Consider the following 87,601-nt stretch of genomic DNA (forward strand, 5'->3'; position numbering starts at 1 on the left):
GACTTCGTGCGCGCGCTCGGCGCGGACACGGTGATCGATTACCGCACCCAGGACTTCGAGCAGCTCCTGACCGGCTACGACCTGGTGCTGGACAGCCTCGGTGGGGAGACTCTCGAGAAGTCCCTGCGGGTGCTCAAGCCTGGCGGCAAAGCCATCGGGATCGCCGGTCCCCCGGACCCCGCGTTCGCCCGCCAGGCCGGCCTGAACCCGCTGCTGCGCCTGGCGGTCGCAGGCCTGAGCGGCAAGATCCGCAGGCAGGCCAAGAAGCTCGGCGTGACGTATGAGTTCCTGTTCATGCGCGCCAGCGGCGACCAGCTCCGCCAGATCACCACTCTCATCGACCAGGGCGCGGTGCGCCCGGTCGTGGGAAAGGTGTTCCCCTTCGACCAGACCCCCCAGGCGCTGCAGTCCCTGTCCCAGGGCGGCATCCGCGGCAAGGCCGTCATCGGCAACAGCTGACCCGCCGCAACCGCGACGGGCGACACGAAACACACAGCGACACAGAACATGCAAGGAGAATCCGTCATGAGCAGCACCGACACCCCGAACGAAGCCGTCATCACCTCCTACGCGAAGGCCCCGGCCCGCACCGTCAGCGCCGGTGGCGTCACCTACGCCTACCGCGAGTTGGGCCCGAAGGGTGGTATCCCCGTCGTCTTCTTCGTCCACCTCGCCGCGACCCTGGACAACTGGGACCCCCGCATCATCGATCCCATCGCGAAGGGCCGTCACGTCATCGCCTTCGACAACCGCGGTGTCGGGGCGTCCACCGGTGAGGTGCCGGACAGTGTCGAGGCGATGGCCGACGACGCCTACACCTTCATCAAGGCGCTCGGGTACGACAAGATCGACGTCTTCTCCTTCTCCCTCGGCGGCATGGTCGCCCAGGCCCTGGTGGTGAAGCACCCCGAGCTCGTCCGCAAGCTGGTCCTCACCGGCACCGGGCCCAAGGGCGGCAAGGACATGGACAAGGTCGCCAGAATCACCTACTGGGACATCCTGCGCGCCACGTTGACCCGTTCGGACCCCAAGGAGTTCCTGTTCTTCAACCGCAATGCCACCGGCAAGCCCGCCGCACGCGCGTTCGTCAACCGGCTCAAGGAGCGCACCGTCGACCGCGACGCGGACATCAAGACCAAGGCGTTCCAGACGCAGCTGAAGGCGATCAAGAAGTGGGGGCGCTCCGCCCCTGACGACCTTTCGTCGATTACGCAGCCCACCCTGATCGCCAACGGCGACAACGACCGCATGGTGCCGTCGGTCCTGTCGGAGGACCTGCACCGGCGTATCAAGGGCAGCGAGCTGATCATCTACCCCGACTCCGGGCACGGCGGCATCTTCCAGTACCACCAGGAATTCGCCCCCGTAGCGGTCGAGTTCCTGGCCCGATGACCACCACCTGACCAGGAAAAAAGGGCAACACCATGAGCACGTCACCGGCCGCCGCGCCCCTGGAAGTGAAGAAGCCTCTCACCTCCTCGATCCTGCTGTGGGTGCGCACCGACCAGCCCCGCCAGACCGGCATGGACCACTGGAAGGGCCCGCACTCAGGGATCATCTCCGCCACCCCGGGCCTGGAGGAGTACCGACAGATCCACCTCGCCGAGCACAACACGGGCCTGTGGCCGGCCATCGACGGGGTCCAGACCGCGATCCCCGCCGACCGGAAGATCGACGGCGTCGCGGAAGTCACCTTCCAATCGGTGCTTGCACCCCTGAAAGGGCGCGAGCAGACGAAGCTGGCCTACGCCGACGAGATCAACGTGTTCCGCCGCACCCTGCTCTACGCCGGCCCGCCGAACTCATCCCGCTGGTACGACGTCGCAGGCCCCGGACAGACGGTCGGCGCCCGCGCGCTGGTCTACCTTCGCCGCAGAGACGGGGTCGGCGCCGGCGCCTTCCGGAAGTTCGTCAACGAGCAGCTCGCTCCCGCGCTCGCCGGCACCAGAGTGCTGAAGGAGCTGCGCACGCAGACGTTCCTGCCCTGGATCGAAAAGCTCTGGGACACCCCCGACGTCGCCCACGACAACCCCCACGACCAGCACTTCCACGCCTCGGTCAGCCTCGGGTTCACCGACACCGCAGCACGGGACGCCTTCTTCACCGGCAACGTGATCGAGGACCTGTCCAACCGGCTGGCACCGCAAGTCTCCGCGATCCACGCCTACGACGTCACCGCCACCCTCACCTACGTCAAGAACGGCGAGATCCTCCCGCGCTACCAGGAGTGAGCAGCGCAGACGGGAAGCGGGACCGCCGGATCTGCTCAGCAATCCATCCGCCCCGGCTTCCTTGCCCTCCTCACGCCCCCGTCGCCATCTGTTACCCACCACGCATCCGGAGCCAACCATGAGCGAGCAGCAGAGCACCATCCACTACGAGCGCACCTCACCGCAGATCGCGAAGATCACCTTCGCCAACCCGCCCGTCAACCTCATCACCGGCGAGACAGTCCTGCGCCTCATCGAGATCGTCACCGAACTGGCCACCGACCCGGACATCCAGGTCGTGCTGTTCGACAGCGCCACCCCCGACTTCTTCTACAACCACTTCGACCTGGCCGCCGCCGCCGACTTCCCCGCCCCCGAGGACCCGGACGCGGTGCCGGCATGGACGAATCTGGTCCTGGAACTCTCCAAAGCGCCCTACATCACCATCGCGGCCATCCGGGGACGAACCCGCGGCGGCGGGAACGAACTCGCCCTCGCCCTCGACCTGCGCTACGCCAGTCGTGAGAAGGCGATCTTCGGACAGCCCGAGGTCGGTAGCGGACTGCTGCCCGGCGGTGGTGGCAGCGAACGTCTGCCCCGGGCCATCGGACGTGACCGCGCCCTGGAAGCCATCCTCACCAGCGACGACTACGACGCCGACACCGCCGAGCGTTGGGGCTGGGTCACCCGTGCCCTCCCCGACAGCGAACTCGACGCCTTCGTCGACACGATCGTCGGCCGGCTCGCCTCCTTCGACCGCACCTCACTGGCTTCGGCCAAAGCCCAGATCAACCGGGCCTCCCTGCCCCCGGACGCGGACCTGGTCGCCGCGTACGGCGAGTTCACCCACTCCCTCACCCTCCCTGGTTTCCTCACCCGGGCCGCAGGCACGCAGGCCGTCGTCGAACAGGCCGGCATCGACTTCGAGTACCGTCTCGGGCACTACATCGGCATCGCCAACCAGCAACGCTGACACCCATCAGGAAACGAGCACGGACGCAGCGGATGCCGCGTCCGTGCTCTTGTGCCGCGGGGACCACCTGATTTCCGACGTCTTCGGCACCGTGGTCGGATCGGGCTGCTGCCGGATCGACCGCCGATGTCATCCACCGCTCGACGGCCGCGACGGTGCACCGCTTCTGGTCACCGGCCGGCCAACTGTTCAACGCCATGGATCACCAGGGCCCGACGTGAAGAGATCACGTCGGGACCGAAGAACAAGCTCAGGCGTCCGTGCTGCGCAGGTCCGGGTAAAGCGCCTCGACCGGGCCACTCAGAGCCGCCTTGACCCCCTTGGTCAAGTCGTCGGCCAGGACCTCGTATTCTCCGGCCTCGACGGCGTCGTAGACCGTCGTCACCAGCTGCGTGGGCAGCATCTTGGGTCCGTCGGCGTGCGCGGCCATATCGGTGTCGACGTAGCCCATGTGCACACCCGTCACGTGGACGCCCATGGGTGCGAACTCGATGCGCAGCGAGTTGGTGGCCGACCACAGCGCGGCCTTGGACGCGCTGTAGGCGCCGCCGAAGGCATACCAGCTGGCAACGGAGTGCACGTCGATGAGGACTGACCCCTTCTTGGCGGCGAGGACCGGTGCGAAGGCGCGGGCGAGGAAGACCGGTCCGAAGAAGTTCGTCTCCATGTTCGCCCGGATGTCGGCCTCGGTGACGTCCAGCAGGCTCGCGCTCGGCGGGATGGCGCCCGCGTTGTTGACGAGCACGGTGACATCCGCCGCGGCGGCCACGGCCGCGGCGATCGACGCGCGGTCGGTGACGTCAAGGGTCAGGGGGACGATGCGGTCATCGTCCCAGGCGCGGGGGGAGCGGGCGGTGGCGTAGACCTTGACGGCGCCGCGAGCCAGGGCGTCGTGGACGAAGTGGGTGCCGATACCGCCATTGGCGCCGGTGACGAGGACGACTGCTCCATCGAGGGAGGGCATTGGTTCCTTCTTTCCCAGGGGGATGTGAAGTACGTGGCTGCGCACGGATGGAGCAACGACTCGCCGCCCCGCGATGGGAGAATGAGCGGAGCCACATTCGAGCCCACATGATATCGAGTACAATCATAACTGATTACAGTCAGAATCTATTCCTGGAGGACACGTCCATGCCTGTCGGACGGCGCGAGCGGAACAAGCAGGAAAAACTCGACCGCATCGTCGCTGCCGCCAGTGAACTGTTCGCCGAACACGGCGTCGATGAGGTCACGACCCAGCAGATCGCGGACCAGGCCGACATCGGCACCGGGACCCTGTTCCTTTACGCCAAGACCAAGGGCGAACTCCTCCTCCTTGTCCAGAACGCCAAGTACGTCGAAGCACTTGAGCAGGGCCGGGTGGACGCCGAGACCGTCCCAGGCGTGCTGGACGCGGTGCTGGCGATCGTCCGGCCGATCGTCGAGTGCAACCGCATCCAGATCGACAACGGACGCACTTACCTGCGAGAGATGGTCTTCGGTGACCCCGAGGAGCCCCGGCACAGCGCAGCACTCGCCATCGTCGCGCAGACCGAGGAGGCCGTCGCCGCCGTGCTGCGCCGAGACGAGCGGGTCGCAGAGGGCGACGCCGCGACGCTGGCACACATCGTGTCCGCCGTGATGTTCCTCAGCATGGCGGCGAGCGTGAACATCGCCTTGAGCGTCGAGGAGATCGTGCAGGACATCCGCAGGCAGGTCGACGTCCTGCTGCCTCGCTGAAGCGCGGCCCAGCCTCAGGCCCAGGTGACCATCCGGGCAGTCCTCGGCTGCGGCATGGCCCGAATCCTCAAATGGCAGGTCATCCGGCCGTTGCTGCCCATGCCGGCATGACTGGACGGGTGGGGCGGCCGGCCGGAGGGCTACCGCCACCGCGTGCTGCTGGGATTCCGGAGATTGCCCACCTATGTGGCGTCGGGTCCCACTCCTACAGCCCCTGTTCCCAGGAGTCCGGGTCGGGGCCCGTGTGGTGCGGTCAGGTCTTTGTGGGTCGATTCCAGGATCTTCTCCGACAGTTCTGTGCCCGCCGTGGCGCGGGCGAGCAGGATCGCGCCGACCAGGGTGGCCACCATGGGAAGGTCGTCGTCGGCCTCGGTGGACATCCACGCGGCGAATTCCTGGACTCCGGCCGCGTACGTTTCGCGTACTTCCCGGCTGTGGCCTCGCGAGCCATGGCCCCTGCGAATCCGGCGGTGGGGCAACCGGTGCCCGGCTGGTCACGGTGCTCGGCCGACAGGTAGAAGTCGACGAGAGCGCCGCGTGCGGTGGCGTGATCGCCGTGGGCCGTGTCGAGCGACGCCAGAAGTAGGTCAAGGTCCCCGAAACGGCGCCACCGACTCCGCGTGGCTCCACCCGTCACTGCACCGGCTGATGTGCCCGCGCCACCAACAAGCCACTCCCGACCTACGACTCACCTCCACCGTCCACACCCAAGGCGTGTCCGAACTCGCCGCCGCGCACCACACCCACCAGCGCCTGCTACAACACCCCCGAGCCGCCACCGCCTGGACCACACCACGCGCCATCACCCGCCCGACTGGCTCCGAGCCCTGTGGAACGCGCTGCCACGGCCCTGGGAGTAGCCAGCGCGGCCAGGCAGGACCACCCTGCCCGGCCGCTGCCGCCGCCCGGACGTCATGCGGCGTGGAACTCGTGGGCGTGGCCGCCGCGCCACTCCACCCACTGAGTGGTGTGCATCGTGAAGTCGCAGGTCGCGGCTCTGGTGTGAGTGACGAGTGGGGTAATCGCGCCGGTCGGCGGCCGATGACCACGGCGTAGATCATCGGGCCGGTCCGGTTCTGGCGGGATGCCGGGTTCGGCTGCGCTTGCCTCCGACCCCCCGCCTACGATCCGTCGGCAGGTCGGCACGCCATGAGAACGCGGGAGGGTGCGGGGATGCAGGAGCGGCAGTGGATCACCGCCCGCCGGAGCGAACTGGACGCCCTCGCCGAGCAGTTGACCAAGCAGCTTCAGGAGGTCGAGGTCGAGCGGGACGAACTGGCGATCGCCGAGCGGGTGTTGAACCGCCTGGCCGAGCAGGCCCACGCCGACGCCGAGGCGGCCGATTCTGTCGCTCCGGTACCGGTGAAGGTGGCTGGGCGGGCGGTCCTGCTCATCCCGCACCGCACCGCAGCGACGCGGCCGACGAGGGCGCGCTGCCCGTCGGCCTCCCGCAAGATCCTGGCGATCGTGCGGGAGGCCGACGGGCCGGTGCAGGTCAGGGCGGTCGGTGAGCGGCTGGGCCTGGATGCCTCGGTGCGCGGCAAGCTGGAGCCTTTGCGGGCGAAGATGACCAAGCTCGCCGACCGCGGCTGGCTGCACAAGCGGCCCGACGGGCGGTTCACCGCACGCTCGTAACTGCGCGGGCAGGCCGTAACGGGCGGGCCCCCGGCGGCAGTTGAGTTTGGTGTGAAGAAAAACAACGGTCTCACCGAGGGCCCTGACGGCCTTGTCTGCACCGCCCGCCTGCCGCTGTCGAGCGCGACCTTGAACCATCTCGCCGGCCTGATACGCGGCCGCCTGAAGAAGATCGCCTCGCGGTGGCGGACGCTGCCCGCCGGGAAGATCGCCGGCATCGTGCTGGCGGTGCTGCGCTGTGACCAGCGGCCCGGCGATCTGGCCGGCGGGAACGGGGTGCACCGCACCACCGTGAGCCGGTGGGTGCGCGAGGTCGTGGGCCTGCTGGCCGCCCGCGCCCCGCGCCTGGACCGCGCGTTGAAGAAGATCGCCCGAAAGGGCGGCGGGGTGGTCGTGCCGGTGTTCGTACTGAGGCGACTGGGAGCCGGCCTCGTGCTGCTCATGGTACTGAGCTGGGCTTGCGTCGGTCGGCTGCGGTCAGGTTTCTGGACTCCTTGCCGCCGGCTGGTCGCTGGTGCCCTGTGTCAGTGACGCGAGAATCTCCTTGCGGCAGACATCGAGGATTTCGTCCGCCAGCGGAGAACCGTCCGGGCATGCCCGCGACAACATGACCGCGCCGACCGCCAGCAGCCGGCGCCGCTCCTCCGCATCCAGGCGGGCCACCGGCACCCACCGGCCCCCCCCGCACCCGGGGCGCGGCCGGGTCCTCCACCAGCAGCGACCGGCGCGTCGGGATGTAGAAGCCGCGCGAGCGCCCATAGTCGAGCATCTCGGCCCGGTCCCACTCCATGTAGTCGCGCACATCTCGCAGCACCGGCACCGGCCAGTACACCGCCCGGCCCGACCTCCCCTTGGAAATCGCGTGCGGCAGCACCGCTCGCGCGTTGACGATCCCTGACGCCGCAGGCGGCAGCTGCGGCAGATCGAACACCGTCAGCGCCGAGTGCTCGCACAACCGCAGCCCCGTACGGACCATCGAATCCGCGTACGCCGCGTTCCGCGCCGCCCACCTCCCACGCCCGCGCCTTGGCATCTCCTTCGAGTCGAAGCCGCACAGCCCGACATTGCGCCAAAGCCGATACGACTTCGGTGGCAGCCACTTCACCTCGCGTCGTGGCCCCATGTGCGACGTCTCGGCTGGCACTTGCCGCACCATCGTGCCGCCAGCCCCGCCCCGCCACGGCGACCACACCGAAGCCGCGCGCTGACGGATGGGATTGGCCCTGACGAGGTCCTGCTCGATCGCCCACAGGTAGAACTGGTTGACCGTGGACACCTCCCGGTCCCAACTCGTGTCTTCCAAACGAGGTCCACGCTCATCACGACGCCGCCACCACTCGAACGCCGCCCGGTCGTCCATGGACGCATCACGCCAGTCCCGCCTGCCTCGCGCGAACCACAGGAAGTCGAAGTACGTGCGCAGGTCCCGGGCATGGGCGGCCTGGGTGTTCCACGGCGAAGACGCCAGCCACACCGAGAAATACCGGTTCAGCGCCACGTCGTACCCGCCCGCCTGCCCCTCGGGCACCCCCAGATCGTCCAACCCCTCACCGAGATCGGCGAACAGGGAGCTGAACTCCCGCATGAACGGGGTCTTTTCGCGCGGCCACGCCAGGTCTCGACGGGTGAAATGCGCTCGCCAACCGGTGATCGACATGACGCTGGACGATAGTCCGTGGACAGCTCAACAGCGCATAACCAAAGGCACGCGACAACAAGGCACGCGGGGCACGGGGCTCCGCAGACTGCCGCGGCCGCCGACAGCCCTCGGATTCGAGGTCGGAGTAGAGGGCGCCGTTGGACAACTCCCGTGTCCGTCATGAGCGTCGAGACACGCGAGCCGTCGATGTTGTTCCGCCCGACGCGGCGAGCATCTCTCGCCCCTGCCGTCGCGTCGTCGGCCCCGCGTGATCGTGCCAGGAGGATGCCGTGTGGCCGGCCTGATCTCAGTTGCTGTCGGGCGTCATCGAGACCACGACCTTGCCGGCCTTGGTGCGACCTTGCTCGACGTACGCCATCGCCTCGAGCGTCTGATCGAACGGGAAGGTGCTGTCGATGACCGGGCGGAGCTTCCCGCTGTCGTAGAGGGCGCCGAGCTCGCGCAACTGGGAGCCATTGGCCTGCATGAAGAAGAACTGGTAGCGAACGCCCAGGGCCTTCGCCTGCTTGCGGATCTTGCGACTGAGCACGTTCATGACCAGCCCCAGGAAGGAGGGAGCGCCGAGCTGCCTGGCGAACCCGGCGTCCGGCGGGCCCACGACGCTGACAGCCAGGCCGCCGGGCTTCAGCACGGTCAGCGACTTCTCCAGGTTCGCCCCGCCCACGGCGTCCAGCACCAGGTCGTAGCCGGACAGCACCTTGGAGAAGTCCTCCTTGGTGTAGTCGACGACGACGTCGGCACCGAGGCTTCGGACCAGCTTCTCGGAATCAGTGCTCGCGGTCGTCGCCACCGTGGCACCGAGGTGTTTGGCGAGCTGGATGACCGTCGATCCGAGACCGCCGGCACCGGCGTGGACGAGCACCTTCTGACCCGGCTTCACATGGGCCTGGTCTACGAGGATCTGCCAGGCGGCCAGGGCCACCAGCGGCACCGCGGCCGCCTCCTGCAGGGTGAGCGAGGCCGGCTTGGGCGCGACGTCGTCCATGTCGATCGCGATGTACTCCGCGAAGCCTCCGATCCGCAGGTCGCGCGGACGGGCGTAGACCTCGTCGCCGACTTCGAGGCCGCGCACGGCGGAACCGACCCGCGTCACGACGCCGGCCACGTCATGACCGAGCACGAACGGAGGCTTGTACTTCAACAGCTGCTTGAACTCCCCGTTACGGACCATCTTGTCCAGCGGGTTGATGCTCGCGGCGCTCACCCTGACCAGAACATCGCGGTCACCGACGCTGGGCTCGGGTACCTCGGCGGCGCGCACGCCGTCCTTGCCGTACTTCTCGACGACGAATGCCTTCATGCCGGCCGCCTTTCCACGTGATCTTCTCGGTCAGCCTGCGTGCTGGTCATGACGCTACTTGCTGAGTATAGAAAAGTAAACTCATGTCGGGTTAGAATCACCCCCATGGATGCGAGGACCGAAGCTCTTCAGGACGCCGGCATGGACACCCGACTCGACCGGGACGCGTCGAACTGCTCGATCGCCCGGACCCTCGAGGTCGTGGGTGAGAAGTGGACGATCCTGATCCTGCGCGAGGTCTGGTACGGCTCGTCCCGCTTCGGCGACTTCGAACGTGTCCTCGGCTGTCCTCGCAACCTCCTCGCGGCGCGACTCCGGATGCTCGTGGAGGAAGGGATCCTGGCCACCGAGACCTACAAGGAGCCGGGCTCGCGGAGTCGGCCGAAGTATGTGATCACGCCCAAGGGCATGGACCTGGTTCCGGCCGTGATGGGGCTCCTGCAATGGGGTGACCGATACCGCGCCGACCCGGAGGGTCCGGCCATGCTGACGCGACACCGCGGATGCGGTGCGCCCGTCGATGCCCAGATCCGCTGCGAACGAGGTCATGCCGTGCATGCGGAGGACATCGAGAGTGTCCCCGGCCCCGCTTTCCGTATGAAGGCCGCTGAGTGAGCTGAGCGCGGTGGCGGCAGGAGTCCGGGTGGGCTCAGTCCGCCGGGGTGCGCTCACTCCGTCTGGCTCGGGCCTGGTGGAGGCGGACTTTGGTGCGGTTGCCGCAGCGGGACATCGAGCACCAGCGGCGGTTGCGGGCGGGGGAGCGGTCCAGGAAGCGCAGGGCGCACGTGTCCGCGCCGCACACGCGTACGTGCCGTATCTCGGTCGACAGGAGCAGGTCTACGGCGTCCTGCGCGATCAGTGCCAGCGCGGTCGCGGGATCAGGTGCCATGGTCGTGGTGCCGGCGGGCTCCAAGTGGCCGCCTTTGATGGTGATTTGCGGCGCCGGCCGGGGCGCCTGTGCTGCCGATTCGTTGAGCAGCACGACGTCGCTGGAGGAGGGCAGTCGGCCGTCGGAGACCGCGAGTACGGCCCGGTCGACCGCCTCGCGCAGCCGTCGGCCCGATGCCAGGACGGCGGCATCCACGGGATCGGGGATGCCCGGTGTGAGCAGTCCGGCCCGCTGAAGCCAGAGGGTGAGATCGCCCGGGTTCCGGAGCGTCTCCCCCGGCGTGGGTCGCCACCGGTGGCGGAGGGTGTTGGTGAAGTCCAGACAGACCCGCCCGCCGTCCCAGATCCATGTGTTGTCCGTTGCCACGCCTTCATTCTGCACGTTAGGTTTAACCCCCTAAGAGGGTTAGTTCGTGCCGGGGAGGCGCATCCATGGGACAGCCCACTGTGACCACAGGCGTGACGCAGGTGGACGGGGTCCGCCTGCACTACCTCCGAGCGGGATCCGGTCCTCTGCTCGTCCTGCTCCACGGCTGGCCGCAGACCTCCGACTGCTGGCAGCCGGTGCTGGCGGATCTTGCCGCCGACCACACCGTGGTGGCACCCGACCTGCGTGGCTACGGCCTGAGCGACAAGCCCTCGACCGGATACGACAAGCGGCGGATGGCCGCCGACATGGCGGGCCTCGTCGAAGCACTCGGCTTCGAGACGACCGCCGTCGTGGGTCACGACCGGGGCGCCCGCGTGGGGCACCGCTGGGCGCTGGACCGCCCCGAGCAGGTGGAGCGGCTGGCTGTGCTCGACATCGTGCCGACCCGGGAGATGTTCCGCCGGCTGGACGCCTCGCTCGCCTCCGGGTACTGGCACTGGCTGTTCCAGATGCAGCCCGACCTTCCAGAGAGGCTCGTGGGGCACGACATACGCGGGTATCTCGAGTACTTCTTCGAGCGGTGGACCTATAACCGGCACGGACTGACACCCGAAGCGGTCGACGGATATGTCCGAGCCTTCTCCCGCCCGGGTGCCATGCGCGCGAGTTTCGACGACTACCGCGCCATGGAGCAGGACGTCGCCCTCGACGACATCGACGCCGCCGAGGGCCGCCGCCTCACCATGCCGGTACTGGCGCTCTGGGGTTCCGCAGGGCTGCCCTCCCGCCTGCCGACGCTGGAGATCTGGCGCGCCTACGCGGACGACGTCACCGGAGCGGAAATCCCGGAGTGCGGCCACTTCATCCCGGAAGAGCAACCGGAGGCGCTGCTGGGCCATTTGCGGTCGTTCCTGGCCGACGGGGCGAGTCGGTGACCCTGCCACCGTGACGAGAGCGGCGCCCCTGCGGGTCCACAGTCTCACTGGCCGGCCGGGGCAAGTCGTCCGAGCGGCCTCCCGAACCGAGGGGCGGCCCCGTTGCTTCCGGTTGGGCCGCCACTCAGTCAGATCCTGGCCGAGACCGGGACACCCGCCGAAGCGTCCCCCGCGGCCGCGCTGTCGGATATGCGCTGCCTGGGCATCCAGGCTCGGCGCGCGGTGAATCTCAGGAAGCCGCGACGTGGGCAGCACGCAAGGAGGCTTTGTCGATCTTCCCGACCGCGTTCTTCGCTATGGCCTCTACCACGAAGAACTCGGTCGGACGCTTGAAGCCGGTGAGGCTGCGCGCACAGAGCTCCCGCAGCGCCGTCAGATCGACGGTCACGCCTGGTCGCGGCTGTATGTAGGCCACGACCACCTCTCCCCACTTCTCGTCGGGTACGCCGATCACGGCGGCTTCGAGCACCGACGGGTCGCCTGTGAGGACGTCCTCGATTTCCTTGGGGTAGATGTTCTCCCCACCACGGATGATCATGTCCTTCGAGCGCCCGACCAGGGTCAGATAGCCCTCGGCGTCGAGGTGACCCACATCGCCCGTGTGCAACCAGCCATCGACGATGACTCTGGCCGTTTCCTCAGGGCGGCCGAGATAGCCACGCATGACGTTGGGGCCCTTCACGAGGACCTCACCGTCCGTGCCCGGCCCCACCTCGGTACCTTCGGCGTCGACGATCCGAATCTCCTGGCCGGGGAAGGGAAGTCCCACGGTGCCGGCACGTCGCAGGCCCGCGACGGGATTGATGGTGGACCCGCAGGTTCCTTCGGACAGGCCGTACCCCTCGACAAGAGGGAACCCGTACCGGGCTTCGAACCGGTTCAGCAGCTCGGCGGAGGCAGGTGCGGCGCCACAGACTCCGAACCTCAGCGACGATGTGTCGGGCCGCACGTCGTCCGGGAGCGCAGCGAGCATGCCGTAGATCGTCGGCACGGCGCTGAAGAAGGTGGGGCGCTCCTGCTCGACGAGGTCGAAGAAGCTGCGTGGGTCGAACCGGCGGCCCGCGATGACGACGCTCGCGCCCGCGAGAAGAGGCGTGAGAATGCTGACCACGATGCCGTTGACGTGGAAGAGCGGCAGGATCAGCAGGCACCGGTCGGCGGGCCCGATGTCCAGGGACAAGCGGCCCATCTCCGTCATGGCGTCGATGTTGGCGTGGTCCAGCATCACGCCCTTGGGCACCCCGGTGGTGCCGCTGGTGTAGATGAGAAGAGCCAGCGCGGACGAGTCCACATGCGGTGCGTGATCCGACCTCACCCCTTCCTTGTACAGTGCGCCGACGGCGAGTACGGCAGTACCGTCCGTGACGGGCGCCGCGCGGTCTTCGACCACCAGCAGACGCGCACCGGAGTCCTTGACCTGTCGGTCCACCTCGACGTCGGTCATGCTCGGGTTGACCGGCGTGATGGTGGCGCCGATCCGCCAGGCGGCGAACAACAGCAGCACGAACTCGATGCGGTTCGTCAGCTTGAGGGCCACGACATCGCCGGGACCGATGCCGAGGTCCTGGAGCTGACGCGCTGCCGCACGGACGCGGTCCAGCAACTGAGTGTTGGTGAGTGACTGGCGCCCGTCCGAGACCGCTGCCCCATCGGGGTCGAGAGCGGCGCGACGGTCGGGCAGTGAAGCGAAGTTCATGGCGGGCGTACCTGTCTCGGTGTTATGCGATCCGGTCAAGGAGTCGATGCCGGCGCGGGGTGCAACTGCCGGGTGAGGAACTCGATCTGGTCGCGGACCAGGGCCTCGAAGGTCTCGCCGGTGTAGAAGTCGAAGTGGCCGGCGTCGTACCTCTTGATCTCTCCCCGGGGTGCGGTGCGCGCGTACCGGAGGGTCTGGGCGGGAGGCGTGACGGAGTCGGTGTTGCTGACGCAGAAGAGGATCGGCATGGCGACCTTCTTCGCCGCACGCCCAGGCCGGTAGGTGGCGATGGTCGGAATGACCCGTGCCGCCACCTCGTTGCGGAACGTCGTCCCCGGCGGTTGCAGCGCCTGATATCCGGGCAGGGCGTCCGGAGCGTTCATGAGGGCCGGCGAACCGGGGGCGGAGGCGATGGGAACCATCGCGGGTGCCTTGCCGCGCACTCTGGCCGCCATGTCCCGAGCGAGCACGGGGGTCATCCTGAGCGAGGCGACCGGGCCGAGCGCGAGCGCGGAGGCGAGACCATCGGTGAACGGGCACTGGGACACGGCCGCGCGCAGTTCGGGATGCCGAGAGGCGACGGTGATGGCGTGGCCTCCGCCGAAGGAGCTGCCCCACACCGCGATGCGGGAGCGGTCGATGTCAGGGCGGGCCTTGACGTAGGCGATGGCGGCGTCCCAGTCGGCGAGTTGACGCTTGATCGACAGGAGCTGGCGCGGGTGGCCGCCGCTGTCGCCGAAGTGCCGGTAGGTGAAGGCCACGGCGGCGATGCCGGCCTGAGCGAAACGCTCTGCGAAGGCGTCCAGGCGCATCTCGCGGGTGGCGCCGAGGCCGTGCCCGAGGATGACGACGGGCGGGGAGGTGACGCCGGTCGGGAGGTAGAGCCATCCGGCACAGGTGCTGTCGCCGGAGGGGAAGGTGATGTCGTGGCGGGTGAAGGAGTGCGCAGTGGTCATCGTCGGCTCACCGCCGCGTCGTCTTCGTCGAGCGGTGCCCGGGCACGCTGCCCGAGGCGAGCGCCTGGGCGTAGGTGTCCGGGTTGTAGAGCGGGAGCTCGCCGGTGGCGTCCGTCGTCTCCAGGTAGTCGAGCATCAGTTCCTGGCCGTCCTTCGACATGACTCTGGTGAAGAACTCGGCGCGTTCGACGTGGAGTCCGTCCTCCAGGGGCATCGAGCCGCCGAAGTACACCGACCTCTTGGCGGCCGCGACCGACCCCTTCGACCGCTGGGCGAAGTGCTCCGCGAGTTCGACCGCCTGCGCGACGACCTTGTCCTGGGGTACGACCTTGTCGACCGCCCCATTGGCGAGCGCCTCCGCAGGCGTGAACGGCTTGCCTTCGAGGATCGCGGCCAGGGACCGGTGGGTGCCGATCAGGCGGGTCAGCCGCTGGGTGCCGCCTCCGCCCGGGATGATGCCGAGGAGGATTTCGGGCTGGCCGATGAAGAAGTCCCCGTCGGCCATGACCCGAAGATCGCAGGCCCAGGCGAACTCGGCGCCGAGGCCGAGAGCCGAACCGTTGAGGGCGGCGACGAAGAGGACACCGCTGGCGTTCATCCGGAGGAAGGTCGTGTGCAGACGCTCCAGCTGGAGGGCCCCGCGCATCGGGGTCCTGCGCATCACGGGCCCGAGGAGACGGGACCGGTCCACGTGCTTGGCCATGCGTACTACGGCGGCGGCACCGCGTCGGCCGACCGTCGGGCTCGCGGCGCCCTCTTCCTGCAGCCACCGGACCGCGGCATGGCTGACGAACCGCTCGGGATGTGCCCCGGTGAAGACGACGGCACGGATGCTCGGATCGCGGTCGACCCGGTTCACCAGCTTGTCCAGCTGATGGGCGATATCGAGGCCGAACAACTGGTGCGGGCCGCCGTCGACCCGGACGACAAGGACGGCTCCGCGGTCCTCGATCTCCAGATGACCCTTGTCTTTGTATGGCATGGATTCTGCTCCCGTGCTGAGTTCATGGGGGAGTGCAAAGCGAGTGAGGGAGGGGCTACCGGCGCCAGGAATCTGGGACAGTGCGTGAAAGCCCGTCCGGGGAGGCGCGCCCGTGTCCGAAACGGCACGTCACTCGAGATGTGTACTATTGCCGTGACGAGTTAGATAACCAAGTTATTTCAAGAGTGTCAATGGTGGAGGCGCGAGAGGCATGGCAGGGCGGCCGAGGCTCGATGACGCACCGGAGCGGCTTGTGCGAGCCGCTGTCGGCCTGCTGGCCGAACAGGGGCCGTCGGCCATCAAGGCGCGTACGGTGGCATCCGCGAGCGGGCTGTCGACGATGGTCGTCTACGGCCACTTCGGTGGGATCCCCGAACTGATGCGCGCCGTCGCCGACCACGGCTTCAGGGAGCTCGGCGCGGCGTTCGCCCAGGTGCCGGTGACGGATGATCCGATCGCGGATCTCTTCGCCATGGCTTTGACCTGCCGCCGAGTGGCCCGCGAGAACCCTCACCTGTACGACCTGATGTTCGGCCTGTCCACTCGTGCGACGTACCGGCCGCTGTCGGACGCGGACCTTCGCTTGAGCGGACATTCGCCGGCCTTCCGGGATGCCCACGTCCATATCACCGCGGCATGTCAACGGCTCGTGGACTCGGGCAGGGCCGAGCGGCAGGAACCTGAAGTCATAGCCGCCCAGTTGTGGAGTCTGGTCCACGGGTACATCACCCTTGAGCTGGCCGAGCACTTCGGCGAGTTCGAGGACCCCGTGGTGCAGGTGATGCTGCCGATGGGCGTGAACTTCTCTGTCGGTCTGGGCGACGAGCGAGAACGGGCCGAAGCCTCGCACGAGGCGGGCGCGCGCCTTTACGACTCGATCGTTCAAGGTCGGTGAAAGTCGGTAGGGCAGGTCGCTGTCCCGCGCGGGACTACCCATGTGCGGCTAGGGCGACTTGGTCTCCGGGGCAGAGGTACTGGTGCCCGGCGTGAGCTGGTCATGCCTCCCCAGCGCCGCGACCTCCCGTTCGAGGGACGGAACGGCACGGGCCGCGAAGCGCCTCGCCCATGGCCAGGCCAGTGGCGAATTCAGCGCTGCCTTGGCCCAGTTGGCCACGACGACCGCGCGCGGGACGTACACGCGGCTGCGGCGGCGCACGAGCCCGTCGACGATCGCGGCAGCCGCCCGGTCGGCACTCGTGGTGACATTGCCCGGGTAGGGAAGCCGGTTGCGCAGGCCCTGGAACGAGGGGAGGTCCACCTCGGCGCCCCGGACGAGATCCGTGTCGATCCAGGAGGGGTGCACCAGGCCGACCGTGACGCCGAGGTGCGCCACCTCCTGGCGATAGGTCAGGGCGAGCAGCTCGGCCGCGGCCTTGCTGGCGCCATAGGAGGCCATCGCCGCCAGCGGCATGAAGGACAGCGCGGACGCCACAACCAGCACGTGTCCCCGGCTGCGCTCCAGATGGGGCGTCACGTACTTGAGGGTCCGGAAGACACCGTTCAGATTGATGTCCAGGACCCGCTCGAACGACGCCTCGTCCGTCTGTCGCACGGTCCCGTACGCCACGACGCCGGCATTGGCGACGACGAGATCGATGCCGCCCATGACCCCCGCAGCCTCGTCGATCGCTGACCGCAGGACGGTGCCGTCGCGCACATCGGCCTCACGCCAGGAAGCGGCGGGGCCCAGATCGCGGGCGAGGTCACGGAGCCGATCGGGCTCCAGTCCGATCAAGGTCACCTGAGCGCCTCGGGCGATGGCCAGGCGGGCCACCTTCTCGCCGATGCCGCGCGCCGCTCCGGTGACAACCAGCTTTCTGCCCAGCAAGTCACGTTTCATGGCGGCAACATAACTTCGTTATTTATTGAGCGCAAGATGTCGCGTGTATGAACTGTCGCCGCTCCACCTGCTGGGTCTCACGACTGGACGAACCTATGCTGACTGTCATGAGGCGGACATCCTTTGCGCACTGGCCCTGTTCGATCGCGCGCACCATGGACTTGCTCGGGGACTGGTGGACGCCGTTGGTGCTGCGTGAGGCGTTCTACGGGATCCGGCGGTTCGACGCGTTCCAGGTGTCACTGGGGATCGCGCGCAACACATTGAGGGACCGGTTGCGCCGGCTGGTGGACGAGGGGCTGTTGGAGAAACGGCCGTACCAAACGGAGCCGGTTCGGTACGACTACGTGCTCACGGAGAAGGGGCGCGACTTCTACGGTGTGCTGCTGGTGATGAACCGGTGGGGGGACCGCTGGCTGTCCGGTGAAGAGGGCCCGCCGGTAGTCATGCATCACGAGGTCTGCGGACAGGAAGCCCATGCCGAGGCGGTGTGTTCTTCCTGCGGCGAGCAGATGACCGCGGAGAACACCAGTCCTCGGATGGGCCCCGGTTATCCGCCACATCTGGCCGAACGGCCGGATGTGCGGGAGCGTTTCGCCGGCTGACTCAGCGGCTCTGCCGGGGCTGCGTTTTCCCTTGACATGTGAGTCTATCTACGCAACTTTACTGGTCACGTCTGGTCATGGGAGTTCTCGGATCGGCATGGAGGCTGCAGGAACATGGAGTGGACAGGCGCGCGCTATGCGGACAAGCCGACGGTGGAGGTCCGCACCTGGATCGCTGCTCCGCCCGAACAGGTGTGGACGCTCGTGTCCGACATCGAGTTGATGCCGCGTATGAGCTCCGAGCTGCAGTACGTCGAATGGCTGGACGGCAGGACCGCCCCTGCTCTGGGAGCCCGGTTCATCGGCCGGAGCAAGCACGAGGCACTCGGGGAGTGGACCACCACATCCCACATCGTCGAGTACGAGCCGCCGAGGCTGCTTGCCTGGGGCGTCGAGAACCCGCAGAACCCAACGGCGATCTGGCGGTTCACGTTGGAGCCGCAGGGCGGTGGCACTCTGCTGAGCGAATGGATGCAGATGGGGCCGGCCCGTTCGGGCCTCTCCTTCGCCATCGATCGCATGCCGGAGAAGGAGCAGAAGATCGTCTTCGTGCGCATGCGGGAGTTCGAGGCCAACATGACCATCACCCTCGAAGAGATCAAGAAGCTGGCCGAGAGGGCCCAGCCCGCGGGCGAGGCGAGGCTCTGATGCGTACCTCCACCACGATCGAAGCTTCCGGGAGCGACTGGCGGGAGATCGTCGCCTATGTCACCGAGGCGGAGAAGCTCGGTCTCGACATCTGCTGGGTGGCGGAGGCGTGGGGCTCCGAGGCCCCCTCGCCGTTGGGCTACCTCGCGGCGAAGACCGAGCGCATGCTCCTCGGATCCGGAATCATCCAACTCGGCACCCGCACGCCGATGGCCATCGCCCGCGCCGCGATCACACTGTCGCAGATCTCCCAGGGGCGCTTCCTTCTCGGACTGGGCCCCTCCGGGCCGCAGGTGATCGAGGGGCTGCACGGCGTGCCCTTCGCCCGGCCGCTGGTGCGGATGCGGGAGACCGTCGAGATCGTGCGGGAGGCCGCCGCGGGCGGCAAAGTCTCCTACTCAGGACAGGAGTTCCGGATTCCACTGCCGGGCGCGGAGGCGAAGCCCATGCGTCTGTCGATGCGTGCCGAGCATGACATTCCGGTCTACCTCGCCACTCTCTCGCCGAAGATGCTGCACCTGACCGGTGAGATCGCCGATGGGTGGCTGGGCACCAGTTTCGTGCCCGAGGGCGCCAAGGAGGCGTACTTCGACCACCTGGACCAGGGCCTGGCCACCGCCGGTCGCGCCCGTGCCGACCTCGACATCTGCCAAGGTGCCGAGGTCGCCTTCGCGGACGACGAGGACGCGCTGAGCGCGATGGTGGCCGGACGCAAGAAGGAACTGGCCTTCAGCCTCGGCGGCATGGGTTCCGCGACCACGAACTTCTACAACAACGCCTACAGCCGCCAGGGTTGGGCCGAGGTGGCGGCCGAAGTTCGGACACGTTGGCAGGCTGGGGACCGGGACGGCGCGGCCGGCTTGGTCACCGACGAAATGGTGTTGGCGACCACTCTGATCGGAACCGAGGGCATGGTGCGCCAACGGCTGCGTGTGTGGCGCGACGCCGGTGTGGACACCGTACGTTTTTATCCGGCTGGAGAGACCCTCGACGCTCGGCTCACCACTCTCGGCCGGGCCATCGACCTGGTCCGTGACATCGAGGACGAGGCGGCACGGTAGCGGCACGGCCGGGTGCAGTCGAGGAGTGCTGTTGCAGGCGTTGGTCGACGTCAACCGTGCGCGCTGACGCCGTCCGCCGCCAGGCCCGACATCAGCAGGGTGATCGTGTGGAACGTCCTGGCCAGGGCGTCCTCCCGGTCCGCCGCGGCGGCGATGATCTGGTTGCCCTCGCACAGGACGGCCAACAGCAGCCGGGCGACGGTGGCGACCGGAACGTTCGGTTCCACGTCACCGCGTTCGGCCAGGACAGTCACTCCCACTTGCCTCGCCCTCGCCGGAGGGGCGGGTGGGGCTTCAGGCACCGCGCTTGCGACGGAAGGACGTCCTGCCGTTTCGCCGCACCATCGAGATGGTGGTGGCCAGACGCCCGCGGCGCAGGTCGGGTTCCAGGCCCGCGCCCAGTCGGTGCAGCTGGTCGGTGTGCCAGCTGAGGTCGAGCACACCGTCGAGCGCCTTGACGTCGGCAGGAATCCCTCCCAGGCGGCCTTCCCGATCGGCAGCTCCGGGGTGCCCTCGAAGGCGAAGTACGCCCTTCGCGTCGGAGTCGGTGAGGTGGTAGGCGACCTCGCGGCCCTTCAACAGCACGTTCAGCGACACGACCGCGGCCCCGGCCTTGAGGATGCCGAAGTAGATGCTGGAGAATTGGGGCAGGACAGCGCGACCTTGTCCCCGGGCTGGATCCCGCGCGAGACGAGCAGGTTCGCGACCCGGTTGGCCGCGGCGTCGAGGGCCTCGTACGTGATGCGGTCGTCGCCGAAGACGATCGCGGTGCGTTCCGGGTAGCGGGACGCGGAATCCGTCAGCAGTCGTGACGCGTTGCGGCTCAAGCTGTGCATCGTCGTTCTCCGGGGTTTTCGGGCGGGTGATCAGGGTCCAGTGGTGGGGGTCTAGACGAAGGCCGGAGGCGGCACGAAGCCGTCCACTTCCCGGCCCAGCAGGGCGGCGAACTCGATGGTGGTGAGATCTCCCCCGCTCGGGCCCATGGCCTGCAGACCGATGGGCAGTCCGCTCCTGCCTCGGCGCACCGGGATGGTCGTCGCCGGCCCCCCGGAGACGTTGGCGACGGCGCTCCACTTGACCTGGTCCCAGTAAGGGCGTCGCACACCTTCGACTTCGAATGGCCGCCCGAACCAGTCGATCAGCTTGTTGTGGTGGGCGGGGGCGGCCGTCGGGGTGACCGGCATGAGCACGATGTCGAAGTCCTGGAAGAACTCGAACCATCGCTGCCGGATCTCATTGCGCACCATGTGGGCCTGCAGCCAGTGATAGTGGGACTGGAAGGTTCCGAGCAGGGCGGGACCGGCGTCACCCCGCGGGTGCTGGACGAACCGGGCCAGCACTGCGGCGCTGGAGGCAGGAGCGAGGCCGGTGCGGTCGCCCGCGCCGAAGAGCAGGGGCTGGAAGGCCTTCCCGTGATTCGTCGCGATGTCGACAGGGAGGCTGGCGGGCTGGACCGTGATCCTCGCGCCGGCCGCCCGCAGCACAGTGACTGCATCGTCCACGGCTGCCGCGACGTCGCTGTCGACCGGACACGCGGGATCCTCACCCCAGACGGCGACCCGGAAGTCGGCGAGCTTGGTCGCGCGCGGCGGTGCGAGTGTGTAGCTGAAACCGCCGTCGTAGTCGGCGGGCCCGACCGTTGCCCGCAGGATCGGGACGAGGTCACGGGCGTCGCGGACCTGCGCGCCGCCGCAGCCCATGTCGGCCTCGGTCCATCGTCCCGGGCCCGGGCCGTAGGGCACATGCCCGATGAGGGGTATCGACCGCCAGGTCGACTTGTGCCCGTACAGGCCGTTGAAGTGGGACGGGATCCTGGTCGATCCGCCGATTTCCGAGCCGAAGTCGAACGTCGTGAGGCCCGCGGCGGTGGCGACGGCGCCGCCCCCGGCGGATCCGCCCGAGGTACGGGTCGTGTCCCACGGGTTCGATGAAGGACCGAACACCGGGTTGTCGGCCTGGATGTCCTGGTTGCCCGGAGGCATGTTGCTCTTCCCCATGATCACGGCACCGGCCGAACGCAGCCGCTTGACCGCCTCGGCGTCCTGGTCGGGCACGTAGTCCTTGAGGTCTGTTCGCCCGCAGACGGTGCGCATCCCGGCTGTCTCGAAGCTGTCCTTGACCGTGATCGGCACACCGTGCAGAGGACCGAGGTCTCGTCCGGCCGCCCGCGCGGCGTCCGCTTCCCCGGCCTCGCGACGGGCCCGCTCGGGGTCAAGGGTCACCACCGCGTTCAACGCGGTGTTATGGGTGGCGATCCGCTCAAGATAGAGCTCGACGAGTTCCCGGCTCGAGATCTCACCCGCGGCCAGCGCGCGTGAATGCTCCACTGCGGGCTGGAAGGGGACGTCACTCACGGCATGCCTCATCTCTGACTCTGACGGCGCCATCAAATGTGAGTCATAATATTACATTCGACAGACCATAGGCACGGGATGACGTGCAAGGCAATGGCCCTGCGGAATGAACGGAGGATCCTGTGGCATCAAAGGACGATCTCGTCGCCAACGTCGTCGCGGAGGAGCTACGGACGCAGGCGGCGCCGGTACGGCACTCTGCTGCCCGGCTGCCCGGCTGCCCGGCTGCCCGGCCGCCCGGGACTCGAAGGTCTCGTTCGCGGCTATCTGTCGCCCGAGCACCGGGACCAGCGCGGCGTCGGATGTCCCTCCGTCGCCCTGCTCGACTAGCTCGGCCGCTGCGCGGACGCGACCAAGCAGGCCTGGGTCGCTGCAGCTGTCCCGCGCCGCCTTCGACTCGAAGCTTGCCGATGAGGTCCTCGAGAAGGGCATCGAGAACGCCCTCGCGTTCATCTACTGAGCAGTGTGGGATCAGGCCGGATCGACGAATATGTCGAGCGCGAGATCACCTTCGAAGTCGGCAGGGCTGTAGACGGACAGGTCGGTGACGCCCTCGTCCGACAGGACCTCGTCGTCGATGAACAGGTTGGCGGTGCACTTCCGCGCGTCACGCGTGAGGATGGCGTACGCGGCGTCAGCCATGATCCGCGGACTACGGGCTTGTCCGGCGCCGCCGACCACGTTGCGCACGGCGGCCGTGTCGATCAGGGTCCGCGGCCACAACGAGTTGGCGGCGATGCCGTCGGCGGCGAGCTCCTCGGCGAGCCCGATGGTGCACAGACTCATGCCGTACTTCGACAGCGTGTAACCGAGATGCTTCCCCACCCAGTGCGGCGCGAGGTTCAACGGCGGGGAGAGCGTGAGGATGTGCGGGTTGCCCGCCTTGCGCAGGTGCGGGATAGCGGCCTTGCTCAGCAGGAACGTGCCACGCGTGTTGATGTCCTGCATCAGGTCGTACCGCTTCATCTCCAGCTGCTCCGACGACGACAGGTCGATCGCGCTGGCGTTGTTCACCACGATGTCGATGCCACCGAAGGCGCTGACCGCCGCGTCGACAGCGGTGCGCACATCGTCCTCGTCGCGGACGTCACCGACGACGGCCAGCCCCTTGCCGCCCGCGCGCTCAATCTCGTCAACGGCGGTGTGGACCGTGCCTTCGAGCTTCGGATGCGGCACGGCGGTCTTGGCGAGCATCACCACGTTCGCACCGTCGCGGGCCGCGCGCAGAGCGATGGCGAGTCCGATGCCGCGGCTGCCTCCCGACATCAGGATGGTCTTGTCGGCCAGCGTCTGTGTCATGGTCGAACCTCCAAAATAGATTGCCGAGCTAATGGTACGTGATGCTAATGGTATCTTCCCCGTATGACTTCCACTCCCACACGCCAGATCGACCGGCTCTACCACGAGCTCCTCGCCCCCAAAGAGACACAGTCCGTTCGCGCTGCCGTGCGCCGGATCGCAGAGCATGAAGTGGCTCCGCACGCCGTGGCGATCGCGGGGGGCGACGAGCGCACGGACGGCTTCCCCCGGCATGTGTTTGACGGGCTTGCGTCGGCGGGGGTCTTCCGGATCCCCTTCCCCAGCGAGGTCGGCGGCGACGGTCTGACCCACCCGGCGACCGCCACCGCCGCGGCCATCGAGGAACTGGCCTACTACTCCAGCAGCGTTGCGGCCGTCTTCGATGTGCACTGCATCCTGGCGGGCAACGCCCTGCGGCAGGGCACCGAGGAGCAGCAGCAGCGATGGCTGCGAAAGGTCGCGGAGGGCTCAGTGGTCGGCGCGTTCGCCACCACCGAGCCGAACGCCTCAAGTGACCTGTCCCCGCAGGCGGTTCAGACCGAGGCGATACGCACCGAGGCCGGCTGGGTGCTGAACGGCCACAAGCGGTGGATCTCCAACTCGCCCGTCGCCGGGTTCGTGGTGGTTCTCGCCCGCACCGGCACCCGGCTGAGCATGTTCATCGTCGACACGGCACTTCCCGGAGTGGAAGTCGGCCTTCCCGACCGCAAGATGGGCAACCGCGGCCAGCTCACCGCGGACATCCGCTTCACGGATGTGCACCTGACCGACGACGACCTCCTCGGTGGCGCCGAGGGGCACGGACTGCGCCATGCGCTGTCCACTCTGACCTACGGCCGGATCGGCATCGCGGCTGCCGGGGTCGGCATGGCGCAGGCCGCCTTCGACCACACCGTGGCCCACCTGTCGACGCGACACGCCTTCGGCAAGCCGGTGGCCGCCAACCAGCACTGGCAGTTCCTGCTCGCCGAACGGGCCACCGAGATCGAGAACGCCCGCACCCTCTACACCAAGGCCGCCCTGCGCCTGGACGCGGGCAACCCGTCCCCGGAGCCCGAGGCCGCGATGGCGAAGTACTACGCCACCAAGCTGTCGGTGGACATGGCACGCGACGCCGTCCAGGCCTTCGGAGGCCTCGGCTTCGCGCGCGAACTGGGTGCCGACGGCGGCCCCGGCCCCGTCGAGGCGATCTACCGGGACAGCAAGATCGGCGAGATCTATGAGGGCACCAACGAGATCCAGAAGTGGGTCATAGCCCGGCAGATCTTCGGTCGGGCCATCGTCGGCTGACCACCCAGGACGCACCGGCCGTAAGCCGGCGGACGGTGGGGAATCCCGCCGGCCTGCAGCGGTCCTGGCGCCTCGGGCTTTCTCGTACGATGGACAGGACCATACGTACGACTAACCATGGGCGGGATAAACGATGTCCGAGGCTCCGCTGGTACCGGGGACAGTGGCCGAACACACCATCTGCCTGCTGGTCAAACTCGGGCAGGTGGCGTTCAGGATCGCCGAGGACGGCATCGGCGGGACCGGCCTGCGAGTGCGGCATTACAGCGTCCTGCAGGCTTTGGCGGACAACGGTGCCATGCCGCAACTGGCACTTGGCTCGTTCCTGCGCATCGACCCCGCGACGATGGTGACGAGTCTCGACGACCTGGAGCGCGCCGGATACGCGGAGCGGACACGAGATCCGCAGGATCGTCGCCGCTACGCCGTGGACATCACCGCCGAAGGGCGCAAGGTCCTGGCCCGCCTCAACCGCATACTCGTCGATCTCGACGGCGAAATCCTCGCAGACCTGAGCACCACGGAACGACAGTCGCTTCACGTCCTGCTGGACAGTCTCGCGGGAAGTCCCGCTCTGACCTCCCTGTTCGACACCGTCCGGGAGCAGAACGGTGGGAAACGGGCTTAACGGCTCTAGGGGGCGAATCCGGGGGTCAGGCTCTCGACGCTGATCGTGCTGGGCTGCGTCATCGTGTACTCCGTAAGAGTGGTGTGCCACGGGGCGTGGCGACATGGTGGTCCGTCGGTCAGGGCGGCTGTCGGTCCGGTCGCAACTTGCGGACCGGCCGCCGAGAGGTCGAGCGGGATGAGTGCGTGCAACGTGCCGGTGGGCGGCGGCGCCCGCGATGAGCAATCCGGGGATTCTGTCGCCGCGTCCGGGTTTGGCTTCGCTGCAGTCGAGTGAGGCGCGAGTTCGGCACGCCGGCCGGGCGACAGCGCATCCCGCCTGGATCACGCGGGATGCGTCCACCTCGGCCAGCCGTTCCGGCAGGTCCGGGTCCGGCCTGCGGATCTCGCGCGGCTGGTCGAGCGGGCGTAATCGGCGACGCTCCGTTGGCCGGACTGTCTTCCGTTTCGACCACGGGGCGTAGAGGACTCCATGGCCTGGGAAGGTGTGCGTGTGTCGCATCCCGGGAATCTGATGAGATGAGCTGGACGATCGTCACGGGCCAGGCGTCAGCGACTGCACCGAAGCCCTGCGGGTTTTACTCGTCGAGGAACTGAATGGCGTGCTTCAGGAACCGCTCGGGATACTGGAACTGCGCTCCATGCCCGGCATCGGGGTAGATCAGCAGCTGAGCGTTGGGGATGTTCTGGGCGAGGTGCCAGGAGTTGATCGAGGCGATCATCACGTCGTTCTCGCCGTTGAGGACCAGCGTCGGCTGGGTGATCGCGTTCAGGTGGGCGTAGGGGTTCTCGCCCGGCAGCGGTTCCGCGTAGGCGACGGTCGCTTCGAACTGCGCCTGTGCGACCGCGGGCGAGCTCGGCGGGTCCTGGTCGGCCCGCTGGTGGCGGCGCTCCCAGAAGGCCTTGCCCGCTTGCTTCGCGGCTTCCGAGCGGCCGAAGAACAGGAAGAGGAAGTCCTCCAGGGTGGGGACCGGGTTCAGGGCGTACTGAGGCACCTGGGGGTCACTTGTCGGGTCCCCGCCTCGGAGGCCGGTGCCGAGCAGGAGGAGCTTGCGCACCAGCTGGGGATGGCGCAGCGTGACCTCCTGCACCTGGTAACCGCCGAGCGAGAAGCCGAGCAGGTCGACCTGCTCCAGCCCCAGTGCCCGGATGACCGCGGCGATGTCGTCGGCCATGTCCTCCATCCGGTTACGCGGCGTGCCCGATGACGAGGCGATGCCGCGGCCGTTGAACAGGATGACCTCACGGCCTTCGGCCAGGCCGTCGGTGAGCAGCGGGTCCCAGTGGTCCATCCCCCCGCGGAAGTGCTGGACCAGGAAGATCGGGACGCCGGAGGGCTTGCCCCAGCGCCGGTAGGCGAACCGGTCGCCGTCGACCTCGATGTACTGAGTCGGTGCGGTCACATGCGTGTCACTCATGGCCTGAGCCTTTCTGGAGGGGGTGAGCAATACGATGACGATCGTCATCTAAAAAGTCAAGCTCTTTGATGTCGATCGACATCTATGTATGCTGACGTCGAGCGTCGACCGAGGAAGGGACGGCTGGACGTGCGGGTCACCAAGGCGCAGGCAGAGCAGAACCGTGCCCATATCGTCGCGACAGCCGCCAGGCTGTTCCGTGAGCGCGGCTATGACGGTGTCGGTGTGGCGGAACTGATGGCAGCCGCCGGGTTCACTCATGGCGGGTTCTACAAGCACTTTCGCTCCAAGGCCGACCTGATGGCCGAAGCGTCCGCAAGCGGGCTCTCGCAGACTGCGGCACGGACAGAAGGTGTGGACCCCGCCGAGTTCGTCGAGCGCTACGTCTCGCGGGAGCATCGCGACGGGCGCGGCGACGGCTGCACCATCGCGGCCCTCAGCGGGGACGCCGCACGTCAGCCGGCGGACATCAAAACAGAGTTCGCAGCCGGGATCGAGAATCTGCTGACGGCCCTTCAGTCCCAGAGTGATACGCCGGGGGATGCGGACCAGCGTGCGACCCGCACCATGGTGATCGACATGCTCGCCCACTCGGTCGGAGCGGTCATGTTGTCGCGGGCATGCCCGGACGGTTCTCCGCTGGCGGACGAAATCATCGATGTCTGCCGCAAGGAAATTCTCGCGTCACTGGCACACTACAACAGCGACCAGGTGGCGGCACGGAGCTCAGAATCCTGACCGCAGCCGACCGACGCAAGCCCACGACGGGGGCGCCGCTCGATGACGGAACATGGCCGTGAGCTCATGGAGGAGGCACTTTCCAGAGCCCGCCTTGCACGAGCGGCCATCGCGTACATCGAAGGCCTGCACGTCAACAACCGCGATGACTTCTGCGGCGAGGCACGCGCCTTCGACATGAACCCCCTCCAGATCTTTATCGACCTGAGCGGGGTCAAATTCAGCGGTTGCGACGCCGCCGACTGGGTGCGTCGACGCCACCGCATCAACCTGCACACTTCCGACCGCCGGCGCATCAACGCGCAGCTCACCCACGCCGATGAGGGGACGGCGACGGTGCGCCTCCTCGATGGCCTGCGCGATCTTGTCGCTCACGTCGACGAGTTGCCGCCTGCCCCTGATGTCCGTGTCCCGGACCCCGGCGACCACGGTCTCCAGCAGGAGACCCTTCCGCGCGATGCCTACTTCGGTGAGGTCGAGCAGGTGCCCGCAGATCGGACGGTCGGCCGGATCCGTGCCGAGATACTCATGGGAGGACTATCCATTCGGTAGCCCTCTACCTGAGCCCCGCTGCCCCGACTGCCCGGCTATGCCGCTGTCGGTCCCGCCACCGTCCACCCCGGGGCCTGCGGGTGGGCGATGAGATCCTCGTGGTGGATCCGGTCGCCGCAGGTCGCGCAGGTGACCGTCGGGACGAGTTCGTTGCCGCAGGAGTGCTCGACGACCATGGGGCGGTCGTCGGCCGTGCGCAGATGGCGGTCGCCCCACGCCATCAGGGTCATCAGGACCGGTTCCAGCTCAAGGCCCGCCGGTGTGGGCCGGTACTCGAAGCGCTGCGGGCGCTCGCTGTACGCGCGCTTGGTGAGGATCCCGGCGTCGACCAGGCGGCGCAGCCGGGTGGCCAGGACGTCGCGCGGGGCCCCGATATTGCGCACCAACTGATCGAAGCGGCCGTTGCGCAGACATACCTCCCGCAGGACGAGCAGGGAGTACTTCTCACCGACGAGGGCGAGCGTGTCGGCGATCGAGCAGGGGCGGGGCTCTTTGGAGTCCTTGGTGGCGGCCATGGGGCCAGTCTAGGACGCGATCGGTGGTGGGTTTGGTTTTCAGACTTACCGAGTTATGGTGAGTTTGGATTTCCTACTCACCGGTAGTCGCCCTCGTGCCCCACTGTGGAGGCCGCACATGCGTGACGCAGTCGTCGTCGAAGCCGTACGCACCCCGATCGGCAAGGGCAAGCCCAACGGCTCCCTCGCCGATGTCCACCCCGTTGAACTCCTCGCCCACACCCTGCGCACCCTCGTCGCGCGCTCCGGTGTCGACCCCGCGCTGATCGACGACGTCATCGGCGGCACCGTCGACCAGGTCGGCGAGCAGGCCATGAACACCACCCGCTACGCCGTGCTCTCGGCGGGCTTCCCGGAGACGGTGCCCGCGACCACGGTCGACCGGCAGTGCGGCTCCTCCCAGCAGGCCGTGCACTTCGCGGCCCAGGGAGTCATGTCGGGGGCGTACGACCTGGTCGTCGCCTGCGGGGTCGAGTCGATGAGCCGGGTGCCGATGTGGTCCAACGTGCCGCCCGGCAAGGACCCGTTCGGCCCGGGTGTCGCCGCGCGTTTCCCCGGGGGACTCGTCCCGCAGGGCATCAGCGCCGAACTCATCACCGCCAAGTGGTCCCTCACCCGCGGACAATTGGACGCCTTCGCCGCCTCCTCCCACCACCGGGCCACCGAGGCCTGGCAGCGAGGTCTCTTCGACGCCGAGGTCGCGCCCCTGGGCGGGGCCTCGCGCGACGAGTGCGTACGGCCCAGCAGCACGCCGGAGGTCCTCGCGGGACTCAAGCCCGCCTTCTACGACCCCGCGTTCGCCGAGCGCTTCCCGCAGATCGAGTGGAACGTGACGGCCGGGAACTCCAGCCCGGTCAACGACGGCGCCTCCGCCGTGCTGATCACCTCCAGTGAGACCGCGGCCCGCCTCGGTCTGCGCCCGCTCGCCCGGCTGCACAGCTTCGCCGTCACCGGATCCGACCCGCTGCTGATGCTCACCGGCGTGATCCCGGCGACCGAGAAGGTGCTGCGCAGGGCCGGTCTGCGCCTCGATGACATCGACCTGTTCGAGGTCAACGAGGCGTTCTCCAGCGTCGTCCTGGCCTGGCGTCAGGAGACCGGGGCCGATCTCGACAAGGTCAATGTGCACGGCGGCGCGATCGCCCTCGGCCACCCGCTCGGCGCGAGCGGCACCCGGCTGACCACGACCCTCGTCCACGCGATGCGCGCACGCGGCGCCCGCTACGCCCTCCAGACGATGTGCGAGGCGGGCGGCCTGGCCAACGCGATGATCCTGGAAGGCCTGGAGGCTTAGCGGGCCCGAAGATCTAGATGTGCTGACCGGTCAGGTTAGTGACGCGGCTGGCTGCCTCGCCTCGGGTGCTCTCCAGAGGTTGGCCGGGGCGCGTAGGGCGGAGCCCTCGCGATGTTGAAGGCGCGGTCCCCGGGGCCGCGCCCTCGAAACGAGGGTGGTGTGCAAGGTCTAGCGCGGCGCGTGGCCCTCGACCCAGGCAGCCTTTGGTCGACTGATCGACGCAAACGCCCCATCTCGTTGGCGCACCCCCCTCGTCCGCAGTGCGACCAACTGGGCCCCTGCGCGGGCTTCTTCAGCCGGTTGAACAGCGTCGTGCCCTCCGCGTCGCGTTCCTCCAGCAGCCGCAGCCGCAGCCGCAGCAGGCCGGCCCGCTCCGCCGGGCTGATCCGGCCCTGGACGCCAACTCAGATCGCGGTGTTCACGTGGCGGCAGACCTTCGAGGCCATCGCGTCGAAGGTGGAGAACGCCGGCAGATCCAGCCCGGCATCCACCACCTTCTCCCAGCGCGATGTTGATCAGGTCCGCCGGGCCTCCGCCTGCTCGTAGAGCACCCCGACGCTCTTGCGGACCACACCACGGTGGTTTTTGGTGGTCTTCTCCGCTTGGTACACAGGCAGCGCTCCCTCCGGCACCTCAACCTGGCGCCGGACGAAGTCCACCACCTGCTCCGGGACGTCCTCCAGCTTCGGGCAGCACCCCATGCGTTGATACGACTTCAGCATCAGCATCAGCATCAGCATCAGTAACAGGGCCAGCGATGTTCATCGCAGTCCGTGCATTCCATGCCCACTGAAGCTCATCGCGCGTCGGAGAGAAGAACAGATACAGCTCGTGCGCGGTGATCAGCCGCTTGAACCGCGGATACGCGGTCCGTTCGATCGAGGTCACAACCCACCCCAGGCTCCAAGACGATGGTCAACATCACCACCATCGACACTGAGCCGAATATGGGTGACGGACCGGGGCTTTCCGGGCCTCAAGAGCATCCCGTGGCCCCTTTTGGGCTTGCCTCAGCGATACCCCAAGGGTCCCGCGAGTTCGCGGAAACTGAAGGTTCTTCAGGGTCAACCAGGGGGCCCAGTGCCACCGCCACCACGTCGAGGGCCACTCCCATGTGGCCCGACTCCGGGCGCGGAGCCCCGCAACTCCAGACGGCCACGAAGGGCGTCTTCCAGCGCCAGCCAGTCGCGCAGTGCCAGCAAATGGGTCTCGGCATCGTCGCCGGACACCGTCAGTTCCAGCTCAGGAGTCTCCGTATCCGCCTGGTACTCCAGCTGTAGATCGTGATCTTGCTGGTCGAGGGCGGTCAGGGAACGCGTACGGCCACCGGTGATCATCGGTGTGTGAAGACAGAAGATCAGGCGGTGGCCGCAGGTCACAGCATAGGTCCTGCCCGCTGGCAGGACATGTTCGAGGCCCTGATGGGCCGCATCGCGGGGCGCTTTGCCCGGGTGGAATCGCGGTGCCGGGCACGGCAGTTCGTCCTCGGGCTGATGTCGGACCTGCCGCGCAAGAACTGCTGGACGCTTGCCGAGCACGCCGGACACGCGTCCCCGGACGGTCTGCAGCACCTGCTGTCCCGAGCCAAGTGGGACGCCGACGCGGTCCGCGACGACGTCCGCGGTTTCGTCATCGAGCAGTTGCGGGACGACGACGCGGTGCTGGTCGTCGACGAGACCGGCGACCTGAAGAAGGGCACGCACACAGACGGCGTCCAGCGCCAATACACCGGCACCGCCGGACGCATCGAAAACAGCCAGGTCGCTGTCTACCTCGCCTACTCCACCCCCCCTCGGGCACGCGGCGGTCGACCGGGAACTGTATGTCCCGCGCTCCTGGACCCAGGACCTGGCCCGCTGCCAGGCCGCCGGGATTCCTGGCACCGTGGGCTTCGCCACGAAGCCCCAACTCGCCGCACGCATGATCGGCCGCGCACTGGACGCCGGAGTTACCGTCTCCTGGGTGGCCGGCGACGAGGTCTGCGGGGGCAACCCGCGCCTGCGGACCGCGTTGGAGCAACGGCAGCTCGGCTACGTCCTCGCCGTCGCCTGCGACCACCAGATCACCACCCGGGCGGGCAGGTTCCGCGCCGATGCCCTGGTCAAGAAGCTTCCGAAGCGAGCCTGGCAGAAGCTGTCCGCGGGAGCTGGAGCTAAAGGCCACCGCTTTTACGACTGGGCCCTGGCCGAGATCGCCGACGATTGTCCCCGGTCACCGCCATCTACTCGTCCGCCGCAACCGGAGCACCGGTGAACTCGCCTTCTACCGCTGCTACTCAGCGAACCGAGTGCCGCTGTCCACCCTGGTGCGGGTGGCCGGACGCAGATGGACGGTCGAGGAGACCTTCCAGTCCGGCAAGGGCCTGGCCGGACTGGACGAGCACCAGGTCAGACGCTGGACGTCCTGGCACCGTTGGGTCACTCTCGCGATGCTCGCCCACGCCTTCCTCGCCGCGGCCACTGCCGCCGAACGCGCTCAGGACCCAGCCCCGGACGGCCTGATCCCGCTGACCTGCAACGAGATCCAGCGCCTGTTCACGACACTCGTTGTCCGGCCTGTCCTCGACGTGGCACACCGGCTGCACTGGTCGATCTGGCGCCGTCGCCACCAAGCCCGCGCCCGCGCAAGCCACTACCACCGCCAAGCGACCCTCCAACCATGAAGACCGCATGCCGGCCAGCCCGCTGCCGAGGCACTCAGCGCTCGATCCGTACCGGGCACCCACCGGGCCAGGAAGAATATTCACATGATCACTTGTCATTTGCGCTACGAGATCGACCCCAGCCAGACTGCCGCGTTCGAGACGTACGTGACGGGGTGGATCCCAATCGTCACCCGCTTCGGCGGCACGCACCACGGCTGCTTCTTGCCGCACGAAGGAGCCAACGACATCGCCTACGCCCTGTTCTCCTTCCCCAGTCTGGCTGCCTACGAGGACTACCGTGCTGCCATCCGGCACGATCCGGAGGCTCAGCAGCTCTGGCAGCTCAGCAAGGAGACCCGCTGCATCCACCGCTTCGACCGGACCTTCCTCCGCCCGGCAATGCAGCCGTCAGGCGGTGTTGAGACCTCATAACCCGCTCGGAGACGGGTGTCCCTGACCGGCACTGTTCGGCAGGGACCCCCGGCTCACTGGCGTCATCTCTTCCACGCCACTCCACGACCACGAAGATCACGATCTACAGCTGGAGTAGTAGGAACCGAACCTGCGGTTCTGCCATGTCCTGACGACCCAGGTGGCAATCAAGTGCTCCATCTCCGCCACGGTGATGCATGCGTCACTTTCCGGATCGATGCCGCGATCTGAGCTGTCGACGCCCTGGTAGCCCGGAAGAATCCGGAACAGCAGGGACTGGATCGCGCCGAAGGCCCGCTCCACCGCCTGCTTGTCGGGCGGCCGCAGCACCCGACTCGGCCGGATCGTCGCGCCGATCACCCGCTGAACCTCGATCAGGTGGTGATTCTTGTACACCGAGCCGTGGTCGGTGGTCACGGTCTCCGGGGCGAAGAACGGTAGCCCAGCGACCTTGCCATCAGTGAATTCCGCGATCACGCTGCCGGGGACCCCGGGATAGGCCCACTCCATCTCCTCGCCCCAGTCCGGGCGCATGGGCAGCGGCATCATGACGTCCCGCAAGATCATGGCGACGTCTACCGAGGTGTCCGAGACCAACGTGAGCCGGAAAGCCACGATCGAATGCGTGTATACGTCCAGAGCCAGCGTCAGATGCACTGACACCGGGTCGCCAAAGACCTGCTCACGGACTTTGACCGGGAGTACCGTCGTGTCGAGCGCCACTACTTGCCCGGGCCGACTGACCACCACGTGCCGACCTGTCGCCACCGCTTGAGCCCGTGCAGCTGAAACGGCAAAGCGCTGACGGGCTCCGGTTGATCCGAACCACTCCTTCCACACGACCCGGAGGGTTTCGTAACTGGGTACCGGCTCGTCCTTCCCGAACTCCTCGCGTACGTACTGATGGATCAGCCGTTCACGGTCTTTTGCTGTCAGCTTGGAGCGGTGCAGGGTCTCGTGGCGTACCGCAAAGATCACCTCACGTACCGCGGCTGAGATCTGACGGCCGGTCGCCTCCCGCAGCCACCGGTCGTCCGCACATCCCACCGGCCCGAAGCGGCGGCGGTCCAGATCCCAGCGGATCAGAGTGCGGTAGCTGACCTTGTCCAAACAGTGGGCGGCGGCCAGATCCGGGTTGCGTATCGTGTCCTGCCGCAGCTCCCGCACCTTGGCATGACGGCGCTCGGTCAACGTGGTGGAGTTCGGGTCGTATTGCGGCTTCGGCTCTCCGGGGAGCGCGTTCAGCGGATCACCGCTGCGAAACCCGGTCTCCACCTCCCGCAAATGGTCCACCCGCAACATCACGAGGGGCCGCTTGCTCGGCGGCAGATCGAGAACGCCCTTTGGCTGCCGCCCGCGGCTGGCGGCCGGCAGGTCCTTCCTCGTTCGTGTCGACGGCCGGATGTTCGGATGGTGCATCAACTGCCGTACCGACGTCTTCCATGCCTCATGCTCGGGCCGGACCAGCACCACCTTTCCGACTTGGGGCTGAAATGCCTCCACTGTCCACGGCACGCCGTTCACGACGAACTCGTTTCCCGGCGAGAGGTCCCAGGCAACTGCAGCGGTCACTGTCACCAACTCCCGGTCGCCGGGCGGCGAGAGAGGGACAGGCGGATTGTGCTCGCGTCGGTCAGAGGGCCAGAAATCTGCAGGCCCAATTGGCGTGCCACAACAGATGGATCGCATGAGCCCGGGCAACGGCTTCCAGGCTGCAGCGCCCTACCAGGGTCCCGAACGGCTGTGGGCCGTCTTCTGCCGCCAGAAGCAGCTGCTCCTGTAGCCGCAGTGGGTCGGTCAAGTGCCTTCGTCCGGCGGACAGCGTGTCGATCAGGCCTACTACATGGTCGTGCCAACCAGCAACCACCGCGTAGGTGCCCTGTCGTACTGCCGTCGAGAGGCACCGCACTGGTGGTGAAGCAACCTGGGCACTGAGCATGCTCTGTGTTTCTGGGGGAGGGGCTGTGACGGGCGGGAGAGGATGCTGTCCCGGGTCCGGGCCTGACTCCTGACACAGGACAGCGTTCAGCGACCGTGACCACTTGATGCGCGTCCTCGGTAAGACCGACGCAAGCCCGTGCGGTCGTGCCTCTCGTAGCCTTGGTGTGACCAGGCCGGTGGTGGGAGTAGCGCTGCCGAAGCCGCAGCCCGTCAGTGGGCTCGCAGCACATCGAGTGCCATGAGAGCCGCGTGGAGTTCGGTGCGCTGTTCGCCGGACTCCAGGTCGCGGTCGAGGAGACGCTCGATGGTGCGCAGGCGTTGGTACATGGTTTCGCGGGAGAGGCCGCCCCGGCGTGCGGCGGTGGTCTTGTTGCCGGCCGCGTCGAGGTAGTGGCGCAGGGTCGTCAGCAGGTCGGTGCCGTGCTGGGTGTCGTGATCGATGAGTCGCCCGAGCTGCTGTTCGGCGTACTCCTGGATCCGGGTGTCCTCGCGGAGGGCGTACAGCAGGCGTGCCAGGCCGATGTCGGACAGCTCGTGGAAGGACCGGTCTGGGGGGAGGGGCTGGCCGGGTGGAGTGGCCTCGGCGACGCGGGCCGCCTCGCGGAACGAACGGGCGGTGTCGGAGAGTTCCGTGATCTCCGAGCCGACGCTCACCACTGCTTGTGGGGCCAGGCCGAGTGCGGTGCTGCACAGTCGTTCGACGATGGGGCGCCAGGGTTGGGAGGGACGGAGAGCCAACAGGATGCCGAGGCGGCCGGGTGCCAGCTCGCCGACGAGGGCCGAGACGCCTGCCGTCCGGAGCTCCTGGAGCAGGCGGGTCTCGGTGTCGGTCCCCCCTCTGCCTGCGCGGAGGTCCACCAGGGTTGCGACGAACCGGCTTCGGTCGGTCGGCAGGCCCAGTGCGGCGCAGCGGGCGTGGGCGTCCTCGGCGGAGCGGTGGCGCTGGTCGACCAGGTCTCGCAGGGCGTTTCGGTGGGCGGTGCGTTCCCAGGGGGTGGAATGGATGAGGCGGGCGACGGTCAGTGCCATCGCGGTCCTCTCCAGCACGGTGATCTCCTCCGGCCCGAAGGCGGGGCCGTCGGCACGGGCCGGGAGCATGACCACACGGCCCCAGCGCTCGCCCTGGTACTCGACGGGTGCGGTGAGCCAGCCCGCCGGGCCGCATGTCGCCGTGTGGTCGTCGGCCCCGGTGGCTCTGGAGCGCTGTTCCCAACCGGTGAGCGCCTCCTCCAGCGTGCCTCCGGAGGGTTCGCAGATCAGTGCCTGGTGCACCAGGTTCTCCAGGACGACCGTGCGGCCGCTCATCTCCGCCGCCGCGCGCACCACGTCCTCCGGGCCGGCACCGCGCAGGGTCAGGGCGGTGAACGCCTCGTGGATGCGCTGGGTGCGGCGCATCGCGTCCGCCTGGTTGCCGAGCAGGAGGGCGTGCACGACTTGGGTGACCTCCAGGAAGTTGACGTCCTTGGCGAGGGTTACGAGGGGAAGGCCACGCAGGCGGCAGGCGTCCACGAGTGCGTCCGGCGGGCGGTGATAGCGACGTACGAGTTCGATGACCAGCGCCGCGGCCCCGACGTCGGCGAGTTCGTCGACGTACCTGCGCACGCCCGGTACGTCGTCCGGGAGCGGCATTCCGGTGGTCAGGACGAGTTCGCCGCCCTTGAGGAAGGACGCGGGGTCGGTCAGTTCGGTGATGTGGACCCACCCGACCGGCCGCTCCAGGTGGGCCATACCGGTGACGACCTGAGGCTGCCCGGCGGCCAGGACAGGAAGGGCCAGGACGTCGGCGACGGTGAGTGCGCGGGTGGGCCCATGGCCGGCCGGGTGGTTGTCGTTCACGGTGTCTCCATGGGGTCCCCTGCTCGAGCACGGCTCAGCGCCCGGGAGTGTCCGGCCACTGTGACAAGCGTGGCTGACCTGCGCAAGAGCGGTCCGTGAGCGATCGGCACCCGGCATGCCCCGATGAGGCTGACACAACGTCCGGATGTCGCGGCCCGACCGGACAGATCGCACGTTGGCGCACCCCTGGTTCACGGAGATGCTCGGGATGCAGCAGACCGAACACCGAGGCCGGGAGACGAACATGACCGCACTGTCGCCGCACCTTCGCCAGGCCACGCCCGTGGTGGCGGCCCGGGGCGAGGGCGTCCACCTCTACGGCGAGGACGGCCGCCGCTACCTCGACTTCACCGCCGGCATCGGCGTCACCAGTACCGGACACTGCCACCCCAAGGTCGTGGCGGCGGCGCAGGAGCAGGTCGGCCGGCTTGTCCACGGCCAGTACACGACGGTCATGCACCAGCCTCTGCGGCAGCTGGTCGACAAGCTCGGCGAGGTGCTGCCGGTCGGTCTGGACAGCTTGTTCTTCACCAACTCCGGCAGCGAGGCCGTCGAGGCGGCGCTGCGGCTGGCCCGCCAGGCCACCGGCCGCCCCAACGTCATCGTCTGCCACGGCGGCTTCCACGGCCGTACCGTGGCCGCCGCCTCGATGACCACCTCCGGCACGCGCTTCCGCTCCGGTTTCTCGCCGCTGATGAGCGGTGTGGTCGTCACCCCGTTCCCTTCGGCCTACCGCTACGGCTGGGACGAGGAGACCGCCACCCGCTTCGCGCTCCGTGAGCTGGACTACACGCTGCAGACGATCTCGTCGCCCGCCGACACGGCCGCGATCATCGTCGAGCCGGTGCTCGGCGAGGGCGGGTATGTGCCCGCGACCCGCGCATTCATGGAGGGCCTGCGGGAGCGCGCGGACCGCCACGGCTTCCTGCTGATCCTCGACGAGGTGCAGACCGGCGTCGGCCGCACCGGCCGCTTCTGGGGCCACGACCACTTCGGCGTCACCCCCGACATCCTCGTCACCGCCAAGGGCCTGGCCAGTGGCTTCCCGCTGTCCGGCATCGCCGCCTCCGAGGAGCTGATGGCCAAGGCGTGGCCGGGCTCGCAGGGCGGGACGTACGGCGCCAACGCCGTGGCTTGTGCGGCGGCCGTCGCCACCCTCGACGTCGTACGCGGCGAGAAGCTCGTCGAGAACGCCGAGGCGATGGGCAAGCGGCTGCGCCACGGCCTGGAGGCGGTGGCCGACCGGACCCCGGCCATCGGGGACGTACGCGGCCTGGGGCTGATGCTGGCCACCGAGTTCGTCACGGAGGACGGCAGCCCCGACCCGGAGACCGCCGCTCGGGTCCAGCGCGCGGCGGTGGACGAAGGGCTGCTCCTGCTGCTGTGCGGGGCCTGGAACCAGGTCGTGCGGATGATCCCGGCGCTCGTCATCGACGAGGCGGCGGTGGACGAGGGCCTTCAGGCGTGGGCGACCGCGGTGGAGGCAGGCACATCGGGAGCGTCGGCACGATGAGTGAAAGCGTGGCGTGGCTGACCGCCCGGCTCGCCGAGACGGCTCCGGGCCTGCGGGTGGAATCCGGTGCGGGCGCCCTCGGCCAGTACGCCTACGACGCCTCCAACTACCGCGTCCCTCCGCGGGCCGTGGCCTTCCCCCGCTCCACCGGCGACGTGGTCGCGGTGCTGCGGGCCTGCAAGGAGACGGGCGTCCCGCTCACCGCCCGCGGCGGCGGCACCAGCATGGCCGGCAACGCGATCGGGCCGGGAGTGGTCCTGGACTTCTCCCGGTACATGAACCGAATCCTGGACATCGACCCGGCCGCCGGGACCGCGCGTGTCCAGGCCGGAGTCGTCCTCGACGCGCTGCAGAGCGCCACCGCCCTGCACGGGCTCTCCTTCGGCCCCGACCCGTCCTCGCACAGCCGCTGCACCCTCGGCGGCATGATCGGCAACGACGCGTGCGGGAACAGGTCCGTGCGGCACGGGAGGACCAGCAGCCACATCGAGGCGCTGGAGATCGTGACGGCCGACGGCGTGCGGGCCGTCGCCGACCGCACCGGCCTGCACCCGGTCGACCCGGGCGACACCGACCACGTCGCCCGCCTCGAAGCGGACGTACGACGCCTGATCGGCGACAACCTGGCGCCGATCCGGACCGAGCTGGGCCGCGTCCCGCGTCAGGTCTCCGGCTACCAGCTGCACCACCTGCTGCCGGAGCACGGCTTCGACATGGCCCGCGCCCTGGTGGGCACCGAGGGCTCCTGTGCGGTCGTCACCGCAGCGACGGTCCGCCTGGTGGCGACCGCACAGGCTTCCGCGCTGCTCACGCTCGGCTACGACGACGTCGTCGACGCGGCCGAGGACGTGCCGGAGATCCTGCGCTGGAATCCGACCGCGGTGGAGGGCATGGACGAGGCGATCGTCGCCACCATGCGCGCCCGGCGCGGCCCGGATTCCGTGACCGGACTGCCCGAGGGGCGGGCCTGGCTGTACGTCGAACTCGACGGCGACGACCAGGCCACGGTGAACACCCGTGCCGCCGAACTGCTGGACGCGCTCAAGGCGCAGGGCCGGATGACCGGTGGGCGGGTCGTGGAGAGCGCTGCCGAGCGGCGCTCGCTGTGGAGGGTCCGCGAGGACGGGGCCGGGCTCGCGGCTCGTCTTGTGGACGGCGGGGAGTCCTGGCCCGGCTGGGAGGACGCGGCGGTCGCGCCCGAGAACCTGGCCGCCTACCTGAGGGACTTCCGCAAGCTGCTGGTCTCCCACGGCCTGACCGGGGTGCTGTACGGCCACTTCGGTGCCGGCTGTGTCCATGTGCGCATCGACTTCGACCTCGCCACGGACACCGGCCGGACCGCGACCCGCCGCTTCCTCGGCGAGGCGGCCGCGCTCGTCGTCTCGCACGGCGGTTCGCTGTCGGGTGAGCACGGCGACGGGCGGGCGCGCGGTGAGCTGCTGGAAGTCATGTACAGCCACCGGATGATCCGGGCGTTCGCCGCCTTCAAGGAGGTCTTCGACCCCGAGGGGCTGCTCAACCCGGGCGTCATCGTGGCACCGGCCCCGCTCGACGCCGATCTCGCGCTGCACCAGATCCAGCCCCTGGTAACGGAGTTCACCTTCCCGCACGACGAGGACGGCTTCGCGGGCGCGGCCCGCCGCTGCGTCGGCGTCGGTCGATGCCGCAGCGACGTGGGCGGTGTGATGTGCCCGAGCTACCGGGCCACGGGGGAGGAGAACGACTCCACCCGGGGCAGGGCCCGCCTGCTCCAGGAGATGGTGCGCGGGGAGACCGTCCAGGACGGCTGGCGCTCGACGGAGGTCCGCGACGCGCTCGATCTGTGCCTGTCCTGCAAGGCGTGCTCCAGCGACTGCCCGGTCGGCGTCGACATGGCCACGTACAAGGCCGAGTTCCTGCACCAGCACTACAAGGGCAGGATCCGGCCCCGCTCCCACTACTCGCTGGGCTGGCTGCCGCTGACCTCCGCCCTCGCCGGATACGCCGCCCGCCCGCTGAACGCGCTGCTACGAGGACCGCTCGGCCGACTCCTCGCCCGTCTCGGAGGCGTGACCACGCAGCGCAGGATCCCCGCCTTTGCCTCCCGGCACGCCCTGCGCAGGGTGCTGCGCAATGCGAAGACCGGCGAACCGGCGGAAGTCCTTCTCTTCGTCGACAGCTTCACCCGCGCCTTCCGTCCCGAGGTGGCCGGAGCCGCGAGCCGCGTGCTCGCCGACGCCGGACTCCCCTGCACGGCGGAGGACGGCCTGTGCTGCGGTCTGACCTGGGTCAGCACCGGCCAGCTGTCCGTGGCCCGCAAGATCATGGCCCGTACCGTCGCCCACCTCGACAACGGCGACGAGCGGCCCATCATCGTGGCCGAACCCAGCTGTGCCGCCGCACTCAAGCGCGACGTGCCCGAACTGCTGGGGAGTGATGCCGCCCGTCGGGTCGCGGACCGCGTCCACACCTTCACGGGTGCGTTGACCGACCTGGCCGCCCCGGACTGGAGCCGGCCCGCGTTGCCGGACAACGTCGTCCTGCAGACCCACTGCCACGAGTACGCCACCTTCAAGGGCCGTCACCCCGCCGACCTGCTGCGCCGGCTGGGCGTGGGCAAGGTCGACGAGGCCGAGGGCTGCTGCGGACTCGCCGGGAACTTCGGCTTCGAGGAGCAGCACTATGACACCTCGATGGCCGTCGCCGACCTGGCCCTGAAGCCACGCCTCGACGGCATCGACCAGGACACGCCGACCGTCGTCGTGGCCGACGGCTTCAGCTGCGCCACCCAGATCGACCACCTCGCCGGGGACCGAGGCATCCGTGCCCTGCACCTCGCGGAACTACTCGACCCCGCCGCCGATCAAGCCGCTCAACCAGGAGAGACGTCATGACCGACACACCCACGCAGTTGTTCATCGGCGGGTCCTGGGGGGACGCCGCGGACGGTGCCACCATGCCCGTCGACGACCCCGCGACCGGCGAGATCCTCTGTCATGTCGCCGACGCGGGACCGAAGGACGCCCGGCTCGCGGAGGACGCGGCCGTCCAGGCACAGGAGGAGTGGGCCCGTACGGCGCCCCGCGCACGCAGTGAGATATTGCGGCGTGCCTACGAGATCATCCTCGAGCGCACCGACGACCTCGCCCACCTCATGACGTCCGAGATGGGCAAGCCGCTCGCCGAGGCCAGGGGAGAGGTGGCGTACGCGGCCGAGTTCTTCCGCTGGTTCTCCGAGGAGGCCGTACGCATCGACGGCGGCGGCGGAATCCTGCCCGACGGCCGCAACCGCATGCTGCTCTCCCGCCGCCCGGTCGGCCCCTGCCTGCTGATCACCCCGTGGAACTTCCCGCTGGCCATGGGCACCCGCAAGATCGGACCCGCCATCGCGGCCGGCTGCACGATGGTGCTCAAGCCGGCCCCACAGACCCCTCTCTCCAGCCTCGCCCTCGCCGCGATCCTCAAGGAGGCCGGGCTGCCGGACGGCGTGCTGAACGTCGTCACCACCTCCCGTGCGGGGGAGGTGTGCGAACCGCTCCTGCGCGGCGGGCGGATTCGCAAGCTCTCCTTCACCGGCTCCACGCAGGTCGGGCGGCTGCTGCTGGCCCAGTGCGCGGACACGGTCGTACGGACCTCGATGGAGCTGGGCGGCAACGCGCCGTTCATCGTCTTCGAGGACGCCGACCTGGACGTGGCCGTGGACGGCGCGATGGTCGCGAAGATGCGCAACATGGGCGAGGCGTGCACAGCCGCGAACCGCTTCTTCGTGCACCGGTCGGTCGCGGAGGAGTTCGGGCGGCGGCTGGCCGAGCGCATGGGCACGCTCGTCGTGGGGCCCGGCACCCGGGACGGGGTCGATGTCGGCCCGCTGATCGACGCGGCCGGGCGGGCCAAGGTGGCGGAGCTGGTCGACGACGCGGTGGAGCGCGGCGCCCGGGTGCTCGTCGGCGGCCGCACGCCCGAGGGTCCGGGCTGCTTCTACCCGCCTACCGTGCTCACCGACGTCGACCCTGGCAGCCACCTGATGGACACGGAGATCTTCGGCCCGGTGGCGGCGATCCTCACCTTCGACGACGAGGACGAGGTGATCCGCCGCGCCAACGACACCCCCTGGGGCCTCGTCGGCTACGTCTTCACCGAGGGCCTCGACCGCGCCCTGCGCGTCAGCGAACGCCTGGAGGTCGGCATGGTCGGCCTCAACACCGGCCTCGTCTCCAACCCGGCCGCGCCCTTCGGCGGTGTCAAGCAGTCCGGGCTGGGCCGCGAGGGCGGCAGGGTCGGGATCGACGAGTTCCTGGAGTACCAGTACCTGGCGGTGCCCGTGCGATGACGGCGGTGGTCCTGCCCTGACATACGCCCCGTCGCGCACCGCGCGGGCCCCCCGTGCCCGGCTGACCTGTCCTCCTGGCCGGGCGCGGAGGCGGCCCGCCTTCGCCCAGCCGGACGGCCGCTTGCGGACGTGAGGTCGGGCACGGGGCGTACTGCGCGCAGGGTGGCCCGACAGGAGCCGCCGCTGCGGGGGTCCGCACCGGTCAGGGGGCGCGGGGCGTCGTGCAGCGCAGGGGAACGCGGTTCGGGCCGGCCCGCTGTCGTTCCCCAGTGATGCGCGGCTGCGCCGGGCCCGGGGCCGGCGCCCTCAGCGCAGGTGGCGGGCGGTGATTTCCGCCGCGGTGCCGGTCACCAGCCGGCCCAGCTCGGCGAGTCGGCCGGGCTCGAAGCGGGAGTCGGGCAGGGAGACGGCTACGGCGGCCAGCGGCACGCCGTCACCGTCCAGGACAGGTGCCGCGATGGCACAGACACCCTGGAGGTACTGGTTGTGGTTGACGGCGTATCCACGGTCTCTGACGCGCTGAAGCTCCGCGCGCAGCTCCGCCGGGTCGGTGATGGTCTCCGCGCCGTAACCCTCGAGCGTGCCCGCCGTGAACTCGTCGACCTCGGACTTCGGCAGATGAGCGAGGACCGCGTGTCCGGTGGCCGTGGCGTGCAGGGGGGAGGTGTCGCCGATGGCGTGGTAGGTCCGTACGGCGTGGTCGCAGTCGACGCGGTCCACCACGACCATGCACTGCAGGGCGTCGGGTACCGACAGGTGGATGGTCTCGTTCAGCGTGTCGCGGAGCAGGGTCATCGGTTCGCGGGCGGCGGCGAACAGGCTGGAGCCCTGCAGGGCGGCGGGCCGTACGGCGAGCACCCGGGCGCCGATCTCCCAGCGGGTGGTGTCGCTGCGGTTGGCTCGCAGCCAGCCCGCCTCGTTGAGCGTGACCAGCGTGCGCTGCACGGTCGATTTGGGCAGGCCGAAGAGCTTCGTCAGCTCTCCCACGGTCACGGGCTGGTGCTGGGCGACCGCCTCCAGGATGCGCAGCGACCTGGTGACGCTCTTCATTTCCACTTCCGGTGCCCCCCGTCAGTCGTGTGGCTTCGTCGTGCTCACTTATCGACTCCCTTCCGGAGTCGTGGGCATGATCCGTGCCGGATTCTAGCACGGCGTTCCACATTCCGGCATAAGACCTGATGGGACCGGTGGTTGAGCTGGTGTGGAGTTGTGTGAATCCGGTGTTCCCCGCGGCGGAGGGCGGCGAAGGGCGGCGAATGAACGGCAATGAACGGCGATGGCGCCCGAACGGCGCTGTACCGCGCCGCGTGGGGCGATCGCCCTGTGTCCGGCCCCTCCTTGGGGCGGGGGCGGGTGGTGGCAGCCTCGAGATGCACTGAGGGCCGGCTCCCACGCCGGGGCGTGCGAGCCGGCCCTTGCCGCCGCGGGTCTTGGGTCACCGCCTCCCGCTCAGGCGCCCGCCAGGCGCCCGGTGATCTCCGCGGCCGTGCCGGCGACGAGGCGGCCCCATTCGGGCACCCGGTCCGCGTCGTACCGGGAGTCGGGCATCGAGATGGCCACGGCTGCCAGCGGTGTTCCGCTCTCCTCGAGTACGGGCGCGGCGAGGGCGCAGACGCCCGGGCGGTACTGGTTGGTGTTGATCGCGTAACCGTCCGCGCGGATGCGGTCCAGCTCGGCGCGCAGCTCGTCGGGGTCGGCGGGGGTCGTGTCGCTGAACCGTTCCAGCCCCTGCGCGATGAGTTCCTCCACGTCCTGCTTCGGGAGGTGGCTGAGGATGGCGCGTCCGACGGCGGTGGCGTGCAGCGGAGAGGTGTCGCCGATGCTGTGGAAGGTCCGTACGGCGTGGTCGCAGTCGACGCGGTCCACCACGACCATGCACTGCAGGGCGTCGGGCACCGACAGGTGGATGGTCTCGTTCACCGCGTCCCGGAGGCGGATCATGGGCTCGCGGGCGGCGGCGAACAGGCTGGACCCCTGCAGGGCGGCGGGCCGTACGGCCAGGACCCGGGCGCCGATCTCCCAGCGAGTGGTGTCCCTGCGGTTGGCTCGCAGCCAGCCGGCCTCCGCCAGTGTGACCAGGGTGCGCTGCACCGTGGACTTCGGGATTCCGAAGAGCTTCGTCAACTCCCCGACGGTGACCGGCTGATGCTGGGCGACCGCCTCAAGGATGCGCAATGACCTGGTGACGCTCTTCATTTCCATCCGGTTTCCCCCCGTTAATCCTCGGAATTTCTGCTGGACACCCTCTTGACTCCCCTCTAAGCCGCTGTCATTGTCTGTGCCAGATTCTAGCACAGCGTTCCACGATGTGGCACGGCTCGACCGGGAGAGATCCCGGAGATATGAGCCGGAACTCCAAGACACGACGGTTGCGAGCTGTGGGCCTGACGAAGGGCCCGGCCCCCGTCTGAACAACCTCGAATCGATCAGCCTCACGTCGGGGGCTCAGCATGCGCCCCGGCGATACGAAAGGAAAGTCCTGTGTCAGCTGCCAGGAAGCGCGTCGCCGTCGTCGGCGTCGGAACTATGGGCAGCCAGGCCGCCTGGCGGCTGGCGGCCCGCGGCGCCGAGGTCGTCGGCTACGACCGGTACGCCCCCGGCCACGACCGCAGTGCCGCCGGCGGTGAGACCCGGATCTTCCGCAGCGCCCACTTCGAGGACTCCCGCTACGTCCCCCTGCTCAAGCACGCCGACTCCCTGTATGACCAGCTCCAGGGGGAGACCGGCCGCGAGCTGCGCCGTCTGACCGGGTGCCTGCTGATGGGACCGACCGATCACCACCAGATGGCGACGGTTCTCGAGTCCATCGCCGAGCACGGCCTCGACCACGAGGTGCTGGACGCCGAGTCCCTCGCCAAGCGCTTCCCGCAGTACCGCATCGAGGAAGGCGACGCGGCCGTGCTCGACCGCCGCGCCGGCTTCATCCGCCCCGAGCTGACCATCCAGACCGCCGCCCGCCGCGCCGAGCAGCTGGGCGCCGTGATCCACCGCTACACCACGGTCCGCGAGATCGTCCCCGTCGCGGGCGGCGTGGAGATCCGCACCGACGCCGGCAGCGAGCGCTTCGACACGGCCGTCGTCACCCCCGGCCCCTGGGTCAACGACCTGCTGCCCGACCTGCCGTGGGAGGTGGACGTCCGCCGCCTCGTCAGCGCCTGGTTCGTGCCCACCACCGACGCCTGGTTCGGTGAGGAGCGACCTGCCTTCATCCGGACCGCGCCCACCCACTGCTACGGCCTGCCCTCCCCGGACGGTGTGTCGGTCAAGCTCGGCCTCTCCCGCGCCCTGCACCGCCCCGCCGGCGACCCCAACCAGCTGGACCGGACGGTGCAGCCGGAGGAGCTGGAGATCTTCAGCGAGCTGATCGGCCGCTACCTCCCGGACCTGCACCCGGACCCGACCCGGCTCTCCGTCTACATGGAGGGCTACACCGAGAGCAGCCGCCCACTGGTCGGCCCGCTGCCCGGCGCCGAGAACGTCGTCCTGCTCGCCGGATTCTCCGGCCACGGCTTCAAGCTCGCGCCCGCCTTCGGCGACATCGCCGCCGACCTCGCGCTGGACGGCGCCTCTCCGCAGCCCATCGACTTCATCTCCACCGTCGGCCGTACGGAGGCATGACCATGAGCGATACCACCCTCTGCGTAGGCTCCCTCGAGGCCCAGCCCGGCACCAAGGCACGCGGCACCGTCCGGGCCGACCTCGGCACCCTCACCGCGGACATCCCGCTGACCCTGGTCAACGGCACCCGCCCCGGCCCTCGGGTCGTCATCACCGCGGGAGTGCACGGCGGCGAGTTCACGCCCATCGACGCCGCCGCGCGCCTGGCAAGCCTGCTGGAACCCGGTGAGGTGCACGGACAGGTGATCATCTGTCCGGTCGCCAACCCCAACGCCGTGTACCAGGGCCGGCTCAACGTCTCCCCGGTCGACGGCGTGAACATCAACCGCGTCTTCCCCGGCGACCCGGACGGCGGCCCCACCGAGCGGCTGGCCGCCTGGCTCTTCACCCACCTCGTCGACGGCGCCGACGTCTACATCGACCTGCACTGCGGCGGCATCGACCAGGTCCTGCGGGACTTCGTCGGCTACCGCCTCACCGGTGACCCCGACCTCGACAAGGCCACGGCCGAACTGGCAGGCTCCTTCGGCATCGAGGACGTCGTCCTCGGGCTGACGGCCGAGGGCGGCAACAGCCACGCGGCCGCCGCCCGCCGGGGCATCTCGGCGGTCCTGGTCGAGGTGGGCTCACTCGGGCAGCGGGACGAGCCCACGGCCCTCCGCCGCGTCGACGGCCTGCTCACGGCACTGCGCCACCTGGGTGTCCTCGACCAGGACGGCTCGGCCCCGGCGCCGATCCGCGAATGGGTCTGGTCCGCCGGAGTCACATCCGAGGCCACCGGTCTGTGGTACCCGGAGTTCTCCTTCGACGGCGACGTCATAGGCGAAGTGGCGAAGGGCGACGTCCTCGGCCGCATCGTCGACCCCGCCGACGGCCGGGAGCACACGGTCCACGCCCCGGCCGACGGGCGGATCTTCTACGGCATGCACGGCCTCACCGTCGCCCCCGGCACCGAACTGGCCGCCCTGGCCATCCCGTGGGACCCCGACGCGGCCACGCGATCCGACACCCTCCCGGTCCCCGGCATGGGCCGCGGATCCGACGAGGCGGACCCCCGCCCCTAGACCCCCATCCCCAGCCGTACCTCTTTCCCCGTAGCACCACCTCCAGGAGGCACACCATGAGAGACGCCCGTATAGACCGCAGGCTCTTCCTGCGCGGCGTCGGCGGAGCCACGGCGGGTCTCGCCGCCGCGACCGCCCTCAGCGCATGCGGCACCGGCACCAGCCGCAGCGCTTCCACCGACACCGGTGGGAAGGGCAGCAAGACGGTGGTCGTCCGCGACAGCGGCGGTTCCTACGGTGCGGCCCTGCAGAAGGCGATCTACACGCCCTTCACCCAGGAGACCGGGATCAACGTCAGGGTGCTCAACCTCGACGACGCCCCGCTGCTCGCCCAGATCAGGCAGGGCCGCCCGCAGTGCGACCTCATCAACATCACGATGATGTCTCACACCAAGTACGTGGCCCAGGACGCCCTGGAGACGCTGGACCGCGACCGGATCAAGAGCCTGAAGAGCGCCAAGATCCCCGAGAACCAGATCACCGACCATGCCATCAGCCACAGCTTCTACGGCCAGTGCATGGCGTACCGCACCGACGCCTTCGGTGGCCGCAAACCCGAGACGTGGGCGGACTTCTGGGACACCAAGGGGTTCCAGGGCAACCGTTCGATGTGCAACCCGGACGGCGACCTGCCGGAGCTGGAGTTCGCGCTCCTGGCCGACGGTGTCCCCATGGACAAGCTGTACCCGCTCGATGTGGACCGCGCCTTCAAGGTGCTGACCCGACTGCGGTCCGACATCAAGAAGTTCTGGGACAGCGGCCCGCTGCCCGGTGTGCTCCTCAGCCGCCAGGAAGTGACGATGTCCACCGTCTGGGACGGCCGGATCGCCGATCTGCAGAAGCAGGGCGTCCCGGTCGAGAGACAGCTCAACGGCATGCGCCGCCAGTTCCAGGGCTACGCCATCGCCAAGGGCGCGGCCAACGCGGACGCCGCCTACCAGCTCATGGACTTCTCGCTGCGTCCCGAGAGCCAAGCCGCCCTGGCCAAGGCATTCCCGTCGAACCCGGCCTCCCCGGTGGCCTACGAGAAGCTCACCGAAGACGAGCGCAACGCGCTCGCCGGCGCGCCGCAGTACTACGACAAGGGCTTCGACACGGACACCGACTGGTGGCTGAAGAACGAAGCCGCCGTCACCAAGCGCTGGTTGGAGTGGGCTCGTGGCTGAATTCGGTGTCGCCACACCGTCCGTCGAGGTGGCCGGCGGCAAGCCGGCCACCGCGACCGGCAAATCGCTGTCGGTAGTGGCCCTGCGCAAGACGTACGGGGACGTCGTCGCGGTCGACGAGGCGTCCATGGAGATCGCGGCCGGGGAGTTCGTCACCTTCCTCGGCTCCTCCGGGTCGGGCAAGACCACGACCCTGATGATGATCGCCGGGTTCTGCGAACCGGACTCCGGCACCATTACCGTCGGGGACCGTGACGTCACCCGGCTCGCTCCGCAGAAGCGGAACCTGGGTTTCGTCTTCCAGCAGTACCTGCTCTTCCCGCACATGACGGTCAGCGAGAACGTCGCCTTCCCGCTCACCCTGCGCGGGGTGGCGAAGGACGAGATCCGCAGGCGGGTCGGGGAGACGCTGGAGATCGCGGGCCTGTCCGGGTTCGGCGGCCGCAAGCCGCGCGAGCTGTCCGGTGGTCAGCAGCAGCGTGTGGCCCTGTGCCGGGCGCTGGTCTACCGCCCGCCGGTCATCCTCATGGACGAGCCGCTGGGCGCGCTGGACAAGAAGCTGCGTGACCAGCTGCAGGTGGAGATCAAGTCCATTCAGCAGGAACTGGGCCTGACCGTCATCTATGTGACGCACGATCAGGAAGAGGCGCTGGTCATGTCGGACCGTATCGCGGTGATGCGCAACGGCCTGATCGAGCAGTTCGACACCCCCAGGGAGCTGTTCGAGCGGCCCAGGACCCCCTTCGTCGCGGACTTCCTCGGCGCGGCCAACTTCCTGCCCGGCCGCATCGAGAAGCACGACGGCGAGCACACCCTGGTCCGCCTCGAGCAAAGTGGCGGCCTGCTGAAGGCGCGCCGCCATGACCTGACCTCCGGCACCGAGGTGAAGGTCGCCGTTCAGCCGGGCCGGCTGCGGGCCTGCGCCACCGACGACGGGTTCTGTACCGGCACGGTGGAGACCGCCACCTATGTGGGCACCCTGGTCCGCGCGGGTGTGCGGGTCGACGGCGGCGACGCGCCGCTGCTGCGCCTGGAGGTACCGGCCGGCCGCGGCCCCGTCGCCGGCGAGCGGGTCGGGATCACCGCCTACCCCGAGGACGTCAACCTCTTCCCAAGCGAACAGGGAGGGTGAGCCATGGCCGCCCTCACCGCCACCGCCCCCGCCCGTCCGCGCAAGCTGCTGGCCTCGCGCAAGACCCGGGTCGGGATCCTCTACGCCCTGCCGGTCGTCGTCTACCTGCTGGTGCTGTTCATCTACCCGATCTTCAGCACGCTGCTCCTCAGCCTGAAGAGCGCCGACGGATCGTTCACCCTGCACTGGTACGTCGAGGCGCTGACCGGGGTCAACCTCTCCGTCCTGATCACCACGCTGCGGATCTCCGCCGAGACGGCGCTGCTCAGCCTCGTCTTCGGGTTCCTCCTGGCCAACGCGATCTCCCGGCTCAAGCCCCTGTGGGCGGGCCTTGCCATGCTGGTCGTCGTCGTCCCGCACTTCATCAGCGCCCTGGTGCGCACCTACGGCTGGATCATCATGCTCGGCGACAAGGGCCTGGTGAACGAGAGCCTGGCCGGCCTGTCGGCACCGGGGGCGCCGTACCAGCTGCTCTACAACGAGCTCGGCGTGGTCATCGGCACCACCTCGATGATGCTGCCCTACACCGTGCTGCTGCTGTACGGCGTGATGCGCGGCGTGGACCGGCGGCTGCTCGCCGCGGCGGCCAGCATGGGCGCGGGACGCGTGACCATCTTCCGCCGGGTCTACCTGCCACTGGTCGCCCCTGGCCTGGCCAGTGCCGGACTGCTCAGCTTCATCCTGTCGCTGGGCTACTACATCACCCCGGCCCTGATGGGCGGACCCAACCAGACGATGATCGCCACCCTCATCAACCAGCAGGTGACCAAGGACAACCAGTGGAACGGAGCGGCCGCCCAGGGAGTCATCCTGCTGCTGCTCACCCTCGCCGGACTGCTGCTGGTCAAGCTCGTCAGCTCCCTCGGCGCCAGCCGTAAGAAGAGGAGCGCGTCATGATGGAGCTGCGCAAGACCCTCGCCGGACGGATCGCCCTGACCGCGGTCGCCACCGTGATCCTGCTGTTCCTGGCGCTGCCGATCGTCGTCATCGTCGTCACCTCCTTCAGCAGCAACGCCTTCGCGCAGTTCCCGCCGGAAGTGTGGACGCTGAACTGGTACAAGGCGCTGTTCGCCGACGGCAGCAAGTGGCCGGCCGCGCTGTCACTGAGCGCCCTGATCGCCGCCCTGAGCACCGTGTTCTCACTGATCATCGGTGTGACCGCGGCGACCGCCCTCACACGCAGCGAACTGCCGCTGCGCTCGGCGGTCTACGCCCTGGTCCTCGGACCGCTGGTCATCCCGCAGATCGTCACCGCGCTGGGCCTGTTCCTGCTCTTCGAGCCCGCCGCGATGCTGGGCAGCCCGCTCGCCATCGCCCTGGGACACACCGTGCTGGCCTCGCCGATCGCGGTGCTCATCCTGATCGCGACCCTGCGCGGCATCGACGAACGCCTCGAGGACGCCGCCGCCAGCATGGGCGCCGGCCGTCTCACGATCGCCCGGCGGATCACCTTCCCCCTCGCCGCGCCCGGGATGATCGCGGCGGCGATCTTCTCCTTCATCACCAGCTTCGACGAGTTCTACATCTCCCAGTTCCTCTCCTCGGTCGACACCGTCACCCTGCCGGTGCGGGTCTACAACTCGCTGACCTTCGAGATCGACCCCAGCGTGACCGCGGTCAGCGCGATCCTCATCGCCTTCGCGATCCTCGCCCTCGGCCTGGTGGCCCTGGTGCGCTGGCTCGGCTCCGGACGGCAGAACTCCCTCCTGTCCGTCGAGACCGCGACAGGCGTCGCCACCCCCGGAGGCGATGCCATATGACCACCGTCGCTCAGCGGCACCTGCTGCTGAACATGACCGCCAACGGTTCGCTCGGCCCCAAGGGCGAAGACCTCCTCGTCGTCCGGCGAGGGGAGGGCCCGTACGTCGACGACGCGGAGGGCAGACGCTACATCGACGGTCTGTCAGGGCTGTACTGCTGCCAGCTCGGCTACTCCTACGGTCCCGAATTCGCCGAGGCGGCGGAGAAGCAGCTGCGCGAGCTGTGCTACAGCCCGCTGTGGACCGGCTCCGCGCACCCGACGGCGATCGAACTCGCCGAGCGGCTGTCCCGGATCGCCCCCGTCGACATCGAGCACACCTTCTTCTCGAGCGGCGGCGCCGAAGCCGTCGAGACCGCCTGGAAGATCGCCCGCCGCTACCACGCGCTGCGCGGCGAGCCGGGCCGCACCAAGGCCATCTCCCGGCGCGGCGCCTACCACGGGCTGACCATCGGCACCCTGTCGCTCACCGACGACCCCGGCCTGACGGAGCCGTACGGCCCGCCGGCGATCGACACCCGGTTCGTGTCCAACACCAACCGCTTCGGTCTCGCACCGGAGTACGCGGACGACGGCCTGTACACGGCCCGGCTGCTCGCCGAGCTGGAGGACACGATCCTGGCCGAGGGCCCGGAGACCGTCGCCATGCTCATCGCCGAGCCGGTGCAGAACCGCGGCGGCTGCATCACCCCGCCCAAGGGCTACTGGCAGGGTCTGCGGGCGCTGGCCGACCGGTACGGCTTCCTGCTCGTCGCCGACGAGGTGATCACGGCCTTCGGCCGGGTCGGCGAGTGGTTCGGCGGCGACCGCTACGGCGCCCGCCCGGACATCGTCACCGTCGCCAAGGGCATCACCGCCGGATACGCCCCCATGGGGGCCACCCTGGTCGGCACCAAGGTCACCGAGGTCATCAACCGGCCCGGCGCGGTCCTCAACCACGGCTACACGTTCGCAGGGCACCCGCTGAGCGCGGCCATCGCCCTGCGCAACCTGGAGATCATGGAGCGGGACCGGATCCTGGACAACGTCCGCGGACTCGAGGACCACCTCGCGAAACGCATGGCGTCCCTCACGGACCTGCCGATCGTCGGCGACGTCCGCGGCACCGGGTTCTTCTACTCCTGCGAACTCGCCGGCGACCTCGACGACGGCGGCTTCAGCGACTTGGCCCGCGCCGGCCTGATCGTCGACCTGATCCCCCGCCGGATGCGCGAGGCCGGCCTTCTCGCCCGCGTCTACAACCGGTCCGCGCCGCTGGTGCAGATCGCGCCCCCGCTGATCAGCGACCGCTTCCTCCTGGACCGTATCGCCGACATCCTCGCGGACATCCTCGCCGAGGCGTCCGCCCGCATCTGATCCACTTGTTGGGAAGGAACGACATGTACTCCATCGATTCGCTGACCGTCGCCCCGGGCGAGCGCGCCCAGGGCCTGATCCCGGTCGGCACCAGCAGCTACGGAGTGGAGCTCGGCATTCCGCTGATCGTCGTCAACGGCGCGCAGGACGGCCCCGTCCTGTGTGTGGACGCGGGCGTGCACGGCGACGAGTACGACGGCCAGGAGGCCGTCCGCCGTGTCCTCGCCGAGATCGACCCGGCCACCCTGCGCGGCACCGTCGTCGGCATCCCCTGCCTGAACACCCCGGCCTTCGAGGCGGCGGCCCGCACCAGCGGCCTCGACCACCTCAACCTCAACCGCATCTTCCCGGGCGACGCGGAGGGCTCGTACTCCCAGCGCCTGGCCGCCACCTTCGTCGAGAAGGTCGTCCCCGCCGTCGACGCCGTGGTCGACCTGCACACCGGCGGCGCCTACGGCGAGATCGCCCCGCTCGTCATCCTCCAGGGCGGCTACGAGGAGCTGGCGACGGACCTGGCCCTCGCCGCCGGGCACGAGCTGGTCTGGAAGGGCGGCAAGTGGGGCGGCACGGTCCGCCACCCCGCCCTCGCGGCCGGCAAGCCCGCCATCACCATCGAGGTCGGCGGCGGCACCTACCGCGAGGCCAACGTCGAGACGCACATGAACTCGATCCGCAACGTCCTGCGCCAGTTCCGCATGATCGACGGCGAGGTGCAGCTGCGGGACACCTACACGACCGTCTCCGGCACCTTCGCCCGCTCCGCCGCCGGCGGCTTCTTCGTCGGGCACGCCGAGCCGGGGGAGACCTGCAAGGAAGGCGACCTGATCGCCACCATCTCCGACCACTACGGCAACACGCTGGAGGAGGTCCGCGCCCCGCAGGAGGGCATCGTGCTGTGGGTGCGCCGGATTCGTACGGTCCGCCCCGGCGACGAGGTCGTCATCTTCGGTGAGGTGCAGGGGGAGATCCGGCCGTGAGCGCCGAACTTCAGTTGACCGAGCTGCTGATCGACGGCAAGCACAGACCGGCTGCCGACGGACGCTCCTTCACCGTCCTGGACCCGTCCGACGGGACGGCCATCGCCCGGGTGGCGCTGGCCGGCACGGCGGACGTGGACCAGGCGGTGGCCGCGGCGAGGGCGGCCCTCACCGCCCCCGAGTGGGCCCGGATGCGTGCCGCCGACCGGGGCCGGATCCTGTACCGGATCGCCGAGGCCATCCGCTACCAGGGTGAACGGCTGGCCCGCCTGGAGAGCCAGGACGTCGGCAAGCCGCTCCGCCAGGCCAAGGCCGATGTCGAAGCGGCGGCCCGCTACTTCGAGTTCTACGCGGGCGCCGCCGACAAGCTCGGCGGCACGACGATCCCTCTCGGGCCCGGCCTGATCGACTACACGGTCCGTGAGCCGATCGGTGTCTCCGGCCAGATCATCCCGTTCAACTACCCGCTGCAGAACACCGCGCGGGGCTCGGCTCCGGCACTCGCGGCAGGTTGCACGGTGGTGCTCAAGCCGTCGCCGGAGGCGCCGCTCACCCCGCTGGAGATCGGCAGGATCGCCCTCGAGTGCGGTCTTCCGCCGGGCGTGCTGAACGTGGTCCCGGGTGACGGCGAGACCGGCGCGGCCCTCGCCGGCCACCCGGACATCAACCAGGTCACCTTCACCGGGTCGGTGCCGACCGGTATCAAGGTCGCCCAGGCGTCCGCCGCCAACGTGGTGCCGTCGGTCACCGAGCTGGGCGGCAAGTCGCCGGTCGTCGTCTTCGCCGACGCCGACTTCGACCTGGCGCTGACCGCCATCGCGGCCTCGGCCTTCGGCAACGCGGGCCAGACCTGCTCGGCCGGCACCCGGCTGCTGCTCCAGCGCGGCGCCGAGGAGTTCCTCGACAAGCTGGTCTCACACGCCGCCTCACTGCGCGTCGGCCCGGGGCTCACCGACCCGGACATCGGCCCGCTGGTCGCCGCCCGGCAGCGCGACCGGGTGCTGAGCTACGTGGACCTGGCCCGACAGGAGGGCGCGACGGTCCGCGTCGGCGGCGCCCCGTCCGACCCGGCCCTGGCCGACGGCTACTACGTCGAGCCGACCGTCCTCACCGGCCTCACCAACGACGCCCGGTGCGCCCGCGAGGAGATCTTCGGCCCCGTCGTCACCGTCATCGAGTTCGACGAAACCGAAGAGGCCCTGGACATCGCCAACGACAGCCCGTACGGCCTGGCTTCCTACGTCTGGACCCGCGACATCGACAAGGCGATGCGGCTGGCCGAGGGCATCCGGGCCGGTCAGGTCTACGTCAACGCCACCGGTGTCGGCACCGGCGTCGAGCTCCCCTTCGGCGGCTACAAGCACAGCGGCTGGGGCCGGGAGAAGGGCCTGGCAGGCCTGGACAGCTATGTGCAGACCAAGAACGTCTGCATCGGGTTCGGGAACCGGTCATGAGGTACCGCACCCTGGGCGAGCGTGGTCCGGCCGTCTCCGCGGTCGGCGTCGGTGGCAACAACTTCGGCTCCCGCCTCGACGAGGACGGCACGAAGGCCGTCGTCCACGCGGCCCTCGACGCAGGGATCACCCTGTTCGACACGGCCGACATGTACGGCGGGTTCGGCGAGAGCGGCAGCGGGCGCGGCGACGGCGAACGGCTCTTGGGTGCCGCTCTCAAGGGGCACCGGGACGACGTCGTCCTGGCCACCAAGTTCGGTATGGAGATGGGCCCGGACGCGGACCAGTACGGCCGACGCGGCGCCCGCCCCTACATCCGGTACGCCGTCGAGGCGTCCCTGCGCCGGCTCGGCACCGACCGGATCGACCTGTACCAGTACCACGAGCCGGACGGCGTCACCCCGCTGGAGGAGACGGTGGCCGCGCTTCAGGAGCTGGTGGACGAGGGCAAGATCGGTTTCATCGGCTGCTCCAACCTGCCGGCCGAGCACCTCACCGACGCCTTCGTGTCCACCCAGGCCCGCTACCACCTGCTCGACCGCGGCGTGGAGCAGGACCTGATCCCGGCCTGTCTGCGCCACGGCGTCGGCCTGCTGCCGTACTACCCGCTGGCGAACGGCCTGCTCAGCGGCAAGTACCGGCGCGGAGAGCAGCCGCCGCCCGGCAGCCGTCTGTCCTGGCGGCAGGGCTGGCTCACCGACGAGGCCCTGGACCGCGTCGAGGCGCTCACCGCGTACGGCGCCGAACGCGGCCTGACCCTCCTCCAGGTGGCGGTGGGCGGACTCGCCGCCCTGCCCGCCGTCGGCTCCGTCATCTGCGGCGCCATGACCCCCGAACAGGTCACCGCCAACGCGGCGGCGGCCGACTGGGTCCCCGACGCGGCCGACCTGGCCGCCCTGGACGCGATCGTCACCCCCGGCGAACGCGTCGTCTGAAGTCCCCCACTCCCTCTGGAAAACCGCGAGATAGAGGCTGAACACCATGCGAGAGATCGTCACCTTCGACGCCTATGGAACCCTGGTCGACTTCCAGCTCGGCCCCACCACCCTGAAGATACTTTCCGACTCCGGCCGGCTGGACCTGGACAACCTGGACGTCGACGAGTTCCTCGACGACTTCCGCGTCATGCGCTTCCAGGCCGTCCTGGAGGCCTACCGCCCCTACCACGAGATCCTGCCCTCCAGCCTGAAGAACGCCATGCGCCTGCACGGCCTGGAGTACCGCGACTCCGACGGCGAGGCCCTCGTGGACGCCGTCCCCACCTTCGGCCCCTTCCCGGAGGTGCCGGAGGCCCTGCGCGCGCTGAAGACCAAGTACGAGATCGCCATCATCTCCAACACCGACGACAACCTGATCGCGCGGAACGTCGAGAACATCGGCGTCGAGTTCGACTACGTCATCACCGCCCAGCAGGCCGGCGCCTACAAGCCGGACCGGCAGACCTTCAAGCACGCCTTCCGGACCATGGGCGTCGAGCCGTCCCAGGTCATCCACACCGCGCAGGGCTGGGAGTACGACCACATTCCGACCCGCGACCTCGGCCTGAAGCGCCGCGTGTGGATCAACCGCTACGGCCGCCCGGGCAGCGCCGACTACCAGCCGTACGACGAGCTGCCCGACCTGTCGGGCCTGCCGAAGCTGCTCGGCTGCTGACCGACGGCGCAACGGCGAAACAGACCGAGAACACAGAGGACGCACGCCATGAAGCAGATCCCCTACTGGCTGGACACAGCCCCCGCCCTGCCCGACCGTTCCGGAAAGGACCTGCCCGACGAGGCGGACGTGGTGGTGATCGGCGGCGGTCTCACCGGCCTGTCCACCGCCTATCACGCCGCCCGCAAGGGCGCCCGGACCGTCCTCGTCGAGAAGGACAAGGTGGGCTCGGGCGCCTCCGGGCGCAACGGCAGCATGTGCACCCAGGGCATCACCATCAGCCCCGCCGAGGCGCGCAAGCGCTACGGGCAGGAGCGGGCCCGTGAGCTGTACGACGCCTTCCGCGAGGCGGTCGACGTCGTCGAGGAGCTCACCCACACCGAGAACATCGACTGCGACTTCAACCGCTCGGGGCGCCTCGGCGCCGTCTGCAAGCCCGGGCACTTCGAGGGCCTGCGGGCCAAGCAGCGCGACCTGGCCGAGAACTTCGGCCACGAGACGGTCGTCCTGAGCAAGAGCGAGCTGCGGGCCGAGCTCGGCACGGACTACTACCACGGCGCCCTGCTCGACCCGCTCAGCGCGGGCCTGCACGTGGGCAAGTTCGTCGGCGGCCTCGCGGACGCCGCCGAGCGTGCCGGCGCCGATATCCACGAGCGCAACGCCGCCACCGGCCTCACCCGCCTCCCTGGCGGCGGCTTCCTGGTGGAGACCCTGCACGGCACCATCCGTGCCAAGCAGGTCATGGCGGCGACGGACGCCTACACCGACAAGTCGATGCCGTGGTTCCGGAAGCGGCTGATCAACGTCGGCAGCTTCATCATCGTCACCGAGCCGCTGGGGGAGGCGCGCGCCAAGGAGCTCATCCCGAACGGCCGCCTGCTGGTCGCCCACAAGAATGTCGGCCACTACGTCCGCCTCACGCCGGACAACCGCCTCGCCTTCGGCGGCCGGGCCCGCTTCGCCCCCTCCAACCCGGCCTCCGACATCAAGAGCGGTGACATCCTCAAGCGGGAGATGACCGAGATCTTCCCGCAGCTGGCGGGGGTGCGCATCGACTACGTGTGGGGCGGCATGGTCGGTTTCTCCTGGGACCGCATTCCGCACGCGGGCGAGGTGAACGGCCTCTACTACTCCATGGGCTACTGCGGCCACGGCGTCCAGATGGCCACCTACATGGGCCGCGCGGTCGCCGAGATGATGGACGGCAAGCCGGAGGCCAACCCGCTGCGCGGCTTCGGCTTCCCCAAGGTTCCCGTCCCCTTCTACAACGGCACCGCCTGGTTCCTGCCGTTCGGCGGCGCCTACTACAAGGCGAAGGACAAGCTGCTCTGAGCCGACGCCGAAGGTGACACTGCGGGGACTTTCCGCGAAGCGGTCGTGGGAAGTCCCCGCGGTGTCGGATCGCGCCACTCCGTTGCCGCGCCCCTCGTACATCCCAGCCCCAACCCGCTCCGAGAGAAGGCCCGCACCGCCATGACCGCCGCAGCCACCCGCAGCGAGCACGACCTGCTCGGCGACCGCGACGTCCCCGCCGAGGCGTACTGGGGCATACACACCCTGCGCGCCACGGAGAACTTCCCCATCACCGGCACGCCGATCTCCGCCTACCCGTACCTGATCGAAGCCCTGGCCGCCGTGAAGGAGGCCGCCGCCCTCGCCAACGAGGAACTGGGCCTCCTGGAGCCGGGAAAGGCGGCCGCGATCGTCGAGGCCTGCCAGGAGATCCGCGCAGGCAAGCTGCACGACCAGTTCGTCGTCGACGTCATCCAGGGCGGCGCAGGCACCTCGACCAACATGAACGCCAACGAGGTCGTGGCGAACCGCGCGCTGGAGCTGCTGGGTCACCTCAGGGGCCAGTACGAGTATCTGCACCCCAACGAGGACGTCAACCTCGGCCAGTCGACCAACGACGTCTACCCGACCGCCGTGAAGATCGCGACGGTGTTCGCGGTGCACGGCCTGCTCAGGGCCATGTTCGTGCTCCAGGACGCCTTCGCCGCCAAGGCGGTCGAGTTCCGCGACGTGCTGAAGATGGGCCGCACCCAGCTGCAGGACGCCGTGCCGATGACGCTCGGTCAGGAGTTCTCGGCGTACGCGGTCATGCTGGACGAGGACCGCAGCCGTCTCGCCGAGGCCGTGGAGCTGATCCACGAGATCAACCTCGGTGCCACCGCGATCGGCACCGGCCTCAACGCGCCCGCCGGCTACGCCGAGTCGGCCCGCCGCCACCTCGCCGGGATCACCGGGCTGCCGCTGGTGACCGCCGCCAACCTGGTCGAAGCCACCCAGGACTGCGGGGCGTTCGTCCAGATGTCCGGCGTGCTCAAGCGGATCGCGGTCAAGCTCTCCAAGAGCTGCAACGACCTGCGCCTGCTCTCCTCCGGTCCGCGCGCCGGGCTGGGCGAGATCAACCTGCCGCCCGTACAGGCCGGTTCGTCGATCATGCCGGGCAAGGTCAACCCGGTGATCCCCGAAGCCGTCAACCAGGTCGCCTTCGAGGTGATCGGCAACGACGTCACCATCACCATGGCCGCCGAGGCCGGACAGCTCCAGCTCAACGCCTTCGAGCCGATCATCCTGCACTCGCTGTCGGAGTCGATCAACCATCTGCGCGCCGCCTGCCTGACTCTCGCCGAGCGCTGCGTGGACGGCATCACTGCCAACACCGAGGCGCTGCGCGCGAGCGTGGAGAACTCCATCGGCCTGGTCACTGCTCTCAACCCGCACATCGGCTACACGGCGGCCACCGACATCGCCAAGGAGGCCCTCGTCACCGGCCGCGGCGTCGCCGAACTGGTCCTGGAACGACGCCTGTTGCCGGCCGAGATGCTCGCCGACCTGCTCCGCCCCGAGGTCGTGGCAGGTAGAGGCCAAGCCCTGGCCTGACATGCCCGGCGCACCGGCGTACCGACTCGGCGGGCAACGGACGCGCGCCGAGGCGGCTTCGTCGGGTCGGCCGTGCAGCTGGGTGGCGAAGGCGTCCCGACCGTTGACCGATCTGCGGCGTCACCGGGCCGGGCTCGATCCGATCGGGCTCATCGCCCGGTGCCGCAGCTAGGGCCCGTCGATGAATTAGTAGTGCGTGTCGTGTCAACTCGTGCCTGACGTCGCGTTCATGACGATCTGGCCAGTTCGGTGGGGTCGATGAGCCGGACTGGGAGCGGCTCGCTGTGGTCGCCGTGCCGTTGGAGCAGGGGGCGGGTCTGCTGGATGAGGGTGCGCATCTGGTTCTCGCCGATATGGAAGAGGTGGGCGAGAAGCGAGGCGGGCAGGCCGCGCTGGTCCAGGACGGCGGCCCAGATGATGTTCTCGACAGCCGGTTTCCGGTGCCGGGGCCGTTGTTCCGGCGGCATCGCGTCGATCATGTCGCGGAGCTCGGCGACGAGGCGGTCCAGGGCCTGGCGGGTGATGCCGGTGAGGGCGGGGTGGGTGGTCAGGGCCGTGTCGAAGGTGTGGGCCGTGCGGGGGTGAGCGCGGCGGCCGGGCGGCTGCAGCGGCACCGGCGGGACGCCGGGCTGGGGCGGGATGGTGTAGTTCCACTCGCCGTGGAAGCCATCGGTGTTGATCTTCAGGGCGGCGGCGTGTTGTGCGTCGATCTCGATTCCCGTGGGGTATTTGGTCTCGTCCAGCCGCGAGGTCACGCGCAGTCCGGTCCGGGTGGTGGTGGAGGCGATCAGGTTCAGCGCGACGTCGAGGCTGGTCAGCGGGCGGGCACGCCAGTTCATGGAGATGAAGGAGAACAGCCGGTGCTCGACCCGGTTCCACTTCGATGTTCCCGGCGGCAGGTGGCACACGCTGATCTCCAGGCCGGTCTCGGTGGCCAGAACGGCGAGGTCGGCCTTCCAGGCTTTGGCGCGGGAGCTGTTGGAGCCGCCGTCGGCGGTGATCAGCAGACGCTTCACGTCGGGGTAGGCGGCGTGGCCTTCCTCGTTCCACCAGCGGCGCAGGGCGGCGACGGCGAACGCGGCGGTGTCGTGGTCGGTGCCGACCACGACGAAGCCGGCGTTGCGTCCCACGTCGTAGATGCCGTAGGGGATCGCGGTGCCGGTGGCCTGGGAGGGGAAGCCGTGGTCGAGGACCTTGAGTGGACTGCCCGGCGGGACCCACGCCCGTCCGGCCTGTGCGAACAGTCCGATCTGTTCCTTCTTCTTCGTGTCCACGCTGATCACCGGGTCGCCCGCGTCCAGAAACCGGCTCACCTGGGCGTTGAGGTGCCGGAACTGGGCGTCGCGGTCGGGATGCGCGCTGCCCGCCAGGACGCGGGCGTTTCCGCGCAGGCTGAATCCGGCCTCCTTCAGCAGTGCGGCGACCGTGTCCCGTCCGACGTCGTGTCCCCGGGCGGCCAGCTCCCGCGCCAGGTTCCGCAGCGACTTCGTGGTCCAGGTCAGCGGCCCTATCGGGTCGCCCTGCGTGCTGTCGTCGACCAGGTCCAGCAGCGCGGTACGCAGTCCGGGGTCCTTGTCGGCCGCGGCCGGGCGGCCCCCGCCGGCGCGGCGCACCCGGCCCTCCGGTTCGGCACCCTGCTCGAGATCGGCCATGCCCCGGCTGACACAGCCCTTCGACACCCCGGCAGCTCGGACACGGCGGCGATCCCACCGTGTCCGAGCTGCCGGGCCTCCGCGCCGTACCACAAGCGGCGCTGGCGCTCGTTCAAGTCAACACATAGATTCCCGACGGCCCCTACAAGGGTTGATGTCTGATCAGGCGGGTGCGGCGCGGGCGAGGCCGGCCCGGGCAGCTCCAGCAGCGTCTTGCGGGTGATCCGGCACCGCGCCGAGGGTGAGCTGATCGCCCCTCATGCGGTGTGCCAGGACGGCGCGGTCGCTCCGGTCAGCCGACGCGGTATCACCGCGGTCATCGCCCAGTACACCCGCGACTCGGAGGTGCGGGGCTGGTGTTCGTAGTCGCGTGCCAGCGGCTCGCTGCCCACGGCCACCGGTGCCTACAGCAGCCTGGCCCGGTCCAGGGCTCAGCCCGGATGCTGTGGCTCCTCGCTGTGGCCGCCGGGTTCGGCCGCCGTACGGGGGTGGTCCGGGGTTCGCTCCGGGGTGGTCGTGGTGTCGGGGTGGGGGACGGTCGCGGGGGTGTCGGGAGGTCCGGGCTGCCGGAGCTTCTTGCGGAGGCTGAGGAGGGGTACGGCGACCGTGAAGACGACGACGAAGGCGAGCAGCGTGGCGGAGACGGGGCGGCCCAGGAAGCCGGTCACGTCGCCGTCGAACATCCGCATCGAGCGCCGGAAGTCTGTCTCCAGCAGGTTGCCGAGCACGAAGGCGAGGACGAGCGGGCCGGGCGGCAAACCGACCTTCTTCATCAGGTAGCCGACGACGCCGAGCACGACCACGGCGAGCATGTCGAACATGCTGGAGCGGATCGTGTAGACGCCGATCATGGTGATGAGCACGGTCAGCGGCGCCAGGATGCTGGCCCGGACGCGCAGCACGCGGACGAACAGCCCGATCAGCGGCATGCTGAGGATGATCAGGAACAGGTTCCCGATGTACATGGAGTCGATGACGCCCCAGAACACCTCGGGATGTTCGTCGATCATCTGCGGGCCCGGGGTCACGCCCGCCAGCAGCAGGGCGCCGAACATGACGGCCATGGTCGCGTTGGCCGGGATGCCGAGGGTGAGCAGCGGGATGAACGAGGAGGTGGCGGCGGTGTTGTTGGCCGCCTCCGGGCCCGCGACCCCCTCGATCGCGCCCTTGCCGAACCGCTCGGGCGTCCTGGAGGAGCGCTTCTCGACCGTGTACGCGACCATCGAGGCCATCGTGGCGCCGCCGCCGGGAAGGATGCCGAGGAAGAAGCCCACCACTGTCCCCCGGGCGATCGCCCACCTGGACTGCAGGAACTCCGCCCGGCTGGGCCGGGCCCGGCCGACGCGGGGCTTCGGCGGGGCGCCCTGGCGAAGGCCTTCGAGGCTGTGCAGGATCTCGCCGATGCCGAACAGGCCCATGGCGAGGATGACGAAGTCGAGCCCGTCGGCGAGTTGGTCGCTGCCGAAGGTGTAGCGGGCGCTGCCCAGGAGCGGGTCGCGGCCCACGGTGGCGAGCAGCAGCCCGATGCTGCCCGCAAGGAGGCTGCGGCGCAGGGATCCGGTACTCAGGGTGGAGATCATCAGGATGCCGAGCAGCGCGAGCGCGGCGTACTCCGGCGGGCCGAAGGCCAGACCCCAGCCCGCCACCAACGGGGCCGCCACGGTCAGTGCGACGATGCCTACGGTGCCGCCGATGAAGGAGGCGATCGCGGCGATGCCGAGCGCGGATCCGGCGCGGCCCGTGCGGGCCATCTCGTAGCCGTCGATGGCGGTCACCACCGTCGAGGCCTCTCCGGGCAGGCGGAGCAGCACCGAGGTGACCGTGCCGCCGTACTGGGCGCCGTAGAAGATGCCGGCGAGCAGGATGATCGCCGAGGCAGGTTCGAGGGTGTAGGTGACCGGCAGCAGGATGGCGATGGTGGCGGCCGGGCCGAGGCCGGGCAGCACGCCGACCAGCATGCCGAGGGTCACCCCGATCAGGCAGTACAGCAGGTTCTGCGGCTCGAAGACCACGCCGAAGCCGTCCAGAGCGGGAGCGAGGAAGTCCATCGGGTTCTCACAGGTGTCGAGGGATCAGAACGCGACGAGATGAGGCAGCGAGACGCCCAGCGCGACGATGAAGAGCAGATAGGACGCTGCACACGCGGCCAGCGCCACGGCCAGGCTGAGCCGCCAGCTGTCCCGGCCGAAGCCGCGCATCCACAGCACCAGCAGGAGCACCGTCATGACCTCGAAGCCCACCCGCTCGATGAGCAGGGTGTACGCGACCAGCGACAGAGCTCCCAGGGCCACCACGGCGGTTTGCCGGCTGAACGGTTCCTGCTCGGTGTCCGCGCCGGGATTGAGGAGCAGCGAGGCGGACAGCGTCACCATGGTGAGGCTCACGATCAGGGGCCACAGCCCGGGGCCGGGGTCGGCGGGCGATCCCAGTCCCATCGATACGGCCGCCAGGGCGGCGAGGGCGCCGATGCCGAGCGGCACCAGCGCCCCCAGTCGTGCCTGGGTCCTCATGCCTCAGCCCTCGGTCTTCAGGTCCAGATCGAACTTGTCGATGAGCTCGCCGTAGCGCTTCTTGGCGGTCTCGACCTGCTTGACGACGGCGTCCGGCGAGGCCTCCCAGCGGCCGATGTAGTTGTTCTCCAGGAACTTGCCGTACTCCGGGTCTTGGAATGCCTTCTTCAGCGCCGCTCGCAGCTCGGAGACGACGTTGTCCGGCAGTCCTGCCGGGCCGGCGACCCAGCGGCGCTGGTCCACGACGACGTCGTGGCCGGACTCGACAGCGGTGGGCACGTCGGGCAGGAAGTCGATGCGCTCCTTGGCGAAGACCGCCAGTGGACGCAGCTTTTCGGACGTGAGATGGGGAGCGGCCTCGGCCACATGGACGGCGCCGACGTCCACCTGGCTGCCCAGCAGCGCGGTCACTGTGGGCGCGCCGCCGTCGAACGGGATGCCGCTGGCTTTGACGCCGGCGTTGCCGAAGAGGAGGGCCTGGGCCAGCTCACTGCCGGTGCCGGCGCCTGTGGTGCCGTACTTGACCGACTTCTTCGCGAGCAGGTCGTCGAGGGTCTCGATGTCCGACTGCGCCGGGACGACGAGGACGTAGTCCTCCACGGTCAGCCCGGAGATGACGTCCATGTCGGACATCTTGATCGGGTCATCGTCGACGACGGTGTGCGGGCCGATCGACATGAGCGACTGGAAGAGCATGACCAGGCTGTAGCCGTCGGGCTCGCGGCCCAGGATCTCCTTGCCGCCCACGGCGCCGTTGGCGCCGGGCTTGTTCTCCACCACAACGGACTGTCCCAGGGGGTCCTCCAACGCCTTGGCGGCGGCGCGCGATATCAGGTCGGTGCTGCCGCCCGGGTCGGAAGGCGCGGTCCACTCCACGGTCTTGGTGGGATAGTTCTCGGCGTCTTCGCCGCTGCCCCCGCCGCCCTGGACCCCTCCGCACGAGGTGAGGGTGAAAAGCGCAGCGGCGCAGACAGCCGCGCCGGCGAGGTGCCGGCCCTGGCGCAGTCGGGCCTGGAACATCATTGTTCTCCTTCATGGGTGGGGTTCTGGCCGGCCGGGGTCACCACCGCGGGAGCGGTGGCTGCGTCCAGTCGGGGTGCTTGCGCCGCATGGCCGCGACGTCGTCGCAGTCGTGGCATTGCGGCGTCCGGTTGAACCGTTCGTGCAGGCGGGCTGGCACCAGGGCGTGGACGGCCGCGATCTCCTCGTCGGGGTGGTCGCGGCTGCCGTAGGTCTCACCGATACCGACGACGCCGTCGGAGGTCTCTGTCTGACGATGCTGCCGGGTGTGGACGGCTGATGCGCACCAAGGAAGTTGAACAGCGGCGGGTCACTGATGAGGATGGGGGTGACGGTCACCGTGACGATGCGAGGCGCGCTGCTGAGCACGACGGTCCGTCACTTCCTCACCTGTCCGTTGCGAGCGCCAGGCCGGTGTGCAGGAGGGCCTCGAGTTGCCCCAGGTGGTCAGGGGCCGGTTCCATCAGGGGCGCGCGGACCGGGCCGACCGGGGCTCCGCGGAGCCGGGCCGCCGCCTTGACCAGGGACACCGCATAACCCGTGCCCTGGTCGCGCAGTTCGACGAGGGGCAGGTAGAACTCCCTCAGCAGGTGTTCCATTCTTGGGTGGTCTCCGGCCCGGTGCGCCGCGTAGAAGGCGCCCGCGATCTCGGGTGCGAAGGCGTGGACCGCCGAGGAGTAGGCGGGGATGCCGATGCTCGCGTACGCCCGTACCTGCATCTCGGCGGTGGCCACGCCGTTGAAGAACAGCCAGTCGCCGGGCGCCACCAGCCGCAGCCGCTGCATCTGATCGAGGTCGCCGTGCCCGTCCTTGAGGCCGACGACGCCGTCGACCGTGGCCAGTTCCCTGGCCGCGGCGGTGCTCAGCTTGACCTGCCCGCGCTGGTAGACGATCAGGGGAAGGGGCGAGCCGCCCGCCACCGCGCGGACATGGTCCACATATCCGCGCTGCGGGGCGGAGATGAGGTAGTGCGGCATGAGCAGCCCGGCGTCCGCGCCGGCCCCCTCTGCGAGCCGGGCGAACTGCAGCCCGAGCGACCAGCCGTACCCGACGCCGGCCACCACCGGCACCTGTCCCGCCACCACCTCGACGGCGGCGCGTACGACGGCGTGGTACTCCTCGGCGGACAACGAGAAGAACTCACCGGTTCCGCAGGCGACGAAGACGGCACCCGGACCGGCGGCGAGCTGCGCAGCCAGGTGGGTGCGGAAGCCGTCGAGGTCGAGGCCGCCTTCGGCGTTGAAGGATGTCAGCGGGAAGGACAGGACACCCTGCGCCATCCCTTTGCGCAGCCGATCCGCCGTCTCGCGGTCGCGCTCGATATCCCGAGTCGTCTCCATGCGCGTCACCTGTCTCCGTATGTAGACAGTCGTCTCGTGATGGAGAGCATGGCTACATGGCTGATAACCGTCAAGCATCGGTGCAAGAATTCTTCGAGTGCGTTCGGAAGGGGTGGCGATGAGTGAGCCTGAGGCGGTCAGTGGCGTACGGGGCGTGAAGTCGGCAGCCCGTACGGTGGAGTTGCTCGAGCTCCTGGCCGCGCGGCAGAACCGGCCCGCCCGGCTGCGAGAACTCAGCGAGGCCCTCGGCGCCCCACGCAGCAGCGTCTACGCTCTGCTGCGGACCCTGACGGAGCACGGCTGGGTCCGCACCGATCCCTCCGGCACGCTCTACAGCGTCGGCATCCGCGCCCTCCTCGCGGGGACGACCTACCTGGACGCGGACCCTTATCTGCGCATCGTCCAGCCGCTGATCAACGACCTGAGCGCCAGGCTCGACGAGACCATCCACTACGGGCGACTGGACCGCACGGACATCGTCTATCTGGCGACGCACGAATCCAGCCAGTACCTCCGCCCCTTCAGCCGGGTCGGCCGCCGGCTCCCGGCCTTCAGCACGGCACTGGGCAAGGCGCTGCTCGCCGAGCGGCTGGACACCGACCTGGCCGACCATGTTCCCGACACGCTGAAGCCCCTCACGCCGAACACCCACGCCGACCACGACGCTCTGATCAAGGACCTGCGGGCCACCGCCGAGCGCGGATACGCCATCGACAACCAGGAGAACTTCGTCGGCGTCGTCTGTTACGGATTCTCACTCCGGTTCACCACACCCCCGATCGACGCGATCAGCTGCTCGATCCCCATCGACCGACTCAACCCCGCGAGGACCGAGGAACTCATCGAGGCCATGCGGCTCACCCGGCTGTCGATCGAGCGGATGGCGCCGATCGACCACACGATGCCGTAGGCGTTCGCCCGACGGGACAGCCACGAGTCGCCCCGATCGACATCGCCGTCACCCCCAGCTCGAAAAGGGGCCGCTTCGATCCATCCGGACCGCCCGTGACCAGCAGGATCGTCCCTCTGGATGACCATCGGGAGGGTGATCAATCGAAAATCCCCCGAATTGGGCAACGGAGTCATCGAGACCTGCTACAACCGCCGGCAGCTGCGGAAGCACCCGACCTGGGACTACCCCACTCCGCTGGAGATCCGGCAGCGCCACGACCAAGGCCGACTGCGAGTACGAGCCGAGCCGGACACCCGCCGCTACCTCACCGGGCAGAACCCGGCCCCCTTGCAGGTCGGCCTGACCGGCGTGCCCCGCCGGGAATTGGACTCCCTGATCGACCAGATCGCCGACGACTGGCAGATGGTTGCCGACCGTGACCTGACCCGTCACATCGGACGTCCCTGCCTGCGCCCATCAGCTCGCGGAATCGGTCAACTCGAGTACCACCACCGCGTGCCGGCCGCATTGCTGTGAGCCCGGCGTGCGGCCACGACGGTCCTGATCACCGAGATCCTCGACTATCACCGCAGGCGAGGGATGCGGCCGGGCTGATGCCGATGTCGATCGATCAGCTCTCAGCCCCGCCGCCGGCGTCGCCTGCGGTGGCAGGAAAGAGACGCTGAACGGCAGCGACGACGGCGGCGTGGCGGGCTGCCGGGGAGGAGTCGCGGACCTGGTCGGCGGCCGCGTCCGCGAGGTCGAGTTGCCGGCCCAGGCCGTGGCAGCTGGTTGACGAAGACGAGGATGTCGATGTCGAACGCCTGCCGGTCCCGTCGCGGGGTTGAGCGCACCTTGCACGGAGGTGCCTGGTGCAGGTTGTCCCGCGAGGCCGTTCTCGGCCACCGCCGCATTCGGCAGCGCCGCGATCGGCGGTACCGCCGCGGTCGGACCGGCGCTGCCGATGCTCGTGGACGCCGAGGACCCGCCGCGCCGGGTCTCCTTCGGCGCCGACCCCGTTCAGGTCGGCTGCACGTCTACGCCGTGCGGCCCAAGACGTGGCACGGCTGGGCCGACGTATCCACACTGACCGACGACTCACAAGCCCGACCGAGAACAGGGGCTCTCGCATGAACCGCCGCGACGGCCGGGGCGAGCCGGGTCGGGGTCAGCCTTCGGTGCACCACCTCGGCGCGGACGACCCCACCGCTTCGCACGGCCGCTCCCAGAACAGCGGGTTCTCCTCGACGGCGACGGGGAACCGGAGCCGTTTCACCGGGCTGCCGTCACCGCTGACGAAGGCACCAGAGGATCTCTGCCGCAGCGGCTTCGAACTCTGGGAGGACGTGCGCGAAGGGGCGTGGCCGACCTACCCGTGCCGGACCTCGCAGGCCGGGACAGTCGGGAAGCGGCCGTCGCCTCGGCCGGCGCGACGGCCCTCCCTCGGGCTCGGGTAAGTACAGTGCCCGTGGCGATGAAAGGAACAGGCCCCGGCCGGACAGGTGGGGGTGTGGAATCCATGCTGGAGCTGGAACGTGCCCGGGCCCGAGAAGCCCGATTCGATGCGCTGGCGCGCGCGGTGGCAAAGCCGCTGCACCGGTATCTGCTGCGCCGGGCGGACGCCGACGCGGTAGACGACATCCTCGCGGAGACGATGCTCGTGCTCTGGCGCCGCCTCGAGGACGTGCCCGGGCTCGGGAAGGGCCCCGTGACCGACCTCGACGGCGTGCTGCCCTGGTGTTACGGCGTCGCGCGCGGCTGCCTGTCCAACGCCCGCCGGGCGGACGGGCGCCGGCTCCGGCTGGTGGAGCGGCTGACCCGTACCGCACCGCCGCCCATGCCCGGGGAGGCCGACCACCCCGAACTCCAGGCCGCACTCGGCACACTGGGCGCCCTGGACCGTGAGGTGGTGCTGCTCTGGGCGTGGGAGGGGCTGACCCCGCGCGAGATAGCGGAAGTGACCGGACTGACCGCCAACGCCGTCAGCATCCGCCTGCACAGGGCAAAGAAGAAACTCGCCGCTCTGCTTGACCGAAAGAATGACGACAAGGCCGGACATGAGATGGGTGAAGGAAGGAGCAACCGGTGAACGACGAGGAACTGCTGGCCCGGCTGAGGGCCATCGACCCGGCGCGGACCTCTGATGCTCCCCAGCCCGACATCAACCGTCTCCTGGAGGCCACCATGACCGCCGACACCACAGTCCGCACCTCCCCCCGCACATCGGACCGCCCCCGCCGCCCCCCGCTGCTGGCCGCAGCAGCCGCCGCTGTGCTCACGGTGGGAGCCGGCATCACCTGGGGAGTCACGGCGACCCGCGATACTCCTCCGGCCGTGGCCGCCCCGCTGGTCCTGACCGTCCAGCAGGACACAGGCGGCGGCCCGGCCACAGCGTGCGCCGAGCTCGACGTCACCACCCTGCGCCAGTACACGACCGCCTTCGAGGGCACCGCGACCTCCATCGACGGCGACCAGGTCACTCTCCGAGTGGACCACTGGTACCGCGGCGAAGACGCCTCCACCGTCCGGCTCGACAACGTCCGGCTCGACAACACCCACGAAGGACAACTGGAGTCATTCGGCCAGGAGTTCGCTGTCGGCCAGACCTACCTCGTCTACGCCGAGGACGGCAAGGTCCCGGTGTGCTACGGCGATGCCGAGGCCACCCCGAAGCTGCGGAGCCTCTACGACCGGGCATACGGGCAGTGAGCGCACAAGCTCGGCGGCTGTTCCGTCTCGCAAGGTCTGCCGTTGCCTCGTTGCGAGGTTCAGCGGGAGCCGGTCGGTAAACGCGTCACCGCTCGCATCGCCCTGCCCGACAACCTGGGCGGGAACGTCACCGGACGCCGCCCCCAGTAGCAGCCAGCGTTCGCCCTCGGCCCCCGCCTTCACTGACGGCCTGATGAGAAGCGGCGCGCTACAGGGGGGGCGATGTCGGTGGGAGAGAGGTCGGGGCGGGCGCGGTGCCGGCGTGCGGGGTGGCGCCACCGGCCGGAGGCGTCGCGGGCGACGTCGACGCCGACTTCCCCCACCAGTTCGGGTTCCACCAGCGTGACGTTCAGCGTCTCCCGGCTGCCCCACCCGGCGGAGAACGACCAGCCTGTCCACGGATGACCGCGCCGCCCCGCAGCGAGCAGGCCGGTGACCGCAGCACCTGCCGCCTGGGCGAGGGTGGTGGTGCGGCCGACGTACTGAAAGCGGCCTTCGGTGTCGTACCTGCCGAGCAGCAGCGTGCGGGGAACGGCCAGAGAGCCGGTGATCGCGCCGACGATCGCCTCGCTCGTCTCGCGGACCTTGTATTTCTGCCAGCCCCTCACCGACGGGCGGTAGGCGTCGTCCAGCCTCTTGAAGACCACCCCCTCCATCCCGACCGACGCCCACGTCAGCCACTCGCGCACGACGCCGACCTCAGTGGTCGACGGACACAACACCCGCGGCGCCGACAGCCGACGGGCGGCGAACACGGACTCCCGCGCGGCCCTGCGCCGCCGATACGGCCAAGAGGTCGTGTCCGTCCCGGACAGCCGCAACAGATCGAACGCGAAAGCGGGCGGGATCTCAGATTCTGGGTCGCCTCTGGCGGTGAACCCGCGCCCCCGCAGCCGCATTGCGCTGTTTCGGCGGCAGGTTCGTACGGCAGACGCTCGGCAATTGCGTCGGCCTTCGACTTCGTGGCTGGGGACCAAAGCTGGTGTACGGCCGTCAGTAGATCGTCCTGTAGCTCATGACGGTGGATGCTGTCGATCAGCCGGGAGACCCCGCTGAAGAGCAGCCCTCCTCCGGCCGTCGTGACCACCTGCCGCACCGGTGTGGGCGCGGGGCCGCAGAGGACCGATCTCTTCTGGAACCAGATTGGATCAGACGCCGAAGGCACTGCGGATGACGAAGTCGAAGGCGCGGTCCGGCAGCAGCCAGCGCAGGAACATGGTGGGGGCGGCCCCGAAACCCACCCGGCAGCGGGTGCGCGGACGTCGCGCCCTGGCGATCTTGACGATGGTCTTGCCGATGACTCCTGGCCGTCGATCAGGATCGTGTCGCCCTCGAGGGGGTCGGGGACGACAGTGTTGTCCAGTGCCTGGCCGTCGAAGAACTGCCGCCACTGTTTGCGCTCAGCCTCGTTGCCTGCCTTGATCGCCGCAGCCACCGACGGCAGTGCGACCGCGCGGGCCTGCGGGAAACGCTCGAGCAGCCGCTCCAGGCCGAAGTAGTGGTCAGCGTGGGCATGGGTGATGTAGATCGTTGTCAGCGTTCGTCCGAAGCCTCGATCCGCCGGATGAGCTCGGCTGCGTCGCGTCCATGTACTGGGTGTCCCCTTCGAAGATGGCGAGCCCTCGATGACCGAGCATCTGCTGGTGGTCAATGGGATGACAGGACTGCGGCGTGAGCGGCCCGCAACGAGGGCTTGTCGATCTTGCCGACAGCGTTCTTGGGGATGGCGTCGACCACAAGGAACGACGTCGGCCGCTTGTAGCCGCTGAGGTGTTGCGCAGTCAGCGCTTCCAGAGCCGCGGGGTGGACAGTCATACCAGGTCGCGGCTGGACGTAGGCGACTACCACCTCTCCCCACTTGTCGTCAGGCACACCGATGACGGCGGCCTCGAGGACAGACGGGTCAGCCGTGAGGACGTCCTCGATCTCCTTGGGGTAGATGTTCTCGCCACCACGGATGATCATGTCTTTCGATCGCCCGACCAGGGTCAGGTAGCCGTCCGCGTCCAGGTGGCCTACGTCGCCTGTGTACAGCCAGCCGTCCACGATCGTCTTCGCCGTGTCTTCCGGCCGACCGAGATAACCACGCATGACGTTGGGGCCACGCACGATGACCTCACCATCCATGCCGGTCGCCAGCTCGTTACCCTGCTCGTCGACGATCCGGAGCTCCTGCCCCGGGACGGCAACCCCCACGGTGCCTGCGCGGCGCGGACCCGCGACGGGGTTGACGGTGGAGAAGCAGGTTCCTTCGGACAGCCCGTAACCCTCGATGATGGGGAAGCCGTACCGAGCCTCGAATCGGATCGGCAACTCGGCGGAGGCGGGTGCTGCGCCGCACGTGCCGTAACGCAGCGAGGACGTGTCGGGTCGAACGTCGGCCGGCAGCGCCTCGAGCACGTTGTAGATCGTGGGCACGGCACTGAAGTAGGTGGGTCGCTCCCGCTCGACGAGATCGAAGAAGGTCTTGGGGTCGAACCGGTCGGTGATGAAGACACTGCCGCCTGCGACCAGCGGCATGAGCACGCTGATCACGATGGCGTTGACGTGGAAGAGCGGCAGGATCAGCAAGCAGCGGTCGGTCGGCCCGGTCTCGATCGCCTGGCACCCCATCGCCGCCATCGCGTCGATGTTGGAGTGGTCGAGCATCACGCCCTTCGGTACGCCCGTCGTTCCGCTGGTGTAGATCAGGAGTGCCGGCGCGGTCGAGTCCAGCTGCGGCGTCGGACCCGACCCCACCGCCTCTCCGTACAGGTCGTCGACGGCCAGCGTGGCGACGCCTGCGGCGGTCGTGCCGTCCTCGACGACCAGCACGCGTGCGCCCGAGTCGTGGAGCTGCCGTGCGACCTCACCCTCTGTCAGGCTCGGATTGACCGGGGTGACGGTCGCCCCGAGCCGCCAGGCCGCGAACAGCAGAAGCACGAACTCGACGCGGTTCCTCAGCTTGAGCGCCACGACATCGCCAGTACCGATCCCAAGGTCCTGAAGGTGACGAGCAGCAGCTCGGACACGGGTCAGGAACTGGGCATTGGTGAGCGACTGACGCCCGTCGGCAACCGCGGGTCCATCCGGAGTGGATGCGGCGCGACGGTCGGGCAGAGAGGCGAATTTCATGGTGAGGTCACCTATCGTGGTGTGGCGCGTTTCAACGCGAAGGCAACAGTGCGGGCTTCGGGTGACAGGCTCGGTCACTCAGCGGCATCGCGCTTCGCGATCGCCTCGCCGGCGGAGAACTGGAGCGTCCAGACGTTGCCGTGGTGCGGGTACTTCTCCACCATGGTGGCCACCAGCTCTTCGGCGTCCTTCGCGACCTCGGAGGCAGCCGCGAAGTCCTGGATGTAGGCGCGGGTCTGGGCGATCATGGTCTCGACCGCGTAGTCGTCGCCGTCGGGCCTGCGGTGTCCGGACACGATCATGCGCGGGCGGAGGCTCTCCACGGTGTCGACGGTCTCGAGCCAGTCCTGCCACTCATCGGGCGTCGACAGGCCGAGCATCGGGTGGATCTCGTTGTAGATGGAGTCACCGGCCACGACGACGTCGATCTCGGGGATGTGCACGATGCTCGTGGGATGGATGTCGGCCTGCTTCACCTCGATGATGTGCAGGGGAGATCCGTCGACGTACAGCGTGTCGCCTTCGAGCGGCTCCGGAAGCGGCCCCGCCATGATGCAGGTGTCGCCGAACAGCATGCGCCACTGCTCGATCTGAAGCTGCATGTTCTGCTTCATGGACTCGACCACGTGGGGCAGCGCCACGGCCTTCGCCTCCGGGAACCGCTCCAGGAGCGGTCCGAAGCCCAGGTAGTGATCAGCGTGATCATGGGTGATGTAGATCGTCGTGAGCTTCTTGCCGGTGCGCTCGATCAGGTCACCGAGGTCGCGGACGTCGTCCTTGAGGTAGAGCGCGTCGATCAGGACCACCTCGGTGGCGCCGCTCACGAGCGTGGCCGTGGTGGGCGAGAAGGTGCCGTTCGGTACGCCGGGAAACTCCTCGGCCGGGACATTCGGCCAGCGACCGACGAAGACCGTGGCGCGGATGGGTGCGGCCGGCGAGGAGTGGGTGTCAGTGGTCACGAGGTACCTCCGGTTGCGGTGCTGACGGCCGACGCGGCATTGCGCACGTCGGCGGCGAAGTCAAGTTATGAACGCGCGCTCGGTGACTCATAGAACGAGTGCGCCGAGCGCTGGTATGCGAGCGCCACGTTGCTCCGAAGCACCACCGTGGCTGCTGGAGCGGTTGATACGGCTCACTGCAGGGCAAGCAACCCCGCGGAGACAGCGGCAGCGCAGAGTGCCAGAGTGATCGCGACGGTCGGCGCGACGCGCCGTTCGCCCGGCAGGGAGCGGAAAAGTCTGGACAGCGTGATCATCGCCGCGACCGGTGGTGCGGCTCGCCAGAAATCGCGCAGGGCCCCGCGACCGGCAGCGGCGAGCGCGGTATCCGCATACGCCGTCATCCGCGTCAGTGCGCGTGTCGTCTGCCCCACATTCGTAGGCGAGGGTGCTCGGCCCGCGACGACGGCACGCAGCGCCTCCTCGAGCGGCTCCAGTCTGTTCGACCAATGTGCCCGGAACACGATGGTGCCTGAGGGGTCGATGCCGAGCTGGGGCGCGTGCCGAACGCGCGGTGCACCGTGCCGTCGATGCCGTCGACGGCGACTCGAAGCCGAAACCGTGGTGGCTCTTGAGAGCGCGCGCAGATCGCGCATGATGTCCGCGAAGGTCGGCCGGTCGATGCGGTAGCGGATGCCCTCGCCGCGGGTGGTACGCGCTGTCATCATGGGCTCCTCAGACGGATCCTCCGGAGATGGATGAGGTCCCGGGGCACGCACGGTCGACAGCACCTCACGATGCCTCGGGACCTCGGTCAGGGGGTCAGCCGGTCAGCTCGTAGGGGACGGGCCGGTTCTCCTTGGCCCAGAGCTTCTCGATGTCGGACTCCGGCGGAGGCGGAACGAGGCCCTGGGTGCGCCACAGATCCATGGGGGTCTCGTCGATGTGGACCTCCCAGTCGTAGCCGCGGTCCTTCACGAACGGCGCCAGCTTCTCCTCGATGACCTCCATGCACAGTTTCCGAACAGCGGGGTCGTCCATCTGCCGGGCGATGTGGTCCAGGCGGATCCTTATGAAGTTGTTGTGCGCCTTGCCACCGACGTACATGGTGTTCGGCGGCATGTCCTTGAACAGGACGACGACATAGAACTTCGGCAGGTTGACGTAGTCCACGTAGATCGAGGTGATCCTCTCGGACAGTTGTTCCTTGTCCTCCGGGGTGAAGGCGCTCTCGGGGGTGAAGATCTCCCAGTACGGCATTGCGGCTCCTTGATGGATGGATCGGTGACGGAAGGTGCGGCTCGTCGATGCGGCTCAGGAGGGGGGCTCAGCCCCGGAGGTGCTTGACGAAGTGGTCCCGTGCGGCTGCGGAGAGCTCGTCGAAGCCGGGGCCGCTGTAGAAGTCGAAGTGACCGCCCTGCTTGACGATGATCTGCTTCGGCTCCCGGGCCTCCTCGTACGCGTCGAGGGCCAACTCGAACGGTGCCACCCTGTCGTTGTCGGCCACGATCATCAGGAGCGGGGTCGGCGCGATGCGGCTGATGAAGGTACCCGGGGCGTACTCGGTCACCATTTCCATGCTTCGAGCCGTCAGCTCGTTCTTCCAGTTGGGCGCCCGGTCCGCCGACGTCTTGCTGAACCACTCGTAGGCGTCGGCCGCGGGCATCACGGCCTGCGCCGTAGGGTCGGCCGAGACGACCGGGACCAGAGCGGGCTCTCCGCCGGTGAACCGGTTGAGTCGGTCGCCCTCCTGGATCGCACGGAAGACTGGGATGAAGTCCGGCCGGATCGCCCGGCTCAGGGTGCGCGGACCCGTGATGAACGGCACCTGGGAGACGACGGCCTTCACCCTCTTGTCGATCGCCGCGACCATGAGGACGTGTCCACCGGAGAAGCTGGAGCCCCAGATGCCGATCTTCGACGCGTCCACCTCGGGGCGGGTGGTGGCGTAGGTGATCGCGTTCCGGAAATCCCGGTACTGCAGGACCGGGTCGACCTCCTGGCGGGGAGTTCCCTCACTGTCGCCGAAGTTCCGGTGATCGTAGGCGAGCACGTTGAGGCCGGCTTCGGAGAAGACCACGGCATAGTCGTCGAGGTGCATCTCCTTGACGCATGACAGCCCGTGCGCCAGGACCACGACCGGTGCCGGCGTGCTGGTGTTCCTGGCCGGATAGAACCAGCCCCGGAGGGTGACGCCGCCCTCGCCCTTGAACTCGATGTCTTCTCGATTCATGTGATCTTCCGATTCGCTCGCGATGGTCCGTCGGTCGTGTGGAGGTGCACTCGGAGTGATCCGACACTCGCGAGTAGTGGTGTCGGGCCCAGAATCCGCGAATGCCTGTGAGGGCTCATAGAAGGATCGCGCCGCGGGGTGGTACGGGTGTGCCACGGCCTACGAGGAGACGGTCAGGCGCATCCGTGGGCTTCCCGGTAGTCGCCCGGCGACAGCGAGAACTCTCGACGGAACTCCCGTCCGAAGTGGCTGGCATCGCAGAAGCCCCACCGGTGCGCGATCGCGGCAATGCAGAGGTTCGTGTTCACCAGGTCGCCTCTGGCCGCTGCCAGGCGGTGCATGCGGATGACCGCCCCGACGGTGTCCCCGGTCGACGCGAAGGCCCGGTGGACCGTCCTCGGAGAAACGCTGTGGGCGGCAGCGAGGTCGGCGACCCTGATCGGTCCACCGGCGAGATGGTCGATGATCCAGTCTTCCAGCCGCCGTCGGAACAACTGCAGGAACTCGTCGTCGCCGATATGGGGTCGACTCGCACGGATCATGCCGGCGATGAGGACGAGGAGGGCGTTGCGCGCTCCCTCGACCTCCGCCGCGGACATCCGCCCGATGTGACGGTCCATGCTCATGAGGAAGCCGCGGAGGAGGTTGGCCAAAGGGTTCTGAGCCGTGTCCAGGAGCAGGCAACCGGGTGCGCCGCCCCCCGCGTCGAACGGGGACAGGGCGCTCATGGGCACCCGGACCGTTCGTTTGGCCAGGTGATCCGGGATGACGAACCGCCCGGTGGTGCGGGTGCTCATGATGAGAACCGTTCCTGGTCGCAGGACGACGGTCTCGTCAGAAGTCTCGATGATCTGTTGGCCGGCGTTGGCGGCGAGGAGCAGCAGCGCGTCATCGTCCTGACGCACTGCGTTTCTGCCTCGGGTCCCTTCGACCTGCGGGCACACCCAGTCGGTGATGAGAAGGTCTCCGAGGTCCAGCTCCTCAGCAGATCCGAAGCGCTTGACCGGCCCTGTGAGCTGCAGGTCCATGGAGGCAAGGCGGTTGCGGACGGCGAGCCTCCAGCGGACGTCCAACTCTTCGGGTGTCAGCAGGTCGGCGGGGCTTAGCATGGATGGGGCGACAGTCACTTCGGCTCCAGCTCGATAGAAGCTGTCCTCTTGGTCGTGACTCGTAGTTTGCTTCGTCGAAACATTCCGGTACTTGCCCTGAGGCGACAAGGATTTGTCCTTGCGTGACACCGATCTTCCTGTCCGGTGCTCTGCCCTGCAGGGGCTGTCCGCGCTCGTCACCGAGATCGGCGGCTCGGGCCCCGAACTCCTCGCGGCATATGGCTTCGACGAGGCGAGGATCGCCGAGGGCAACTCGTTCGTCAGTCTCCGACTGGTCGAGCGCGTTCTCGCGGAAACGGCCGGCCGATTCGCGCTTCCGGACCTCGGGTTGAGGATGGCGGCGCAGCAGGATCTGCATGTGCTGGGACCGCTGGCGATCGCCATGGAGAACTCACGCACGATCGGCGAGGCCGTCGAGTGCGCGAGCCGGTACTTGTTCGTCTACAGCCCGGCCCTCTCACTCGAGGAAACCGACGATCCGCTGGGAAGTCCCGGTGTGGTCGGCCTTCGCTACACGACCACGGGCATCAACGCATCACCACAGGCGATCGACTACGGCATCGGGATCGTCCACCGAGTCCTGACGCTGATCCACGGCGACGCACCCTACGGACTTCGTTCGGTCCTTCTTCCACACGCTCGCCTGGCACAGGAAAGCTCCTACCGGAAGTACTTCGGGGCCGAGGTCAGATTCGACTGTCCGAGCGCGGTCCTGCGCGTCCCGAGCCAACTGTTCTCGACACCGGTCAGCGGCGGCGATGACCTGCTTCACGACATCGCGATGGACCATCTCCAAACGCACTTCGGCCACCAGCACGTGCCGATGTCGGACCTGGTCGCAGCGATTCTCAGCGAACAGCTCGGATCCAGCGGTCCGGACCTGTCGAAAGTCGCGCGCCTGCTGAGTCTCCACCCGCGTTCACTGCAGCGGTCCCTGTCCAAGGAGGGCACGACCTTCTCCGGCGTCGTCGATCGTGTACGCAGGAGTCAGGCCCTGGACTTGATCACGACGACCGACCTGTCCTTCTCGCAGATCGCGGCCAGCCTGGGGATGCAGGAACAGTCCAGTCTCACTCGTGCGGTACGTCGGTGGTTCGACACGTCACCTTCCAGACTGCGACGCGAAGGACAGGAGCCGAACGGGCAGTCCGCCCTCAGCGACTGAGCGTGCTCCGCGAGCCCCGAGCCGGCCCCGGGTGATCTCGTCTCTCTACGGTCTCAAGTCCGCCGTCACAGGTCTGAGTTCGGAGCTGCCTCTGCCCGAGAGGGCCTGTTCGGCCCAGATGACCTTGCCCTCGCCACTGTGCCGTGCGCCCCAGCGCTCGGCGAGCTGGGCGACCAGGAGCAGGCCGCGGCCGCCTTCGTCGAAGACCCGGGCATGGCGCAGGTGCGGGGCGGTGCTGCTGGCGTCGGAGACCTCGCGCGTCAGGGTGGATTGGAGGGCCGGGACGCACGACCGGAGTACCCACGTGATCGACACCAGTGACATCGGCGTCTTCCCCGGCCTGGACGTCGGCAAGGGTGAACACCACGCCACCGCCGTCACCCCGGCGGGGAAGAAAGCCTTCGACAAGCGGCTGCCCAACAGCGAACCCCAGCTGCGGGAACTCTTCGAGAAGCTGCAGGCCGAGCACGGCACCGTGCTCGTGATCAACTCCCGACCAGCACAACTACGACCTCACGACCTGAACGGCGATCTTCCCTCAGCGGGAGCTACATCCGATTCCTTTGGTGTGCGGGAAAGGAGGGCCGGAGAGGTCCGGCTCGGTCACGCGGCCTGTCCGCCCTGCGCCCGGATCGACAGGTCGCCCCAGTCGGCCCAGGTCTTGAGCCGGTCGGCGTAGACCTGCGGGAGCATGTGGTTGCCCTGGGTGCCGAAGAAGACGCGCAGCGGCGGGTTGTCGGAGTCGACGATCTCCAGCAGCGCCTCGCTTGCGGCGGTGGGGTCGCCGAAGTCGAGGCTCTGGACGAACGCGTCGAGTTGTTCGCGAACGCCGTCGTAGGCGGGGTTGGCGGAGACGTGAACGGCGGAAGAACCGCCCCAGTCGGTGGCGTAGGCGCCGGGCTCGACCAGTGTCACTTTGATGCCGAGGCCGGAGACCTCCTGGGCGAGCGATTCGGTCAGGCCCTCCAGGGCCCACTTGGAGGCGTGGTAGCCGCCGAGCAGTGGCCAGGCCGCCACACCGCCGGTGGAGGAGATCTGCACGACGTGGCCGGAGCCCTGCTCCCGCAGGTGGGGCAGCGCCGCCTGGGTGACCCACAGAGCGCCGAAGAGGTTGGTTTCCAGTTGGTCGCGCAGTTGCTGTTCGGGCAGTTCCTCCACGGCGCCGAACAGGCCGTAGCCCGCGTTGTTGACGATCACGTCGAGGCGGCCGAAGTGATCGTGGGCCCGCTCGACACTCGCGAAGACCGCGGCCTTGTCGGTCACGTCCAGCTTCAGGGGCAGGATTGCCTCCCCGTGGGCCGTGAAGAGGTCGGTCAGCGTGGTGGTGTCGCGTGCAGTGGCGGCCACTTTGTCGCCGCGGGACAGGGCGGCTTCGAGGAAGCGGCGGCCGAAGCCGCGGGAGGCGCCGGTGACGAACCAGACCTTGCTCATGGGGTATTTCCTCTTCGGTTTCAGTGTCTCGTGGTGTTCGGTCAGTTGGAGAACGCGGCGGTCAGCGGAGCCACCTGGTCCAGGAAGCGGTGTACGGCCTCGGCGTCGGCCGGGGGCGCGTAGAGCACCGCCCGGTTCACGCCGATGTCCCGCAGCTCCGCCAGGTGCGCGGGCTCCGGTTCGGCCCCGAAGACGGTCACCGGCACGTCATCGGCGCGTCCGGCCGCACGTCCCGCGGCATCCACTCGTCGCCGAAGTCGAGCACCCGGCTCGCCACGAGGGGCCCGGAACCGCCCACCAGAACCGGCGGGCCGGACGGCCGGTGGGGCTTGGGCCAGGACCACAGGGGTCCGAAGCGCACGTGCTCGCCGTGGAACTCGGCGACGTCGTCCTCCCAGATCCGGCGCATCGCCTTCACCCGCTCGGCCATGACACTCCAGCGGCGCCCCGGATCGGTGCCGTGGTGGGCGATCTCCTCGCTGATCCATCCGGCACCCACCCCGAACAGCACACGTCCGCCCGACAGGGCGTCCAGGCTGGCCACCGCTTTGGCGGTGACAATCGGGTCGCGCTGGGGCACCAGACAGATGCCGGTGCCCACCCGCAGGGACCGGGTGGCGGCCGCGGCATAGGTGAGAGCGACGAACAGATCGTGGGTGTGGGAGAAGTGCGCGGGCAGTTCCCCCACCTCGGCGCGCGTGCGCTCGGTGGCGGGCATGTGGGTGTGCTCGGGAAGGAACAGCGACTCGAAGCCGCGGTCCTCGACCGCACGCGCGAGTTCGTCGGGGCGGACGGCGAAGTCCGCGGGGAACATGGCAATGCCCAGTTTCATGTCTTCCGTCCTCGGTAGCAGGCGGCGCGCGCTCTTCGGGAGGTCGCGCAGGGCCGTCCTGCGCCGTCTTCGCCGGCAACCCTAGGCATCGGCACCGAGAGCATCCATGACGGAGGCTCTCGATAATTTGCCTCAGAGTCTCACTCACCGATCCTCTGCATCATTCCGGCATTAGGGTGTGGGGCATGGACGTGCTCGCCGACGTACTCGCCGCCACCGGCTTCAGGGGCGTACTGCTCGCCCAGCTGCGGTCGTCCGGATCCGGCTGGGGCTGTGCCGTGGACCGGCTGGGCACCGCGGGGTTCCATCTCATCGCCGAGGGCGTCTGCTGGCTGCGGACCGCCGAGGCGCCACCGGTGCAGCTGGTGTCCGGGGACGTGGTGCTGTTGCCGCGCGGCACGCCGCATCGGCTGCTCGGGGCCCCCGACGAAGAGGCCCTCCCGTACGCGGAGTTGGAGGCCGCTCACCCGCCGGGCGGGGAGGGCGTGGTCGACCTCGGCGGGGCCGGGCCCGTCGTGCGGGTGGTGTGCGGCAAGTTCCACTACGCCGGCAATACCGACGGGCATCCGGTGCTGTCGGCGCTGCCGGAGGTCATCCATGTGCCCGGCATGAGCGCCGACCCCCGGTTGCAGGATGTCGTCCGGATCCTCGCCACCGAGACGGCGGGCGGGCAGCCCGGCTCCCGGGCAGTGGCCACCCGTCTGACCGAGGTGCTCTTCGTGCTCGCGATCCGCGCCTGGATCGAACGGGCCGACACCGCCACCGAGACGGGACCGTCCTGGCTGACCGCCCTGCGCGACCCGCGCATCGGAACCGCCCTGTCACTGATGCACGAAGAGCCGCACCGCGACTGGACGGTGGAGAGCCTGGCCCGCACCGTCACGATGTCCCGCCCGGCCTTCGCTCGCCAGTTCAAGGAGGTGGTGGGCCTCGCCCCGCTGGCCTACCTCTCTCGCGTGCGGATCGACCTGGCCGCCCGCCTGCTGCGCGACACCGACAATCCGGTCGGCGACATCGCGCAAGCCGTCGGATACCGCTCCGAGTTCGCCTTCTCGCGGGCGTTCTCCCGGGAACAGGGCATCGCTCCCGGCCGCTACCGTCGTACGGCATCAGTCCCTTCCTGATCAGCCGCTTGCTGAAGCTTCGCCTCCGTCGGCAGGGTGCGGCGGTACGGCGCGGTTGTTGAGGTCCACCGAGAGGAAGATGTCGTTCGCGACGGGGGTTCGGATCTCCTCCGCGAGCTGGCCGATGAGTCCGGCCGTGCGGGCGAGCAGGGCGAAGGCGCGCAGCAGCTCCAGCGGGAGGCCGAGATCGGCGAGCGCGGCGCCGCAGACGCCGGCGCCGTTCAACGGCAGTGTTCTGCCCAGAACTTGAGGGTGGATTCGGCCGATGGCCGCGAAGAGCGACAGGTGCGGGCCGACCAGCTCTTCCTCGGCGGCGATGTGGAACAGCCTCGGTGTGCGGGGGTCGCCCTCTTTGTGAACGTGGTGCCCGAGACCGGGGATCACCCTGCCCTCCGCTCGTGCCGAGCGCACGGAGGCGAGGGCCAGTTCGTCCCAGCCCGCCTCGTCGGTCGGGGGGCCACCCCGCGCTGTCGACAGGGCGTCGTGGAGGAACCTGCCGCAGTCCTCGGTCACGCCGAGGAAGCGTGAGCCGCCGCCCAGGAGCCCGGCGGCGAGGGCGCCCTGGACCGAGTCGGGCGCCGACAGGTACGTCAGCCTGGTCGTGATCGCGGTCGGGGTGAAGCCGTGGTCGGCCAGAGCGGCGAGCACGGCCTCGAACACCCGTGTCTCCCCGGGGGTGGGTCGGCGCTGTATGGCGAGCCAGAACGCCAGCTCGCCGAAGCCCACCTCGCCCATCACATCGGCCGCGAGGTCCTGGCCGAGCAGGGTGATCTTGTCCAGGGAGGACGCACCGAGCGCGGTCGGGTACTCAGGCATCGTCGTCCTCCAGAAAGTCCTGCAGCCACTTGCGCAGTTCGGCCCCGTGTTCGTCCAGCTCGGGCGGGGGCAGCCGGTAGACGGCCGGGGTCTCGGAGAAGCGGATCGGGTGCCGTGGGGTGGGCACGGCCCGGTCGCCTTCGCCGACTTCCACGACCGGGTCGAGCCCGAAGCGTTCCGCCATCGCGAACCCGCCGTCGATGGTGTTGATCGGCCCGCACGGGACGCCGGCGTCGACGAGCAGGTCGAACCACTCCAGAGCCGTCTTCGTCCGCAGTCGTTCGACCAGGAGCGGCCGAAGTTCCCCGCGCCGCTCGGTGCGGTCGGCGTTGTGCCGGAAGCGCGGATCGTCGGCGATCTCCGGGAGGCCGAGCACCTCGCACAGCTTGCGGAACTGGCCGTCGTTGGCAGCCGTGACGATCAGATCCTGGTCGGCCGTCGGCAGCGGCTCGTAGGGGAAGACGCTGGGGTGCGCGTTGCCCATCCGGTAGGGCACTGTGCCGCCGGCGACATAGGAGGAGCTGTGGTTGACCAGCCCGGTCAGTGCCGAGGACAGCAGGTTCACCTCGACGAGCTGGCCCTGGCCGGTCGCGTCGCGGTGCCGCAGCGCGGCGAGGATGCCGATGGCGGCGTGGTTGCCCGCCATCACGTCGAAGACCGAGATGCCCGCCCGGTACGGCGGCCCGTCCGGATCACCGGTGAGGCTCATCAGCCCGGAGATCGCCTGCACCATCAGGTCGTAGCCAGGCACCTTCCGGCCGGGCCCGGCGCCGAAACCACTGATCGACGCGTAGACCACGCCAGGATTCCCGGCGCTCACCGAGGCATGGTCCAGGCCGTACCTGGCCAGCCCACCCGGTTTGAAGTTCTCGATCACCACGTCCGCGCGCCGCGCCAGCTCCCTGGCCAGCCGCGCGTCGCCCTCGTCGCGGAAGTCGAGAGCGATCGACCGCTTCCCGCGGTTGATCCCGAGGTAGTAGGTCGACACACCGTCGCGCACCGGCGGCGTCCACGTGCGAGTGTCGTCCCCCTGGGGGCCCTCGACCTTCACCACGTCGGCCCCGAGATCGGCGAGCAGCATCGTCGCGTACGGACCGGCGAGGATGCGGGAGAAGTCCGCCACCAGCAGCCCGTCGAGCGGTCCGCGTGAGCCGCCTGAACCGCCGCTCATGGGCTACGCCCCCTCGTTCTGCACGGCGACGCCTTCGCCGCGGTACTCGCTGTAGGTGTAGGGGTTGGAGATCACCTCGGTTGTCGGGATCTCCGGCTCCACGGCCTCCCGCCACGCGTCCTCGCCCATGGTGGTCCGCGCGTAGTCCACGGTCGCGGCGACGGCGGTGCGGGCCCGCTCCAGGTCAACGCCGACCAGTTCGTGCGCGTACTTCACCACGGTTCCGTTGACCAGCACGGTGTGCACGTCGGCGCGGGTGGCCTGGTAGACCACGTGCCCGTAGGGGTGCAGGATCGGGTACATCGCCGGGGACCGGTCGTTCTTGAGCAGGACGAGGTCGGCTTTCTTGCCCGGCGTCAACGAGCCGATGGTGTCGCTGAGGCCGAGCACTCCGGCGCCGCCGATCGTGGCCCACTCCACGACGTCCCGGGCCCGCAGGCTGTGGTGCACCACCGTCTCCCCGGCCGCGTGGGCCGCCATGTGCTCGCGTGTGCGGTCGGCCGACAGCGTGGCGCGCATGGCGGAGAACAGGTCGGCGCTGAACCACACGCTGGTGTCCATCGACAGCGATACGGGGATGCCGTGGCGCCTGAGCCGCCAGGTGGGAGGGTAGCCCTGGCCCGCGTTGTGCTCGCTCTCCGCCGAGACCGAGACCGTGCCGCCCGAGGCGGCGATCCGGTGGTACGAGTCCTCGCTGAGCGTCGCCGAGTGGACATAGGTGACGTCGGGCGTCATGAACCCGTGATCCCACATCAGACGTATGCCGTTGTCGTTCGTCGCGCCCCAGACGCCCGCGTGGGTGGTGACGGGCAGCCCGAGTTCACGCGCCGCCTCGAACGCCGCCTTCTCGGGGAACGCGTCGTCACCGGTCACGTCGAAGGCGAGTTGCAGACCGAGCATGTCGTCCCGCGAGGCGAAGTTGCGGTCGATGAAGGACCGGAACTCCGGTGAGTTGGTCCACTCCCAGGGCGCACCCAGCAGGTTGCCGTAGGCCAGCACGAAGCGGCCCGGCACCGCGCGCAGGGATTCGACGGCCGCGTCCCCGTGCTCGGGCGTCTGCAAGCCGTGCGACCAGTCCAGCGTGGTGGTCACACCCGCGTCGACGGCCTCGATGCCGGACAGCAGGTTGCCGGCGTGGATGTCCTCGGGACGGAAGATCTTGCCCCAGGTGAGGTAGTAGAAGACGAAGTACTGCGACAGGGTCCAGTCGGCGCCGAGTCCGCGGAGCGCCGTCTGCCACATGTGGCGGTGCGTGTCGACCATGCCGGGCATGAGGATGCCGCCGGCGCAGTCCACCACCACCGCGTCGTCCGGCGCCTGGAGGTCCCTTCCGACCTGCTCGATCAGCTCGCCGCGGACCAGCACGTCGCCGCGGTCGAGCAGGCTGATCGCGGGGTCCATGGACAGGATGGTCGCGTTGCGGAACAGGACGGGGCGTCCGGGGATGAAGTCTTCTCTGCGTGGTTGTTCGATCGTCATGTGGTCACCTCGTTGTGGAGTCTGTGGTCCGGGCCCGCAGAACACGGGAGCGGGCGGTCAGTGGTACGGCCGCGGTGGCCAGGCCGAGGGCCAGTGCCGCGCATCCCCATGCGTAGCCGTCGAGTTCCGTCAGCCCGAAGGCGTGGTCGAGTGACCAGGCGCCGGGGCCGGTGAAGGCGAGGATCGCGGCCACCGCCCCGTAGGAGAAGGGCACTTCGCAGCCGCCCTTCTGGGCCCAGAAGCCGTTCGGCGCGGTCGCCGCCGCCGCGACCGCCATGGTGCCGACGATCACCGCGCAGCCGCCGGGAGTCAGCAGCCCGGCCGCGACCGAGACCGCTCCGGCGAGTTCGGCCGCCCCCGCGACGAGCACCATCCGTCGGCCGGGCACGAAGCCCCACCGGTCGAAGACGGCGGCGGTCCCGGCCCGCCCGGCACCGCCGAACCAGCCGAACAGTTTCTGGGTGCCGTGGCCGAACAGCAGCGCGGCGAGCAGCAGCCGCAGCAGGAGCAGCCCGAGATTCACGGCTGCGGCTCGTCCGTCCTCCGGGGCTGCAGCACGAAATCGAACTCGGCGCGCAGGTACGGCTCGTCGATGGTGCCGCCGTCAGGGGAGGAGCCTGCCGGTTCCTCGGTGAAGCGCACGATCAGCTCGTCCTTCGTGCCGAACACGACATCGGTGTCGAGGAATTCGGAACCCTCCCGGAACAGATGGGTGATGAGCTTCTCGTGGCCGGGGTGGTCGATCAGGAAGTGGACGTGCGCGGGACGGAAGTGGCTGATGTCGGTCCTGCCGATCAGGTCACCGACGGGACCGTCCATCGGAATCGCGTAGCCGCGTGGCGCGATGGTGCGCACGCAGTACGTGCCGTCCGCCCGCGTCCGGTACAGCGCGCGCAGCCGGGCCTCGTCGATCTCCGGCAGCTGCGCCTCGTAGGCGCCGTCGGCGTCGGCCTGCCATACGTCCAGGACGACGTCGGGCAGAGGCGTGCCGTCGAGGTCGAGGACCCGACCCGTGATGAACACCGGCGTCCCCGGGATGCCGTCCGACATGTCGGCTCCGAATCCGGCCGTCGGAGAGCCGTCGATGTGAAAGGGACCGAGCACCGTCGCCGGAGTGGCGTCCGCCGAGAAGTGGTGGTTCAGCTGGACGACGAGCGTGCTCAGACCGAGGACGTCGGAGGCGAGGATGAACTCCTGGCGCTTGTCGTCACTGATCCGGCCGGTCGCCGTGAGCCACTCGACGGCCGCCGCCCACTCCTCCTCCGTCAGCCGGACCTCGCGGGCGTACGCGTGGAGGTGCCGCACCAACGCCGTCATCAGCTCGGCGAGCCGGGGCGAGTGCGCCGTGGCCCACCGCTTCACCGCCAGGTCGCTGAGGTTGTCCTCCGTCACGAAGGCCATGGAATCCTCCTCGATTCGTTCCGGCCTCGACCGCTGTACGGACATCCGTCCGTACAGCGGACAGACTGGCGCATGGTTGACTCGCAAATCAAGCCCCTGGGTGCCGCGTTGAAGCCAGACCTTGGGTGGGTCGATCGGACCGATGTCCGCGGTCGGGAAACACGTGGCCCGTCACCGACCGGTGACGGGCCGAGGGGTCGCGGGGGACCCGGAGAGGTCAGAACATCGTGTTGTCGTTGGCGGAGGTGGCCGGGACGTCCTGTACGACGTCCCAGTGCTCGATGATCTTGAGCGTGCCGTTCTTCTGCTTCTCGACCCGGAAGATGTCCACGACCGACTGCCCCCGGTCCTCGGGGTTGAGGCGGTAGTGGGCGTGGATGGCGACGTAGTCCTTGTCGGCGATGACGCGCTTGCGTTCCACGATCAGGTTCGGGAACTGGCGGAAGAAATTGGTGAACTGCTCGCGCAGGCCGGCCGAGCCGCTGGGGATGGTCGGGTTGTGCTGGTAGTACTCCGGCGCGAGGTACTTGACGGCGTCGGGGTTCTTGTCGACGAGGAGGGTGTCGAAGTAGCTGGTGGCGATTTTCTCGCTGAGGTGTGTCTGCCAGCGGGGACCGCTGGGCTGGTTCGTGTGCGGGTTGCTGACCGTACCGAACATGTCGTTGCCGTTGACGGTGGTCGCCGGCACGTCCTGGACCGTGTCCCAGTGCTCGGCGATCATGCCGCTCTTGGGGTCGAAGCGGAAGATGTCGACCACGGCCGCGCCACGGGTGCCGGGCTCGTAGACGGGGTTGGAGTGCACCAGGACCAGGTTGCCCTGGGCGAGGACCCGCTTGACGTTGTACTGGTGGTCCGGGAAGCGCGCGGTCCAGTCCCGGATGAAGTTCTTGATCGCTTCACGGCCGTTGGGCGCGGCGGGGTTGTGCTGGATGTAGTCCTCGCGGATGTACCGGTCGGCGACCTTGAGGTTGCCCTCCTCGAAGAGCTGGGTGAGGACGTGGACGGCGACGCGCTTGTTGCGCTCCTGCGTGGCGGGGCTCGTGTACGGGGCGTCGAGGCCGAGGCTCAGGCCGCTGTGGGACGGCGCGGAGGCGGAGGCGGCGGCGGTGGCCGTGGCGGCGGGTGCGAAGCCGGCCACGGCTCCTACGGTCGCCGCAGCCAGGAGGGTGGCCATGGCCTTACGGGGCAGCCGGGTGGTGCTGTACATGGGGGTCTCCAATGCTGTGCGGACGGTGGTGAACGCGTCGGCGGGTGTCTGGTGGGAGATCGGGAGTAAAGGGTGAGGGGGCCCGTGTGGGCTCAGAGGCCCTAACAAAGGCGTTGGACGTGGCGATGGGTGATCAAGCAAACGGCGAGCCCG

83 protein-coding genes and 6 pseudogenes are annotated in these 87,601 nt (G+C 69.0%); 45 read left to right on the top strand and 44 right to left on the bottom strand.

Annotation, left to right across the window (positions count from 1 at the left end; translation table 11 throughout):
• The 4 genes from IE263_RS42690 to IE263_RS42705 all read left to right on the top strand — a co-directional run.
• Window positions 1-459: zinc-binding dehydrogenase (locus IE263_RS42690; RefSeq protein WP_189943523.1), on the top strand; the 459-nt coding region annotated here is incomplete at its 5' end.
• Window positions 460-525: 66 nt separating this feature from the next.
• Window positions 526-1,392, top strand: coding sequence for an alpha/beta fold hydrolase (locus tag IE263_RS42695; protein ID WP_189943524.1), 867 nt, complete (start codon window positions 526-528; stop codon window positions 1,390-1,392).
• Window positions 1,393-1,424: 32 nt separating this feature from the next.
• The gene (locus IE263_RS42700) at window positions 1,425-2,231 is read left to right on the top strand and encodes a strictosidine synthase (RefSeq protein WP_189943525.1); all 807 of its coding nucleotides are present in this window, start codon (window positions 1,425-1,427) and stop codon (window positions 2,229-2,231) included.
• Between the two features lie 118 nt (window positions 2,232-2,349).
• A complete protein-coding gene (locus IE263_RS42705; RefSeq protein ID WP_189943526.1) occupies window positions 2,350-3,183 on the top strand; it encodes an enoyl-CoA hydratase/isomerase family protein in 834 nt (277 codons plus the stop codon).
• Between the two features lie 250 nt (window positions 3,184-3,433).
• On the opposite strand, the gene IE263_RS42710 is transcribed toward IE263_RS42705, so the two are convergent.
• Entirely contained in the window at window positions 3,434-4,147 is a 714-nt protein-coding gene (locus IE263_RS42710) for an SDR family oxidoreductase (protein ID WP_189943527.1), read from the bottom strand.
• Between the two features lie 167 nt (window positions 4,148-4,314).
• Here IE263_RS42710 and IE263_RS42715 point away from each other — a divergent pair, with 167 nt between their 5' ends.
• Window positions 4,315-4,902, top strand: a complete 588-nt coding sequence (locus IE263_RS42715; RefSeq protein ID WP_189943528.1) for a TetR/AcrR family transcriptional regulator — start codon at window positions 4,315-4,317, stop codon at window positions 4,900-4,902.
• 182 nt (window positions 4,903-5,084) lie between these two features.
• Here IE263_RS42715 and IE263_RS42720 read toward each other — a convergent pair whose 3' ends face one another.
• Window positions 5,085-5,282 carry a hypothetical protein gene (locus IE263_RS42720; protein WP_189943529.1) on the bottom strand — a complete coding sequence of 66 codons (198 nt, stop codon included), beginning with the start codon at window positions 5,280-5,282 and terminating at the stop codon, window positions 5,085-5,087.
• Between the two features lie 769 nt (window positions 5,283-6,051).
• On the opposite strand from IE263_RS42720, the gene IE263_RS42725 reads away from it, so the two are divergent.
• Window positions 6,052-6,537 carry a hypothetical protein gene (locus tag IE263_RS42725; RefSeq protein WP_229911477.1) on the top strand — a complete coding sequence of 162 codons (486 nt, stop codon included), beginning with the start codon at window positions 6,052-6,054 and terminating at the stop codon, window positions 6,535-6,537.
• Between the two features lie 51 nt (window positions 6,538-6,588).
• A pseudogene (locus IE263_RS42730) lies at window positions 6,589-6,933 on the top strand (helix-turn-helix domain-containing protein); the annotation flags it as partial.
• Window positions 6,934-6,976: 43 nt separating this feature from the next.
• Here the strand turns inward: IE263_RS42730 and IE263_RS42735 are convergent.
• A complete protein-coding gene (locus IE263_RS42735) occupies window positions 6,977-8,194 on the bottom strand; it encodes a site-specific integrase (protein ID WP_189943530.1) in 1,218 nt (405 codons plus the stop codon).
• Window positions 8,195-8,483: 289 nt separating this feature from the next.
• On the bottom strand, window positions 8,484-9,497 hold the full coding sequence (locus IE263_RS42740) for an NADP-dependent oxidoreductase (RefSeq protein ID WP_189943531.1): 1,014 nt from the start codon (window positions 9,495-9,497) through the stop codon (window positions 8,484-8,486).
• Between the two features lie 141 nt (window positions 9,498-9,638).
• Between IE263_RS42740 and IE263_RS42745 the strand changes: the two genes are divergently transcribed.
• Window positions 9,639-10,112, top strand: coding sequence for a winged helix-turn-helix transcriptional regulator (locus tag IE263_RS42745; RefSeq protein ID WP_189943591.1), 474 nt, complete (start codon window positions 9,639-9,641; stop codon window positions 10,110-10,112).
• 34 nt (window positions 10,113-10,146) lie between these two features.
• Here IE263_RS42745 and IE263_RS42750 read toward each other — a convergent pair whose 3' ends face one another.
• Window positions 10,147-10,752 carry a CGNR zinc finger domain-containing protein gene (locus tag IE263_RS42750; RefSeq protein ID WP_189943532.1) on the bottom strand — a complete coding sequence of 202 codons (606 nt, stop codon included), beginning with the start codon at window positions 10,750-10,752 and terminating at the stop codon, window positions 10,147-10,149.
• Window positions 10,753-10,817: 65 nt separating this feature from the next.
• Here IE263_RS42750 and IE263_RS42755 point away from each other — a divergent pair, with 65 nt between their 5' ends.
• Window positions 10,818-11,690 carry an alpha/beta fold hydrolase gene (locus IE263_RS42755; RefSeq protein WP_189943533.1) on the top strand — a complete coding sequence of 291 codons (873 nt, stop codon included), beginning with the start codon at window positions 10,818-10,820 and terminating at the stop codon, window positions 11,688-11,690.
• A gap of 229 nt (window positions 11,691-11,919) precedes the next feature.
• On the opposite strand, the gene IE263_RS42760 is transcribed toward IE263_RS42755, so the two are convergent.
• Genes IE263_RS42760 through IE263_RS49180 form a run of 3 tightly spaced genes read right to left on the bottom strand, consistent with a single transcriptional unit; the run spans window position 11,920 to window position 15,324 of the window.
• Complete coding sequence (locus IE263_RS42760) at window positions 11,920-13,386, bottom strand: class I adenylate-forming enzyme family protein (protein ID WP_189943534.1); 1,467 nt, start codon at window positions 13,384-13,386, stop codon at window positions 11,920-11,922.
• 35 nt (window positions 13,387-13,421) lie between these two features.
• Complete coding sequence (locus tag IE263_RS42765) at window positions 13,422-14,342, bottom strand: alpha/beta hydrolase (RefSeq protein ID WP_189943535.1); 921 nt, start codon at window positions 14,340-14,342, stop codon at window positions 13,422-13,424.
• Window positions 14,343-14,349: 7 nt separating this feature from the next.
• Window positions 14,350-15,324, bottom strand: a complete 975-nt coding sequence (locus IE263_RS49180; RefSeq protein ID WP_189943536.1) for an enoyl-CoA hydratase/isomerase family protein — start codon at window positions 15,322-15,324, stop codon at window positions 14,350-14,352.
• Between the two features lie 211 nt (window positions 15,325-15,535).
• On the opposite strand from IE263_RS49180, the gene IE263_RS42775 reads away from it, so the two are divergent.
• Complete coding sequence (locus IE263_RS42775; RefSeq protein WP_189943537.1) at window positions 15,536-16,219, top strand: TetR/AcrR family transcriptional regulator; 684 nt, start codon at window positions 15,536-15,538, stop codon at window positions 16,217-16,219.
• A gap of 48 nt (window positions 16,220-16,267) precedes the next feature.
• On the opposite strand, the gene IE263_RS42780 is transcribed toward IE263_RS42775, so the two are convergent.
• A complete protein-coding gene (locus IE263_RS42780) occupies window positions 16,268-17,164 on the bottom strand; it encodes an SDR family oxidoreductase (protein ID WP_189943538.1) in 897 nt (298 codons plus the stop codon).
• A 107-nt stretch (window positions 17,165-17,271) separates the two neighbouring features.
• Between IE263_RS42780 and IE263_RS42785 the strand changes: the two genes are divergently transcribed.
• The 3 genes from IE263_RS42785 (at window position 17,272) to IE263_RS42795 (ending at window position 19,478) form a co-directional block, all read left to right on the top strand.
• Window positions 17,272-17,769: a winged helix-turn-helix transcriptional regulator gene (locus IE263_RS42785; protein WP_189943539.1), complete on the top strand. Its 498-nt coding sequence runs from the start codon at window positions 17,272-17,274 to the stop codon at window positions 17,767-17,769.
• Between the two features lie 114 nt (window positions 17,770-17,883).
• Complete coding sequence (locus tag IE263_RS42790) at window positions 17,884-18,417, top strand: SRPBCC family protein (RefSeq protein ID WP_123107143.1); 534 nt, start codon at window positions 17,884-17,886, stop codon at window positions 18,415-18,417.
• Complete coding sequence (locus IE263_RS42795; protein WP_189943540.1) at window positions 18,417-19,478, top strand: LLM class flavin-dependent oxidoreductase; 1,062 nt, start codon at window positions 18,417-18,419, stop codon at window positions 19,476-19,478. Before IE263_RS42790 ends, IE263_RS42795 begins: the two co-directional genes overlap by 1 nt.
• Window positions 19,479-19,528: 50 nt before the next feature.
• Here IE263_RS42795 and IE263_RS42800 read toward each other — a convergent pair whose 3' ends face one another.
• The 5 genes from IE263_RS42800 to IE263_RS42820 form a co-directional block, all read right to left on the bottom strand.
• Entirely contained in the window at window positions 19,529-19,738 is a 210-nt protein-coding gene (locus IE263_RS42800) for a TetR family C-terminal domain-containing protein (protein ID WP_189943594.1), read from the bottom strand.
• A 34-nt stretch (window positions 19,739-19,772) separates the two neighbouring features.
• Window positions 19,773-20,075 carry a hypothetical protein gene (locus tag IE263_RS49185; RefSeq protein WP_229911479.1) on the bottom strand — a complete coding sequence of 101 codons (303 nt, stop codon included), beginning with the start codon at window positions 20,073-20,075 and terminating at the stop codon, window positions 19,773-19,775.
• Window positions 20,066-20,305, bottom strand: a complete 240-nt coding sequence (locus IE263_RS42810; RefSeq protein ID WP_229911480.1) for an AMP-binding protein — start codon at window positions 20,303-20,305, stop codon at window positions 20,066-20,068. The genes IE263_RS49185 and IE263_RS42810 overlap by 10 nt, the downstream gene beginning before the upstream one ends.
• A gap of 60 nt (window positions 20,306-20,365) precedes the next feature.
• Window positions 20,366-21,832 carry an amidase gene (locus IE263_RS42815; RefSeq protein ID WP_229911481.1) on the bottom strand — a complete coding sequence of 489 codons (1,467 nt, stop codon included), beginning with the start codon at window positions 21,830-21,832 and terminating at the stop codon, window positions 20,366-20,368.
• 471 nt (window positions 21,833-22,303) lie between these two features.
• Complete coding sequence (locus tag IE263_RS42820) at window positions 22,304-23,131, bottom strand: SDR family oxidoreductase (RefSeq protein WP_067257806.1); 828 nt, start codon at window positions 23,129-23,131, stop codon at window positions 22,304-22,306.
• A gap of 63 nt (window positions 23,132-23,194) precedes the next feature.
• Here IE263_RS42820 and IE263_RS42825 point away from each other — a divergent pair, with 63 nt between their 5' ends.
• Together IE263_RS42825 and IE263_RS42830 are read left to right on the top strand one after the other, a co-directional pair.
• On the top strand, window positions 23,195-24,421 hold the full coding sequence (locus IE263_RS42825; RefSeq protein ID WP_189943542.1) for an acyl-CoA dehydrogenase family protein: 1,227 nt from the start codon (window positions 23,195-23,197) through the stop codon (window positions 24,419-24,421).
• Window positions 24,422-24,584: 163 nt separating this feature from the next.
• Complete coding sequence (locus IE263_RS42830) at window positions 24,585-25,049, top strand: MarR family winged helix-turn-helix transcriptional regulator (protein ID WP_189943543.1); 465 nt, start codon at window positions 24,585-24,587, stop codon at window positions 25,047-25,049.
• A 577-nt stretch (window positions 25,050-25,626) separates the two neighbouring features.
• Here IE263_RS42830 and IE263_RS42835 read toward each other — a convergent pair.
• Window positions 25,627-26,466 (bottom strand): alpha/beta fold hydrolase, encoded by an 840-nt coding sequence (locus tag IE263_RS42835; protein ID WP_189943544.1) that lies wholly within the window; start codon window positions 26,464-26,466, stop codon window positions 25,627-25,629.
• 129 nt (window positions 26,467-26,595) lie between these two features.
• Here IE263_RS42835 and IE263_RS42840 point away from each other — a divergent pair, with 129 nt between their 5' ends.
• Both IE263_RS42840 and IE263_RS42845 read left to right on the top strand, forming a co-directional pair.
• Entirely contained in the window at window positions 26,596-27,204 is a 609-nt protein-coding gene (locus IE263_RS42840; RefSeq protein ID WP_189943545.1) for a TetR/AcrR family transcriptional regulator, read from the top strand.
• A 66-nt stretch (window positions 27,205-27,270) separates the two neighbouring features.
• Window positions 27,271-27,756 carry an aminotransferase class I/II-fold pyridoxal phosphate-dependent enzyme gene (locus IE263_RS42845; RefSeq protein ID WP_229911482.1) on the top strand — a complete coding sequence of 162 codons (486 nt, stop codon included), beginning with the start codon at window positions 27,271-27,273 and terminating at the stop codon, window positions 27,754-27,756.
• Window positions 27,757-27,791: 35 nt separating this feature from the next.
• Here the strand turns inward: IE263_RS42845 and IE263_RS42850 are convergent, their stop codons facing one another.
• On the bottom strand, window positions 27,792-28,271 hold the full coding sequence (locus tag IE263_RS42850; RefSeq protein WP_189943546.1) for a winged helix-turn-helix transcriptional regulator: 480 nt from the start codon (window positions 28,269-28,271) through the stop codon (window positions 27,792-27,794).
• 118 nt (window positions 28,272-28,389) lie between these two features.
• On the opposite strand from IE263_RS42850, the gene IE263_RS42855 reads away from it, so the two are divergent.
• The gene (locus IE263_RS42855; protein WP_189943547.1) at window positions 28,390-29,565 is read left to right on the top strand and encodes a thiolase family protein; all 1,176 of its coding nucleotides are present in this window, start codon (window positions 28,390-28,392) and stop codon (window positions 29,563-29,565) included.
• Window positions 29,566-30,080: 515 nt separating this feature from the next.
• Here IE263_RS42855 and IE263_RS49190 read toward each other — a convergent pair.
• Complete coding sequence (locus tag IE263_RS49190) at window positions 30,081-30,305, bottom strand: DUF4158 domain-containing protein (RefSeq protein WP_229911483.1); 225 nt, start codon at window positions 30,303-30,305, stop codon at window positions 30,081-30,083.
• A 681-nt stretch (window positions 30,306-30,986) separates the two neighbouring features.
• Between IE263_RS49190 and IE263_RS42865 the strand changes: the two are divergent.
• Window positions 30,987-32,227, top strand: a pseudogene (locus tag IE263_RS42865) (IS701 family transposase).
• Between the two features lie 84 nt (window positions 32,228-32,311).
• Entirely contained in the window at window positions 32,312-32,641 is a 330-nt protein-coding gene (locus IE263_RS42870; protein WP_189731912.1) for an NIPSNAP family protein, read from the top strand.
• Between the two features lie 96 nt (window positions 32,642-32,737).
• Here IE263_RS42870 and IE263_RS42875 read toward each other — a convergent pair whose 3' ends face one another.
• The gene (locus IE263_RS42875; protein WP_189943548.1) at window positions 32,738-34,213 is read right to left on the bottom strand and encodes a DDE-type integrase/transposase/recombinase; all 1,476 of its coding nucleotides are present in this window, start codon (window positions 34,211-34,213) and stop codon (window positions 32,738-32,740) included.
• A 579-nt stretch (window positions 34,214-34,792) separates the two neighbouring features.
• Complete coding sequence (locus tag IE263_RS42880; protein WP_229911484.1) at window positions 34,793-36,418, bottom strand: PucR family transcriptional regulator; 1,626 nt, start codon at window positions 36,416-36,418, stop codon at window positions 34,793-34,795.
• Between the two features lie 244 nt (window positions 36,419-36,662).
• Here IE263_RS42880 and IE263_RS42885 point away from each other — a divergent pair, with 244 nt between their 5' ends.
• Genes IE263_RS42885 through IE263_RS42895 form a run of 3 tightly spaced genes read left to right on the top strand, consistent with a single transcriptional unit; the run spans window position 36,663 to window position 42,240 of the window.
• Window positions 36,663-37,931, top strand: coding sequence for an aspartate aminotransferase family protein (locus tag IE263_RS42885; protein WP_189943550.1), 1,269 nt, complete (start codon window positions 36,663-36,665; stop codon window positions 37,929-37,931).
• Complete coding sequence (locus IE263_RS42890) at window positions 37,928-40,804, top strand: FAD-binding and (Fe-S)-binding domain-containing protein (RefSeq protein ID WP_189943551.1); 2,877 nt, start codon at window positions 37,928-37,930, stop codon at window positions 40,802-40,804. The genes IE263_RS42885 and IE263_RS42890 overlap by 4 nt, the downstream gene beginning before the upstream one ends.
• On the top strand, window positions 40,801-42,240 hold the full coding sequence (locus tag IE263_RS42895; protein ID WP_189943552.1) for an NAD-dependent succinate-semialdehyde dehydrogenase: 1,440 nt from the start codon (window positions 40,801-40,803) through the stop codon (window positions 42,238-42,240). Before IE263_RS42890 ends, IE263_RS42895 begins: the two co-directional genes overlap by 4 nt.
• Before the next feature lie 306 nt (window positions 42,241-42,546).
• On the opposite strand, the gene IE263_RS42900 is transcribed toward IE263_RS42895, so the two are convergent.
• Both IE263_RS42900 and IE263_RS42905 read right to left on the bottom strand, forming a co-directional pair.
• A complete protein-coding gene (locus IE263_RS42900; RefSeq protein ID WP_189943553.1) occupies window positions 42,547-43,290 on the bottom strand; it encodes an IclR family transcriptional regulator in 744 nt (247 codons plus the stop codon).
• Window positions 43,291-43,689: 399 nt separating this feature from the next.
• On the bottom strand, window positions 43,690-44,436 hold the full coding sequence (locus IE263_RS42905) for an IclR family transcriptional regulator (RefSeq protein WP_189943592.1): 747 nt from the start codon (window positions 44,434-44,436) through the stop codon (window positions 43,690-43,692).
• Window positions 44,437-44,721: 285 nt separating this feature from the next.
• Between IE263_RS42905 and solA the strand changes: the two genes are divergently transcribed.
• The 13 genes from solA to aspA all read left to right on the top strand — a co-directional run bounded on the left by solA (window position 44,722) and on the right by aspA (window position 59,305).
• Window positions 44,722-45,858: an N-methyl-L-tryptophan oxidase gene (gene solA / locus IE263_RS42910; RefSeq protein WP_189943554.1), complete on the top strand. Its 1,137-nt coding sequence runs from the start codon at window positions 44,722-44,724 to the stop codon at window positions 45,856-45,858.
• 2 nt (window positions 45,859-45,860) lie between these two features.
• Window positions 45,861-46,922: a succinylglutamate desuccinylase/aspartoacylase family protein gene (locus tag IE263_RS42915; RefSeq protein WP_229911486.1), complete on the top strand. Its 1,062-nt coding sequence runs from the start codon at window positions 45,861-45,863 to the stop codon at window positions 46,920-46,922.
• 56 nt (window positions 46,923-46,978) lie between these two features.
• A complete protein-coding gene (locus tag IE263_RS42920) occupies window positions 46,979-48,088 on the top strand; it encodes an ABC transporter substrate-binding protein (protein ID WP_189943556.1) in 1,110 nt (369 codons plus the stop codon).
• On the top strand, window positions 48,081-49,220 hold the full coding sequence (locus tag IE263_RS42925; protein WP_189943557.1) for an ABC transporter ATP-binding protein: 1,140 nt from the start codon (window positions 48,081-48,083) through the stop codon (window positions 49,218-49,220). The genes IE263_RS42920 and IE263_RS42925 overlap by 8 nt, the downstream gene beginning before the upstream one ends.
• 3 nt (window positions 49,221-49,223) lie before the next feature.
• A complete protein-coding gene (locus IE263_RS42930) occupies window positions 49,224-50,117 on the top strand; it encodes an ABC transporter permease (RefSeq protein ID WP_189943558.1) in 894 nt (297 codons plus the stop codon).
• On the top strand, window positions 50,114-50,980 hold the full coding sequence (locus tag IE263_RS42935) for an ABC transporter permease (protein WP_189943559.1): 867 nt from the start codon (window positions 50,114-50,116) through the stop codon (window positions 50,978-50,980). The genes IE263_RS42930 and IE263_RS42935 overlap by 4 nt, the downstream gene beginning before the upstream one ends.
• Entirely contained in the window at window positions 50,977-52,335 is a 1,359-nt protein-coding gene (locus IE263_RS42940) for an aminotransferase class III-fold pyridoxal phosphate-dependent enzyme (protein WP_189943560.1), read from the top strand. The genes IE263_RS42935 and IE263_RS42940 overlap by 4 nt, the downstream gene beginning before the upstream one ends.
• A gap of 23 nt (window positions 52,336-52,358) precedes the next feature.
• Window positions 52,359-53,312: a succinylglutamate desuccinylase/aspartoacylase family protein gene (locus IE263_RS42945; protein ID WP_189943561.1), complete on the top strand. Its 954-nt coding sequence runs from the start codon at window positions 52,359-52,361 to the stop codon at window positions 53,310-53,312.
• Window positions 53,309-54,766, top strand: coding sequence for an aldehyde dehydrogenase family protein (locus tag IE263_RS42950; protein ID WP_189943562.1), 1,458 nt, complete (start codon window positions 53,309-53,311; stop codon window positions 54,764-54,766). The genes IE263_RS42945 and IE263_RS42950 overlap by 4 nt, the downstream gene beginning before the upstream one ends.
• On the top strand, window positions 54,763-55,701 hold the full coding sequence (locus tag IE263_RS42955) for an aldo/keto reductase (protein WP_189943563.1): 939 nt from the start codon (window positions 54,763-54,765) through the stop codon (window positions 55,699-55,701). The genes IE263_RS42950 and IE263_RS42955 overlap by 4 nt, the downstream gene beginning before the upstream one ends.
• A gap of 46 nt (window positions 55,702-55,747) precedes the next feature.
• Window positions 55,748-56,419, top strand: coding sequence for a haloacid dehalogenase type II (locus IE263_RS42960; protein ID WP_152787970.1), 672 nt, complete (start codon window positions 55,748-55,750; stop codon window positions 56,417-56,419).
• A gap of 48 nt (window positions 56,420-56,467) precedes the next feature.
• Window positions 56,468-57,751, top strand: coding sequence for an NAD(P)/FAD-dependent oxidoreductase (locus IE263_RS42965; protein WP_189943564.1), 1,284 nt, complete (start codon window positions 56,468-56,470; stop codon window positions 57,749-57,751).
• 141 nt (window positions 57,752-57,892) lie between these two features.
• Entirely contained in the window at window positions 57,893-59,305 is a 1,413-nt protein-coding gene (gene aspA / locus IE263_RS42970; RefSeq protein WP_189943565.1) for an aspartate ammonia-lyase, read from the top strand.
• A 629-nt stretch (window positions 59,306-59,934) separates the two neighbouring features.
• Here aspA and IE263_RS42975 read toward each other — a convergent pair.
• Window positions 59,935-61,073 (bottom strand): annotated as a pseudogene (locus IE263_RS42975) (ISAzo13 family transposase); the annotation flags it as partial.
• Between the two features lie 103 nt (window positions 61,074-61,176).
• On the opposite strand from IE263_RS42975, the gene IE263_RS50225 reads away from it, so the two are divergent.
• A complete protein-coding gene (locus IE263_RS50225; RefSeq protein ID WP_189943566.1) occupies window positions 61,177-61,323 on the top strand; it encodes a hypothetical protein in 147 nt (48 codons plus the stop codon).
• Between the two features lie 65 nt (window positions 61,324-61,388).
• Here the strand turns inward: IE263_RS50225 and IE263_RS42985 are convergent, their stop codons facing one another.
• From IE263_RS42985 to IE263_RS42995, 3 genes are read right to left on the bottom strand one after another with little or no spacing between them, the layout of a single operon-like run.
• A complete protein-coding gene (locus IE263_RS42985; protein ID WP_189943567.1) occupies window positions 61,389-63,005 on the bottom strand; it encodes a tripartite tricarboxylate transporter permease in 1,617 nt (538 codons plus the stop codon).
• A gap of 24 nt (window positions 63,006-63,029) precedes the next feature.
• Complete coding sequence (locus IE263_RS42990) at window positions 63,030-63,467, bottom strand: tripartite tricarboxylate transporter TctB family protein (protein ID WP_189943568.1); 438 nt, start codon at window positions 63,465-63,467, stop codon at window positions 63,030-63,032.
• Window positions 63,468-63,470: 3 nt separating this feature from the next.
• A complete protein-coding gene (locus tag IE263_RS42995) occupies window positions 63,471-64,487 on the bottom strand; it encodes a tripartite tricarboxylate transporter substrate binding protein (RefSeq protein ID WP_229911487.1) in 1,017 nt (338 codons plus the stop codon).
• A 76-nt stretch (window positions 64,488-64,563) separates the two neighbouring features.
• Here IE263_RS42995 and IE263_RS49855 point away from each other — a divergent pair, with 76 nt between their 5' ends.
• Window positions 64,564-64,767 carry a hypothetical protein gene (locus tag IE263_RS49855; protein ID WP_189943570.1) on the top strand — a complete coding sequence of 68 codons (204 nt, stop codon included), beginning with the start codon at window positions 64,564-64,566 and terminating at the stop codon, window positions 64,765-64,767.
• Window positions 64,768-64,873: 106 nt separating this feature from the next.
• On the opposite strand, the gene IE263_RS43005 is transcribed toward IE263_RS49855, so the two are convergent.
• Window positions 64,874-65,827, bottom strand: coding sequence for a 5-dehydro-4-deoxyglucarate dehydratase (locus tag IE263_RS43005; RefSeq protein ID WP_189943571.1), 954 nt, complete (start codon window positions 65,825-65,827; stop codon window positions 64,874-64,876).
• Window positions 65,828-65,945: 118 nt separating this feature from the next.
• Between IE263_RS43005 and IE263_RS43010 the strand changes: the two genes are divergently transcribed.
• The 4 genes from IE263_RS43010 to IE263_RS43025 all read left to right on the top strand — a co-directional run bounded on the left by IE263_RS43010 (window position 65,946) and on the right by IE263_RS43025 (window position 69,428).
• Window positions 65,946-66,737 (top strand): IclR family transcriptional regulator, encoded by a 792-nt coding sequence (locus IE263_RS43010; protein WP_189943572.1) that lies wholly within the window; start codon window positions 65,946-65,948, stop codon window positions 66,735-66,737.
• A gap of 120 nt (window positions 66,738-66,857) precedes the next feature.
• The gene (locus IE263_RS43015; protein WP_189943573.1) at window positions 66,858-67,256 is read left to right on the top strand and encodes a hypothetical protein; all 399 of its coding nucleotides are present in this window, start codon (window positions 66,858-66,860) and stop codon (window positions 67,254-67,256) included.
• Window positions 67,257-68,238: 982 nt separating this feature from the next.
• A complete protein-coding gene (locus IE263_RS43020) occupies window positions 68,239-68,808 on the top strand; it encodes an RNA polymerase sigma factor (RefSeq protein WP_229911488.1) in 570 nt (189 codons plus the stop codon).
• Window positions 68,805-69,428, top strand: coding sequence for a hypothetical protein (locus IE263_RS43025; protein ID WP_189943575.1), 624 nt, complete (start codon window positions 68,805-68,807; stop codon window positions 69,426-69,428). The genes IE263_RS43020 and IE263_RS43025 overlap by 4 nt, the downstream gene beginning before the upstream one ends.
• 179 nt (window positions 69,429-69,607) lie before the next feature.
• Here the strand turns inward: IE263_RS43025 and IE263_RS43030 are convergent, their stop codons facing one another.
• From IE263_RS43030 to IE263_RS43065, 8 genes and pseudogenes are all read right to left on the bottom strand, one after another.
• Entirely contained in the window at window positions 69,608-70,327 is a 720-nt protein-coding gene (locus tag IE263_RS43030) for an ATP-dependent DNA ligase (RefSeq protein ID WP_229911489.1), read from the bottom strand.
• A 485-nt stretch (window positions 70,328-70,812) separates the two neighbouring features.
• Window positions 70,813-71,079 (bottom strand): annotated as a pseudogene (locus tag IE263_RS50230) (MBL fold metallo-hydrolase); the annotation flags it as partial.
• Window positions 71,076-72,542: a class I adenylate-forming enzyme family protein gene (locus tag IE263_RS43040; protein ID WP_189943576.1), complete on the bottom strand. Its 1,467-nt coding sequence runs from the start codon at window positions 72,540-72,542 to the stop codon at window positions 71,076-71,078. The gene IE263_RS43040 and the pseudogene IE263_RS50230, both read right to left, overlap by 4 nt.
• A gap of 74 nt (window positions 72,543-72,616) precedes the next feature.
• Window positions 72,617-73,501, bottom strand: coding sequence for an MBL fold metallo-hydrolase (locus IE263_RS43045; protein ID WP_189943577.1), 885 nt, complete (start codon window positions 73,499-73,501; stop codon window positions 72,617-72,619).
• A gap of 173 nt (window positions 73,502-73,674) precedes the next feature.
• Window positions 73,675-74,208, bottom strand: a complete 534-nt coding sequence (locus IE263_RS43050) for a hypothetical protein (protein ID WP_229911490.1) — start codon at window positions 74,206-74,208, stop codon at window positions 73,675-73,677.
• 94 nt (window positions 74,209-74,302) lie between these two features.
• Window positions 74,303-74,740: a tautomerase family protein gene (locus IE263_RS43055; protein WP_189943579.1), complete on the bottom strand. Its 438-nt coding sequence runs from the start codon at window positions 74,738-74,740 to the stop codon at window positions 74,303-74,305.
• 67 nt (window positions 74,741-74,807) lie between these two features.
• Window positions 74,808-75,713 carry an alpha/beta hydrolase gene (locus IE263_RS43060; RefSeq protein WP_189943580.1) on the bottom strand — a complete coding sequence of 302 codons (906 nt, stop codon included), beginning with the start codon at window positions 75,711-75,713 and terminating at the stop codon, window positions 74,808-74,810.
• Between the two features lie 173 nt (window positions 75,714-75,886).
• Entirely contained in the window at window positions 75,887-76,951 is a 1,065-nt protein-coding gene (locus tag IE263_RS43065; protein WP_229911491.1) for an AraC family transcriptional regulator, read from the bottom strand.
• Between IE263_RS43065 and IE263_RS43070 the strand changes: the two genes are divergently transcribed.
• Window positions 76,941-77,987, top strand: coding sequence for an AraC family transcriptional regulator (locus IE263_RS43070; protein ID WP_189943581.1), 1,047 nt, complete (start codon window positions 76,941-76,943; stop codon window positions 77,985-77,987). The two genes, IE263_RS43065 and IE263_RS43070, sit on opposite strands and share 11 nt — an antisense overlap.
• A 45-nt stretch (window positions 77,988-78,032) precedes the next feature.
• On the opposite strand, the pseudogene IE263_RS43075 reads toward IE263_RS43070, so the two are convergent.
• Window positions 78,033-78,260 (bottom strand): annotated as a pseudogene (locus IE263_RS43075) (ATP-binding protein); the annotation flags it as partial.
• 31 nt (window positions 78,261-78,291) lie between these two features.
• Here IE263_RS43075 and IE263_RS43080 point away from each other — a divergent pair.
• Window positions 78,292-78,495: pseudogene (locus IE263_RS43080) on the top strand (IS110 family transposase); the annotation flags it as partial.
• Window positions 78,496-78,590: 95 nt separating this feature from the next.
• Here IE263_RS43080 and IE263_RS43085 read toward each other — a convergent pair.
• Genes IE263_RS43085 through IE263_RS43090 form a run of 3 tightly spaced genes read right to left on the bottom strand, consistent with a single transcriptional unit; the run spans window position 78,591 to window position 80,250 of the window.
• The gene (locus IE263_RS43085) at window positions 78,591-79,418 is read right to left on the bottom strand and encodes an SDR family NAD(P)-dependent oxidoreductase (RefSeq protein WP_189943582.1); all 828 of its coding nucleotides are present in this window, start codon (window positions 79,416-79,418) and stop codon (window positions 78,591-78,593) included.
• Between the two features lie 41 nt (window positions 79,419-79,459).
• A complete protein-coding gene (locus IE263_RS49200; protein WP_229911492.1) occupies window positions 79,460-79,618 on the bottom strand; it encodes a hypothetical protein in 159 nt (52 codons plus the stop codon).
• Entirely contained in the window at window positions 79,615-80,250 is a 636-nt protein-coding gene (locus IE263_RS43090) for a TIGR03619 family F420-dependent LLM class oxidoreductase (protein WP_229911493.1), read from the bottom strand. The genes IE263_RS49200 and IE263_RS43090 overlap by 4 nt, the downstream gene beginning before the upstream one ends.
• A 185-nt stretch (window positions 80,251-80,435) precedes the next feature.
• Here IE263_RS43090 and IE263_RS43095 point away from each other — a divergent pair, with 185 nt between their 5' ends.
• Window positions 80,436-81,374, top strand: coding sequence for an AraC family transcriptional regulator (locus IE263_RS43095; protein WP_189943583.1), 939 nt, complete (start codon window positions 80,436-80,438; stop codon window positions 81,372-81,374).
• On the opposite strand, the gene IE263_RS43100 is transcribed toward IE263_RS43095, so the two are convergent.
• From IE263_RS43100 to IE263_RS43125, 6 genes are all read right to left on the bottom strand, one after another.
• The gene (locus tag IE263_RS43100) at window positions 81,375-82,190 is read right to left on the bottom strand and encodes a citryl-CoA lyase (RefSeq protein ID WP_189943584.1); all 816 of its coding nucleotides are present in this window, start codon (window positions 82,188-82,190) and stop codon (window positions 81,375-81,377) included.
• A complete protein-coding gene (locus tag IE263_RS43105; RefSeq protein WP_189943585.1) occupies window positions 82,183-83,361 on the bottom strand; it encodes a CaiB/BaiF CoA transferase family protein in 1,179 nt (392 codons plus the stop codon). The genes IE263_RS43100 and IE263_RS43105 overlap by 8 nt, the downstream gene beginning before the upstream one ends.
• Before the next feature lie 3 nt (window positions 83,362-83,364).
• Entirely contained in the window at window positions 83,365-84,840 is a 1,476-nt protein-coding gene (locus IE263_RS43110; protein WP_189943586.1) for an amidohydrolase family protein, read from the bottom strand.
• Window positions 84,841-84,844: 4 nt separating this feature from the next.
• On the bottom strand, window positions 84,845-85,363 hold the full coding sequence (locus IE263_RS43115; protein WP_189943587.1) for a DoxX family protein: 519 nt from the start codon (window positions 85,361-85,363) through the stop codon (window positions 84,845-84,847).
• Entirely contained in the window at window positions 85,360-86,241 is an 882-nt protein-coding gene (locus IE263_RS43120) for a dioxygenase family protein (RefSeq protein ID WP_189943588.1), read from the bottom strand. Before IE263_RS43120 ends, IE263_RS43115 begins: the two co-directional genes overlap by 4 nt.
• A 217-nt stretch (window positions 86,242-86,458) precedes the next feature.
• Complete coding sequence (locus IE263_RS43125) at window positions 86,459-87,448, bottom strand: nuclear transport factor 2 family protein (RefSeq protein WP_189943589.1); 990 nt, start codon at window positions 87,446-87,448, stop codon at window positions 86,459-86,461.
• Window positions 87,449-87,601 lie beyond the last annotated feature (153 nt).

It is taken from the genome of Streptomyces aurantiogriseus, assembly GCF_014649375.1.
Taxonomy (GTDB): domain Bacteria; phylum Actinomycetota; class Actinomycetes; order Streptomycetales; family Streptomycetaceae; genus Streptomyces; species Streptomyces aurantiogriseus.

Bases quoted from the DNA above. Each gene is read 5' to 3' on its own strand.
- IE263_RS42855 (WP_189943547.1), top strand. From the start codon at position 28,390: ATGCGTGACGCAGTCGTCGTCGAAGCCGTACGCACCCCGATCGGCAAG.
- IE263_RS42700 (WP_189943525.1), top strand. From the start codon at position 1,425: ATGAGCACGTCACCGGCCGCCGCGCCCCTGGAAGTGAAGAAGCCTCTC.
- IE263_RS42695 (WP_189943524.1), top strand. From the start codon at position 526: ATGAGCAGCACCGACACCCCGAACGAAGCCGTCATCACCTCCTACGCG.
- IE263_RS42760 (WP_189943534.1), bottom strand. From the start codon at position 13,386: ATGAACTTCGCTTCACTGCCCGACCGTCGCGCCGCTCTCGACCCCGAT.
- IE263_RS43125 (WP_189943589.1), bottom strand. From the start codon at position 87,448: ATGTACAGCACCACCCGGCTGCCCCGTAAGGCCATGGCCACCCTCCTG.
- IE263_RS42850 (WP_189943546.1), bottom strand. From the start codon at position 28,271: ATGGCCGCCACCAAGGACTCCAAAGAGCCCCGCCCCTGCTCGATCGCC.
- IE263_RS42745 (WP_189943591.1), top strand. From the start codon at position 9,639: ATGGACACCCGACTCGACCGGGACGCGTCGAACTGCTCGATCGCCCGG.
- IE263_RS42820 (WP_067257806.1), bottom strand. From the start codon at position 23,131: ATGACACAGACGCTGGCCGACAAGACCATCCTGATGTCGGGAGGCAGC.
- IE263_RS42900 (WP_189943553.1), bottom strand. From the start codon at position 43,290: ATGAAGAGCGTCACCAGGTCGCTGCGCATCCTGGAGGCGGTCGCCCAG.
- IE263_RS42795 (WP_189943540.1), top strand. From the start codon at position 18,417: ATGCGTACCTCCACCACGATCGAAGCTTCCGGGAGCGACTGGCGGGAG.
- IE263_RS43100 (WP_189943584.1), bottom strand. From the start codon at position 82,190: ATGCCTGAGTACCCGACCGCGCTCGGTGCGTCCTCCCTGGACAAGATC.
- IE263_RS42765 (WP_189943535.1), bottom strand. From the start codon at position 14,342: ATGACCACTGCGCACTCCTTCACCCGCCACGACATCACCTTCCCCTCC.
- IE263_RS43005 (WP_189943571.1), bottom strand. From the start codon at position 65,827: ATGGAGACGACTCGGGATATCGAGCGCGACCGCGAGACGGCGGATCGG.
- IE263_RS43010 (WP_189943572.1), top strand. From the start codon at position 65,946: ATGAGTGAGCCTGAGGCGGTCAGTGGCGTACGGGGCGTGAAGTCGGCA.
- IE263_RS49180 (WP_189943536.1), bottom strand. From the start codon at position 15,324: ATGCCATACAAAGACAAGGGTCATCTGGAGATCGAGGACCGCGGAGCC.
- IE263_RS42895 (WP_189943552.1), top strand. From the start codon at position 40,801: ATGACCGACACACCCACGCAGTTGTTCATCGGCGGGTCCTGGGGGGAC.
- IE263_RS42965 (WP_189943564.1), top strand. From the start codon at position 56,468: ATGAAGCAGATCCCCTACTGGCTGGACACAGCCCCCGCCCTGCCCGAC.
- IE263_RS42930 (WP_189943558.1), top strand. From the start codon at position 49,224: ATGGCCGCCCTCACCGCCACCGCCCCCGCCCGTCCGCGCAAGCTGCTG.
- IE263_RS42870 (WP_189731912.1), top strand. From the start codon at position 32,312: ATGATCACTTGTCATTTGCGCTACGAGATCGACCCCAGCCAGACTGCC.
- IE263_RS43050 (WP_229911490.1), bottom strand. From the start codon at position 74,208: ATGATGACAGCGCGTACCACCCGCGGCGAGGGCATCCGCTACCGCATC.
- IE263_RS42935 (WP_189943559.1), top strand. From the start codon at position 50,114: ATGATGGAGCTGCGCAAGACCCTCGCCGGACGGATCGCCCTGACCGCG.
- IE263_RS42940 (WP_189943560.1), top strand. From the start codon at position 50,977: ATGACCACCGTCGCTCAGCGGCACCTGCTGCTGAACATGACCGCCAAC.
- IE263_RS43090 (WP_229911493.1), bottom strand. From the start codon at position 80,250: ATGAAACTGGGCATTGCCATGTTCCCCGCGGACTTCGCCGTCCGCCCC.
- IE263_RS43060 (WP_189943580.1), bottom strand. From the start codon at position 75,713: ATGAATCGAGAAGACATCGAGTTCAAGGGCGAGGGCGGCGTCACCCTC.
- IE263_RS42905 (WP_189943592.1), bottom strand. From the start codon at position 44,436: ATGAAGAGCGTCACCAGGTCATTGCGCATCCTTGAGGCGGTCGCCCAG.
- IE263_RS43030 (WP_229911489.1), bottom strand. From the start codon at position 70,327: ATGCGGCTGCGGGGGCGCGGGTTCACCGCCAGAGGCGACCCAGAATCT.
- IE263_RS43105 (WP_189943585.1), bottom strand. From the start codon at position 83,361: ATGAGCGGCGGTTCAGGCGGCTCACGCGGACCGCTCGACGGGCTGCTG.
- IE263_RS42725 (WP_229911477.1), top strand. From the start codon at position 6,052: ATGAGAACGCGGGAGGGTGCGGGGATGCAGGAGCGGCAGTGGATCACC.
- IE263_RS42990 (WP_189943568.1), bottom strand. From the start codon at position 63,467: ATGAGGACCCAGGCACGACTGGGGGCGCTGGTGCCGCTCGGCATCGGC.
- IE263_RS42735 (WP_189943530.1), bottom strand. From the start codon at position 8,194: ATGTCGATCACCGGTTGGCGAGCGCATTTCACCCGTCGAGACCTGGCG.
- IE263_RS42775 (WP_189943537.1), top strand. From the start codon at position 15,536: ATGGCAGGGCGGCCGAGGCTCGATGACGCACCGGAGCGGCTTGTGCGA.
- IE263_RS43120 (WP_189943588.1), bottom strand. From the start codon at position 86,241: ATGGCCTTCGTGACGGAGGACAACCTCAGCGACCTGGCGGTGAAGCGG.
- aspA (WP_189943565.1), top strand. From the start codon at position 57,893: ATGACCGCCGCAGCCACCCGCAGCGAGCACGACCTGCTCGGCGACCGC.
- IE263_RS42780 (WP_189943538.1), bottom strand. From the start codon at position 17,164: ATGAAACGTGACTTGCTGGGCAGAAAGCTGGTTGTCACCGGAGCGGCG.
- IE263_RS43110 (WP_189943586.1), bottom strand. From the start codon at position 84,840: ATGACGATCGAACAACCACGCAGAGAAGACTTCATCCCCGGACGCCCC.
- IE263_RS42885 (WP_189943550.1), top strand. From the start codon at position 36,663: ATGACCGCACTGTCGCCGCACCTTCGCCAGGCCACGCCCGTGGTGGCG.
- IE263_RS43020 (WP_229911488.1), top strand. From the start codon at position 68,239: ATGCTGGAGCTGGAACGTGCCCGGGCCCGAGAAGCCCGATTCGATGCG.
- IE263_RS43095 (WP_189943583.1), top strand. From the start codon at position 80,436: ATGGACGTGCTCGCCGACGTACTCGCCGCCACCGGCTTCAGGGGCGTA.
- IE263_RS42945 (WP_189943561.1), top strand. From the start codon at position 52,359: ATGTACTCCATCGATTCGCTGACCGTCGCCCCGGGCGAGCGCGCCCAG.
- IE263_RS43040 (WP_189943576.1), bottom strand. From the start codon at position 72,542: ATGAAATTCGCCTCTCTGCCCGACCGTCGCGCCGCATCCACTCCGGAT.
- IE263_RS42790 (WP_123107143.1), top strand. From the start codon at position 17,884: ATGGAGTGGACAGGCGCGCGCTATGCGGACAAGCCGACGGTGGAGGTC.
- IE263_RS42740 (WP_189943531.1), bottom strand. From the start codon at position 9,497: ATGAAGGCATTCGTCGTCGAGAAGTACGGCAAGGACGGCGTGCGCGCC.
- IE263_RS42955 (WP_189943563.1), top strand. From the start codon at position 54,763: ATGAGGTACCGCACCCTGGGCGAGCGTGGTCCGGCCGTCTCCGCGGTC.
- IE263_RS43015 (WP_189943573.1), top strand. From the start codon at position 66,858: ATGACCATCGGGAGGGTGATCAATCGAAAATCCCCCGAATTGGGCAAC.
- IE263_RS42710 (WP_189943527.1), bottom strand. From the start codon at position 4,147: ATGCCCTCCCTCGATGGAGCAGTCGTCCTCGTCACCGGCGCCAATGGC.
- IE263_RS42995 (WP_229911487.1), bottom strand. From the start codon at position 64,487: ATGTTCCAGGCCCGACTGCGCCAGGGCCGGCACCTCGCCGGCGCGGCT.
- IE263_RS42755 (WP_189943533.1), top strand. From the start codon at position 10,818: ATGGGACAGCCCACTGTGACCACAGGCGTGACGCAGGTGGACGGGGTC.
- IE263_RS42715 (WP_189943528.1), top strand. From the start codon at position 4,315: ATGCCTGTCGGACGGCGCGAGCGGAACAAGCAGGAAAAACTCGACCGC.
- IE263_RS43085 (WP_189943582.1), bottom strand. From the start codon at position 79,418: ATGAGCAAGGTCTGGTTCGTCACCGGCGCCTCCCGCGGCTTCGGCCGC.
- IE263_RS42720 (WP_189943529.1), bottom strand. From the start codon at position 5,282: ATGTCCACCGAGGCCGACGACGACCTTCCCATGGTGGCCACCCTGGTC.
- IE263_RS42960 (WP_152787970.1), top strand. From the start codon at position 55,748: ATGCGAGAGATCGTCACCTTCGACGCCTATGGAACCCTGGTCGACTTC.
- IE263_RS42845 (WP_229911482.1), top strand. From the start codon at position 27,271: ATGGAGGAGGCACTTTCCAGAGCCCGCCTTGCACGAGCGGCCATCGCG.
- IE263_RS42835 (WP_189943544.1), bottom strand. From the start codon at position 26,466: ATGAGTGACACGCATGTGACCGCACCGACTCAGTACATCGAGGTCGAC.
- IE263_RS49190 (WP_229911483.1), bottom strand. From the start codon at position 30,305: ATGCTGATGCTGATGCTGATGCTGAAGTCGTATCAACGCATGGGGTGC.
- IE263_RS42915 (WP_229911486.1), top strand. From the start codon at position 45,861: ATGAGCGATACCACCCTCTGCGTAGGCTCCCTCGAGGCCCAGCCCGGC.
- IE263_RS42825 (WP_189943542.1), top strand. From the start codon at position 23,195: ATGACTTCCACTCCCACACGCCAGATCGACCGGCTCTACCACGAGCTC.
- IE263_RS42920 (WP_189943556.1), top strand. From the start codon at position 46,979: ATGAGAGACGCCCGTATAGACCGCAGGCTCTTCCTGCGCGGCGTCGGC.
- IE263_RS42890 (WP_189943551.1), top strand. From the start codon at position 37,928: ATGAGTGAAAGCGTGGCGTGGCTGACCGCCCGGCTCGCCGAGACGGCT.
- IE263_RS42985 (WP_189943567.1), bottom strand. From the start codon at position 63,005: ATGGACTTCCTCGCTCCCGCTCTGGACGGCTTCGGCGTGGTCTTCGAG.
- IE263_RS42705 (WP_189943526.1), top strand. From the start codon at position 2,350: ATGAGCGAGCAGCAGAGCACCATCCACTACGAGCGCACCTCACCGCAG.
- IE263_RS42785 (WP_189943539.1), top strand. From the start codon at position 17,272: ATGAGGCGGACATCCTTTGCGCACTGGCCCTGTTCGATCGCGCGCACC.
- IE263_RS43055 (WP_189943579.1), bottom strand. From the start codon at position 74,740: ATGCCGTACTGGGAGATCTTCACCCCCGAGAGCGCCTTCACCCCGGAG.